Genomic DNA, 115,343 nt, shown 5'->3' with positions numbered 1-115,343 from the left:
GCTGGCCGATTTTGCTGGTTCTGCAATATAAAAATCATCACTGAAAAGATCGTGACCATAGAGTGCTTTATCAATAGACAAGGCTTTACATAGTAATGCTGGCCCTTTAGTATTTTGAGAAATGTTTTTAATTGGTTCTAAGGCTCGAATTAACACTGCAGAACCATGCCCTTTCTCTTCCGTGACCACATTAAAACAGTAGTGAAGTCCATAAATCATATACACGTATGCATATCCAGGAGGACCAAACATCACCTTGGTTCGATTGGTAAGACCTTTCGAAGAATGGGCTGCTAAATCATGTTCGCCTAGATAGGCCTCTACTTCGACAATGCGACCAATTTGTTCGATACCCTCTTTATTATGAACGAGATACTTGCCCAGCAAGTCTTTGGCAACCGTTAATGTGTCACGTTTATAAAAATCACGAGATAGTTTTTCCATACGCTAGATTTATTTGTTGGCCAACATTCAGGTATGCTAAGTATAAATTTTTTTTATTCAACACTAAAGTTATAGGCAGTTACGTCGATAAACAGCTTGGGTGCAACTGAGGACGACATATTATGGCTAAACAAAACGATAACACTTCAATTTCTACTTCCCACGTCATTGATGACTTAATCGATCAATTATCCTTAGAGCCATCAAAAGAAATGGAAGCTTTAAAAGAATTAATCTTTAATAGCCCAGACAACAACCAAGCTAAAATCGATTTTATTAAAGAAGAGATTACCGCGGGTCGTTATCAGATTGAAGCGAAATCGATTGCTATGAAGCTATTAGAAGAGCAATTCATTCTAGCTGATGAGCCTGAAGCTTTGGCTTAAGAAGTAATCTAGAATAAAACACCTCTCACGATCGCGGGTATAGCTGTATGAGTTCCGACTTGATCTGACATTCTGACTTTACGGCAAGAGAGTTGCCCGTTTTGATAAGGGTCCGAATCTTAAAATCAAAACAAAAGGAAACTCTCTATGTAAAAATCAAAATGATTTTGCCAAACTCTCATCCTAGCTTGTATAAGCCAACCGAAGCCAACGCCATTCCAAACATCAAAATTGAAGTATCCTGTAAATTATGATGCCCATGAAATGAAGCGATCGCGCTACTTATGGCTCCAACTAATGCACAGCAAATTGCAGCAGAAGATATTGTAATGTTCTTACTAACATGCTCATACTGGTTTAGTAAATTGGTATTAAATGTTGCATACAAAAGATTAATTCCAAACACACAGATAGCCATAGGAATAACCAGAGTGGAGAAGGATGGTGAAAGAAGAAATGCTAAAGCAACCATCAAAAAGCATCCAAAAATCGAAAAAAGAAACCCGAGCCATATCGTAATCTGTTCACGTTCTTTTTTAATAAAATAGAGACTTAATAAAGCCCCCATAATCTTAATGACCGCTAATATAGTAGCCATTAAGCCCACAACATGGGCTGGATAATTTAAGATATGAACCAAAGTATAAGTTGCAGTTACATAGAATGGAATTAATAAGGAACTCACCAAAGCATAACTGACAACATTGGGTATAAATCCTTTTTCTCGTATCAGCATCCAGTAGAGTTTCAATTGCTCTCTAAATTTACTTTTAATGTTCGGTTCCTGGTCTTCCATCCAATAAATGCCATAAGCTAACAGTGAAAATGAATAGAGGAGTAAAAAAATAAAACTGGCTCGCCAAGAAAAAAAATAGATGATTAAGCTTGTTAACAACATAGCTAATGGAGCTGCAAATGTGCGAACCATTTTAGCTATAGCAAAGTAAGTGGCTCGTGCTTTACTTGTAGCCAATAAACTTTTTGATAAAGTCTGAATAATTCCTACTGCAAATCCTTGAACGAAGCGCCCTATAATCATCGTATAAACATTGCCTGCGAAAAGACATATAGCCGTGCCAAAAGAAAAAATGATAACGCCTAACCAAAAATTTTTCCGAACACCAAATAAGTCAATCAGGGGACCTGAGAACAATATCGATACTGCGAGGCCCAGAAAAAAAAAGGCTACAGTAAGCTTGACAGCTTGCGGAGTAGCATTAAGGCCAACAACCAAAAATGGCATTAAAATGTAATAAAAATATTGTGTTGATTGAGTTAACGATCGTAAGCTTAGGGAGAAAAATAATGACTTACGACCCTGATCAGAACGATTCATTTAAATCCCTTAAAAATCAGTTAACATCTGGTACTTTTAGCCACAAGGCGCAACAGTGTTTGAAAAATGAACAAAGACTAGAGTGACTGCCGTGAACTTGATCGCCTTAAAGGTGCCAGCCAAAGGATATTATCATAGCAGTAGGTTATCATCATGTGACATGAGACGTAAGGTGTCAGATTCGGTACTTTTATTTTAGAAAGCGCATCAGTTACATCACCACTCGCTTCTGCTATTGTTTTAATACGCTGCAGAATATCTAATGTTCCTTTGGTATCAACTCCCGCGACTTCCAACGCTCGGACATACGCTTCTGCCATTAAAGCAGCTTTACTAAGCAAATGAAGTGCTTCAGCAATTGTTTTTAAGACATCATCGACGCCCACATGGCCATCTTTATTCCGATCAAAAAATTAGCCACAACAATTTCCCATATCAAACATCCTTTTATTAAGTTAAATCACAATTAAAGCTGGCGAGTCCAGCCAATCTTAATATACATAAAAACTGTAAAAAATACAGATGTATTTCCCACCTTCGTACCGGACAAAAAACCACTGAGCTAATACGTGCCCGTGCACAATGAGTTGTAATTGAGCCTCAAGATAAGCTCGACCGCGGGGCAACGCTTCTAAGATTTCATCGCTAAGCATGACGAATGCTATGACTTCCTGATAAACGTCTAAGCGTTCATGGTCAAAACGTCTATTTTCCATGTTTTATCCATAGGTTGGGGTTGGGGTTTTTTCCATTATTCCATGATGACTGTTGTCTGCTTCAAGATAAAAAAATCTCTAACAGTCCTGCCAATATGACTTATAGAAGTGCTGCCATTTAACACAAGATCTCGTAATGTATGAAGACCGCAGCGAAAATAGCTTATAGCTTTACGGCCATGTTTTTTGATTTTGATTTCCTTTTGTTCATTTCGCCATTCACCCGTTTTCTAAGCCCCGCAAAAGGCAATAGTCAGCAAAGCAAGTAACCTTGTGCAACGCATTTGGCAACACATGGAAGGCTTGGCTGAAGGATTCACTAAAAAGTACAAAGTTCATCATTTGGTTTATTATGAAGTTCATTCTGATGTCTACGAAGCAATAACCAGAGAAAAACGCATCAAGAAGTGGAACCGACAATGGAAAATAAACCTTATCGAGCAAAACAACCCCCAGTGGCTTGATTTGGGCATCGGATTATTATGATGGGTGGTTGCCCGCCTGCGCGGGCATGACAGGTTTTTTGTCATGTACAGAGCAACATCCCAACAAAACAATGCATACGGCACTTGTTCCAGTTAAAATAGGCGTTTAACATTGCTGCAAGGGCTAAGTTTATCTTTTAACCCTCTAAAAATCGGGCACGGGCAGCATTTCATTGGGCACGGGCACGTATTAGCTCAGTGGTTTTTTGTCCGGTACGAAGATTTCCCACTATTATCTGACTTAGTCGAACCGCCTCAAATGTTCAAGAGGTGGCCCAAACAAGTCAGGACAGGTTGGCGGGGTTGGTTAATTTCCAAGCGTTCTCAAAACGCCAATTATTTCGGTTGCATTCGTAAAGCGCCATCTAAACGGATCACTTCACCATTAATCAGCGTGTTTTGAATAATATGTTCAACTAATAATGCAAACTCCTCAGGTTTACCTAAACGTTTTGGGAACGGCACAGAGTCAGCAAGACCATCTTGTACTTCTTGCGGCATGTTTAATAATAAAGGGGTTGCAATTAAGCCGGGGGCAATGGTATTGACTCGAATGCCAAACTGAGCAAGTTCTCGAGCGGCAGGAAGCGTTAACGCCACAATACCTCCCTTTGAAGCACTATACGCTGTCTGACCAATTTGTCCTTCATAGGCGGCAATCGATGCGGTATTGATAATAACCCCACGCTCGGAAGAATGTTCGACCGGTTCAAGTTTAGTCATCGCTTCTGCGACCACTCGCATGACATTAAACGTACCCACTAAATTCACATCTATAACGCGCTTAAACGCCTCCAGCGGCATCGCGCCTTCTTTACCCACCATTCGTTTCGCAGGGGCAATGCCTGCGCAATTAATGCAAATTCGGGGTACTCCTGCCATTTTGATGGTTTGTTCTAAAGCTTCCTCCACAGCCCTCGCTGAACTAACATCACACTCAATAGAGTCTTCTTTTTTATCTTCAATTTTCTTATCCCAAACAATGGGCCGAATGCCCTTTTTTCGCAACCCTTCTGCACAAGCTTGTCCCATGCCCGAAGCGCCACCGGTAATGACCGCAACATGATGATCAAGATTCATAATAGCTCCTATCCATTATTTCAAAAACTCTTGACTCAAGGCTTTAAATTCCGCTGTTCCTGCTTGTCTAAGCCATTCAAAAAAGACCATCTCGCGTGTGACGAGTTGAATTCCAGCCTCTTTCATTCGCTTTAAGCCGTACTTATGATCAATTTCATGTCGACAGCTTACCGCGTCTACGACCACAAATACGTCTGACTTTTTCTTTTTAAGCTCAATCGCGGTTTGCATGACGCAGACATGTGTCTCAATCCCCATGATGATCACTTGCTTGCGGTCTATTTTACTTAAAGCATCCAGAAAACTCTGATCACTGCCACACGAAAAGTGAACTTTTTCGACGCGCTTTAGCGTTGCTACCAAATGTTCAAGAGCAGAAACGGTTCTACCCAATCCTTTTGGGTATTGTTCACTCACCAGCAAAGGTATCTCGAGTTTACTTCCCAGCTTCATCAACCATTCACACGCATGAACCAAACGTTCTGGTTGCAGAACATGAGGGGTCAACTTTTCCTGAACATCGACAAGAAGCAAACAAGATTTATCTTTTTCTATAAGCATAAGACTCTCCATTCAACTATACATCTATTCTACCCATCATTTCGACATAGATGTAAAGCTATTTTAAATGACGATAAAGTTAGTTACTCTTAAGAAACATGAACGGCTAAGTAATTGATTTAAGGACAAGATGCGATGAGGATGGTTAGATCACTTCTCGGCGGCTTTTTTATTACGCTTTCAAGTTTAGCTTGCGCCGAACCTTGGTTCACTGGCCCACTACTTGCACCGGCAGGAAAAACGATTCCTAAAGGTCATGTTAATTTTGAACTGTACGGGTTTGATACTAAAAACGTTGGTTTTTTTAATCGTCATTGGAAGCTCGCTCATACGCCTGGTTCTGAAAATTATCAAATCAACCCCATTTTTACTTATGGGTTGGCGGAAAAAGTAGATGTCCAATTGAGTTTACCTTATGTCATTAACCAAGCCCTTCGTCATACCAGTCATCACATCGGTGACGTAGCCTTAATTCTAGGTTATCAAGCTTGGGAACAGAAGAATTCTAAATGGATTCCGAATTTAAGGCTGACCTATCAATTGAGTATTCCAACTGGTAAGTTCGAAGAATTTAATCCCGCCAACGAAGGAACCGATGGCACAGGAGCAGGCAGTTATCAATCGATATTTGCTTTAAATTTTGAACATTTATTGCAATTTAATGAGATCAATTATTTACGAACACGCTTTATTTTAAGCCATCTATACGCCTCTCCTGTTCATATACGGGGGTTTAATGCGTACGGAGGAAATCCCACAACCAATGGAATCATCAAGCCTAGCAGTTTAACTGGTATAGATTTGGCTGGTGAGTTTACGGTAACAAAGCATTGGGTAGCGGTTATGGAGGGATATTATTTCAATCGTGGGGCAACTAGTTTTCATGGTTTTCGTGGACTCCCCGTACGGGGGGTTGTTCCGATTGTTGGGCATCCAAATATTCAGGAAATATCACTTGCACCAGCGGTTGAATTTAATGTTAATGAACACTTTGGAATTATAGGCGGGTATTGGTTTTCTGTGCGAGGAAAAGATGCCCCTGATTTTAGATCAACAGTTGTTGCTTTTAATGCGTATTGGTAACTCGATGAGTCTATGATAGCATCCCTTTTTTTGTCATAAGGGATAAATGATGTGGTTCAATAATGCTTTAATTTTTCAATATCAGCTAGATAAACCCGTTGAGTTTATAAATCATCTCACCGCAGAAGCGCTTAAACCCTGCCCTCCCCATGCCCGCTTTATATACGGCTGGCTACCGCCTCACGCAGACGAGTTGGTTCATGAAGTGGCTGGAGCCACTATGATTTGCATGGGTAAAGAAGAGCGCATTTTACCGCGTGGCGTTATTCTGAGAATTTTAGAAGAGCGCGTTCAGAGTTGGGAAACGCAAAATGGTCGAGCTATGAAACGCTCTGAAAGAGCGCAGCTTGCCGAAGAACTTGAATTTGAGTTATTGCCCAAATCCTTTTGTGTACAAAAGCGCATGTTCGCTTTATTTGATACCGTCAAAAATCGATTAATTATTAACAGTGCCAGCGGTAATCAAGCGTCACAATTAACGTCATTGTTACGAAAGTCCATTCCTGGCTTAAGCATAGAGCCTCTTCAATATGAAGAAAATTTATCGTTTCGTTTTGGTGAATGGATTAATCATCCTGTTTCATTGCCGTCGAACTTTCAATTAGCTTCCGATTGTCTATTGTTTTCACCAGATGATGATAAAAAACGTTTCAATTGCAAAGGGTATGAACTCCCTGCTGATGAAATACTAACCTTGTTATCCCAGGGATTAACACCGGCTGAAGTTTCTTTGGTATGGAATGAGCGTATTCAGTTTACTTTAACTCAAGACTTAACCATCAAGCGCATGAAATGCTTAGATTATTTAATTGACGAGTTCCATGAGCTTAAAAGTCTCGATGAAGAGTACCAACAACAAGATGCGGCTCTTACCCTACTCGCTGGAGAACTTAGAGGACTCGTGGATGATGTATTAGCGGCTTTGTCTATGCCACAACACATAGAGCCAACGACACAACAGGCGGATCAACTCCGTTTGTAATTCTATACAGGTTTGTCCTATTTTGTAGCCTAAATGATGCCAAGAGCGTAATCCAGAATAAATCTGGCAGTAACGATAATCCTGGGTTATGGCTAGCGCCTCCACCCAGGCTACGACAAAACCTAAGCAGTAATCTCTTCAACCCGAGGAGGATTAGAATGATAGGTTGCCTGATAAACTTTTAAAGCATCTTCCGCTGCTGCATTTAATCCCATTGCCTTATTAGCATGATAAGCAATGACTAAAGCAGCCTGTACACTTGGCGCCTGCGGATAGGTTTCGATTAAATAATTTGCCCGTTCCGCAGCAGCCACGTACATCTTGCGATCGTAATAATAATCGGCAATATTTAGCTCGTGTTTAGCAAACTCATTACGTAGATAAATCATGCGCTGCAACGCATTTGCTTTATAGCGACTATTTGGAAATTGCTGAACCAACGTTGCAAAATCTGAATAAGCCTGCAATTGCGTACCTGGATCCCGCCAAGATTCCTCAATTCGGAATACTTTCGTAAACGTCCCGCGAGGTTGCTGGAAATTCGCTAGCCCTTTCATGTAATAGGCGTAATCGACTTTTTTAGATCGAGGGTAAAGATGAATAAACCGCTCTGCTGTTGCTGCGGCGGAAGCGTAATTTTCATTTTCATAATAAGCATAAATTAAATCTAACTGTGCTTGCTCTGCGTGATCATTAAAAGGATACATGGTATCCAAAGCTTCAAGCCGCTTAATCGCGCTTTCATATTGCTTTTTAGCCAAAGCGTCTTTCGATTCGGAATAAAGTTGTTTCGCACTCATTCCTTTAAATGGGCCATTTAATCCCTCATCATCCGTTGAGTTCCATTTAGAACAAGCCACCATGGAGATAAAAAGAAATATCAGTAATAATAGTTTCAAAAGTTTCATAAAAAACACCTATCAATCATTCGCTTGTTACAACGCGTAACAAACAAAACAAATGCACGACATTATACCCGTTGAAAAGTATTTTGCGAACTTTGTGTGCGTTTTTGCGAGTTTTTAAAGTAGATGATGAAATCAAATTAACGACTTTGCATAAAATGAAAAATTAGTGAAGAAAACCATTGCAAACAATAGCCCGTTGCGATAGTATTTGCGGCGGAGAGGTGGCAGAGCGGTCGAATGCGGCGGTCTTGAAAACCGTTGAAGGGCAACCTTCCCAGGGTTCGAATCCCTGTCTCTCCGCCAAATCATTATTGAATCTATTCCTGACCCAGCAGCGTTTTTCCTTCTTATAAAACGACTTCTTGTAAAAAGACAACGCCATTGAAACGACGCTTGCGTCTGAAGTAACCTCATCTTCGCTAATTTACAAACCAGCTTTAAGATATGCCATCCTATTGGAATCCTAGAATGATTAATTCTTGAAAGCCATAGGGAGCATGCATGGCGTTCATGATAACTCCCTAATCAGTTCATTAATCAACTTCGCCAAGGGATTTAAATCCAGCGTCAAGAACCATTAATGATTCCAATAAAGGTTCCATGTTATGGAGTGGCCAACTGTTTGGGCCATCACTTAACGCCTTATCAGGATTGGGATGAGTTTCCATGAAAAGGCCCGCTACGCCAGCGGCCACTGCTGCGCGCGCTAAAACCGGAATAAATTCCCGCTGACCACCCGTTACGCCATTATTGCCTCCTGGAAGCTGAACGGAGTGCGTGGCATCATAAACGACTGGACATTGTGTTTCTCGCATTACTTTTAGCGAGCGCATATCTGAAATTAGGTTATTATAGCCAAAACTAACACCGCGTTCACAAACCATAATGCTATCGTTACCACTAGCTTTTGCTTTCGCCACTACATGTTTCATTTCCCAGGGAGAAAGAAACTGCCCTTTTTTAATATTAACCGGCTTATTCATAGCGGCAACATTTTGAATGAAATTGGTCTGGCGACAAAGAAATGCAGGTGTTTGTAATACATCAACAACACTTGAAACTTCAAGCAAAGGAGTATCTTCATGCACATCCGTCAATACTGGCACCCCAACTTGAGACTTCACTTTTTCAAGTATTCTGAGTCCTTGCTCAAAACCTGGCCCACGATAACTGGTAATCGAAGAGCGGTTCGCCTTATCAAATGACGATTTGTAAATAAAAGGCATACCAAGTTTGGCACAAATCTCTTTTAAATATCCTGCCGTTTCTAAGGCCAGCGCCTCGCTTTCAATTACACAAGGCCCTGCAATTAAAAACAAAGGGGATGAAATGCTTGCTTCAAATCCACATAACTTCATTCTTTTTCCTTTTGTTGATGATAAGCACGTGCCGCTAGAACAAATGACTTAAATAATGGATGGCTGTCTCTTGGAGCAGAAGTAAATTCTGGATGAAACTGGCAGGCTAAAAACCAAGGATGGTCTTTAAGCTCCACCACCTCAACTAAACTATTGTCTGCTGAAAGTCCTGATATAATAAGCCCTTTATTAACCAGCGCTTCCATATAATGATTATTAAACTCATAACGATGACGGTGGCGCTCAACAATCGTCTCGCTTTCATAGACGCGGCCAACTAGAGAGTCCTTCTCAAGATTGCAACGTTGTGCGCCTAAGCGCATTGTACCACCTAGGTCGCTGTTTTCATCACGCTGACTGATACTGCCATCGGATTCCATCCATTCGCTAATCAGTCCAATCACAGGATAGGGTGTATCTTTATCAAACTCAGTGGAATTCGCACGTGATAAACCCACCACATTACGAGCAAACTCAATAACCGCGGTTTGCATACCAAGACAAATGCCTAAAAAAGGAATTTTGTTTAAACGCGCGTGTTGAATGGCCTTAATTTTTCCTTCAATACCTCGCTCACCAAACCCCCCTGGAATTAAAATAGCGTCCGCTGGTGACAAGACCTCTGTTCCATGTTGTTCAATAGTTTCAGCATCAATATAAACGATTTCAACTCGAGTTTCAGTATGTATCCCTGCGTGCATTAACGCCTCATTTAATGATTTATAGGCGTCATTTAATTCAATATATTTGCCAACCATGGCGACTTTAACAGTCATAGTTTGCTTAGACTGTGCTTTAAGAACATTATCCCACTCGGTTAAATCCGCAGGCTTTGCATCAATTCCGAGCTTTTTAACGACATATTCATCCAACTGTTGCTCATGAAGCAGATTAGGGATTTGGTAAATACTTTTGGCGTCTTTCAATGAAATAACCGCTTCTTTTTCTACGTTCGTGAACAAGGCGATTTTTGCTCGATCATGGCTTGATAAAGGCTGCTCCGAGCGACAAATCAAAACATCGGGTTGTATACCAATTGAACGTAACTCTTTAACGGAGTGCTGGGTTGGTTTCGTTTTAGTTTCACCTGAAGTTGGAATGTAAGGCACAAGGGTTAAATGTATAAATAAAGAACGTTGTGCTCCAACCTCAATCCGCATTTGTCGAATCGCTTCAAGAAAGGGTAACGACTCAATGTCCCCTACTGTGCCACCAATTTCGACCATTGCAACGTCAAAACCATCTGCTCCAAGCTTAATGCAACGCTTAATTTCATTCGTAATATGAGGAATAACTTGTACTGTGCCACCCAGATAATCGCCTCTTCGCTCTTTTTTGATTACGTTTTCATAAATTTTACCAGAAGTAAAATTATTGCGTTTGGTCATGGTGGTGCGAACAAAACGCTCATAGTGACCTAAATCAAGATCCGTTTCTGCACCATCGTGAGTAACAAATACTTCGCCATGTTGGAACGGACTCATTGTTCCTGGATCGACGTTAATATAAGGATCCAATTTAATTAAGGTAACCTTAAGTCCGCGCGCTTCTAAAATAGCGGCTAAAGACGCGGCTGCGATGCCTTTCCCTAAGGAAGATACAACGCCGCCGGTGATGAAAATATAATTAGTCATAGATAATCCCGTTGAAATGCTTAACCGCGTTACATGCGGTGAGAACCAAATGCATATGAACGGGCGACAATTGTATCAAATAAAAGCAAAGAAACCTACTAGCAAAAAATCTACGGTACCATAAATCAAAGAAATGCTATGAGTCAGGCCATTTCCACTGAGGGGTTCTGAGAAAATCTTGCCCAATAATTTTTGTTTGACCAACTTGTTTTTCAAGTGTCATACGATTACATTGAGGATGGTTATTTAATGCATCAACCAAACAATTAGCATGAGAGATCACCCAAATCTGAGTATTCTTTGATGCTTGTATAATTAGTCTTGCTAGTGAGGGTAATAAATCAGGATGTAAGCTAGTTTCTGGCTCATTAAGTATCATGAGCTTGGGAGGCCGAGGTGTCATAAGGGCAGCAACCAATAAGAGATAACGTAAAGTGCCATCTGAAAACTCAGAGCATGCTAAAGGCCGCAATAAACCGTGTTGATTCATCTCTACAGATAAATAACCATCGCCCTGCTTTGTAATTGTGATTTTTGATCCAGGGAAAGCATCTTCAATTGCCGCATTTAATGCTTGGTTATTGCCAATCTCAATTATTGTTTGCAACGCAGCGGTTAAATCTCTGCCATCATGATAAAGAACTGGCGTACGTGTTGCCAATTGAATTTGGCGAGCTGGAGCATCTTTATCGGTTCTAAAGTGATCATAAAATCGCCATTCCTTGATGGTTTCACGAAGGTTAATGATTTCAGGTGTATGCTTCATATCACCCATTTGATCAAAAAGGCTATCATAGATATTTAAATGTTGAGAGACGGTTTCCCAACCAGATTTTGAGCGGATTTTTACCATGTTCCCTTTTCGGTCTACAAGCACGTTTGCTGGTCTATACCCGTAATCTTTCAAAATGCGTGTTTTTAGGCGCCTTTATTTTTTGTCCTGCCGCATTTTAAAAAGCGAGTAATGGCTCATTCCCTTGCGAGTTTTTTTAAAATGCGGCAGGGCGAAAAAGAAAAAGCATAAATCACGCATTTTGAAAGATTACGGGTATATATGGGGAGCCAGTCCATATACACTCCCGTTTAATTTCTGGATCTAATGAAAATAAAGAGCTTGACGGAGTGGGTAAACCTAGAGAAATACTGTAACCAAAATCCTCTCCAGTAAAGCCCATACGCATTCGCATAGAGTTTTGTCGAGCGTTGCCTTCAATCCTAGCAGTACCATTTAACATACTCGTTGTTATTTTTTCAGGCCCTGCCCAAAAAGTTGAAGCTAATCCTCCTTCATTAGCTAATGCTGTAATGACACCGCCCTTGACCGTTTCATGCAATAATCTAAGCGCTTTGTATAGGTTAGATTTACCGCTACCATTAGGCCCAGTAATTACATTTAGTTGCTCTAGGGGCATGTTCAGATTGAGTAGAGATCTATAGTTGTTGATAGCTATTGATGTAATCATATTTGTATTTAAAAAATAGATAGAGGTCGTAAGCCTAATTTTTTTCGTGCAATTAATATTGTAAAGAATGGTTTTAGAATCAATACAAATGCTGTAGCAAATGCCGTGCCTTTAATATCAAACCAGTATGTAGCTGGCATGGTCAATACAACCATTAGACCTAATTCAATGATACTCCATCTCAAGACAATGGATTCATAGCCAGCATACACTAGCAAAGAGGGAGCAATACGGGCAAGACAAGAACATGCCGTAGCAACGATTAAAACAATCAACTCGCTATAAACCTGAACATACTGGGGACCGAAATATGCTAAGATGGATTTTCCAAAAAAGATAATTAGTAACATTAAAACGACAATTAAAATAAAGGCAATTAAGTTTGTCATGTTTAATTTTTGTTGTAATTCTTGATGACCTAGTTCATCGTTTAACAGTATAGTAAATTGCGGTTTTAATCCTTGATAGACGCTTCCAGGCACTAACCATAACAGCGAGATAATGGTCAGGATCGCGGCATAATAACCAACATGCGCTTCGTTTGAGGAAAATAACTCAACTGCGATGAGATCGATGCTGCAAGTTACTGCAAAAATAATATTATTGCTAATTAATCTAGAAGAGGTTTGTAACCACTCCATTTGTGATAAATTAATGTTTTTGTACTTTTTTATCCCTAAGCGCAATAGTTGCAGTATTTCTTCATTCATGGAGAAGTTTGAAATTATCGAGATTAATACAAATGAAACAAATAAAACAATAACAATGCTAGTATTATTTAATTCTGGGTCGATGAATATAACGACTAAAGCAAATAAAACGATTTCTATTAAATACTTAAATGGGTTGTTATAAAGCATCGAGAGAAGGATACGATTACCGCTTAATAAAAAGCTACTTAATAATTTTGCAATGGCTGCAAACGGTACTAACCATAGCGTATAAGTAGCTAAGTGGTATTGATTGATATCTTTGATATTAAAATAATGAAGCAGTAACATGATGCCGAATGCCAGAAGCGCGATGAAAAATGTTATTAGAAATGTAAAGCCGAGTAATTTTACATTCCAAGCAAGATAGTTTGTTGCCATTTCTTTATCATCTGATTGTAAATATTTTACAAAAAAACGATTTGCGCCAATATTGGTGCCAAATAAGGACAAGGTGATTAAAATGGTTAGCAACTTAATGGCTACACTATAATCGCCGTATAAGCTTGCGGTTAGATGACGGGCCAGGAATATATTTAACCCAAATTTAAGTGCGTATCCAAAAAATGCTAAAACGAATAATAAATAACTCATTTTAACTTCAGTTTTCATTATTTTTTCCTCGTACTCAAAAGAGCATTGCTATTGTTCCCATTAAGCATTACGCGTTATACCCACAGGCGATGAGGGCACAGGGCCTGAGATAAGTCCAATAATATTAGTTAGCATCATCAGCGTTTGCTTGGAATAAGCATCTCTATCATCGATGTAATACCATCGATTTAAATAAGGAATGGCCACCATGGCATGTGTTGGCTGCTTTTCACAATGTTTGATTGTTATCACTCCCTCTAACACCTTTTGCCAATCAAAAGACTTACCATTGGGATAACGAGTGATAGTAACAATGCCATTTTCTGCATCGTTGGGTGGAATGAGTACGCCTTTCGATAAATAGTTAAAAATGCCTAATACTGAGCGTGTTATGACTGGAGTAGCATGTGGTCCTTCGTAATTTGTGAACATAATTTTGTTGTGATATAGCTTTACGCCGGCCTGGTTTAAAATCTTTTTTTCGTGCTCAGTTAATATCGCGTTTTGATTTAAATTCAATGTTAATGTCTCTCGTTCATCCTTATTTGTATACGTGGTGACAAACGCATCTTTCAATTGCAAGCGCCTGAGAACATAAACCATATTGATAAAACGTTGATAGCGAGGAACATATCTAGAGGTAGGCCGCGCCGCGCTAGTGGCGTTGGTGACAGCACCTGCTTGTTGGATTGTAACCTGAAACACGCGCTCGATGCTCCAAGATGACTCAAGCAATAACCCAATTTGCCTTAAATTCAATGCCGATAAAAAACGAGCATGAAAAATTTGATCATCTAACGGTGTATAGCTAATAATCGGGTTGTCGCTGTAAACAAGTCCTGTTGACCCTTCGGCTTTAGTTTCAGTTGCGTTGCTAGGCGTAAACAACTTTGAATATACTTCAAGTCGCCCTTCTCTTTGTATTTTAGTACTACCAGAAATATTACCAACGCTTAGCACTATGGGGGGGTGATCGTATCGTAAGCGAACGATATTCAATAAAAGTTCCTTATTCCTGCTATGATATAATGCCATATTGTAAGAATATCGATCATTATCAAGGATTTTAGGACCTATAGACTGACAACCCCCTAATGCGATTAGAATACTAAGTAAAATCCCTTCCTTAATAAACATGTATAAAAACCTTTTTACTAAAACTGTGTTGAAAATTTTTTGGGAAAGTTGAGGCGGATTATATACGCGTGATCGTTCAAAATGCGTGATTTATGCTGTTTCTTTTTCGCCCTGCCGCATTTTAAAAAACTCGCAAGGCAATGAGCCATGACTCGCTATTTAAAATGCGGCAGGACAAACAATAAAGTCGTCTTAAAACTCGCCTTTTGAACGATCAAGGGTATCGCTGGTTATTAAGGCATTTCAGAGCTGTTGTATAGGCGCTCGATCTAGCAATATTAACCATCTGTTATAAGTACCATATCTTTGGGAAAATGGCGAGCTATAAACTTAGCTTCAGCAGTAAACTCCCGATAAAATTCCCAATCTGATTTGCTCAGACAATTTAGTGCTGATCAGGGAGTGCATTAGAGTGCTGATTAGATAGTCCCTTAAGGTGATGACTAACAGATTTTCAGTTGATTCAAATTAGGTTAAGCATCTCAAAACAAATTGACACCCCATGACGTCCGAAAAGTTATGCTGACGATTAAGGGCCTGTATTTTGTTATTTTGTTTACTTTAGACAATAATTAATATATAGGAAGAATTGATTGCGGATTTATGATTAAATTATTGTTTGATTACCTCATTCCAAACAAGTTGCGCTCAAATGTCATTCAATATACTTATGCTAAAACCTTTATTTACATCGCCATAGTAGGGCTGCTCGCTGCCCCTGTTTTTTTCTTTTTCTATTATTTTTTTATCGACCAAGCATTATCATGGTTAATATTAATCGAAATTCCAGTAATTCTTATTTCTCTTGGAATATTATACTACACCGCCTCATTGCTTGTGGCTCGCGAATTATTAATCTTATCATTAGTCATACTGTTCTTTAATGTATCATTAGAACTCAGTCTATTGGATAGCCCCAGTACCTATTGGCTTTTACTGCCGCCATTTTTTAGTATTATATTGGGAGGGGGCAGAAGCAGCCTGTTTTGGGTGCTATTAGTTACTGTCTTAATTTGTTTATTATATTATTGGGAAGATGGAAATGGACTTTTTTTCTTAACAACTAATTATTATTCCTTTTTTGTATTTATTTCAGTATTAGGATTGATGTATGTAAGTGTTTTTATTGCCTTTTTCGCCGAAAGCGGAAGAATAAAAGGCTTAGCTTTAAAATATCGTGCTTATCATGATCCGGTGACAGAGCTGTATAATCGTTATACTTTTATAGATCAGCTGGAATTGGAATTAAAGAGCCCCCCCCAAGATAACTCACTGTCGCTAATAAAAATTTCTATTGATAACCTACAGCATATCGAAGAAACGTTAGGGTCTTCCGTTGCAGATATTCTTTTATTTCAAATGGCAAAACGTACAAAACGATTTTTTAATCATAAAGCGATTATAGCCCGCCTCGCCGATGATAGGTTTGGAGTGATCTATAAATCTAAAAATAATTTAGATAAAACAATTAAACATTTAATGTCCGTATTAATTGAACCTTGTAAAATTAATAATAAAACTTTAATGCCTAGGGTCAGTGTAGGAATTGCATCCTGTCCCGAAAATGCGCAAACCGCACAAGATATGCTTCGATATAGCCATCTAGCATTAACTCAAGCCCGCTATTTTAAGGATAACAATATCCAGTTTTTTGATAATCAACTGGCAGAATATGATCGTTTGCGATTACAAGTTCAAGTTGAGTTACCTGATGCGTTAGAGAAAAATCAATTTGTTCTTCATTTTCAGCCCCGATTTTCGGTTAAGTCACTAAAGCATATAACAGGTATGGAAGTGTTATTACGTTGGGAGCATCCTCAGATGGGAAGTGTTTCCCCAGCTTTATTTATACCTATTGCTGAGGAAATGAGCTTAATTTCCCTCATCGGTGATTGGGTTTTGGATCAAGCGCTTCATCAATATCAACAATGGAAAGAAGAAGGAATCATCAATCACAACATTCCTATTGCGGTTAATTTATCCGTCCAACAGTTAATTAGAAAAAATGCTTTTTCAGCGATAAAAAAAGCCATTGATTATAAAGATTTTGATCCTCGGTATCTGGAGCTGGAAATTACTGAGTCTATTTTTATTGACGAAAAAGAATATATAATTTCACTCATACAACAATTGAGAGATCTAGGTCTGATCATTGCTTTAGATGATTTTGGAACAGGTTTCTCTTCCTTTAGTTATTTAAACCAAATACCATTGGACATATTAAAAATAGATAAAATGTTTATAGATAAGTTGCCCGAAAATCAGACGATTGTTGAAGCCATTATTCGGATGGCGCATGGGTTAAACCTACAAGTAATTGCTGAAGGGGTTGAAACCCAACCACAAAGTCAGGTATTAGCCACCTTAGGTTGCGATCATATTCAAGGGTATTATTCCAGCAGGCCGGTTTCTGCTGAAATCATGAGAAAGCTATTAAAAGAACAATAAACATTATCAGAGTAGCAAATCTGTTGTACTTGTATACCGACGGGTATCTTTCATAAGTTGGAGATAATACTAACTCAAATAATCAAATTAATTTTTTAGATAGTGAGTTATTTCCCCCGTTTTTTTTTGAAGAATACATTAACATATCTGCTGTTTTAAGTAGCTCATCAAGTGAATAAGCAGAAGAATCATAACTAGCAATGCCCGCGCTTAATCTTATTGAAAAAGGCTTCTTCACAAGTGATATATCTTTAAATATACGTTTATATAGCTTTTCGGCATCATTTAACTTAGTTTCGGGTAAAACGATAATGAATTCGTCACCTCCAACGCGACCGATAATATCGTGTTTATGTATGTTTTCCTGACATTTGTTAACAATAATTTTTAATGCTTCATCACCTTGATCATGACCATACCTGTCATTTATTTCTTTGAAATTATCCACATCGAAGTAAATAATTGAAAACTCGAGATTACTACGCTTAAATTCAGCTATTTGATTATATAAAAATGCGTAAATAAATCTATGATTTTTAGCCCCGGTAAGTGGGTCTACATTGGCTAGGACATTTATTTCATCTAGCGATTTTCTTAATGACGATACGAGAAGCGCAATAATCATAAAAATAAAAAGACGCATTAAAGAGTTCCAAAAATAACTAGCCTTATATAAATAATTATGTAATAAATAATCATTTGTAGCCCAGGATGCAGCACAAAAAAGAGCGATCATAATGCTTATATTTCGATCTAGGTACCACGCGGCTATGAAAATTGGTGCAAAATAAAATAGAGCGGAGCTAAATTCGGTACCTATTAAAAAATCGATATATCCAATAATAGCTGTGAGAATGCAAACGCCCAAAAATATAAACAATCGAATTGGCTTGCTCATTTTTTTGTTATCCAGCTCATAACAAGTGAGTACATGCCTTGAATGTGTAGTAGAGATAAATTAACAAAATTCATAAATTGCAACTCCCCACGATTGCCCCATGATCTTAAAGCATCAACGCTAGTAAAGATCAAATTAGGTATGGTATTTGTTACGACAAGAGGCTTCCTCTATTTTTTCAATCAAACGATAGTTAATTATAGTCTATGCTATGGTTGGCACTAGAGCCTAGGAAAAAATCCAACTGATTCTATGCTATTAGCTTGTGTAGGGCTTAACTGATTTTTCTAAGATTCTAGATAGGGGCTTACAATTGGCTTAGTACAAGATTCATTTCTAACGAGAGTATCGTTCTCAAGAACGCCTCGTTCTCTTAAACGCTGTAACGTTCCCTGATATAGCTCAGATACACCTTGCTCATACAAGGAATCCAAAAATCGCCCCATCATATTTTCATTCATATGGGAGGGCAAAAATGCCTTTACCCCAGAGGATGTTCTGTAGGTTTCTCTGAAAAGTATTCCGGATACATATGCAGCGTCCTGCTAACAAAACCAATACCATTCAATATCATTGCAACGAGAAGTGTACCATCCGAAATCATACTGTTATGTGATTCTTTTGACATACGTTGATTTATACCCGTAATCTTTCAAAATGCGTGTTTTTAGGCGCCTTTATTTTTTGTCCTGCCGCATTTTAAAAAGCGAGTAATGGCTCATTCCCTTGCGAGTTTTTTAAAATGCGGCAGGGCGAAAAAGAAAAAGCATAAATCACGCATTTTGAAAGATTACGGGTATATTAGCTCATCGAGACCAATTTTTTTTGCAAAAGCCAGCAACTAAGCCTAAGTGATCTAATCTTTGTATCTCAAAACGTGATACATCCATTTCCTGCCTTACAAAAAGCAGTAATAGATCAAATTCAGATCCACACGTCAATAATTTTTGAAAAAATTCTCTGTACCGTACCTCTGTACAGAGAAAAAAAATTAATTTAGAACGTTACTGCCGAATGACGGTTTAAACCCAAATTCGGCAGTAAATTCACGAATAAAATTCCCAACATGATTTACCTAGGCAGTTTAGGATCTGTCAACAGACCTTAATTTGCAGGTGCTTAATAACGGATAATGATTTAAAGCTTGATTTTACTGGGCTGTAGCGCTTGTGAATTCCTGCGTCACCGTACAACATTGCAGTGACGCAGAGGTGAAATTAAACCTGGGGTTACGGCCTTATGGACTAGCACCAAACTCCGCTTGATGATTAATTAAATTTAGCCCAGTTTCATCTAGATTTTCTTGTGGAGCCTCAGTGATGTTAGGGGTTGGTTTTGTACTAAAAAAAGATCCATAAGTGTTTTGATCGCTAGCTGAAGAATAAACCCTAATACCTGGATCCTGTTTATTGTATTGTTGTACTAAATGCTGTACATAACTCATATCTTCATCAAGATATAAATTAGGTTCGATCGTAGCACGATCAAATTCTAGGCGGTAACGATCATCGACATACTTGTTACGATTTGCATGCATGTATACGCCTGCAGCAATCAAAGTCGCACAAGCAACTGCACTAAAGGCCGCAGGAATTGCTATTGCTATGATAGGAGAGGCAAAAAGCAGTGGTGGTAAAAACATGCTAACAGCACTTAATACAACTAACCCAACCAATACACCGAGACCAATCCAAGGCACTTTAAAGAAGCCAAAATAATTTCTATCATTATTAGCGTACCATGCGGCACGTTCTGGCAAAGTCGGACACATGTAATCAAGACCCTCTCGTTGATACATATTGGATCCAATCCAAGTAAAATCTGTGTTTTGCTTTATATATTCACGTGCTTTTTTGCGCGCATAGAACTCTGCTCCTACAGCAATCAGCGGCATTGCCATCATCATGACTGGCAATAAAAAGGTTGCCATCGGTACAAAAAAAGCAGTAATTGTTGCTGTCACAGTAAAAAGGGCTGTAGCCAACATTACGGGCGCAAATGTAGCAGCTACACCCCAGGCAATTCCCTGCGCAACTTTATCATTTGTTCTCAATAAACTTTTTTGTTGCGGTTGATGACCTAATAAAAAATAAGGTAAATTAGCATGAGTTGCAAAAAGGTCGTTTATTACCCCATATAAAATGCCACTTAAATAAACAGATGCTCCTACAAACAACCCAGTTGAAATAGCCGTAAGCCAAAAAGGCGCTGCAAACAATGCTGTGGCGGAAAAAAGAAGGATAATTAGAGCAGAGGCGACAACACCCACAAAGCCACTCCGTAATAGTTTGTGTAGAATGTCATTCGTCGGTAGTTCTTCTCCCATTATTTGTGGGTTATGATATATTATTCTATAAAGACCATGTTTTTTCAGATAATTAATGGTAGCTCTATCTTGGTCTTTTGTTTCTAAGTCAACAATAAATTCATTAACGAGTTTAATGGCTTTTTTTAGATTTTCCTCGCCATTCAGTTTATATTGATACTTTGCAATTAATTTATGGATTTCAGTATCTTTTGCAAGTCTATTCTTAGCATCCCCAAGAATGAAATATAGGATTCTAATTTGATCTTTTCCATTGAATACAGGGTTGCCATATTCTTGCATTAAGTCTCTTAATTCTGCTTCAGACGTTGCCATAAATGATTTCCGTAGAAAAAAATCTTATTATACAACAAACAGCCTCATTTGAAACATATTTGATCATATGAGAAAAAATTATAACAAATTTAGTGCTATTAGCTTGCGCAGAAGGGCTTAACTCATGATTATAATTGGTCTAGTACAAGATTCATTTCTATCGCAGCATCGGCAACATCCATGCCTTTATGGCCATGATTACCTCCAAGCCTATCCCATGCCTGTTCCTCGTTTTCTGTTGTGAGCACCCCGAAAATAACTGGGACGTTGTGCATTAAAGACACCTGCTGACACCCCTGGCTCACTTGCTGACAAACATAATCATAATGAGTGGTTTCCCCGCGAATAACGGCTCCTAAAGCAATAATAGCTTTGAACTCGTTTTTCATAGCAAGACGCTGAGTAATAAGGGGAATCTCAACCGCACCGGGAACTTCAATAACGAGCGTATCGCTCTCAAGAATACCTCTCTCCCTTAACCGCTGTAACGTTCCCTGAAGTAAGGCTTGTGTGATATCTTGATTAAACCGACTAACAACAATTGCAATGGGGAACGATGCATGATGTTCAAGATACTCCCCTTTGATCAATTTCATTTACGCTCCTTTTTACTCAACCACCAACAAATGACCAAGCTTTTCTATTTTCGTTTTTAAATAGCTAATATTGTCTTGAGTTGGTTTAATTGATAATGAAATACGCTCACTCACTGTAATCCCATAACGGGTCAACCCGTCTACTTTTTGTGGGTTATTCGTTAACAGTCGTACAACGTCTATACCTAAGTGTTTAAGGATTTGATAAGCCACAGCATAATCTCTGCTATCAATCGGCAAGCCGAGTTGAATATTAGCATCCACCGTGTCAAAGCCTTGATCTTGTAACGCGTAGGCTTTTAACTTATTCGCAAGCCCAATCCCTCGACCTTCCTGGCGTAAGTAAATCAGCACCCCTCCCTCTTTCGATATGAGCGATAAAGATTGTTGCAGCTGATATCCGCAGTCACAGCGACAAGACCCGAACACATCTCCAGTGATGCACTCAGAATGGATGCGAACCAAAGGGATTTTATTGCTAATCTTAGGGGCTTTAATAAGTGCAAAATGCTCTGCATTATCAAATTGATTAGAAAAAACGGTCATCGTGAAATCACCATGCTGCTGCAAAGGCAGCCGACTCGTTGCTTCAGCCTGAATTAACGCTTCATGGCGAATTCGATACGCGATTAAATCCTTAATGGTCACCATGACAATACCATGTTTTTGCGAAAATGAACTTAGCTCATCACGGCGGCTCATTGTTCCGTCTTCATTGATGATTTCACAAATCACGGCGGCTGGTGTTAGTCCAGCTAGCTTCATGAGATCCACACTGCCTTCCGTTTGCCCCCCACGCTCTAAAACTCCACGCTCACGCGCTCTTAATGGGAAAACATGGCCCGGAGAAATTATGTCTTTAGGACCACTATTTGCATCAATTGCAACTTGGATGGTATGGGCACGATCTTTAGCCGAGATGCCTGTAGATACACCAGTAGCCGCTTCAATTGAAACAGTGAACGCTGTGCCAAATGGAGATTGATTGTTACTTGCCATCATAGGCAAATCCAACTTATCAATCAGTTCATTAGCCATTGGCAAACAGATGAGCCCTCGACCAAATTTAGACATAAAGTTAATCGCTTCATCGGTAACATACTCAGCTGCAATAATTAGATCGCCCTCATTTTCTCTATCTTCATCGTCCACCAAAATAATCATCCGTCCTTCTTGCAGCTCTGAAATTGCGTGGGATATGGTGGTAAACGGATTTGTCATTTCAATAAACCTCATGTCAGTGAGCACTAAAGCTCCGTTTCTTTGCTCTTAAGTCTATGCTGGATTGCAAGTTCAACTTGATGTGAAACCATTTTAGCTAAATAATCAAATTCAACGTTTACTGCATCGCCAACAGTTCGATGGTTAAGATTCGTTACCGCAAGCGTGTGCGGAACCAATAATAATTTAATTGCCTGTTTATTGACCGTGTTAATGGTAAGGCTAACGCCGTCAATAGTTATGCTTCCTTTGTGGGTTAAATACTTAATTTCATGCTGATCAAATCCACCAATGGAGAACTCTAAATAATCACCTTGCAAGGATATTGCTGTAATTTCTTTTGTCGTATCGACATGACCGGTCACGTAATGTCCGCCATATCGCGCATTCGACTGCATTGCCCGCTCCAGGTTCACAAAACCACCATGGCGTAAATTTCCTAATGCGCTACAGCGTAAGGTCTCAGGTGAGATATCAAACATAAGCTGTTCAAATGAAGTGGATCGCAGCGTTAAACAAACGCCATTCACAGCGATACTTTCACCAAGCTCTGGTGATGAAATTGAACTCTGTACGGTTAATTGAGCGCCACTCTCGGTCACGTTGTTTTCAATCACTTTTCCAAGGATTTCTATTAAGCCGGTGAACATGCGCTTTCCTCAGTCGCTTTATCCCAGAGCAGCGATACTATCATATTATTCCCCATGGGATGCCAATTTATTGTATGTGGTTTTTTAAACAGATCTGAAACATGATATCCAGGTATGCCTGAGGGACCAACGACATGAGGCGTTAAGTAAATATAGGTTTGATTAACCAACTGTGCCTGATGTAGTGCGCTAAATAATCTTCCACCGGCTTCAACCCAAACATCGTGATACCCTAAGGCGCCTAGGCAAGCAATAATGGAATCCAAATTAAGTCCCTTAGCGTCTGTGGGAACAGCATGAAACATGACATTAGAATAATTTTGAGGCGCAGCGAACTCTTGGTCATAAAAAATATGGCGAGGCTTATCTTGTTTTAAAACGTTTGCGTCTAAATTTAAGCGAAGGTTTCTATCAAGGATTGCTATTGGCTTACTAAATACACCCTCAGGCAACCGAGCATTTAACGTTGGATTGTCGTAATTAACAGTGCTCGCGGTTGTTAAAATAATATCCGTTTGTTTACGTTGCTGATGAGTAAATAAAGCGCAGGAATCATTGGATAAATTTAACCGTTTACAATATTCACCTGCGATCTTTCCATCGAAACTTTGCGCAATTTTTGCAGTAACCCAGGGCTTACCCGTTTTAGTCCAATGCCGATAGCTTTGATAAAATGTGTCAATTTGAGGCACAGGAAAATGAATCACTTCTATTCCCTGCTCTCTTAGGCGAGCCGGTGTGTCATTCGCCTGGACAACAGGATTTGGATCACGATAAGCGTAGACGACTCGTTGAACACCATATTTAATAATGGCATCCACACACGGCGGCGTTCGCCCCCAATGATTACATGGCTCTAAGGTAACGTATAGTGTAATATCGTCTAAAGCTGCGGGTAATTTTTCAAAGATCAATCGTTCTGCATGGGGAGTGCCTGCACCTCGATGCCAGTCCTTAGCGAGGACGGTATTCTTTTGAACAGCCACAGCGCCAACAGGAGGATTAGGGGCGCAAAAGCCTCGGCCAAGATTAGCCTGTTCAAGTGCGGTGAGCAAAAACTCTAAATGCATACGTCGGATTATCCATCAAAAGTATGCGCATGATAACAAATTATTCAATTTTTGAGTAGACTTACAACCCGAAAGAAATGGTATGATATATAAGAATTTAAGATGATGCTTAATCTAACAGTAATTCCTAATAATTGATAAGCTGAGTGAGCACAGCCAAACTTGAAGAATAATAGATTGAGTGGCTCAATTAGCAATTGCTATGAACTCAAATTAAACGTCAAATAAAAATTGGTATCGCTATGAAACGGCCTTTTTGGTTTAGGATTTTTAGCATTGCTAGAACAATAGGCATTCCTATTCGCAAGTCATTGCAATTTGGCCTACCAATTCTACTGAGCTTAAGTCTATTTATACCAACTGCTTTAGCCTACTCTCCGTACACCACACGGGAGTTGGACGAGCTCGAAAAAGAATTTGTACAACAGATCAATCAATCAAACAGTGTTATTCGAAATCCTTTAGCCACCCAATATATCAATCACTTAGGCCGACTACTCGCTAAACATTCCCGCCAGTCTATACCGGATTTTTTCATCGTCAAATCTAAAGAAGTAAATGCCTTTGCCGGCCCTGGAGGACATATTGGGATAAACACTCAGCTTATTTTAGCCAGCGACAATGTCCATGAGTTGGCCGCAGTAATGGCTCATGAAATGGCCCACGTTCGGTTACATCACCTTTATCGAATGATTCAACACGAAAAACAAATGCGTATTCCATTGCTTGCATCGATCCTCGCTTCCGCAGCGCTTGGTATTCTGAACCCAACACTCGGAAGCGGTGCGTTGATGGCCTCATTATCTGGGGTCGCCCAAGACAGTATTAATTACACCCGGGCTAATGAAAAAGAAGCCGATCGTATTGGAATTGGAATGCTCATTAAAGCCGGGTTCGACCCTGCGGGAATGGCGGGTTTTTTTAAAAAAATGCAGCAAAATACAAGATATTATTACACCGATCATATTCCCGCGATTTTACGTACCCACCCCTTAGATCAAGACCGTATTGCAGAAGCAGAAAACCGCAGCGCTCAAATTGCTCGTAAAACATACACAAATCCTATTGATTATTATTTATTTAAAGAATTAATTCGAAATTTAGCCAACGATGATGCGAAACCTTTGCTCGATTTTTATAATACTCAGTGCGAAACAGCCGCAAAAAAGGAAGCGTGTCAATACGGGCTTGCCCTTACCTTAATAAAAAATAATCAATTTAACTTAGCAAAAGAAACCCTGATCAAACTCACCCTATCGTTAGATAATCTATATCTTCAAGCGGCGATAGCCCAAGCCGAAATTGGACAGCGGGAATTTGATCAGGCGCTTAAGCGCTTAAATGAACTGTATGATAATTATCCTGATAATTACGCGGCGTTAGTGCTCTATGCGCAAGGGCTCATAGACTCAGGAAATGCCTCCAAAGCCGCCGGCCTTTTGCTAACAGGAAGTCGTGAGTATAAGCAAGATTTAACGATATGCCATATGCTGTCTCAAGCACAAGCAGCTTCAGGCCAAAAAGATTATGCCTATTTTACCCTAGCACAGTGCGAATTATTACAAGGACGAAAGCGAAGCGCTATGCAACAACTAAAAACAGCAAAAAAGTTGGTGAAACAAGATCGATTTCTTAAGGCTAGAATATCAGCCAAAATGGAAGAAATTAAGTTTTTAGCTGGATCGTAACCCTCTAATCAAGACCTAATTTTTTGAGGCGATAGCGCAACGTTCTAAAACTAACCCCAAGTAATCTTGCGGCCGCCGTTCGATTCCATTTGGTTTTTTCAAGGGCTTGCAAAATCAACTCTTTTTCTTGTTCTATAAGCGTTTGATCTAAGCCTAGTTTTGCTTCAGTCGTCACTACCTCTGGTTTGATGACTTCTGGTTTGGCTAAACGCAAATCTTGCACTTCAATAATAGTCCCATTGCAAAGCGTCATTGCTCGCTCAAGAATATTCTCTAGCTCTCGCACGTTACCTGGAAAGTCATAAGTTTCTAACGCTTCTAAAGCTTCTTTTGAAAGTATTACTCGCTTAGCTTGGCTCTCTGTGGCTAAACGCTTTAATATGTTTTCAGCTAATAAAGGAATATCAGAGATCCGTTCCTGTAGCGTTGGAACACGAAGTTCAATCACATTAATACGGTAATAAAGCTCTTGTCGAAATCGTCTTTCAGCGATCTCCTCGATCAAATTTTTATTGCTAGCACTTAAAATTCGCACATCCACAGGGATTTCTTGCAACCCACCGATGGGTTTAATCGCTTTTTCTTGAATGGCTCGCAACAACTTAACCTGCATGGCTAAAGGCAGCTCAGCCACTTCATCTAAAAATAAAGTACCGCCGCGTGCGGCTTCAAATAAACCTTGCTTATCTGCATAAGCACCTGTAAAGCTTCCTTTTTTATGGCCAAAAAACTCAGATTCCATGAGTTCACTAGGGATCGCGCCACAGTTTACAGCAATGAAAGGCTTATCACTTCTTGGGCCATGAGCATGGATCAGTCTAGCCACTAATTCTTTTCCCACACCCGATTCACCATGAATAAACACAGGGGCCTGACTTCGAGCCAATTTATATATATTCTCTCTTAAGGATTTCATGGCAGAACTTTGGCCAATTAACAATTCATCTTCTTGTTCTGGCCGCTGATACATTCTGAGCGCTGTCTTTACTAATGATTTAAGCATGGTTAAATCGACTGGTTTAGAAACATAATCAAATGCACCAGCTTTCAAAGTATTCACAGCCCCTTCAACGTTGCCATAAGCGGTAATGACGGCAACTGGTAATTCCGGCTTGTTTTGTTGAATATAGCGAACAATTCCAAAACCATCACCATCTGGTAGTTTCATATCAGTCAAAACTAAAAAATATTCACGTTTATTAATGTATTCAAGTCCTTCGGCAAAATTCTCAGCAACATCACACTTAAGCTCCATGCGATTTAGCGTTAAAGCAAGAAGTTCTCTAATATCCGGTTCATCGTCAATAACAAGGACTTTTTCATGACTCATATGGCCACCTCGTTAGTTTGATTGAATGAGATTGCAAAGCAACAGCCAGTATCCGCATCGAGTAATTCAAGGCGAGCTTGATTGATGAAACATAAATCCTTAGCAATGAATAACCCCATACCATTTCCAGTACTTAATGTGCTAAAAAAAGGGTCAAATACATGTTTGCGATTTTTAGGTTTTATGCCGGGACCCGTATCACATAGTTCAAGTGTAATTTTTTCTTCTTCATGAATTACTTGCATTGTAATGAGCGCTTCCCCATGTTTTTTATCCTTGCCATGTTCCATGGCGTTATCGCATAATATAACCAAAATTTGTTCTAGCTGAAACTTATCAAAGTTTATAGTATTTGACTCTATGCCTGACAGTTTCAACGTAATCTTACACTGATTTACCGAGCAAAAATCCTTACGAAATCGCTCCAAGAACGTATTTAAATCAATTTCTTCTGGTTCAGACTTCTGGCTTCTAGACATTTGCAACACATTTTTAACTATTTTATTCATGCGTTCGCAGTTATTTAAAATTAACTCTTTTAATCTTTGATCTTCATCGCTCCCCTCACCTTCTTCTCCTAACAACTGACAAGCATGGGAAATTGCCCCGAGTGGATTACGTAATTCATGGGCAATGCTGGCTGAGAAAAAACCCAACGAAGCCAACTTAAGCTGCTGTGCTTGTTGGGTAATTTCGGCCATATCATTAAGAATAATTAAAACAGGGGGATGTTCTGTCGATGGTGATGAAGAATAAAAGCGAACCTGTAAATTTAATTCTTCAATGGTAGTATAAGCAGAGCGTTCCATGGTTTTATTATCTAGGGTTTTTAAAAACTTAAGATATTTCTCATACAACAGAGGTGACAGTTGTTTAAGACTCTTATCTTTACATGGCCCGATGTTTAAAAAATTACACGCGGCCGAATTTATGACTTGGATTTGCTTATTACCATTCACATAAATTACGCCATATTGCAGCCGTTCTACAATGTACTCATTGAGTTTGTGTATATTTGCTAGCTCCTTGCCTCGTTGTTGTGCCAAAAGTTCACTTGTTCTTACCCAATGAGCAAGATACCAAGCCGTTAACGCGGTGGCAAAAAAACCAGCGCCATACACACCTGACGCAAAAATAATATCAATACCTTCATAAGGCGTGTACAAATATCGGACAATACTGATGGATAGCAGCATAAAGCTCGCTATAGCCGCGAAAAAAATCGCCACTCTTCCTGGCGTAAGAATACTAAGCATCGCCACATATACATACAAAAGTATCCCCAAGCCCGAATCAATAAAACCAATTTTATTGATGAGTAACACCACCATTACAATGTCGATTAAACCCGAGAACAGCACTTGCTGTTCAAAGCGTATGGACTGTTTCAGACAAAGATAAATTAAGACCATGCCATACAGAAAAAAGCCCGCAAGCATTCCAAAATATTGCAATTCATTAACTTTCGTAAACGCAACAAACCAATATGCGCTAAACAGTACCACAACGCTTAACAGGCGATAAATGTTATAAATTAATAACATTCGCCACTGTCTATGCTTTTGTCTGGTGATGGTACGAATCCGCATATGAATTTCCTAGTTACTACTGTTAACTATAGGTCAGTACAGAGAGTTTTTACTAGGCTTTTGACAATTTGTTGTCGGTTGGAAAGACCGCTGATTTATTCAAGCTTTTAGCTTAGTCCCCTATTAGTGCGATGCTTTAACCATAGCGTATAGGGGATTATATAAAATCCTTGATTTATTGAAGTTAATGCAGTGAAATAACTTCAAACTGAACTTAGGTATGATCATTATGGCGACATCCGAAAAAGAACTGCAAAAGATTGCCTCCCTCGCGTATATTAAGCTTGATGCCGAAACCGGCGTGAAACTAACGCATGACGTTTCTGCAATAATGGAGTTTATTGAGCAGCTAAGAAAGGTAGATACTCAAAGCATTAAACCATTACTTCATCCCCTTGATATACAACAACGACTTCGTGAAGATAGTACTAACCCACAGAGTCACGTAGAATCCTTGGCTGAAATTGCACCGTTATTTGAACATGGTCATTATCTAGTTCCCAAAGTGATTGAAGTAGGAAAATAAGGCATGCATGAATATTCAATACGGGAACTTAGCCTGGCTTTGCAAAACCGCTCTATTTCAAGTCTTGAGTTAACCCAACACTATCTGAATCGGATTAGTCAGTACCAAAACTTAAATGCCTTTATTTCTACCGATGAAGAACACGCCATCACCTCTGCAAAAGCAGCGGATAACCTATTGGTACAAGGCAAGGGAACCACATTAACTGGCATTCCTTTAGCGCATAAAGATATTTTTTGCACGAAAACCATGAATACCACTTGTGGTTCAAAAATGTTAGCGGAGTTTCAATCCCCATATGAAGCCACAATAGTTACGAATTTAGCCAAAGAGCATGCCATCATAATTGGCAAAACAAACATGGATGAATTTGCGATGGGTTCAGCGAATGAACACAGTTACTTCGGTTCTGTGAAAAATCCTTGGGATACTGATTACTCTCCCGGTGGATCATCTGGTGGATCGGCAGCAGCGGTGGCTGCTTCATTGGCTCCTTTTGCAACAGGTTCAGACACAGGGGGCTCAATTCGCCAACCAGCGGCCTTTTGTGGTATTTCTGGGTTAAAGCCCACCTACGGCTTAGTGTCTAGATATGGCATGATCGCCTTTGCCTCAAGCCTTGATCAAGCCGGTCCTATGGCTCGAAGTGCTGAGGACTTGGCGTTGATTTTACAAGTGATGGCCGGGTTTGATCATCAAGACTCTACTTCAGTGAATAAACCTCTGCCAAACTTTACCAGCAAGTTTAATCAGCCTATATCCTCCCTTCGCATTGGGCTACCTAATTGCTTCTTCCAAGCTAATGTTGCAGAAGACGTTCAAAAGGCCATCAAAACTGCCATAACTGTGTTTGAACAACAAGGCGCAGAAATTATAGAGCTTGATCTCTCTTTACAGCCATATTGGGTGCCTTGTTATTATGTAATCGCCTGTGCTGAAGCATCTTCAAATTTGTCACGGTATGATGGCGTTCGTTATGGCTATAGAGCTGCTGATCCAGAAAATTTAATGGATCTCATTACCCGTACCAGAGATGAAGGATTTGGAATTGAAGTCAAACGGCGGATATTAACAGGAACCTACGTCTTATCCTCGGGATATTTTGATGATTATTACGTTCAAGCTCAAAAGGTACGTCGCTTAATCTCCGATGAATTGCTTGAACAATTTAAGGAAGTTGATGTAATTCTTGGCCCCACAACACCAACCGCTGCGTTTAAGCTTGGCGAGAAAGTCCTTGATCCCACAGAGCGCTATTTAGCCGATGTATTTACCGTTGCCTCGAATTTAGCAGGCTTGCCCGCCCTATCGATACCCGCGGGACTAACTCAACAGGGACTACCTATCGGCATGCAGCTCATGGGACCACACTTTAGTGAAGAAACATTGCTTGCCTTAGGGCATTTTTTTCAGCAACAAACGGATTGGCATCAGGCCAGGCCACAGGAGTACAAATGACTTGGGAAACGGTTATTGGACTTGAAGTTCATGTCCAACTCAACACAAAATCAAAACTATTTTCCGCTTCCTCCACAACCTATGGCGGTGAACCAAATTCACAAACTAGTTTTATTGATGCAGGTCTTCCGGGGGTTTTACCTGTATTAAATGAGGAGGCGGTAAAAAAAGCGCTTCGATTCGGTCTAGCCATTGACGCGAACATTAATAATCAGTCTTACTTTGAGCGAAAAAATTATTTTTATCCAGATCTACCAAAAGGCTATCAGATCAGCCAATTTCAACGTCCGATAATTGGACAAGGTCACTTAACTATTTCACTCCAAGATGGAACAACCAAAACAGTCATCATTGATCGAGCCCATCTGGAAGAAGATGCCGGTAAATCAGTGCATGATGCTCATCCGCAATTAACGGGAATTGATTTAAACCGTGCAGGAACACCTTTGTTAGAAATTGTCTCAGCCCCTTGTCTTTATTCCGCTGAAGAAGCGATCACCTACTTAAAAGTATTGCATCAACTGGTGCGTTTTCTAGATATCAGCGATGGTAACATGCAAGAGGGCTCTTTCCGTTGTGATGTCAACCTATCTCTTCGGCCTTCTGGAACGTCAACCCTTGGTACTCGTACCGAACTTAAGAATTTAAATTCGTTTCGTTACATAGAAAAAGCCATCGAATATGAAGCATTGCGCCATCAAGATCTTTTAGAATCAGGCCAAGAAGTCATACAAGAAACCCGTTTGTTTTCTCCAGCTTCAAACACCACTCATTCTATGCGCGGAAAAGAAAGTGAACAAGACTATCGTTACTTCCCTGATCCCGATTTGTTACCGATTGAAATTACTGAAGCGTTTCTAAATGACATCAAAGATGCCATGCCACGCTTACCAGAAGACATTAAAAAAGAACTACATCAAGAAAGGGATTTAAAAGAAGACGATATTGAATTTTTACTAAGTTCTCCAACTAATGTTCATTATTTTTATCGTACCCAAGAACATACTAAAGCTTCTAGCAAATTGATTGCTAATTGGCTAAAAGGTCCTTACGCTGCTGTTTTGAATGAGCGAGGGGAGACTTTTGATAACCCACCCATAGAAGCCAAACAGTTTGCCCTCCTACTGGACCAAATAGCAGACAATGTGCTGTCTAGCAATCAGGCCAAAACGGTGTTTTCTAAATTACTCGCCAAGGAAGGTTCTGTGGATGAGATCATTGTGACAGAAGGCTTTAATTCTAGTTTCGACCTAAGCGAACTAGATAAAATTATCGCAGACATCATTGCTAAACACCCCCAGCAAGCTGAAGAGTACAAAAATGGTAAGGAAAAACTTCTTGCGTTCTTTGTTGGCCAAGTCATGAAAGCCACTAAGGGGAAAGCGAATCCTGAAATGATAGGTCAGGTAGTTAGAAAACAACTGTTGAAGTAGCGTTTGATGAAGATGGCCCGAACTAATCGGGCCAAAGTAGTCTTTAGGTTAAGTGATGTTAGTAAGGACGAACAATTACCGTTGATCCCACGTCGAGAAACTCTTGGTTTAACCATTGTGCAGCACTGGGTAGGACCCTAACGCAACCATGGCTGGCGTTATAATTAGGTACTTCGTAGGCCCCGTGAATGGAGTATCCTCCATTAAAGTGCATGCAGTAAGGCATCTTAGCACCACCATTCGTTTCAATGGGATAGATGCTTGAGGTACAATCTTCCCCTTTTTTCGAATAAATTCGATAGGTTCCAACCGTTGTACGGCACGGGCGTCCTACGTCTTCGCAAAAGCCTTTACCACCTGACGCTCGACCTGTTTTTACACGATTTCCTTGTGCATCGTAAGCCGCCCAGGCGGTGGCTCTAGGGTCAAAAATAAACACTTTTCGTCCTGTGGCGGGACGTTTTTCAGGAAAGTGATAACTTCCCTTGGAGTCTGAAGTATGATGCGCTGTATAATGAGTATATCCCGCATCATCTTCTATCGCATGCATTGGCGCACAAGCTGCCACGGCCAAACATGCTGGTACAAGTAAAAGTTTGCTTTTCATGCGTTTTTCCTCCCTGTTTAACAAGTTTATCGGGAGGAACTGGAATAAATTTAGTTCTTTTTAGTTATTTTTGGTCCTGACTGTTCTATTTGTGATCTTTTTTATTGTTTTTAAACGCTTTTTTTTCAGATTCAGGTAGGAGCTCAATAACCGCCAATATGAGCTGCTCATCACTGCATTCAAAACAACCACCTCGAGCAGGCATTGCATTGAATCCCTCCTCAGTGTGTTTAAACAAAGCATCTATCCCCGCCTTAACTCGAGGTTCCCAGTCTTTTTCATATCCAATACGTGGTGCCCCTAAAGGTAGCAACGGCTTTTCTGCATGACAATTTGCACAAAAATGCTGAACAATTTGTTGGCCTTCATCTTGAGTGCCCTCAATTTGTTTTAGAAAATCCTGAGGATGGTGGCTTACTGCCCAGGAAATCGCGCTGAATAAAAAAAGACTTAGACTCACAATCGTGCGCGCGAATCGTTTCTTGGTAAAATGAAAAAACATGTACAGCTCCCTTAGTGAACAGACTGCATATGAAAGGAATCATGAGGATCTCAAATACATATCCGCTCTGCCCATTATATTTTCTTTTTATGCAATATCAAATCAATACAGACTGACCTGTTCTGAAAAAAATTTAAGAATTTTTTGCCAATTGAACTCAGTTAAGGAATTTAATACAACATCCGCTTCAAAGAGTATTTGTTCATTACCAATACCAACGGAACCCATCCCAGCTGAGTTGATTGCTTGTATTCCAGCCGCTGCGTCTTCGACACCTATACATTGCACATGAGAAATCTTAAACGCTTCAACGACCTTCAGGAACACTTCAGGATGAGGCTTACTGTGTTTAATCTCGTTTGCATCAGCAATATAATCAAAATAATGAGTTAAACAGAGTTTTTCTAAAACGAATTTCGCATTTTTGCTGGCTGAGGCTAAGCCAATTAGAATACCCGCCTCACCAAGTTCCTTTAAAACCCGCTCAGCGCCTGGCAAAATATCTTGAGGAGACATCGCGTCAACTAAGGCAAGATAGTAAGCATTTTTTTCGGCAGCTAACTCATTTTTTTCCTGTTGAGTTCGCTCTAACTTTCCTTTTGATAGAATATGTTCTAAGGAGGTTAAGCGATCAAGGCCTTTTAATTGCTCATTATCACGCTCATTAAATTCGATATTTAACCCATCTGCAAGCTTTTTCCATGCTTTAAAGTGATAGTGAGCAGTGTCCGTGATCACACCATCTAAATCAAAAATAACAGCTTTAATGGTCATGCAAGCGCTTCCTTAGATAGTATCTCTAGGTGAGTCGAATGGGCTGGTGTTAAATAAATCTTTTTACCATTCAGTTGAATGATTAGAGGTTGCCCCTCAACAAGTTTATAGGTTGTACCATCCCGCCTTACACTAACGCTTAACCGACTCCCTTTAAAACGCAGCTGAAATTGATAACCCTGCCATTGTTCAGGTAAAACGGGGTTAAACACCAAATGATCTTTACGCGCTCGAAACCCAGCAAAACCATGAATAATAGAAGCCCAAGAACCAGCCATACAAGCTATATGAACACCAAATTCGCTATTACCATGATGATTATCTAGATCCATACGGGCCGTGTCCTCAAAGAACTCATAGGCTTTTTTATAATCACCTGTTTCGGCAAACTCCAACGCATGAATGCAACTAGAAAGACTGGAGTCGTGTGTCGTCAGTGGTTCATAAAATTCTAAATTTCTCTTTTTTTGCTCGCGATTGTATTCGTCATCCAGTAAATACATCGCTAAGACGACATCCGCTTGTTTTAAAACCTGGTGGCGATAAATGACTAGAGGATGAAAGTGTAATAATAATGGATATTTATCGTTTGGGGTATTTTGGAAATCCCATACAGCCTTATCTAAAAACGCATCATCTTGCTTATGAATTTTAAGCGTTTCATCAAATGGGAGATACATGTTTTCAGCAGCGTTTTTCCACGAGCGAAGTTCTTCGGGTTCAAGATTAATACTACGTTCTAATGCTTCAAACCGTTGGCTATCATCCTCTTGCAATTGCTTAGCAACCTCAACAGCAAATAATAAATGAGCCCTCGCCATGCTATTGGTATAAAAATTATTATTGACGATGGCGGTGTATTCATCCGGTCCCGTTACCCCATCGATGCAAAATTGATCTTGCCGATTGTGATTGAAATGCCCCAGTTGCAACCATAATCTTGCAGTTTCAAACAGCATCTCTGCCCCACCCTGCCATAACAGCGATTCATCATGGGTCGCGTTTACATAACACTTCAGCGCATAAGCAATATCGGCATTAATATGATACTGTGCGGTTCCTGCTGGGAAATAAGCTGAACATTCATTGCCACCAATAGTACGCCATGGGTACAAAGCGCCGTTAGGATGAGCCATTTCTCGTGCTCTCGCTCTAGCGCCATCAAGCGTATTAATGCGAAACTCAAGTAATTTTCTAGCCAGCTCGGGTTGGGTAAAGCAAAGAAAAGGAATGACATAAATTTCTGTATCCCAGAAATAATGGCCATCATAGCCGTGTCCGGTTAATCCCTTAGCGCCAATATTTGAACCCCCGTTGCGGCCTGAGGATTGAAAAACATGAAACAGATTAAATCGTATTCCTTGCTGTAATGGCTCATCTCCATCAATAACCACATCCGCGTCCTGCCAAAAGTTCATCAACCATTGTTTATGATGCTCACGCTGTTGCTCAAACCCGATTGCCGCTTCTTGTTTAATGGTATTTTTTAATGACTCTAGCAAGTTTTGATGAGCATTCTCAGCAGAGCTATGATTATAACCAATCCATTTATAGAGGGTTACAGGAGTTCCTTCTGATAACGCAAGTTCATAATGCTGCTGAAGCAATGAGGATTGGTTCAACAGTTCTTTTAGGCAAACTTCCGTATCAAATTCATCCATCGCTACACTCGCGATTACAAACTCTGAATTCTTAACCTGATGCAGATATCCATTAAATTGCTCGCTTTGCTCGATTTTAAGTTGTGACAAGCTTTCAGCAATGGAAAGTCGACCAACCCTTGGATCGTCCTTATTGACTTGAAACTCATAGCCCGCATCAAGGGACGACAGCAATGTCAATGGCCCAGAAAAATTTTCAGCGGTAATTTCATACCGAATGCACATCAAGTTTTGAACCGCCAAGGAAACAAAACGTTGAGAATGAAGACGGAGTTTTTTTCCACTGGCTGTCGTCCAGGTTTGGGTGCGACTTAACAGACCGTCACGTAAATCTAATGTGCGAATGGACGTTGCACTATCCTTGGTAAAGTGAAGCAATTCACCATCCAAAGACATTGTAATTCGCTTGCCATTCGGGACTTGAATCATTTTTTGATTATGTGTGGCAAACCCATAGGCAGACTCACCATAAGCGATAGGTTCTTCTTGATAAACCCCGTTAAGATAAACGCCTTCACAGCTTGCCATATTGTCTAATGCGGGCTCTTCGAAAGTTCCTCGACTACCAATATAACCATTGGCTTGAGCTAATAGGGTTTCTGCCAGTAATTGTTGTTCTGGCAAACATTTGTCAACCGTGAGTTTCCATGGGTGAATTGGAAATAATCCAGTTTTTATTTTTTTACTCATTCATAAACCCTTACAACGTATTCCGTCTGTTTATCGCGAACTTATTCTCAACGCTTGGGAGGGGAATATGTCCGCCTAAAATATCGCATTTTGAACGATCACGGGTATATACCCGTAATCTTTCAAAATGCGTGATTTATGCTTTTTCTTTTTCGCCCTGCCGCATTTTAAAAAACTCGCAAGGGAATGAGCCATTACTCGCTTTTTAAAATGCGGCAGGACAAAAAATAAAGGCGCCTAAAAACACGCATTTTGAAAGATTACGGGTATATTACTTTCTTTGAAATGGATTGCAATACGAAATGATTCGTTTAAACTGAGAAAATTTTGTGAGCTTTTTTCCGGCAATTATTTTAGTATCTATTCACTACAATTATGAATGCGAAAGTGAAAAGTCCCGTTTTAAGCGCAGGTTGGCTTTTAGTGAACGTGGTGAATGGTTACTTATTTTGTAGCTGAGTTACGTACAGGAGATATCCGGTACAAAAGGAGATGTAAACAATGAAAAAATGGCCACTTGTACTAGCATTGATACTCACATACGTCATCTTTGCCATTTTACTTAACAGTGTTGGTACGGTTATTCTTCAAGTGATCCATAATTACAACATCACTAAGCATAGCGCCAGCACTCTGGAAGGATTTAAGGATTTACCGATTGCTATTGTTTCTTTTTTTGTGGCTTCATTTTTGCCGCGCCTTGGCTATAAAGCATCTATACAACTTGGACTAATCGTAGTAACCATGGCGTGTTTTGCCATGCCGTTATTGCCCAGTTTCATGACCACCAAATTTTTATTTTTAGCGCTTGGAGCAAGTTTTGCCCTGGTAAAAGTATCAGTCTACGCCACGATTGGTACCATCACAGATAGTCCTCGTCAACATGCATCATTACTTAATACCATCGAGGGTTTTTTTATGCTTGGTGTATTATTTGGAAATTGGTTATTTAGTTTATTTATCCATGATTCAGCCACGAGGACCCAAGAATGGCTAAACGTGTATTGGTTATTAGGAGGGTTGTGTCTTATCAATCTTTTTACCTTAAGATTCACCTCAATTCCTAAAGTTAAATCCACCACCCAAGGTTCCTTCTGGCAAGATTTTAATGACATGCTGAAGCTTAGTTATCAATCCTTTGTTTTAATTTTCATCATATCGACGTTCATGTATGTGCTTATTGAACAAAGCATTAGTACTTGGTTACCAACTTTTAATCATGAAATTTTGAGGATTCCTCGCTCAATGAGTGTTCAAGTTGCAGGACTTATGGCGGGATCGTTGGCTCTGGGACGTTTGCTGGCAGGGATCTTATTGAAACGCATAGCCTGGCATACTCTACTATCTATTTGTATTATTGGGATGGCTACTTTATTGATCGTAATACTCCCAGTAACAAAAGGGATTCGGCCACCAACTCCTGTCAATTGGCAAAATGCCCCTTTGGCCATTTATTTACTGCCTATTATTGGTATTTTCATGGCCCCGATTTATCCTGCGATCAACTCGGTTATGCTTTCATCCCTCCCTAAATCTCAGCATGCAGCCATGACTGGCTTAATTGTAATATTCTCAGCTTTAGGAGGTACTACTGGAAGCATTATTACAGGCAACTTATTCCATAGTTTTGGTGGGCAAAAAGCATTTTATCTATTGCTATTACCTTTAGCCATTTTATATTGTTCAACCCAAAGCTTTAGAAGCGTGACCCGCCATTCACCTGCTGTAATTTAACGGGGAACTAACCAAGAGCCACCTACACAATCGACATTTGGTAAAGCCAGATAAGCTTGGTAATTTTGTTCGTTGATTCCTCCGGTTGGACAGAATCTTACGTTAGGGAAAGGGCCGTAAAATGCTTTTAATGCCGAAATCCCACCTTTTGCCTCTGCTGGAAAAAATTTGAAATGCGTATACCCGTGCTCTAGCCCTATCATTAATTCTGAAACACTACTGAGTCCAGGAATCAGTGGAATATTGCCTTGTTGACCAGCTTTAAGCAACTCAGGCGTTAGACCAGGACTTAATGCAAACTGAGCACCGGCTTCCTCCGCCTTTGCAAGCTGTTCTGCATTTAATACCGTCCCTGCTCCTGTCACGACATCGGGAACTTCACGACGAATCAACTGTATCGCTTCTAAGGCAATAGGAGTTCGTAGAGTAATTTCTAGAACCTTAACGCCTTTAGCAACTAATGACTGAGCCATAGAGATGGTTTCTGAAAGTTCTGTAATCACGATAACAGGAATAATTGGGCCTAACTTAAATAAATCACTAGGCAGTAACGGCCATTTTGGGTGTTGCATCATATTCATCTTTCCCCTGTTGCTTTAAAAAAAGTGCCGCCCCTAATAAACCTGGCTGCTTGGTCGTAATGGCGAAGGTTGCAATCCCTTGGTTGACGAGGCTAAAACGTCCTTTAGCCTCAAAACGCTGACGAAACAGCTTGTCATTGAGACGTGGTAATAATTTGGGGATTATCCCGCCAGCTAAGTAAATGCCCCCATACGCATTTAGCGTTAAGGCTAAATCGCCCGCAAAGCTGCCTAGAGTGGCAAAAAATTGCGTGATTGCCGATTGAGCCAGTTGATCCCCCTTTTCGGCTAGTATTGCAATTTCTGAAGCTGATTTCGGAGTCGCAGAGACGTTGAAATAGTTCGACAAAGCCAAATAAATTTGCTCCAACCCTGAGCCAGAAAGAACGCGCTCGATGCTAACTCGACCAAACTTATCCTGTAGAAAGTGATAAATAAATTGCTCTTGTTCATTTTCAGCGCACCAACCAACATGTCCGCCTTCACTGGCTAAAGGAACGTATCTACCTGATTCTGAAATAAGAAACGATACACCTAGCCCTGTGCCAGGGCCAAGAATCACTTTGGGACCATGCTCTACGATCTGACCATCACCAATTTGAACGGTTTCGGCTTTAGGAATAGCAGGCAAACTCATTGCAATGGCTGTAAAATCATTAAGCGCAAAGAGTGCATCCAAGCCCAATGATTTTTTTAATGATGAGATTCTCCATTGCCAGTGAAGATTCGTCATTGAAATTTCATCCCCCAAAATCGGGCTAGCCACCGCAATGGCTGCCCGTTTAATGGGCTTACGTACAACGGTCTTCTGATAATGGGTAAAAACCGCTTCGAATGATGGAAATTCAGCACAGGGATAAACGACAAAATGAGTTAGATTCATTGTATCTAAGTCAACGCAAGCAAAACGAGCGTTAGTTCCACCAATATCAGCAACAATGACCACATTACTCATGCCCCTGAGCCTCACTCACGTATAAACTACAGGCACCTTGTTCTGCGCCACTAAGCTGTGAGCGCATACTGCCAAATAGCTCTCGCCCTAACCCATAGTAATGTTGAGACAGCAACGGTTTAGTTGATGATCGTTGTTCCAACGCCTCATCTGGAACCATCAAACGAATAATCCCTTTAAATGGATCAAGAACGATGAGATCGCCTGTTTTAACCTTTGCAATAACCCCACCATTGAGCGCTTCGGGGGTAAGATGAATTGCTGCGGGAATTTTACCAGAAGCGCCAGACATTCTTCCATCCGTAACAAGAGCCACTTCAAATCCACGATCTTGTAATACGCCCAACAATGGCGTCAGCTTATGTAGTTCGGGCATGCCACAAGCTTGAGGACCTTGATAAGGTAATACAATGACGCAATCTTTATTCAGTTCACCTGCTTTAAACGCGGCTTCAACTTCCTCTTGAGAGAAAAAAACGACCGCAGGTGCAGCAACAACCCCTTTGCCCTCAGGCAAAGATGAGGTTTTCATAATGGCTCGTCCTAAATTACCGCATAAAACACTTAATCCACCTTGTGGACTAAAGGGGGTTTTAACATCCGCTAGCACGTCTGTATCTTTAGAAGAAGTGGGGCCAGCCCCCCAAGTCAATGCGCCATCCACCATCTGTGGCTGTTGGGTATAATGCTGCAATCCAAAGCCTGCGACGGTATTTACTTCTTCATGCAACAACCCTGCTTCGAGCAAAGTATGGATTAAAAAGGCCATGCCACCGGCACGTTGGAAGTGATTGATGTCGGCAGATCCATTAGGATAAATACGAGTAATAAGAGGCGTAACTTGAGATAACTCAGCAAAATCGTCCCAGTTGATGATTAAACCAGCTGCACGAGCAATGGCAACTAAGTGCATGGTGTGATTGGTTGACCCACCGGTCGCTAAAAGTCCAATGATGCCATTGACCAGTGTTTTTTCATTGAAAAGCTTGCCGATTGGCAAATAATTCTCTCCAAGATGGGTTAGCTCGAGCACTCGTCGCGCTGCGGTGTCCGTTAACGCCGTTCTTAACGGGGTATTGGGGTTCACAAACGATGCTCCAGGAAGATGTAACCCCATCATCTCAATTAATAGTTGATTGGAATTTGCCGTGCCATAAAACGTGCACGTTCCAGGACTATGGTATGAGGCGGCTTCAGCATCTAATAACGCTTCTCTATCCACCTCTCCTTTAGCGAATTTTTGGCGAATGCGAGCTTTATCTAGATTAGACAAACCCGATGGCATGGGGCCTGCGGGTACAAATAAAAAAGGAAGATGGCCAAAGCTTAAAGCGGCTATTAGTAACCCTGGTACAATCTTATCGCAGATACCAAGCATCAACCCGCCATCAAACATGTTGTGTGACAAACTAACGGCTGCCGCCATTGCAATGACATCGCGACTCATTAAACTTAAGTCCATGCCAGGTTGGCCTTGAGTAATTCCATCACACATAGCCGGTACCCCACCAGCAAATTGCGCGACGCCGCCTGCGCTGGCAATGGCCTCTTTAATTTGTCGAGGATAAAATTCATAAGGCTGATGTGCTGAAAGCATATCATTATAGGCTGATACGATCGCAATATTTGCTTTTGTTCGCCCGCGTAAATCCTGTTTCCCTGCTTCCTGGCAGGCTGCAAAGCCATGAGCCAAGTTTCCACAGCCTAATGCATGTCGATGAGGTCCTTGTTCTTTAGCTTTTTCTAATCGTTCTAAATAGTGTGTTCTAAAGGGCTTGCTCCGTTCAATAATACGATTTGTTACGGTTTGTACAACTTTATTCATACAACGTTCCTTACAGAGGGGAATACATCACTTGCACATCACAACGAGTATGGTGTAAAAAAGCTCGAATCGGCATTTCTAAAGGGTCAACGCTTTCCAAGGCTTGGTTAAATACAGCCAGCTTTTTTTCACCCACCAAATGCAAAAATACGACACGACTGTCCAAAAGCCTCTTTTTGGTCAAAGAGATGCGTTGATAAGGAGCATGTCCTGGGTTGATTTCGAGCACGGCAGAAGACATGTCATCATCCAAGCCGAGTTTGAGCTCAGGGCTGCAAGGAAAAAGAGAAGCCGTATGACCGTCTTCGCCCATGCCTAAGATCACCGCATCAAAGGTAGGAAGAGCGGCAATGGTTTGTTCAACGTCTGAAAGAGATTTGGTGTTATCATTTAAGCTAATAAACTTAGCTTCAGCAGCAAAATTCTTCAATAAAGTTTCTCTAACCATACGTTCATTGCTGTCTTGCTCAGTTACAGGTAATTTTCGTTCATCAGCCAATGTAATGGTTACATGCTTCCAGTCTAGAGGCACCGTAGATAATGTTTCAAACAACGGTTTAGGCGTATTTCCACCAGATACCACTAAAAAAGCCTGGCCGCGTTGATCAATGGCTTGTTTAATGATGGTTGTTATTTGCTCGGCAAAATAATGATTTAATGTCTTAACGTTGTCAAAAGAATGAATTTTCATTTTATTCGTCCCAATTTCTGTCGTCGCGGGCAAGCAATGAAATGGCGGCAACGGGGCCCCATGTGCCTGCTTGGTAAGGTTTTGGTGCTTCCGAATGACTATGCCAGGCATCAATAATGCCATCAACCCATTTCCAGGCGCATTCCACCTCATCTCGCCGGACAAATAAATATTGATTTCCTAGCATAGCTTCTAACAATAGTCGTTCATACGCATCGGTAATGCGTTGGGATTTAAACGTTTCATCAAAACTTAAGTCAAGTTTGGTTTGTTGCAAACGCATATTTTTACCCAATCCAGGGATTTTATTCATAATCTGAACTTCAACGCCCTCATCTGGCTGCAAACGGATAATTAGCTTATTAGCCGGAAGCTCATTGATCGTTTTGTGAAAAATATTCAAGGGTTGTGATTTAAAGCAAATGACCACCTCCGTCATTTTTTTTGGCATTCGCTTCCCGGTTCTGAGATAAAACGGCACCCCCGCCCAACGCCAATTATCGATATCGACTTTCAACGCAACGAAGGTTTCCGTCTGGCTATTTGTACGAGCGCCTTCTTCCTCAAGATAACCAGGTACCGCATGACCGCTTGTAAAGCCACTAACATACTGGCCTCGAACCGTTTTTTCTTTGACGTTCGTATAATCAATCGGTCTTAGCGCATTCAAAACCTTGAGTTTTTCATCACGTATATTTTCAGCATCTAAACTGGCTGGTGGTTCCATGGCAATCAGCGACAAAATCTGAAGTAAATGATTTTGAACCATATCGCGCATTTGACCGGCATCATCATAATAGCTCCAGCGACCTTCCACCCCCACTTCTTCAGCGACAGTGATTTGGACGTGATCAATCATGGTGCGATCCCAATTGGAAGCAAAGATCGTATTCGCAAAACGAAGTGCGAGTAAATTTAAAACCGTTTCTTTGCCGAGGTAGTGATCAATACGATAAATCTGATTTTCATGAAAATATCGCGCCACATCGTTATTAATTTGCTGGGATGAAGCAAAATCCTTGCCGATTGGTTTTTCCATAACCACACGACAGGAGGAATTTGCTAACCCTACTTCTGCTAACCCTTGGCATATCAATCCGTATAATGACGGAGGTGTCGCAAAATAACTCACCGTTAAGCGTTGGCCAGGATCGATGACCTGAACAAGCTTTGCATAATCAGCCGCTTGACTCAAATCTATAGAACAATATTCAATTCGAGCGCTTAAACGTTGCCATACTTCTTCATTAAAAGGTTCTTTCAAAAATTTGCGCAGGCTATTTTCTGCGTGTTTACAATAGGCCCCAAGGCCCATATCATCCCGTGCCACAGCAACTATTTTGCCATCTCTGGGCAATAAGTCTGCTTTTTGCAATTGATATAACGCGGGCAATAGTTTTCTACAAGCCAGATCTCCTTTGGCACCAAATAATAATAAATCACAGGCATGTTCTTTGGGTGTTGGCGACATAGTGTCGTTTCCTTTACAGTTCATCAGCTTTCAATGCTACAACAATCAGTTGTAATTTTGTTCTTCCGGCGTATTCATTAATATCCAGACGATAGGCGGCGTGAATTCGATTGGCGCGATAATTGGGCCAAACCTTCAAGTCCACATTAAACGCGATCGCATCGAATATATCCCCTCCTTGCTCATGGGTAAGGGTTAATTTTAAATGCCGCTCCCCAACTAAGCGCTGGTCTAAAATTTCGAAGCGATTATCAAATATCGGTTCAGGAAAGTGCTGACCCCATGGGCCTGCTTCATTCAATAAAGAAGCCAAACTCAGGGTTAATTCCTCAGGCGCTAATCCACCATCCGTCAGAATCTCACCCGTACAAGCGCTCAAGTCAATTTGCTTCGCCACTTCTTCTATAAAACACGATTTGAATGTTTTAAATTTTTGGGGCTCCACGCTCAACCCTGCAGCCATAGCATGGCCGCCGAACTTTATTATAAGCCCTGGAAAATCTTTGTCGATGGCTGCAAGAACATCTCGAATGTTTAATCCAGGAACCGAGCGTGCCGATCCTTTTAGCTCCGTATCGCTAACCGCAGCAAACGTAATTACTGGACGGTGAAATTTCTCTTTTAGTCGGCCCGCTAATATGCCGATTACCCCTTGATGCCACGAGCTATCCATCAAACATAACGCAACAGGTAAGGTATTATGTTCAACCGTTGACATAAGCTTATCTAAAGCATTCAGCGCTTGATCTTTCATCTCTGTTTCGATTTTACGGCGCTCAATATTAAGTTCGTTCAACTGTTCAGCCAAAACACGGGCTTGGCGATCATCTTCAGCCAAAAGACATTCAATACCTAGCGCCATATCATCTAATCGACCGGCGGCGTTTAATCTTGGGGCGATGGCAAATCCCAAATCACTTTCGCGTAACTGTTCAACCTTACGACCAGCGACTTCAATCAACGCACGAATACCCGGGCGTACGAATCCCCTTCGAATTCTTGTAAGCCCTTGATTAACCATAATACGGTTATTTTTATCGAGCGCCACAACATCGGCGACCGTTCCTAAGGCCACAAGATCCAGAAATTGCGCCATCGAGGGTTCAACCAGGTTATTTTGCTTAAACCAATCCAAGCTCATTAAATGACGACGCAACGCCATCATCACATAAAAAATCACACCCACGCCAGCGATGGACTTACTCGGAAAAAAGTCGCCAGCTTGGTTTGGATTAACGATGGCGCAGGCATTAGGCAATGCCTCACCCGGTAAATGATGATCGGTAACCAAAACATCAATGCCCGCATTATTGGCAGCAGCAACACCCTCAATACTTGCAATCCCGTTGTCGACGGTAATAATTAAATCCGGCCGCCATTGTTTTGCCACATTGACAATAGCGGAAGTTAAGCCATAACCAAACTCAAAACGATTAGGAACTAAAAACTCAACATACTTAGCACCAAACATTCGTAAAGCCGAAACGCCAAGTGCCGTGGAGGTTGCTCCATCCGCATCAAAATCCCCAATAATAAGAATTCGTTGTTGGTTCTGAATTGCCTGATAAAGGCGAGCAACCGCTTTGTCTATGTCGGTTAAAGAGTCAAAAGGGAGCAATGCCCGAAGGCTTTTCTCAAGCTCGGAAGCCTCCACAATGCCACGAGCGGCATAAATCCTTCGCAACACCGGATGAGGCACGTCTAAGTCAGGTAAATTAAGGGGTAATGTTCGCTGCTTTATTTGCATAAGTTTCTAACTCCACCAGCGTGTAAACCAGGGCTTGGACTGCGTTTGATAAACAGCATTGTTCCAAAACCACGGCACGCTTTTATTGTTTAATTGTTTTTGTAAGTAGATTAATGCTTCACCCTTTAACTCATCAAACAACAACAAGCTATGTTTTGATAACCGACTTCCAGGCTGATAGAACGTTGCATGATTAGAGATTAATTTGGCTAATTGCAATAAGGACTCGGTTTGGCTTAGGATTGGTTTGCGTCCTGGCTCATGTAAGCGACCGCTCCCCCAAAGCCAAATCCCATTAATTGGAACATTTGTTCGATTTTTATTAAGAATATTATTGCTTAAAAACATTTGGCTTTCGGTAAGAAATCGCTGCCAATACATGGTGTTATCCAATGATCGCAACAAAGGCATCATGGATTGATGTAAAGCACAATGAACCGGTAGTGAATGTAAAGGAGGCTTAGAATCACATCGAATGAGCCAAGTATGCTTATCCACATAATAGGTAGCAAAGTCATCTGCCCGAACAAAATCACTAAAAGCAACAAACCAAGCTTTGCTTTCCTCCTCAGAAACTTGAAGTTCTGTACCACAAGCCTTCATAAGTGCGTCATTATGTGTCGCTTCCCAATACACCGGTGACGCCACTAACCACTCACCCGCAAGATTCAAATGCCGAGCTAACAGCGCTCCCACCGGTAAAGAATCATTGGCATATCCTACGCAAGCTAAAATATGTGCGTAAAAATTTCCTCCATCTGAAATTAACGCGGCTTCTTTGGGTAAAGCCTCAATTTCAGCATTAACCACAATTTGCATATTTAAGTCTACCCTGCGCGCAATAACCCATCCGTGCGAAACAACGTTTTCATATTTCGTAACGCTTGACGGATGCGTTGAGTATTTTCTATAAGCCCAAATCGCACATAGGCATCCCCTTGTTGCCCAAATCCGATACCAGGAGATACGGCAACAGAGGCTTTCTTTAAAAGATATTTACTAAACTCAAGCGATCCCATTTCACGATAAAAAGGAGGAATAGGCGCCCACACAAACATCGTTGCTTTGGGTCTCTCAACTTCCCATCCCAGCTCATTTAGCCCATCACAAAGTAAGTTTCGTCTTTGTTCATAAATGTCACGTATTTCGTGCACGCACTCATCGCTACCTTCTAAGGCAGTAATTGCCGCAACTTGAATTGGAGTAAACATTCCGTAATCAAGGTAAGATTTAAGTCTTGTCAACGCAGCAACAAGTTCCTCATTCCCACAAACAAACCCTACGCGCCAACCGGGCATGTTATACGATTTTGAGAGAGAATAAGTTTCTACCGCAATATCACTTGCACCTGGCACTTGCAAGATAGATGGCGCTTTGTAACCATCAAACACGATATCTGCATAGGCCAAATCATGAATAACCCAGAGTTGATGGGCCTTGGCCAAAGCCACGACTTTTTCAAAAAAACCGTACTCGACGCAATGCGTGGTTGGGTTAGCAGGAAAGTTAATCACCAAGGCTTTGGGTTTGGGCCAAGTTTGCGCGATCGCACTTTCAACGGCGTCTAAAAATTGATATTCGTCAACCAAGGGAATTTGTTTCACATTGGCTCCGGCAATCACAAACCCATAGGTATGGATGGGATAGGTCGGATCAGGAACTAAAATAGTATCCCCTGGACCTGAAATCGCCAAAGCAAGATGCGCCAAGCCTTCTTTTGAACCGATTGTGGTCACAATTTCAGTATCGCTATTTAGTTCCACATCGTAATGACGTTTATACCAAGCAGCCATTGCTCGGCGAAGACGAGGAATCCCTTTTGACATTGAGTAGCGATGGGTATCTGGACGTTTGGATGTTTCAATTAATTTATCCACAATATGTTGAGGCGTTGGTGCATCAGGGTTTCCCATCCCAAAATCAATAATATCTTCGCCGCGAGCACGCGCTGCGGTTTTGAGTTCGGTTAAGGTATTAAACACATATGGGGGCAAGCGCTTAATCCGAGGAAATTGACTCATTCTAGTTCATCTCTATAATATAGTTATGACCATTATTCTACCTGAAAAGATCAGCATATTCAGGTAGAATGGGTATAAATTAATAAAGAATTAACTGCCACTATGCAAATCAATAAAGAACCTGTCGAAATCCATAGTATCCGATCTTATTCAGAGCATGAAGTGACGATTAACTCACAAGTTTATCATTCTAATCTAATTGTTTGCCGCGATAGTATTATTACGGATTGGCAAGCGGCTTCCTTGCAGACACTCGATCTTGACTTAATGAAGCCTGTATTAGAAACAAGCCCTGAAGTAATTATTATTGGTCATACTCAATCGGGAGTTCTGGTGCCTCTAGAAATATTAATGGCCTTATCACAGCAGCGTATTGGCTTAGAGGCAATGAGCCTAGGTGCCGCATGCCGAACATTTAATATCTTATTAAGTGAAGGTCGTAACGTGACATTAGGCATTATTTTTTCGCCTTGAGTTATTACCATGGAGATGGGCATCCATAGTATTCATAGCTGAGGGCCTTTTCAACCCAACCTATTAACCTTAAACTTGTCGTCTTGCCTCTAATACATTCGGAATTTGACCAATTTTACTTAAGAGCCGGGAAAGACTACTTAAACCATCGATTTCAACCGTTAACGACAAATAAGAAATATTTTCTTGTTTGTTGGTTTGAGTCTGTAAAGAATAAACATGAGCTTTTTCATTTGCGAGTAACGATGTGAGGTCACGGAGTAATCCTGTTCTATCAAACGCCTTAATTAAAATATCCACAACGTACTGCTCTCGTGTAGCGCTACCCCAACTGACTTCTAAGAACCGCCCCTTTTGCCGCTCGCTGGCATGAATAATATTAGGACAATCTTTTCGATGCACTGAAACCCCTCGACCTAACGTGATGTAACCGACCACATCATCTCCAGGTACTGGCTGGCAACACCGAGCCATATGCGTTAGTAAGTTGCCCACTCCCTCAATTCGTAAATCACTGCCAGATACTTCGGGTTTGGTATGGGGCTTTAAAATCGTCAGGATATTGTGTGCTTCTGTTTCTGGCGGTGTTATTCGGCTAATGACTTGCCCAAGCTTAATATCACCTCGTCCAAGAGCTGCATATAAATCATCTAAGCTCTTAAGGTTAAAGGCCGCAACAACCTCATTTAAACGATCCGGTTTTAACCCTAACGATTTTAATTCTTTATCTAAGAGTTCGTGTCCTTCGGCCTTATTTTTATCAAAATCTTGCAGCTTAAACCAATGTAACACCTTCGCTTTTGCACGTGAGGTTTTTAAATAATTCAGATGTGGGTTAATCCAATCTCTAGAAGGCTTGGATTCTTTACCGGTAAGTACCTCCACGCTATCGCTTGTTTTTAGCGTGTACGTCAAGGGAACAATATGTCCATTCACTTTAGCCCCACGACAACGATGGCCTACTTCACTGTGCACGTTATAAGCGAAATCCAGTGGTGTTGAGCCTTGTGGCAAATCCAGCACGTCGCCATCTGGCGTAAAGACATACACTCTATCTTCTAAAAACTCTCGTTCGATGTCTTCGGAAACGCCTTGATGGGTTGCCATCTCGCGATGCCAAGCTAACACTTCGCGTAGCCACTCAATTTTACGCTCATGACTTTCTTTCTGCCGCCCTGCGCCTTCCTTATATTTCCAATGTGCCGCAACACCCATTTCGGCTAAATCATGCATTTCAAAGGTGCGGATTTGCACTTCAAACACGCGGCCTTCAGGACTTTTAACTGCCGTATGCAGCGATTGATAACCATTCGGTTTCGGATTCACAATGTAGTCATCAAATTCTGCAAGCACTTGTTCCCACAAGGAGTGCACCAACCCTAGTACTTCATAACATTGCTCTTTTGTATCCACCAAAATTCTAACCGCGGTTGCATCATAGATTTCATCTAACGATACATTTTTGCGAGTCATTTTTTTGTAGATGCTATGAATATGTTTAGAGCGTCCGTACACCGCAAAATGCTCAAATCCTAGAAGTTTAATCTGCTGATTTAACGCATCGATAATATAATTAACAAATTGATCGCGTTCCAGTCGCTTCGATTTCAGTCCTTTTGCAATCGCCTTATATTCTTCGGGATGCAAATAGCGGAAAGCGAGATCTTCCATTTCCCATTTAATTGCTCCAATTCCAAGACGATTCGCTAGAGGCGCATAAATTTCCATCGCTTCCGTAGCAACTTGTTTTCTCATGGCCTCTGGCATAGGGGAAGAAGTTCGTAGCACACATAATCGCTCGGCAAGCTTAATCAGTACGACGCGAACATCATCGACCATCGCCAGCAGCATTTTACGAATATTATCGATTTGGTGTTTACTTTGTGGGTATTTGTTTAAAGCACTGAGATTGGAAAGACCGCTCATTTTCTCAATGCCCTTAATTAATTTTGCAATCGAAGCACCCAGCTGTTCTTCAACAACGTCTAGCGATAAATCAGTAAAATGAACGGTTCGATAGACAATGGCGGCAATCAAAGTTTCTTTATCTACCTCTAGATCAGCCAAGATATCGGCCATAGCCAAGCCCTGTTGAAAGCAGGATTCGCCCGTTTCAGTCGCTTGCTCGGCGCCTGCGAGCTGACTTAATGTGCACGCGTTTCGAATCAAATCTAAATCGGCGAGATAGCCTTTATTGGCTAAATGCTGCAACCATTGTTCTACATCAATCGTTCCTTCGGATAATATCGCCGAAGATTCTTTTACCTTGACCATAACAACCATCCTTTATTGTTCAAAGAGTGCGATTGACTCCACATGAGCCGTATGAGGAAACATATCCATCACCCCCGCGGCTGTTAACGTATATCCATGGATATTGACTAATACCGCTGCATCACGAGCTAATGTCGCGGGATTACAGGATACATAAACAATACGACTTGGCTTAATTCGATCGATATGCTTAACAATAGTCATCGCCCCTGTGCGTGGAGGATCCAATAACACTTTATTAAATTTAACATCAGCGAACATCGACAAAGCGTATTCATCATCAAGATTCGCAGCTAAAAATTTGGTGTTGTTTAGCTGATTCAATTCAGCATTCATCTTCGCTCGCTGAACCATGCGCTCACTTCCTTCAACGCCTAATACCTCACGGCAATGCCGAGCAATGGGAAGTGAAAAGTTGCCTAAACCACAAAACAAATCCAACACACAATCTTCCGGTTCAAGGGCCAATAACTTGAGCGCTTTATTAACCATGAGACGGTTTAAGCTCGAGTTTACTTGAGTAAAGTCTGTAGGATGAAACTTGAACGTAATGTGCTCATCGGGCAGTTGATACCTTAAAAACTCGTCCGCATCGTTAGGGTAAAACAACGTGACGGTATCTTCCCCGCCTGGCTGTAAATACAATTTAAATCCGGTTCGCGCCCCAAACGCTTTTAACTTTTGCTCATCATCATTCACTAAGGAGGATAAATTTCTAAAGATGAGGGCAATGTCTTGATCGCCTGCAGCCACTTCAATCTGGGCAATCGATGAAGGATTGGAAAAATCGTCAATGAGCGCTCTAAGATTAAGAAGCTCGGTCGCGATAGTTGCGCTTAATACGCTACAAGATGCTATTTCAGCGATATATCTCGGGTTATGCTTTTCTCTAAATCCCACCAAGGTTGACTGTTTTTTTTCAACATATCGGGCGCTCAATCGAGCCTTTTTACGATAATGCCAAGGGTCGTGAATCAAAGGCTCTAACACCTGTTCGGGTGTAATATGAGCGGTTCGCGCTAGCAAATCCAGCAGCTGCTCTTGTTTATGACGAATCTGGGCTTTGGCATCAAGATGCTGGAGGGAACACCCTCCACAAACGCCATAGTGCGCACATTTAGGTTCAACTCGCTCTTGAGAGGCGGCCAAAATCTCAATGACCCGCCCCTCATCAAAATCCTTTTTTTGACGCAAATACTGAAAGCTTACAGTCTCACCAGGGAGGGCGCCTTCAATGAAGGTTGCTTTACCGTCGATTCGAGCAATACCTCGACCGTCGTGACTAAATCGTTCAATGGTTGTGGTGAACGGTGTGCTAGGGAGGCGTTTACGTCGTTTAGTCATGAATACATCCAACTACTTTAAATTTGCAATAAATTTATCAACTTCTTGTGGAGATAACTCCACCGATTGACCCCGTGCCAAAAATCTTGGGAGGGATAAATTTCCATAGCGAATGCGAATTAGACGACTGACTTCAACCCCTTGCGATTGCCATAATCGCCGCACTTCGCGATTCTTTCCTTCGGTGATGATGACATGATACCAACTGTTGGTTCCTTCACCACCGCGAAATTCTATCTTCTTAAATTTTGCCAAACCATCTTCAAGCTCCACACCTTTTTCCAAGGATCGTAGGGTCTCACGACTTACGTCCCCCCTAACTCGAACAGCATATTCTCGTTCAAGTTCGTATTTAGGATGCATTAAGCGGTTGGCAAGCTCGCCATTGTTTGTGAAAATCATAAGGCCCGATGTGTTAATATCCAAACGCCCGACTTGAACCCAGCGTCCTTGCGCTAAATGGGGTAGGCTATCAAATACGGTTTTAGTGTGCTTAGGATCATGTCGACTAGATATTTCACCTACAGGCTTATGGTAGAGTAGGATTCTCGTCTTAGAGGCGATCTTCAATGGATTCGCAATAATCCTTCCCTTAACACTGATTTTATCACTCGCGCTCACGGTAGCGCCTAATTTAGCTTGCTCACCATTAATATGAATAAAGCCGCTTTCAATCCAACGCTCCATTTCACGACGAGACCCGAAACCCGCTTGGCTCAATACTTTTTGTAATCGTTCACTGCTCATAATCATTCATTCAAGTTAGAGGTCTCAATGCCGGCGGGTTGATTAAGACTCGGCAAATCATTGAGACTTTTAAGGTTAAAGTAATCTAAAAACTGTCTTGTAGTTGCATAAACGGCAGGTCTTCCCGGAACATCTCGATGCCCAGCGACCCGTACCCATTCGCGTTCTAATAAGGTTTTTATAATTGCGGTGCTGACTGCCACTCCACGTATTTCTTCAATGTCTCCTCTAGTAACGGGTTGTTTATAAGCGATAATTGCCAAAGTCTCTAACAAAGCCCGTGAATATCGAGTAGGTTTTTCGATTGTAAGGCGTTCAATCCAGCCACTATAAAATGGCTTGGTCTGTAACCGATATCCGCCAGCGACTTGAACAAGTTCAATGGCACGCGCCTGATAATCTTCAGATAAGCTCTTTAATGCTTCTTCAAACTGCTCGAGACTTGGTTTTTCCCATTCATTAAAGACTGCCAATATCGCTTCAGCACTAAGCGGCATCGAACTACTCATGAGTAACGCTTCTATGATCAATTTTAGCTCATGATTCATGGTCAACCGACCCTATGTAGATTGGAGAGAAAAGATTCGCTTGCGTAATGATTAATAATGATTGTCTAGCGAGCTCCAGAACGGCTAACAAAGAAACCACAACCCCCATTCGCCCCTCATGATAGCTATACAGTGAAGAGAACTCACAAAAGGTTTGCTGCTGCAATAACTCCAAAACCCGATTGATTCGCTCGCGAACCGAAAGTGGTTCGCGGGTGATTTGATGATGAACGCGATGCCCTTGTCGTTTAAACAACCCTTCCATCATCTCCAACAAAGTGCTTAAAGCCACATCCGGATCTGGGCGCTTCAGTGCCACAACATTCGACGGTAAGTATACTGGATACACATCTCGTTCGCAGCGTGGGAGCTGATCCAGATGATCTGTCGCTTCTTTAAATTGCTCATAAGCCTGCAATCTTCGAACCAAAGCCATTCTTGGGTCTTCTTCAGCGTCTTCTTCGTTTTGTTGGCTTGCAAAAACTGGCAATAACATTCTTGATTTTATTTCAGCGAGCATGGCGGCCATTGCTAGATAATCCGCAGCCAGCTCCAGCCGATGTTCTTTCATCAAAGCAATATAATGCATATACTGCTCAGTAATATGCATCATAGGTATATCGAGAATATCAATATTTTGCTTTCGAATTAAATACAAAAGCAGATCTAGCGGCCCTGAAAAAGACTCCAGTAAAATTTCCAATGCATCGGGCGGGATAAACAAATCTCCAGGTAATTCTAGCAGAGGTTTACCTGCAACAACCGCTAAAATTTCTGGCTTATCATTCATCAATAATCCAATCCCATCGCTTCTCGAACGTCAGTTAATGTTTTATTGGCTTCTTCTCGAGCTTGTTCACTTCCCTCAGCAACAATGCGCTTCACAGAACCCAAATCTTGTTTAAACTCAGCGATTGACGCTTGAATCGGTTTTAACTCATTTTGGATAGCATCAATAACCGGCCTTTTACAATCGACACAGCCGATTCCTGCCGTACGACAACCCGTTTGAGCCCAAGTCTTTACTTCTTCACTAGAATATACTTTATGAAATTGCCACAGCGGGCATCGGTCTGGTTCGCCGGGATCCGTCCGTTTTACACGTGCGGGATCAGTAGGCATGGTCAAAATTTTCTTTTCAATATCAGCTGGATCTTCTCGGAGGCTGATGGTGTTGTTATACGATTTAGACATTTTCTGTCCATCTAGCCCCGGCATTTTTGCATGTTCCGTTAAGAGAACATGGGGCTCATTTAGAATGATTTTTCCAGTCCCATCTAAGTAACCTAATAAGCGTTCTTTATCGCCAATGGAAAGATTGGATTGGTTCGCCAGCAAGGCTTTAGCTGTGTTTAATGACTCATGACAACCTTCTTGCTGAAACTTAGTGCGCAACTGCGTGTAAAGTGTTCCATTTTTTTTACCCATTTTTTTGATGGCTTCATTAACCGCTTCCTCAAAATTTGGCTCACGGCCATAGAGATGATTAAATCGGCGTGCCACTTCACGAATTAATTCCACATGGGGCGCTTGGTCTTCACCCACAGGAACATAATCTGCTTGATACAATAATACATCTGCGCTTTGTAATAACGGATAGCCTAAAAACCCATAGGTAGATAAGTCCTTCTCATGCAGTTTTTCTTGTTGTTCTTTATAACTTGGAACACGCTCAAGCCACCCTAAAGGCGTTATCATCGAGAGCAATAAATGAAGCTCTGCATGCTCAGGAACCCATGACTGAATGAATACATGAGATAAGCTAGGATTAACCCCACAAGCCAGCCAATCGATCACCATATCCCAAAGATTTTCTTCAATTTTTCCAGGCTCATCATAATGGGTTGTAAGTGCATGCCAATCTGCAACGAAAAAATAACAGTCGTATTGATGCTGTAATTTTATCCAATTTTTTAATACGCCGTGATAATGACCTAGATGTAACTTTCCGCTGGCCCGCATACCGGAAACCACTCGTTTATTGGCACTGAATAACGCTGACATTCAAATCCTCGATCGTTCTTGCTAAATTCAAAAAAATTTTAATCTATCTTTAAAGTATGAAATTTTTTATTTAAATGGTTCAGGATCCCCTTTTCCTTCTCTTAGTATTTCCGGGTACTCACCGGTCAAATCAACAACGGTGGTGGGTTCTTGATAACAATTGCCCCCATCAATAATTAAATCAATTTGACTACCAAGCAGATCGCGAATGGCTTCTGGCTCACTGAGCGGCGCGGTAGCTCCTGGTAAAATTAAGGTAGTGCTTAGTAAAGGCGCATCTAAGCATTCAAGCAATGATAATGCGATGGTGTTCTCAGGAACCCGAAGCCCCAAAGTTTTTCGTTTGGGATGTAACATCAACCGTGGTACTTCACTAGTGGCATTTAAAATAAAGGTGTACGAGCCTGGAGTAAATGCCTTTAATAGGCGAAAAATAGGATTATTCACTCGAGCATAAGTTCCTAATTGCGATAAATCTCGACACACGAGCGTCATGTTATGGTGCTTATCGAGTTGACGTAACCTGCGAATTCGTTCGAGCGCGGATTTATTCCCTAAGGCACACCCTAGCGCATACCCAGAGTCTGTGGGATAAACTATAATGCCTCCATCCTCTATAACCGATACTGCTTTACGCAGCAATCTAGACTGGGGGTTGTCCGGATGTATCGCAAAAAACTGGGTCATATAATCCTCGGTTTAAAGTGTCCATTCATTCCATATCGGTGTACAGTTTAAAGGTAAAGGCCGCTGTTGGCCAAGATGAACTCTTGAGGTTTGTTGACTATGGAAATCAGAGCCAGAAGACGCCAGTAAATCGTAGCGATTGCAAAGCCCGACTAACTCACTCACTTGATTATCCATTATCTCACCAGAAACAACCTCCATCCCTACACCACCAGATTCTTTGAAAGTTCTGATTAACTCATTTAGTTTTGTTCGAGTCAATGAATACTTTAAAGGATGAGCAATCACTGCTTGTCCACCTGCAACAACAATCGCATGAACAGCTTCTTCAATGGTAAGCCAGGCAGTAGACACATAAGCCGGCTTGCTCCGTCCTAGGTATCGACTAAAGCCATTTTGTATTGAGGTTGTGATCCCTTCATCCATCAACACTTTAGCGAAGTGAGGTCGGGCCACGTGTTCGTGTCCTGCTATAGTACACGCTTTCTCATAAGCATTTTTAATGCCAAATGATGCTAGTTTCTCAGAAATCTCTAGCGCTCGATTCTTTCGGCTTTTATGCTGACGTTCGATTACGGCGTTGAAGGTGGGATCATCAAGGGGAAGATTTAAACCAATAATATGCAGTTCATGTTTTTTCCAGCGCGTGCTTAATTCGATTCCATTAATAATGGTTAATTGACCAGCAGCGGCTGATATCAACTCTGGAATTCCCGCCATAGAATCATGATCCGTTAAGGCTAAACACTTAAGTCCCGCTTGAACCCCCATAGCGATTAACGCTTCCGGAACGTGGGTGCCATCGGAATAGGTGCTATGGCAATGTAAATCAATCATGGCAAAGTGAAATTACCTTTGTGTTCTACGGGCTTTGTACTGAGTTCGCGACACAATTAGATGTTATGAATTTGTTTGTAATTATATGCTATTCCCTGCTGAACATCCAGGCGCAGCCCCCAGGGCTGCCCCATCAAAATGACGTCTTTGCGAACGAAGTGAAGCAATCCAGGCCGATGTGCATTAAAAACATCGAACTGGATTGCTTCGCCATGGCTCGCAACGACGAGTTTTGAGTTAGAAAGAGTCAACTATGCTTATAAGTGCACATAAATTTATGGTGGGACAGCCGTGGCGCAGCCCCTAGCCAATCTTATTAATTAGCATTATACTGAGCACAATGGGGCTTGCGTATTTTTAAACGTATAACTATTCTAATAAATATACTAATTAAACATTAATAAGACATTGAGCAGTACACCATTTAACGAATTATTATCGACACCGTCCTTTACCGCGCTGGAATTAGCCAATTTATGCGGATCTTTGCATCAAAACATTCAAATCTTAGAGTCGTTTTTTAACGTCAGAATAAATCCTGGCAACGATACTATTATGGTACAAGGATGGTGCCCTGAAAACGTTGGTCGCGCAAAATTGATGCTGGCTAAATTACATTCCTTTGCCACGCACCCTATTTCATCGCAAATGGTTTTATCTTTATTAAATCATGACGAAGAGAACATCGAAATGACGAAACCCATTCAATTAAGTCGTAAATCAATTATTCCAAGAAATGCAAAACAATCGGAATACTTAACAGGAATCGATCACTATGATCTAAGCTTTGCAGTCGGTCCTGCGGGTACGGGTAAAACTTATCTCGCTGTTGCTAAAGCGATTGAGTCCCTTGAAAAAGGTGAAGTACAACGGCTCGTTTTTGTGCGCCCAGCCGTTGAGGCGGGTGAGAAGCTTGGCTTTTTACCTGGGGATTTGGTTGAAAAAGTCTTGCCTTATCTAAGGCCAATTTATGATGCTTTATATGAAATGATGGGGTTTAAAGAAGCCCAAAAATTGATTCAAAGCGATGTAATTGAAGTCTTGCCTTTAGCGTTTATGCGCGGCCGTACTTTAAACGAAGCCTTTGTCATTTTGGATGAAGCTCAGAACACGACTGTTTTACAAATGAAAATGTTCCTAACTCGCATTGGGTTTGGATCAAAAGCCGTAGTCACGGGTGATAGTACCCAAATCGACTTGCCGCGAGGAACTGAATCAGGACTTTCCCACGCAGTTGCCTTGCTAGAAGGTACTGAAGGCATTGGTATTTTTAAATTTTCTAGCCGCGAAGTGGTTCGCCATCCTTTGGTGTCTAAAATAATTGACTGTTATGAAAATGAAAACGAAAAGGACAATTCTTAAAAATGACGGTACATATTGATATACAACACGCCAGTGAACATGAGGCGCCCGTGTCAGATGATACTCTCAAGCGCTGGGCTGAAATCGCTTTAACCTCGGAGCTGGACGCTGGCGAACTTACGCTAAGGTTAGTAACACCGGAGGAAATTCAACAGTTAAATCGTCAATACCGTCAGCAGGACAAACCAACCAATGTGCTTTCGTTTCCAGCAAGCCTTCCTAAGGAAATTGAATTAGATGTTCCCTTGCTTGGGGATGTGATCATTTGCCCCGCTGTATTGAAGCAAGAAAGTGAGTCCTACAATAAGTCATTAGAAGCGCATTGGGCTCATATTGTTATCCACGGAGTATTGCACTTACTAGGCTATGATCATATTCAAGAAGAAGATGCCAATATTATGCAGCCCATCGAAACTCAGTTGTTAGCAACGCTAGGATTTGACGACCCTTATCATCACGAGGACATTGAGAGTGAATAAAGAAGAGGATACGAATTGGTTTAACCGCTTAAAACAATTTTTACAAGTGGAGCCACAAAATAAGGAAGAGTTAATCAACCTATTAAGAGATGCACAAATACGCTCCTTAATAGATGCCGAAACGTTAGCCATGATCGAAGGCGTCATAATTTTCACCCAAATGAAAGTAAGGGATATTATGTTGCCAAAACAACAAATGACTTGTGTCCCCCAAAATGCGGAATTGCCTGAAATTATTGCGATTGTAACGCAGTCAGGCCACTCTAGATTTCCAGTTACCGGTGAAAGCAAAGACGAAATCGTAGGAATTTTACATGCGAAAGATTTACTTCGTTACCAAGGCCAGTCGGATACCGAGTTCGACTTGCTCGACATTGCACGTGAAGTGACTTTTGTACCAGAAAGTAAACGCCTAAACTCCCTATTGAGCGAGTTTCGAAGCAATCGTAACCACATGGCTATTGTGGTCGATGAATACGGCTCTGTGGCAGGCTTTGTTACGATAGAAGATATCATTGAGCAAATTGTAGGCGATATTGAAGACGAATTTGATATTGATGAAGAAGCCTATATTAAATCCCACGGAAATCACCGTTACATTGTAAAAGCGCATACCCCCATTGAAGAGTTTAATGAACACATGGATGTCGACTTAAGTACTGAAAATTACGATACCATTGGCGGTATTTTAATGACTAATTTCGGCTATTTACCAAAACGCGGTGAAACAATATCTATTAATGAATTTGAGTTTAAAATTCTAAATGCCGATGCGCGGCGCATTAAATTAGTGGAATGCATCGATCACCGCATCGCTCATAAGGAATGACGCTATGAATCGGAAAATATTAGTCGCTGATGAAGACACTGAGGTCACTACCCTAATCACACATTATCTTTAAACAGAAGGATTTGATGTAACGAGCGTCCACGATGGTGAAATCGCATTAAAAAAAGCGCTAAATCACCCCTTCGATGCGATAATTATTGATGTTCTTCTACCTAAACTAAATGGATTTCAGATTTTAAAATCCATCCGGAAACATTCAGAAGCCCCTGTGTTAATGCTTACTGCTAAAGACGATGAACTTGATCGCACCATTGGATTTGAACTTGGAGCAGATGATTATCTTTCTAAGCCTTGTAGCCCACGCGAACTTATTGCACGCTTGCGAGCGCTCCTAAGGCGTTCTAAAAAAACTCCTATACTAAAGCCTGTTCTTGAAGTGGGAAATATAGTAGTTGATTGCACTCAGCGGATTGTAACGCTTGACAAGCACCCGATTGAACTCACAAACGCTGAATTTAATATTCTTGAAATGCTAATAAAATCTCCGGGACAAGCCTTTTCCAAAGAAGAGTTAACGGAGTATGCCTTAGGCCGAGACTATACCGCTTATGATCGCAGCATAGATGTGCATATCAGTAATTTGCGAAATAAGCTCGGACATAACTCAGAGGGCGAAGAATGGATTAAAACCGTACGTGGTTTTGGCTATTTATTTTCAAACCTAAGTAATTAGTGGCTTTTGAGCTAACAAATGCCCGAAAACACCTTGTATTGGCCGCCCAAACTCATCAAGACGGTGCAAGCGACCCACCGTTTCTTTGTATTCTAAAATAGCCCATCCTTGATCTTGATAAAAATGAAGTAGCTCCTCGCTTTCTGCCAAGTAGGTAAATGAGGAAGGTAAAATATAATCTTCTGATTGGATTGGGAACACTAAAAAATGTATCCCTTGCGGACGTGTCGCTTGCTGTAGTTCAAAAAGTAATGAAGGGACTTTTGCGGCTTGAAGAAATTGCAAAGTCACTGTAGAGATGATCCAGTCGTAGACGGACTCATTTAGCATCATGGGTTGGTTAAGATCATGGAGCGATGTGGTCAAATTACCTAGCTTTTCCACGTGAGCGATATGCATCAATTGACGCAATGAAGATTCATTAATATCTACCCCATGAATCGTATGCCCTTCAAGGGCAAGAAATAAAGCGTTGCGTCCAACTCCGCAACCAACATCCAGAATGTCTAATGCGCCTTGATCTTGGATGTAGTTCCGATAAACAAACAGCAAGTCACTATGAACCTCATTTAGACGGTGTTTTTTGCTAAAATATCGATGTGGTTTACAATAAAATTCAAGATTACCATAAAATGTTTCACTGATGGGTTCAATCCTATGCCATGCTGCTGGTGGAATAAATACAGGAGCCTGAATGGGATTTAAGTAATGGCGAGATAAATCTTTTCCTTCGCCATCAACAAAAACAAATTCTATTTCCCCGCCAGTGATTTGAAATAATCCCCAAGTGCCTTCATTCGTGCTGTGCTTATCTAAAAAAAATAAATTATCTTGATCATGGGCAATTTCGGTCTGGTTGTAGCAAATCAAATCCTTATGATATTTAAACATTCTTAACACTCCTGCCTTGTAATGAAGACTAATAAGCAATAATCAAACCAAGCCACATGATCAAGCCATACCAAACATTCATTAAAAACGCTCGAAAACATAACGTTTCATCACGTGTATTCACTAAATATTGAAGATACCCCAACACACCGACTCCAAGGAGCCAAGCGATATAAAACGGCGCTGAAACAGTTGCAGTGATTGCAATACATAACCACAAACTATGAAAAAACGACTGTGTGAGAAAAATAATAAGCCGATCGTAATCTGCAAATAAAATGGCCGTTGAACGTATGCCAATTTGTAAGTCATCGCGTCTATCTACCATGGCATACATCGTATCGTAGGAAATGATCCACAGAGTGTTTAGCGCCATTAATAGTAGCATTTGTGAACTCATTTCTGCCCCAGATGCACAATACACCATTGGGATCGCCATCGAAAATGCAACGCCTAAAATGAGCTGAGGCGCTTGAAACATTCGCTTACAAAAGGGATATACGATAGTCACGCTTAAAGCAATCAAGGCATAGAAAACACAGCGATGAGGCAACTGCAAAAGAATGTAAAGTGCCATGCAAAGTAATGCAATCAGAATTAATATTGCTTCTTTCAGTGTAATCTCACCGCTAGTTAAAGGACGATGCTTGGTGCGCTTGACGAATTTATCGATGTTTCGATCCGCAATATCATTGACGACGCAACCTGCGGCACGCATGATAATTGTCCCAAAAAGAAACACAAATAAAAGAAATGGTGCTGGTTTTCCATCATTAGCCAGCCATAATGCCCAGGCCGTCGGTAGCCACAAAAGCATCGTTCCAACAGGTTTATCAAAGCGCATTAATCTTAAGTAAGCGCCGAGTTTCATGCTACAGCCTCTAAAAGATCTGGTAGTAATACCTCAAGCAAATAAAAGGCATCTTTCTCGTTCACTGTATATTCTGCTAAACGCGCCCATAAAAGAGTATGATTGTGATGCATCTCGTTATTAAGCCAATGATATTCTGAAGTATCCGGTGTAACAGGATAACGGATAAAGGAACTTCGCTTAACCGATGAATTATTAAAAATTAAAGTGGTGAGAGGTTCGTGTTCTAATCGGTTGAAAAATTGCGTGTTGTTGTTATAACTTTGATGAGGGATGACGGTTCGGGCATACCAGCATGTGTAAAGGTGGGCGTGCATTAAGATTTCACGATGCAATACGCTATCCTCTGTGATATGCAAGGTATGTTTATCCCACCAATTCGGATGTGACCACGCTTGTCGCAATACTTGCAAACGAGCATCACCCGTTTGAGCTTTAAGCTGTTGAGTTAAGGATTGAGTACTATTAATCCAAGGGGATAACCCAATTGGAGGTTCACTGTTCACCGTAAGCAGTGAGTCTGGATTTAATGGCATAAATAAATATCTAGCGAAATTATGGCAATATCTTACCTTTCCTGAGCTATTTTTTCTACTATACCCATTCCACCTCAGGGCTGTCCCATCAAAATGATGTCTTTGCGAACGAAGTGAAGCAATCCAGGCCGATGTGCATTAAAAACATCGACCTGGATTGCTTCACCATGGCTCGCAACGACGAGTTTTTGAGTTAGAAAGAGTCAACTATGCTTATAAGTGCACATAAATTTATGGTGGAACAGCCGTGTATTCCACCTGAAGATTCTTAATTACACGCTGCAACTGCAATACTCACGCGTCCACTAGAAGAAACGCTAACGGTTCGGGCATTATTCCCAGTGCAGCCCGAAGTCGTGAGAGAAAATGTGGTAGCGCCTGAAGTCACAAACCCGCTACTGTCATAGCTGACAACACTACTGGAAGACGTCACTTGCGCATCATCTGAAAATTCTTGTGAAATTTTGATTAAATCATTACTGGAATCTATCGTATTATCTTTGTCGGAGTCTAAAAAGACGATCCATCCGTTTGACCATTGTGAACTCGTACCACAAGCACTATAGGCAGCATTCGCGGTTGGGCATACCGCAACAGAGACGCCTCTTTTGATCGCCTCCATTCGGGCGGTCTGTAAGCTCGCCGATAATTTATTAGCGACACTGACAACCTTATTATTTTGAATCACCGCTTTATACCCAGGAACGACCAGAGTTGTAAAAATTGCTGCAATGGCCAAAACCGTCATAAACTCAACTAACGTGAATCCGGCCATTAATTTATCCTGCATTAGATAATTCCACAAATAACTAACTTATATTCAAATTATAGAACACTCTGATTCATTAAAACGAGTTTCAGAATTCTTAGAGGCTGCGGTCAAAGTCTTAATCAATGCCTGCATTAAATCAAAACAAGGTGATTATAGCTACTCTTTTGGTAATTTTCTGTTTTATAATCAAACATGGCCCTTTTACCAGGCCCCTCAGGGGTTAAAATAATCCATTTTGATGATGAGTGACAAATCACCTCATCAGGCTCATAATCTTTGGAGATAATGACTAATGAAAAGCAATAGACCATGGTTTTATTTTGGGGTTATTTCAGGATTTTTATTTGGTTTTTTTTGTTTTGCTTATGGCGTATATACTCACGGAAAGAACGTCCATGATTATGACTCAATTGTAATACCAGGCACAACCATTCGGAATTAGAGAAATGAAAACCACTCCGCTAACAAAAACTGTTCAATGTTTACTTGGATTTATAATTGGCTTGGGACTATGGAGTCTAACCCTAATGATCTTATTAATCCTTAATTAATTTAAATCAAATGCGTCAAATAATATTAATTATTAGATATACAATGTTCGTGGTCGTTTTCAACTATTATTTAACAGTAAAATTAATGTAATCAGTGATGCTAATGTTACTAACCAAAGACCGATAGCAATGAGAGTAGCTTTCGTAGCCCTATCTTTATCCCACCAACTTAATGGGCGGATCCCTTGCGCAAGAAACATGGCTACCCCAGCAAGATTAACACAAACCAAATTCATCAAAAATAGAAATAATGCACCCAAACCCAAAACGTCATATCCCGCGCCGAACAGTAATCCGCATGCCACTAAAGGAGGTAAAAGCGCCACGGATACCATTACTCCGATTAACGAGGCCGAAACCCCGGTGGTGAATGATAGCGCACCGGCACTGCCAGCTGCCAGCGCTACAGCAATGTGGCCTAAACCCACATGCGTACGTGATGCCATTTCAGGTAATGATGGATTGACTTCTACTATAGAGCCAATGATCGTCGACAAAATTATCACAGTCGTTATCCCTGCTAATCCAGTCAAGATTGCTCGCTTTAAGAGTGTCAAGTCCCCTAAAGTTGTACCTAGTGCCAATGCGATACTTGGGCCGAGCATTGGCGCTATCACCATGGCACCAATTATGATAGCGCCGCTGTTATCATGTAAGCCGACCGCAGCGACAATAGTCGATAACACAATCAATGCTAAATAAACTAACGAACAGCGTGCTAAATTTTTAATATCTTCGTATAATTCTTCGCGACTAATTCTCCTTGGGGATTTTTGTTCAGTTGTATTGGCCGCCTCATCTGAATTGCGTGGCAATGTTGCTTCTACTGGTAGAATTACTATTCGATTTCCAGCAGTTTCAGAGTATTTTTTCTCCAATAAATCCAGCACCTCTTCATTCTGAACCGCGTCTAACAATATCCGAACGAGTACCTCACCATTTGAGAGCTGAAGAGATCGATGCTCAAGAATTTTTTCTTTTTTGATAAGATTATGTATATCTTCAGCATCCTGGTCCTTGACAACCATTTCAATTAACCGCAAAGCCATATTAACACTCATCCTTTACATTTCTAATTTATAACATCACCGGATCTTTACCTACTTAAACCTAGAAAAGATGTTAGGGTAATCCCCCCATTTTTAACTGGCGTCAAAAGTAGAAACCTAGGCCACTAGAGCCAATTTTCTTTTGGGTGGAATTCCTCCTATTGCTGAGTTAGGTCTTTCGTTGTTATAAAACCAAAGCCATTGGGTTGCTTGTTCTTGAACGTCTTCGATAGTATCAAACAAGTTTTGCACTAGCCAGTCATACCTCACGGTACGGTCATACCGCTCAATATAAGCGTTTTGCTGAGGGTTACCTGGTTGTATAAACAGAAGCTTTATCCCATGCTTCTCTGCCCAATTACCAAGCTCCTTGCTAATTAGCTCAGGGCCGTTATCTACGCGAATTGCAGCAGGCTTACCACGCCACTCAATGATTCGGTCTAAGGTTCGAACAACCCGGTTGGCTGGAAGGGAAAAGTCTACCTCTATACCCAATCCTTCACGACTAAAGTCATCAAAAATATTTAGCAGCCTAAAGCTCCGTCCATTTTGTAACTGATCATGCATGAAATCCATTGACCAACACTGATTGATAGAGGCGGGCTCTGCAAGTGCATCTAGTTTTTCCCTGATTAACCGATTTTTGGGTTTAATACGCAAATTGAGCTCCAGCTCACGATAAATTCGGTATACCCGCTTGTGATTCCAAGGAAACCCCTTAACATTACGTAAATAGTCAAAGCATATACCAAAGCCCCAGTTTTTTTGATTATGAGTTAGGCGAATAAGCCAGTCGGCTATTTCCATATTTTCATCACCAAATTTTGCCTGATAACGGTAGCATGACTCACTTACACCCACTGCCTGGCAAGCCAAGCGTATACTAACACCTTTGTTGTTCACGGCATCCTTTGCCACTTCTTTGAGGCGAGATGTCTTTACCACTTTTTTTGTAGTGCTTCCTGAACTATCTCATATTTGAGGCGTTCTTCGGCATACATTTTCTTCAGTCGCCGGTTTTCTTCTCCAAGCTCTTTAAGACGGGACATCATTGATACGTCCATGCCACCGAACCTCGAGCGCCACTTATAAAATGTAGCGCTGCTCATTCCGTGTTCTCGACATAACTCTGCTACTGGCGCTCCAGCTTCTGCTTTCTTGAGAATATTAATGATCTGACTATCTGTGTATCTTGACTTTTTCATGCAGAACCTCCTTGCTCATACATTACGAGAAAATTCTACTTTTAACAGCAGTGGTTTTTAGGGGGGATTACCATAGGGGTTGAAGCGTTAATGCGGTGGAAAAATGGAAGTGGTTTTATACCACCGGCAAAATTTATCCCCATTATTGATAATGCTATTTATACGCAAAAATTTCATGAGTGGACGCTAAACGCCGCAACCCTTTTGGCTAATGACAAAAAATTACGGATGAAAAATATTTATATTAGCCTAAACGTCTCACCAAAAGTTTTTTTAACTGATTATTTTATTCCTTCCATTGAACATGCTTTATCTCAATGGAACGGTTCTTCTGTTCGGCTGGCTATCGAAATTACAGAAAGTTGCATTTTAACTGATCCGCTAAAAGCCATTGATAGGCTGGAAATATTAAAAGATAAGGGCGTGAGTACCTTGATTGATGATTTTGGCACAGGCTATTGCTCTTTTGCTTATCTTAAAGTCTTACCTGTTACTACGTTGAAGATTGATAAACTATTTATCGATGATCTTGTAAAATCTAAGTCGGCTCATGCTGTTGTACAGTGTATTATATCTTTAACCAAAAATTTAGGACTAAGCGTGATAAGCGAAGGAGTAGAAACCAAAGCACAGCTAAAAACGTTAATAAATTTAGGGTGTGATGCAGGGCAGGGTTTTTTATTTTATCAACCAATGGATCGTGATGATTTGCTGAAATTGCTAACAAAATACCAGTGATTAGAGCACTTATCGAAAGAAACCATAGAGAACAAGATAAATAACAACAATGACTTTTTTTCATCCTGGTTGGTTGCTAAAAACTTATTTCCTGCCGGATCACTGGCTATTTTTCCATAAGATAATCCGCTGCTATCAGCAAAAATATTTGAAAACAATACCGAGCATTAAAATATTGATGTCTGATTTTCCCCAACGCCAATTGGTTCGATCCATAGTTAAATACCATTGCCCACCACTCACAAAAAACAATTTAAAAATAAATCCGACTATTTGTTGGTAATCCAGAGGAACGTTGGAAAAAATCGTTAAATTCTACGGTACCGTGAAGATTGAAGCGCATCACCAAATACAACACAAGCCAATTGGTTTAAATTAACTGTGCGTGTAGCAAGCATTGCAAGTAATATATTTACAAAACATGTCATTATCGCCATTCTCGCCTTGTTCTAGCCAAAATACATGTTTAAACTATCCTTCAACTTGCTGATACACTCCATATAACCTCCTTTTGACGATCGAGATTATATGATTTTTATTGTATGTCAGCGAGTTATCTTAATTTACTTCAGTGCCAAACTTGAAATGGTTGCCCGCCTGCGCGGGCATGACAGGTTTTTTTTGTCATAAAGAGGGATAATTTTTAATATGGAGACAGGAATGTTCAGTTTTAAAAAAACACTTTTGACGACACTTATTTTGAGTAGTTGCGTAAGTTATGCGGGAACAATGGGGCCAGTTTGCAAACCTGGCGATGTTACTGTTCCATGTGAACGTAAGGCCTGGGATATAGGTATCCAAGCGTTGTATTTAAGATCCACCTATAGTGATGATGCCAGTTGGTTAGGTGCAAATCGTGCTCCAGTAGGTGATGGGTTTACTGATCGTTTTGTTGAAAATGCGCCTGGTTGGACCTGGGGGTTTAAGTTAGAAGGCTCCTATCACTTTAATACAGGAAATGATATTAATTTGAATTGGTATCATTTAGATAAAAAAACAACGATACGTACGCTAAGCAATTTGCCCGAAGTGAGCAACTTTAACAGTCGCGATGTGACTACAATATCATTAACACCTAGATGGGATGCAGTAAATCTCGAAGTTAGTCAACATGTAGATTTAGGTGCATTTAAAAACGTGAGACTTCATGGTGGTGTGCAGTATGCCCGCATGAACCTTACAGCGACCACTGTTAACAGCGATTCATTTGTTGATCCTATTCAAAACGTTGTCCTACAATCTATACAACAATTTGAAACAACCTATGATGGCTTTGGTCCTCGAATTGGTAGCGATTTGATCTATGACTTTAACTCTAATTTTGCTGTTTATGCTAAAGGCGCGGCAGCATTACTAATTGGACAAGGCGATTTTTCAAATTCTCTTTCATCAAATGATGTGAATGATCCGGATCCATTTTTTGCCTCCGGCAGCAAGACAGCCTTAGTGCCTGAGCTGGAAGCAAAACTTGGATTGCAATATAACGTTGCAGTAGCTCAAGGTGACCTTTCCATTGATTTAGGCTATATGTGGGTTAATTACTTCCAAGCTCAAGTTTATCAACATGAATTTGATGACTTATATGATTCAAATTTTGGTTTGCACGGCCCTTATTTGGGGTTAAAGTGGGTAAGTTCTGTTGCCTAATTTCGCTTCTTCGCCACTTTTTAAACCCCGTGCACTTTACGGGGTTTTTTATTCATTCAAGCCCACCTTAGGAGCCATTGATAAAAAAAATCTTACAATTTAATCGCAAAAAATTCTTAATCCTGCTGCATTATAAATGACACCAGAGTTTTCATTAGGAATTTCTTCAGGTTGACGAAAAAAAGGATGAGTAAATCCTTTAATATATTTTTGCATTCGAGCCTCATGATATTTAATGATCCCGCTTCCGTCTCTCCAACCGTAAGGAGCAACCTCATTATAATATTGTTTAACTAAGTTATCTTGTTGAGGCTTTTCAAGAGCATAATTAACTGTCGCCACTACAGCAATACCCCATCCTAAAGGCCCACTAATAAAGGAGGCGCCAAAGCTTATCGCGGCCCCTATTAATACATTGCATTCTGCTTTAGGAATAGATTGAATGCCTTCAAACAAAAAACTACTAGATATTCTTTCTTCTTCTGCTGCTGTTGCTGCTCTCATACATAGACCCCTGACTTAAATTTGCCATATATTAACGCTCTATATACTTTATGTCTATTTTTTGATGTATGAATATCTTGGCAAATTAAAAATGTCGTTTTTTGAATTTTCGGAGGTTACCTTATAAAATTTAGCTAATGAAGGCGTTGATTGGGTAGGTCTGTGAGACACCATGTTAGGGGCTACGCTGATAAAACGTTAATGAAGGGTGGTCTTGGTTTATACCCATGATCGTTCAAAAAGCGTGTTTTTAGGCGCCTTTATTTTTTTTCCTGCCGCATTTTAAAAGCGAGTAATGGCTCATTCCCTTACGAGTTTTTTAAAATGCGGCAGGGCGAAAAAGAAAAAGCTTAAATCACGCATTTTGAACGATCATGGGTATATTACTGGTCTTCAACTTTTGCTCTTGCAATGCGATTTAAAGTAAGTCTTCTGGTTTGAATTCCATCGCTGAGTTCAAAGTAACCATTAGCCACATGGCCATCAATACTGGGGGAGAAACTAACGAAGTGTTCTGACTGAAACCCATGCCACTGTAGAGTAATGGATGTAGAATTCCATGACCATTCGTGTAAGGAAATAATATTATTTTTGTCTTTTGAGTATGTTTCGATAAGCTTTATCCCCTGTGACCAATTGTTCTGATTTAAGGGAATTAATCTTAACTCTTTACCTTCCGTTAAAGCCTTAAATCGTGCATAACGAATGATTTGTTTGACTTCCATGACTCGCAATTGCAACGCATTTTTTTTGTACACGCCTTGAAAGGAAGGAATTGCGGCTAATAAGACTGCGGCCACCACGCCTAGGGCCACTAACAGTTCAATCAAACTGTATCCGTAATCTTTCAAAATGCTAGCTTTTAGGCGATAGGTTAGCATCTTTGTTGCTCTAGCAACTGTTTGACCTTCAACAGATCTAAATAAGCTTTCTTTTTATCAATGGGATTTCGAAGAAGATAAGCGGGATGGAACGTAATTAATACGGACTTGTCGCAGTATTTATAAATCTTCTGGCGCATTTTATTTAGCGGACTCTTAGTATTCGCTAAAAAATGTCCTGCAAATTTCCCTACCCCCAAAATAACCGCAGGATTTATCAGCTCGATTTGTTCTCTAAGATAAGAACTGCACGCCTCAATCTCAATAGCTTCGGGATCTCGATTGTTCGGTGGGCGACATTTTATGACATTAGTAATGTAAACTTCTTCTGGCAAAAACCCCACACTGTCTAACATTTTATTTAAGAGCATCCCAGCTTTACCCACAAACGGCATTCCTTGCTGGTCTTCATGGTAGGCCGGCGCTTCGCCAATGATCATTAATTGAGCCTGACAATTTCCTCGCGCAAATACCGTATGCGATCGAGATTTGTGTAAGTTGCATTGTTGACAAGATTGAACAGAAGTTTCCAATAAACGAAGCTTCCTGGCGCTGTCATTTTGGTTACGCAAAATCCAAGGCTTAATGCCTAATTGTTGCAAATAGTACTGTTTTAAAGCCTTATCCATGATTAGGCCGACTTAACGTTGCAATAATCTCGTTAACAACCTGATTAGGATGTTCAGCCTGGGTTATGGGGCGACCCACAACAAGAAAGTCACTGCCAATTTGTAATGCGTGCTCAGGAGTAACAATGCGAGCTTGATCATCTCGGCCATTAGAGGCTAGTCGAATTCCAGGGGTAACGGTAAGAAATTCTAAGCCACACGCTTCTTTAATGGCTTTGACTTCTTGGGCTGATGAGACAACCCCATCAAGTCCTGCCATGTTCGCTAATTTCGCTAGTCGTACCACTTGTTGTTGTACTGGAGTCACTACCCCTATCTCTGCAAGATCTTGTTCGCCCATGCTCGTAAGAACCGTCACTGCAATCAATAGTGGGCGGTCAGTGCCGTAGCCATCAAGCGCTTGCTTGGCTACTCTCATCATATTTAGTCCACCAGCAGCATGAACATTCAGCATCCAAACTCCAAGATCAGCAGCCGCTGTACAAGCAGCCGCGACAGTATTAGGAATATCATGGAATTTTAAATCCAGAAATACTTTAAATCCTTTCGTCACCAATTTTTTGACCAGTCCAGGACCAAAATAGGTGTATAGTTCACTGCCAATTTTTAAAGCAATGGAACCTGGATCCAATTGATCAACAAACGATAAGGCATTACGTTCATTATTATAATCGAGGGCAATAATGAGCTTCGGGGTCATATTACTTCCAGAGTTTATTTTAATTGCAGATAAAGTTAAGCGGGTGACAATAAAACGCTAATCGCCTTCTAAACCATGAATGGGCTTCATTCTACCCCACTGCTTACAGCTTGGACATTGCCAATGAAGCAGTTTCCCTCCATACCCACATTGGCCACAACGATATACTGGTTTATTATCTAAAAACTTACTGGTAATATCATATAACATTTGTAATTTTTCACGAACTTTGCCGTGAGCGGACTCCAAATGCCAACAAATCAGTCGATTTAATCCGCGAATAGATGGATGGCGACTTAATTGATTTGACACAAAATCAATTGCATAGTCAGTATTTTTCTCATGACGTAAATATTCACCCACAACAAAAATCACGGAAGCACGTGGAAACTCTGTTAACGTTTGTTCCAGGTAATAAACGCATTCAGCCATAGCATTTAATTCGCGATAGCACAGTACAAGTGGTTCAATGATTTCAGTCAGAAACTCAGGGTCTTGTTCGGGCACGCGTTTCAATGCTTTAATTGCTGGCTTATAACGTCCATTCTTTATTTCAAGATTGGCAAGCATTAAACTCGCTCGTACGGATTGCTTATCCGTTATAAATGCCTGTTTAATTGCGGAATACGCTTTATCATAAGCCCCTTGCTTCAGACACTGCGTCGCAATTTCACAGTAATAATGTGCTGCCTGAGCATGCATGCTATTGCCGGTGGAATCTTCAAGCTTTCTGATGATGTCTAGTGCTTTTTCCCATGCTTTTTCTTGCTGATAAATGGCTAATAAGCCATGAAGACTACTTGTTTCTCGAGTTCCGCCAAGCTCAACGACTTCCGTAAAGATACGCTCAGCGCGGTCAAATACTCCCGCGCTCATATAATCCTGCCCTAACGCCATTAATGCTTCTTTGCGTTGCAGCAAACTCAATTGCGGTCTCGCGATTAAATTTTGATGGATACGTATGGCACGATCAACTTCTCCCCGTCTTCGGAATAAGCTACCTAAAGCTAAGTGCGTCTCTACCGTGTCACTATCGACCTCGAGTAGCTTAATAAACACATCCACGGCTTTATCGGGTTGTTCATTTAATAAATAATTTAAGCCTACGACGTATTCTCGGGAAAAATGATTGCCTGAGCCAGCACGTTTATTTGCAACGTTACGGTTTGCTACCCACCATCCAGACCAAGCAGCGGCAGGCAGTAATAATGGCCACAAATTAATCATCAATGATCTCCCGTGAAGCATTTACCGTATTCAGCAATCCCCGCCAGTATCGCCTAAAATGTTGATTGTTACTAGCCATTCCATGGTTTAAACTGATGATTTTAAACTTAGTTTAATCGATGGACATTAGCAGACCAGTCAGTGCTGATCTTTCAGCGGAATAGCACGTAAGTTTTTAATTTCTTTTTCAGTCAGTTTAAGTTGGCTTTTTAACTTATGATGTTCTAATTTCAATCGCCAATATTTAGATAACAATAAAAGAGCACCAATAATAACACCCACTCCAAGCGTCAATGTAATTAGAACGGATACGGGCATTTGTAAGGTGGAAAAATAAAAATTTACGAGAACTGGCTTTGCATTCAACACCGCAAAGCTGACACCAAAGAGAATTAATATCAGATAAAAGATAATCATTAATATCCGCATTAAATAATCCTTATTTTTATCCAGAAATTTCTGCAGGCAAAATCTGGATTTTAGCAGTTTTTGGAGTTCTAAAAATCTATCAAGTCATATTATTAATCTATCATCTGGCATTATTCTAGCTAGAAAGAAAGATTTTTGCTTTCGTGGGAATCACATTATCAAAATTATCAAAATCCAGTAAATATAATAAGCATAAAAAAAGCGTAGTTACCTACGCTTTTTTTAGTAAGGATTATTCGTCCTCTTTTGATGCCATTTTTTCTTTCAGTAAGTCGCCCAATGTTGCTGTAGCTTCACCAGTACGTGAGTACTTTTTAATGGCTTCAGCATGATCTTGCGCATCTTTAGCTTTCACTGAAAGTTTGATGTTACGATTTTTGCGATCAATATTGATGATTTTCGCTTCAACCTCATCACCTTCTTTAATTATGGCGGTGGCATCAGTGACTTTTTCTTCAGATAAATCGCTGGCGCTGATTGTTCCAAATATGTCGTCAGCCAATTCGACCACAACAGATTTCGGATCAACGGCGGTTACTTTACCTGTAACAACGGAACCTTTGCCGTGCTCTTCAACGTAGGTCGTGAATGTATCACTTTCAAGCTGCTTTAATCCAAGTGATATACGCTCGCGATCAGCATCGATTGCCAAAATAACCGCTTCCAACTCCTGACCTTTCTTATACTGTTTTACAGCTTCTTCGCCGGGAACGTCCCAAGAGATATCCGACAAGTGTACTAAGCCATCAATATCCCCATCTAGGCCGATGAAGATACCAAAATCGGTAATTGAGCGAATTTTACCGCTAACTTTTTCACCTTTGCTATGAGTTCTTGCAAATTCTTGCCATGGGTTGCCCACGCATTGCTTCATACCTAAGGAAATTCGACGACGTTCTTCATCAATTTCAAGAACCATCACTTCAACTTCATCACCAACGGAAACAACTTTGCTTGGATGCACGTTTTTGTTAGTCCAATCCATTTCTGACATGTGAACTAAGCCTTCCACACCCTCTTCGATTTCAACAAAGCAGCCGTAATCGGTGATGTTGGTCACTTTTCCTTCCAATCGTTTGCCGATAGGATAACGTTCAACTAAATCAACCCAAGGATCATTTCCAAGTTGTTTCATACCCAATGAAACTCGGTTTCTATCGCTATCAAAACTTAATACTTTAACTTTAACATCCTGCCCAACGCTTAAGACTTCACTTGGATGCTTAACACGTTTCCAGGAAATATCGGTGATATGCAACAAGCCATCAATGCCGCCCAGGTCAATAAATGCACCATAGTCGGTTAGGTTTTTAACAATTCCATTCAGCACTTGGCCTTCATGAAGCGACTCAAGAAGCGCCTGACGATCAGCACTGCTTTCTTCTTCAACAACAGCGCGGCGTGAAACTACGATGTTATTGCGCTTCAGATCCATCTTAATGACTTTGAATTCAAGTTCTTTACCTTCTAGGTAAGAAGGATCACGTACAGGCCTGACATCCACTAAAGAGCCAGGTAAGAAAGCACGAATTGAGCCGATTTCAACCGTAAAGCCGCCTTTGACTTTACCAGAAATCAATCCAGTAACCGTCTCATTATTTTCATGGCACTTAGACAATTTACGCCACGCTTCTTGGCGCTTCGCTTTTTCGCGTGATAATACGGTTTCGCCGTGGCCGTCTTCTACAGAATCTAAGGCCACTTCAACGGTATCGCCTACGTTAATTTCCAAGTCACCATTTTTATCTTGAAATTCTTCAATGGCGACGATACCTTCAGATTTCAAACCCGCATTCAAGGTCACATAATCATCATCGATATCGATGACTTTAGCGTTAATAATGGCTCCGGGATAAAACTGGGCTCCTGCAATGCTTTTTTCAAATAGCTCTTTAAAACTTTCAGACATGTTAATAAACTCTTTAGTAAACAAATGGAATCAGAGATCCTCTCTTCTTCCCCCAATGCGTACAAAAACGTACGTTTCGACTATTTTTTTGCACAAAAAAGCAAATAATAAACTATTTTTGCTAATTCCGCTATCAGAAGGAGCAAATTTGTCGTTTATTGTTTGAATTATTCATCGCGATTTTTAAACCGCTGTATTGTTAAGTGTAATACATTGTCGAACACTTGTGCAATATTTAGCCTTGTTGTATCAATTAAAACCGCATCATCGGCCGGTTTTAATGGCGAATGCGAACGATTTTTATCCCTTTCGTCCCGCTTTTGCAATTCTTCAACAACCTGCGCGAGGCTAACATCATTTTCTTTCTCTTTCAACTGTTTATATCTACGGAAGGCTCTTTCCTCAGCGCTTGCGTATAAATATAGTTTTAAATCTGCATTAGGAAATACCACGGTCCCCATATCGCGACCATCAGTGACTAAACCAGGAGGCTTAGCAAAATCGCGTTGGCGCTCTAATAATGCTTCTCTAACTTCTTGAATCGAAGCAAGCTTAGACGCGTTCTGTCCACATGATTCGGAGCGTATTATTTTTGATATATCCCGATCATCCAGATAAGTTTTAGTTTGAAAATCACCGTTAATTTCAAAATGCAAATCCAGTTCGAGCGCCAATTTGACTAAGGCTGGAACATCATCAAACGCAATATCATTTTTTTCAGCAGCAAATGCTAGAACACGGTATAATGCTCCGCTATCCAAATAATTCCAATTTAAGTAATGGGCCAGTTTAAGGCTAATGGTTCCTTTTCCGGTTCCACTTGGACCGTCAATAGTAATAACTGGGACATGTTGCTCTTGCATAATAAATCCTGTACCAAACATAGTTTGTCATTCATTAAACGATAAATAATTATTTTTCCACAAATAAGCGCAACTTATGGCGCAATATCCATTCAAAATAATTGCTTTAGGGAAAGTTTAATTTGATTTCCTATTTCCACAAACGATGGGAATGACGTAGCGACGCTCGCGCAGTCTTTAATTTTTACAGGGTCACGAGCTACAGCGCCAGCAATGGCAAATGCCATTGCAATCCGATGATCATGATAGCTCTCAACCTCGCCCCCCTGAAGAGATCCACCATTAATAAAAATTCCATCCTCAAGTGGTTGAGCCTCGATTCCTAAACGCAACAATCCTTCCGCCATCGCAGCAATACGATCACTTTCCTTGCATCTTAATTCTTTAGCGCCATGCAGTAACGTTTGGCCTTTCGCGCTCGCAGCTGCAATAAAAATAGCAGGAAACTCATCAATAGCAAGAGGAACCAGGTTACCAGAAATATCAATCCCTTCTAATTCTGAGTATCGAACGTGTATATCAGCAACCAATTCTTCCCCGCACAATCGTTTATTAAGGATGGTAATATTTGCACCCATCCTTTGTAAAATTTGGATAACTCCAGTACGGGTTGGGTTAATCCCTACATTGCGAATATATAATTCAGCTCCAGGAATAATCGTTGCTGCAACTATAAAAAAGGCAGCGGATGAAATATCACCAGGCACAATAATATCCGTTCCCATGCATTCGCTGGTGTTATTAATCATGATGGCATTATCCAACTTTTGAATCGGATAAGAAAATGTGGTTAGCATTCGCTCAGTATGATCCCGAGTAACTCCAGTCTCAATGACACAAGTTTCTCCTTGCGCATACATACCGGCTAATAAAAGGCACGATTTAACTTGGGCGCTTGCCTCCGGAAGTTCGTAAGTAATCCCATGCAATGTATGCCCACCCTCGACAGAAACGGGCGGTTTACCCTCATTTGTTTTGATGCCAGCCCCCATCATCATTAACGGACGAGCGATACGCTCCATAGGCCGTTTTAATAAGCTACTATCTCCTGTCAGTTCGCTATCAAACGATTGCGCTGCTAATAACCCTGCCATTAGCCGCATTGTGGTTCCTGAATTCCCACAATCAATGACGCCTGATGGCTTTTTAAGACCATATTTACCAACCCCCTGAATCACGACTTTCTGATCGACCGGGCCTTCAATATTAACCCCCATGGATCGAAAAGCTGCTACGGTTGCTAAACAATCTTCGCTATCAAGAAATCCACTAATCGTTGTTGTCCCTTTAGCAACAGAACCCAGCATAATCGCACGATGAGAAATGGATTTATCACCAGGTACTGTAACATCACCTGTTACGGTATTAGCAGGATAACTAATTAAGTCAAAGGAATTGTTCACGAATGTTCCTTAGCATATCGATGCATAAAATGAATTAACGCTTCAACTCCTTCCATGGGCATAGCATTGTATAAACTTGCTCTTAGACCACCAACGGTTCGATGCCCTTTTAACGCATGTAAACCATGTTGCTCAGCTTGTCTTAAAAAATCGTCTTCCAACTCGCTCTTAGTCAATTTAAAACAGACATTGACAATGGAACGGGCTTCATCGGTCACAGGACACGCATAAAAATCAGACGCATCAATAAATTCATATAATCGTATAGATTTTAATTGATTCATCTTAAACATTGCTTCTACTCCCCCTTGAGCCTTAATCCACTTAAACATTTTGCCAGCAATATAACAATTGAATACTGGCGGGGTTGAGTAAAGCGATTTGTGAGCAATATGTGTTTGATAATCCAACATTGTTGGCAGCGGCTTCGTCCGATGTGTGGGCAGAGTGTCTGGATGGAGGATCACAACGGTTAACCCAGGAATTGAAATGTTCTTTTGTGCGCCTGCAAAAATCAACCCATAATCGCTCACATTGATTGGCTCGGTAAGTAAACAGGAGGTCATATCCGCAATCAAAGGCATTTGAACAAAGGGGGTTGGAATTTTCACGCCATTGATGGTTTCGTTTGGCGTGAAATACAAATACGCAGTATGTTCTGGAACAGAATTCAGATGGAATTCTGGTGTGTGGGTAAAATTACTGACTTCCGAACTACCAACACAATAGGCCTTCGCTATTTTTTCCGCTTCTTTAAACGCAAGCTTGGACCAAATTCCAGAAATCCAATAAGCCCCTACTGTGTCGTTGGCAAGTAGGTTCATTGGAATCATTGAAAACTGAGCACGGGCAGGTGTTGGCAAAAATAAAATATGATATTTTGAAGGAATACTTAACAGATCCCTTAAATCACTCGCAGTTTCATCCATTAATGATTTTATAGCTTCAGTGCGATGGCCAATTTCCATGACTGACCTGCCACTTCCCTGCCAATTTAATAACTCAGCTTGCACTTCCTTTAAAATGGCATCCGGAAGCATGGAAGGCCCCGCACTAAAATTATAAGGTCTATTTTGCATGAATTAACTACACGTAGGATTGTCCTCAGGCTCTTCCTCTTGTATCTCTTCAATACGCTGCATGCCGACCACATGCTCACCCGAAGAGACATTGATTAAACGAACACCTTGGGTATTACGACCAATAACCGATAGCTCACTGACTTTAAAACGAACAAGGGTACCTTTATCAGTAATCAGCATCACTTCATCATTCTCAGAGACATGCAACGCACGAACGACTTTACCATTTCGTTCATTAACTTGTATTGAGATCACGCCTTGCCCACCACGACCAGTAATACGATACTCGCCAATATCGGTGCGTTTGCCATAGCCAAATTCAGTTGCAGTCAGAATCGCTCCATCTCCATGAACAACAACTAAAGAAATAACAGTTTGATCATCACCTAAACGGATACCACGAACGCCCCGAGCCGTCCTTCCCATTGGGCGAACTAGCGATTCATTGAACCGGATGACCTTGCCCATATCGCTAAAGAGCATAACGTCTTTATTGCCGTCCGTCATATCAGCGCCCACCAGACTATCATCTTCGTCTAAATGAACGGCGATAATGCCATTAGACCGTGGTCGACTAAAAGCGCTTAAAGGAACTTTCTTTACTGTCCCTTTTTGTGTGGCCATAAATACGAAACAACCCTCATGATATTCCCGAACTGGCATCATCGTATTAATAGTTTCCCCTTCAGCCAATGGAAGAATATTAATGATAGGCTTGCCTCTCGAAATGCGGCTCGCTAAAGGAAGCGCATACACTTTTAACCAATAAACCTTTCCAAGATTTGAAAAGCACAGCAAGGTATCATGAGTGCTGGCGACGACCAGACGATTCACAAAATCTTCTTCTTTTACCTGAGTAGCCAGTTTCCCTTTTCCGCCACGACGTTGTGCTTGATAGGCTGACAATGGTTGATATTTTACGTAACCTTGGTGAGACATCGTAACCACAACATCTTCTTCAGTGATTAAGTCTTCAATGGTTAAATCTTCTTGTGAAGCAATGATCTCGGTACGGCGCCCATCGCCAAACTGTTGTTTCATTTCCAACAATTCGTCATGGATAACCTGCATTAATCGTTTTGGAGAAGAAAGAATATCTAAGAGCTCTTTGATAATATCAAGCAGCTCTTCAAATTCTTTGAGAATTTTATCCTGTTCTAATGCCGTTAAGCGATGCAAACGTAATTCAAGAATTGCTTGGGCCTGCTCAGGTGACAAACGATAACCATCATTGCTTAAACCAAAGTGCTCAGGGAGGTTATCAGGCCTAGACCCCCCACTTCCAGTTTTTTCAAGCATGGCTTTAACAAGCCCAGGTTGCCAGGCCTTAGAAAGTAATTGCTCTTTCGCATCCTGTGGTGTTGGTGATTGTTTAATGAGCTCGATCATCTCATCAATATTTGCCAGAGCGATGCCAAGTCCCTCTAACAAATGCGCACGATTGCGTGCCTTTTTAAGCTCATAGATCGTTCTTCGAGTGACCACTTCACGGCGATGCTTGATAAAGTAATCGAGTATTTCTTTCAAATTCAGCGTGCGCGGTTGACCATCAACCAGCGCTACTGTATTTATTCCAAACACCGTTTGCATTTGAGTGTGAGCATATAAATTATTGAGCAAGACCTCTGCGACTTCACCACGTTTGAGTTCGATGACAACACGCATACCACGCTTATCAGATTCATCACGAAGTCCGGATATTCCCTCAATTTTCTTTTCGCGAACCAATTCGGCAATTCGTTCAACCAGTCGTGCTTTATTAACTTGATAAGGTAACTCATGAATAATAATGGCCTGGCGTCCGGTATCTTCATCCGTTTCGATATCGGTTTTCGCTCGAATTTGTATGCGACCACGCCCGGTACGATAGGCTTCAACAATTCCTGCGCGTCCGTTAATAATCCCAGCCGTTGGAAAATCGGGACCAGGAACAATTTCCATAAGTTCATCGATAGACACATCTGGATTCTCAACAACGGCCACGCAAGCGTCGATAATTTCTGATAAATTATGCGGAGGAATATTGGTAGCCATACCCACTGCGATACCAGATGAACCATTGACCAATAAGTTTGGAATGCGAGAAGGCAACACTGATGGGGCGAATTCAGTTTCGTCGTAGTTCGGTACGAAATCAACGGTTTCTTTCTCCAAGTCGGCCAATAACGAATGGGCCAATTTTGACATGCGGACTTCTGTATAACGCATTGCAGCTGGCGCATCGCCATCAACCGATCCAAAGTTACCCTGGCCATCAACTAGCATGTAGCGCATTGAAAAGGGTTGAGCCATTCGAACAATCGTGTCATAAACGGCCGTATCGCCGTGAGGATGGTACTTACCGATCACATCCCCTACAATTCTCGCTGATTTTTTGTAAGGCTTATTCCAATCGTTATTTAGCTCACTCATTGCAAAGAGCACCCGACGATGGACGGGTTTTAATCCATCTCGAACATCAGGCAAAGCGCGCCCGACGATCACGCTCATCGCATAATCTAGGTAAGATTGTTTTAGCTCATCTTCAATATTAACGGGGGTAACTTCTTTGGCTGACACCATGGTCCTATGACATCCTCATACAAGAAAAAATTATAACGGTAAGAATACCATGTAAAACATTTATAAGACAGTTCTTAAGCAGCAATTCCACCTCATCCAGATAGATTGGGTATATACTATGACTATTTTCTACGAAGCCTCTTACAATAACGTAAATGCTTTATCAATTAAAGTGGCAACGTTCTCATTGACTTGCTCAGAAAATTCACCGGTCATACGATTTGCTAAAACCACACTTAAGGAGAGACATCGATGCCCAAATAACTTACCTAACCCCAAAATTCCAGCCGTTTCCATCTCAAAGTTGAAAATTTTATACCCATTAAATTCAAAAGAGACTAATTTATCTAATAAATCCGGATACGCGAGTGGTATACGTAGCGCTCTGCCTTGAGGCCCATAAAATCCATTACATGTTGCGGTAATACTTGGCGTCCCTAAAGTGATAAAGTGTTCAAATAACTCAGCATCTGCCTCAGCCACATAAAAAGATCCACTACGGCCATTTAAATGAGTTTGCAAACGCTCATGAAATTGTTTCAGTAAGGCAGAAGATTGATGTTGATAATAATTGATTAGCGTATCAAATCCTATGGCATAACGACTAACGTATACATCCCCTGGAACAGAGGTTGGTTGCAACCCACCTGTGGTTCCCAAGCGAATAATGGTTAATGATTTATGTTGTTCTAACGGCGCTCTCGTCCTTAAATCAATATTCGCTAAAGCATCCAGCTCATTAATCACGATATCAATGTTTGGGACGCCAATACCCGTGGATAAGACTGTAATACGTTTTTGACCTAAATAACCGGTATGAGTTACAAACTCACGATGCGTTCGGGTGACTTCCACTCGATCAAACCGTTGACTTACCAGCTGAACTCGAGCAGGATCACCAACCGTGATCACCGTATCTGCCAGTTCCTCTGGCAATAAATCAAGATGATATACAGCGCCACGATGATTAAGAGGTAAGTCGGCCGGTTTATACATGGTTTGATCCTATGCTTGATTAATACCTTAATAGTCTTTTTTTTAAGCACATAAATTGACGGCTGCTATTCATTTTTATATAGTTCTGCCCCAGAACGCAATAGATCATTTGTAACCCGCCAAAAGGGCTATACTTGTTCCTTAGGCGTTCTTAATTAACAGGAGTCCCAATGACAAATAAAAGAGCAAAACTAACAATAAACGGGTCTGAGCCTATCGAACTGCCGATGTATAGCCCAACCCTGGGAAAAGATGTTATTGACATCAGCAATCTTGGATCACACGGCGTATTCACCTTAGATCAAGGGTTTGTCTCCACGGCATCTTGCGAATCAAAAATTACCTTTATTGATGGTGAAAAAGGGGTGCTTTTGTATCGCGGTTATCCCATCGACCAGCTGGCTGAAAAAAAGGACTTCGTGGACGTTTGTTATTTGCTTTTGAATGGTGAATTGCCTGATAAAGATGAAAAGCAACGGTTTAATGATTTAATCAATAACCATACTATGGTGCATCAACAAATGTACCAGTTTTTAAATGGCTTTCGCCGTGACGCGCACCCCATGGCCATTATGGTAGGAATTGTTGGCGCTTTATCTGCTTTTTATCACGACTCCATGGATCTTAATAATCAGGGTGATCGCTATACTGCAGCAGTGCGATTAATTGCTAAAATGCCAACACTGGCCGCTATGAGCTATAAATATTCGATTGGCCAGCCTTATATGTATCCGCAAAACAAGATGTCCTATGCTGAAAATTTTCTGCATATGATGTTTGGCGTTCCAACCGAAGACAAAACGCAGGATCCCGTCATCGTGGATGCGATGGATACTATTTTCACCCTGCACGCCGATCACGAGCAAAATGCTTCAACGTCAACTGTACGATTAGCCGGCTCCACCGGTGCGAATCCTTTTGCTTGTATATCTGCAGGAATTGGCGCTCTTTGGGGCCCTGCTCATGGTGGAGCGAACGAAGCCTGCTTAAATATGTTGAAAGAAATCGGTGACGTTAGTCGGATTAATGAATACATCCAACGCGCCAAAGATAAAGATGATCCGTTTAGGCTCATGGGTTTTGGTCATCGCGTATATAAGAGCTACGATCCACGTGCCAAAGTTATGAGAGAAACCTGCCATAAGGTGTTAAATGCTGTGGATGCCCACAATGAGCCTCTATTTAAGCTCGCTATGGAATTAGAACGCATTGCTTTAGAAGATGATTATTTCATAGAGAAAAAACTTTACCCCAATGTGGATTTTTACTCAGGCATTACGTTAAGTGCTATTGGCATTCCAACCAATATGTTTACTGTTATTTTTGCCTTGGCTCGTACGGTTGGCTGGATGTCGCACTGGATGGAAATGGCTGCCAGCAAATCAAGAATTGGGCGTCCACGTCAGCTTTATACCGGTGAAGAAAAGCGCGATGTTGAATAGGATTCTCTACGATTAATTTACACAGGTTGTAGCCAAAATCACACTCTCATGCCCCGGATTTTGGCTTCGCCTATATCCGGGCAAAGAAATTTTAATTCTCTCATAAGTCGTTTGCTTGCAACCAGGTTACAAAGTCTAGGTGAAGGCGGCAGCCATACCCCAGGATTCTTGTTCTTGCCATGACATCCTGGATTACGTTTCACTGCATTCGGGCTGAAAATGTCCTTGGTTATGCTTTATCATAGAGAGCGCATTTAGCCATCCTTCATAATCTTTTTGGGCAGCTTCTTGATCTTCACTGGGATAAAATTCCTGATCAAAGGTATGATTTTCTTCAAATCCAGTGGTCAGATCAATTATATCAGCACCTACAGCTGCAAGTAACGCAGCGCCTAATGCGGTGGTTTCAATATCATGCGGACGTTGAACATGGGCATTTAGTTGCGAGGCTAGATATTGTAAAAACCAGTCGTTCTCAGACATTCCGCCATCAACACGCAATAAAGATAACTCTAGTCCGCTGTCCTCACGCATACAACGCAATACATCACGTGTTTGATAACATACAGACTCCAACGCTGCTCTAGCAAAATGGGAGGCATTGCTGGATAAGGATAAACCTACCATTACAGCACCGTTTAATGACAACCAATGTGGAGCGCCTAACCCTGTGAAGGATGGAATTAGATAAACCCCTTCATTGCTAGATAAACTTTTGGCTAGTTCTTCTGTCTCACTAGCACTTGTAATTAATTTTAGTTGGTCTCGCAACCATTTAACCATAGTGCCCGCTTGATAAAAGCTTCCTTCAAGACCATAAGCGATTTTATTATTAATTCGGTAAGCAACGGTTGTCAGCAGTTGGTGATTGGAAAACACTGGGGTACTTCCGGTGTTTAACAGTAAAAAGCCACCCGTTCCATAAGTCGCTTTTACCATTCCTTCATTAAAGCACTGCTGTCCAATTAAAGCGGCTTGCTGATCGCCTGCTACACCCGTTATTGGAATATTATTTGGCAATACTTCGGACGAAATATACCCGAAATGCCCATTGCAATCTAACACTTCAGGAAGCACGGAACGAGGGATCTCAAACAATTGCAGCAAGTCCTCATCCCAAGTCTGTTCAACGATATTATATAACAGAGTTCGCGACGCATTCGTGACATCGGTATAGTGATTTGCTCCGTGAGTTAATCGCCAGATAAGATAACTATCAATCGTACCAAACGCCAGTCGTTCTTGCTGAGCAAGCGTTTGAGCTTCAGGTATTTCATTTAATAACCACCTTAGTTTGCTGGCAGAAAAATAAGGATCAGGCATTAATCCTGTCTTTTTTCTGATCAATTCTGAGTGGCTCGCTAACGTTCGGCAAAACTCTTCTGTTCTTCGGTCCTGCCATACTAAAGCGTTGGAAAGACATTTCCCAGTGTGCTTATCCCAAATTAATGTGGTTTCACGCTGATTTGTAATACCGCAAGCTCGAATTTTTCTAAGATCAATCGCGTCTGTTACATCATGGATCGCAGCAACTGTCTTTTGCCAAATTTCTTCGGGATCATGCTCTACCCAACCTTTTTTTGGATAGTATTGAGTCAAAATATATTGACTGCTTTTTACTAAACGACCACTAGTCGTATATAACCTAACACGAGTACTGCTCGTTCCCTCATCGATGGCTAAAATATAATTCATTGATTTTATGTTCCTTAATCATTGATAGTTAAAGCTTACTGAGTTTATTATTACTTTTGAAGGGAACTTTTCCTAATCATTTATCCGAACCATCCCAACAAAGAAAAGATTGGTGTGCATTAGAAAATAAGTAGCCATTACATAATAACGGGAAACACAAAAATGGATAAAGTTTATGATGTTGCTGTCATAGGTGGTGGCATAAACGGGTGTGGGATAGCTGCTGATGCTGCCTTAAGAGGTTTATCGGTTATTTTATGTGAAGCCGATGATCTTGCCTCCAAAACCTCCTCAAGCAGCACAAAACTTATTCATGGTGGATTACGTTACCTAGAACATTTTGATTTTTCCATGGTCAAAAAAGCGTTGCAAGAACGACAAAGGCTTCTAACCCTTGCTCCTCATTTAGTCAAACCCTTAGAACTTATATTGCCACATCGAAAGGAAATGCGTCCAATTTGGATGCTTCGAGCAGGACTATTTATCTACGATCACCTTAGTTTTACCAATAAGCTACCCAGAGCTAAATATGTCAAACGCCAAAATAATGCGGTGCTTTTTAAACCTTTGCGAGATGAGTTTAATAAGGGATTTACTTATTACGATTGCACCACCGACGATGCTCGTTTAACTATAACCAATGCTTTACAAGCAAGGCATCATAACGCAACGATTCGAACGCGCGCTAAGGTTGTAACAGGAGAAATCCAAGATTCTATATGGAAACTTACCCTTAAATCTTCATCCAATTCAATTACGACCATTAAAGCTAAGGTCGTCGTCAACGCGACTGGTCCTTGGATTGAGTCGATGAATCAGATGCTCGGAATTCCTATCCTACATGACATGAGCCTGGTTAAAGGCAGCCATCTTTTGGTTAAGAAGCTGTATGATGGTGATCATGCTTATTTTTTACAACATTCTGATGAACGATTAATTTTTGTGATTCCCTATCATGGCCTAACCATGATAGGAACGACCGAAGTACCCTGCTCCGATCCTTCCCAATGCTTAAATGTTACTGCTGAGGAAACGACTTATCTATTAGATATCGTCAACCAATACTTCAAAACATCGCTTAATAATCAAGACATTGTTTACAGCTGGTGTGGTGTCAGACCGTTGCTAGCAGCTTCAGGAAAAAATCCAGATCAATTAAGCCGTGATTATACCTTTGAATATGCCACTGATCCTGCACCTTCTATCACCATCTATGGCGGAAAAATTACGACCTATCGCCAGCTCGCTTCGGAGGTAATTAATGCCCTAGAGCCTATTTTCCCAAATCTCCCTCAGACAAAAACAGAGCGTACTCCTTTACCAGGTGCATCCATTGATAATCTAGCACTTGCTGAATATAAAGCTAAAGCTCGAGCACAATATTCCTGGGTATCAAATGAAACTTTAGAAAGACTTTTAAATACTTATGGCACACTGACGGAACACATTTTAGTTGGCAAACATCAAGAAGAAGATCTGGGAAAACAATTTTTCAAAACCGTTTATCAAGCTGAAATCGATTACTTAATGAACTACGAATGGGCAAAAACTGCCGAAGATATATTGTGGCGAAGAACGAAACTTGGATTATTAATGGATCAAAACAGTCAGCATACGTTAAGCGAGTATGTCTTAAGAAACGAGCTTATTACCTGCTGATACGGGAGTCAGAGGTTAAAAGTCAGAATTAAGTCAAAACTATTTCATCTTGTCCCTGAACGAGGATGTGGTTTGACTTATTCCTCTTTGTTTAATTGCTCTTTTATGTCGCTCACATCCACATCAATGGCTTGCTGAACCAGTTCTTTTAACGTCGATTCAGGCATGCTGCCTGCTTCTGAATAAATGACAATCCCTTCCTTAAACACAACCAAATGAGGAATTGAGCGAATTTGAAACATTTCAGCGAGCTCTGCTTGTTCTTCGATATTAACTTGAGCAAAGATCACTTCTTTAAATTGGGAAGCAACTTTTTCATAGACTTTTGCAAATTGCTTGCAAGGGGCACACCATTCGGCCCAAAAATCGATGAGCACAATTTGATTTTCATCAATAACGGACTCGAAGTTCGCTTGTGTTAATGGACGAGTAGAATGGTGTTCTGACATTTAATGTTCTCCTTCGATAGCCGTTACAATACGATTAAAAATTTCATCCACACTGCCTTGGCCATCGATGCTATGAAACTCTGGTGCATTAACAGGATCTTTGGCAGCCCAGTTTTTATAATATTCAATGAGAGGTTCCGTCTGCTTATGATACACTTCTAGACGCTTACGAATAATTTCTTCCCGATCATCATCTCGTTGAATTAAATCTTCACCAGTTACATCATCAACACCAAGTTCTTTGGGAGGATTATATACAGTATGATAGACGCGCCCTGATCCAGGATGAATTCGCCTTCCGCTAATGCGCTTTACAATTTCTTCATCATCAACTGCGATTTCGATGACATGATCCAGCTCAATGCCTGCATTCTTTAACGCTTCTGCTTGAACGATTGTTCTGGGGAATCCATCAAGGAGAAAGCCATGTTTACAATCGTCTTTCTGCAAACGCTCTTTAACGAGCTTTATCATGATATCATCAGACACTAATTGTCCTGAATCCATAATTGTTTTGGCACTTAAGCCCAGCTCAGTTTTTGCAGCGATTGCGGCTCGCAGCATATCGCCGGTAGAAATTTGAGGAATATTATATCGATCGATCAATTTTGCTGCTTGCGTACCTTTACCAGCACCGGGACCACCTAATAACATTAATCGCATTAATCCCATTCATAAACTCCAACTTAAACATCGGGTATATCGTACCTGTTCAATCTTTCCTTGTCACCCAGAAATCATCATTTCCAGAATTTATACCAGCCTTTTTTTCTCAGCGAATCTTGGCATTGTTTGAGTTGCGCTTGATAAATTTGGGCGCGAGCCGATACTTTATGCGCAACACCAATTAGCCAAGGTTTTTTTAGATATGTTTTTCGTTCGTACCCGCCAATACCCTCATGATAAGCCAAGTACAGAGAGTATGGATCATGTTTAGAAATCCCTGCACGTTCGTGGGCCATCGTTGCATACCAACCAATAAAATCAACACCATCACCAAAATCATCGCGTGAGGCCCAACGCCCTCCTCGCTTACGTTTATAATGCTCCCAAGTGCTTTCCAAGGCTTGTGTGTATCCATACGCGGTGGATGGCCTGGTCCATGGTATAATCCATAATAATTTGGTCCTAGGCGGCTTGGCCCGAGCATTAAATTTTGATTCTTGATGAATAATCGCCATTTGAACAGGAATTGAGACATTCCATCGGCGTTCAACGGTCTTGGCATCGGTATACCACTCAGGATATTGTTTAAAGATTCGGCATATATTATTCACATCCGAAGGAGGCGCGCTGACACAACCGGTTAATAACCCAATAAGCGAAAGAATAAAAAGACGTTTGATATGGGCCATTAAAGGCATCCTTTAAAATGATTTGATAATTTGCATCATGTTTTACCTGTGATCGTTCAACCTGTGTGATTTATGCTTTTTATTTTCGCCCTGCTGCATTTTAAAAAGCAAGTAATGGTTCATTCGCTTGCGAGTTATTTGAAAATGCAGCAGGGCAAAAATAAAGGGGTCTAAAAACACGCATGTTTGAACGATCAATCGTATATTAGTATCAAAATTTTATTTAAAATTAAAGATGTGGTAGCTTATCCACTGTTTAATATGCGCGAGCTTTTCCGATATGACTGTACTTGTATTTGATATAGAAACTGTCCCAGATATTGACAGTGGCCGTAAACTCTATGACTTACATGACTTATCTGATGAAGAAACGGCTAAAGCCATGTTTGCTATGCGGCGCGCAAAAACCGGCAATGAATTCCTTCCCCACTATTTACAGAAAGTCGTAGCGATATCCTTAGTATTAAGTAATTCATCGCAATTGAAGGTTTGGTCTTTGGGTGAGGAAACGGCTGATGAGCGCGAATTAATCCAGCGTTTTTTCCATGGCATCGATAAAAATACGCCAACTTTGGTCAGTTGGAATGGCTGCGGTTTTGATTTACCGGTGTTACATTTCAGAGCTTTATATCATGGTATCTCCGCGTCCACCTATTGGGAAACTGGGGATCATCAGCAATCATTTCGCTACAACAATTACTTAAATCGATTTCATTATCGTCATTTGGATCTGATGGATGTGTTAGCAAGCTATCAAAATAAAGCCTTTGCGCCTTTAGATGAGATCTCAACCATGCTTGGATTCCCAGGGAAAATGGGAATGAGTGGTGCGAAGGTTTGGGATGAATACCTCAATGGTAATTTGAAAGGGATTCGAGATTATTGTGAGACGGATGTGCTAAATACTTATTGTGTCTATTTAAAATTCGAACTAATGCGCCACACAATGAACGAATCAGAATACAATTTATCCATAGAGCGCTTAAAAAATTATCTTAAGACCGAGGTTGATAAATCGCACTTGCAAGCGTTCCTTAATCAGATAGATTAAATAGCAATAAAAATCAAAGTGATACAGAGGCAATCGACAAGCAAATATACCCGTGATCGTTCAAAATGCGTGTTTTTTGGCGTCTTAATTTTTAGCACTGCTGCATTTTAAAAAGCGAGTAATGGCTCATTCCCTTGCGAATTTTTTTAAAATGCGCCAGGTCGAAAAAGAAACGGCATAAATCACGCATTTTGAACGATCACGGGTATAAATCCAATAATCTATTCAGTCCATTTTTGATAGACTATTGCATCTTCTATTCCGTCCTCATCCTTATAATAAGCTTCTTTAGCCCCGACTTTCGAAAATCCCAGTTGTTCATACAAACGTATCGCCTTTGTATTGCTTTGACGAACCTCTAAGGAACTTTGGTTAAGTTCAGGGTGTATTTTTACCATATCGATCAAATCGTTTAGAATTAACCGACCATATCCAAGTCCTTGGTATAAAGGAGCGACACACAGATTGAGAATATGACAATTGGAGTCTTCAATGCGAGAAATGGTATAAGCCACAATTTGCAAAGTGGAGTCTTGAATAATTTCTAGCACGCGACAGTGATAACCAATGAGAACACAATCCTGAATTACTTTTCTACACCAGGGCGTTTTATGGGCGGTAGATTCAATGGAAAATACTTGGTCAATATCCCCAAGTTCCATTGGTCTTAGCTGAAAATGAGCATTTGTGCTTAAGGAATGATCATGATCCACATTTACTCCAGTTAACATTACTTAACTGAACTTTGGTCATTTTAATTAACTCTCCAAAGTCAAGCCTAATCCCTTTAACCTCAGGGCTGTCCCACCATAAAGTTATGTGCACTTATAAGCATAGTTGACCCTTTCTAACTCAAAAATCGTCGTTGCGAGCCATGGCGAAGCAATCCAGTTCGATGTTTTTGATGCACATCGGCCTGGATTGCTTCACTTCGTTCGCAAAGACGTCATTTTGATGGAACAGCCCTGCCTTTAACCTAGAACAAGCAGTTGAATTCGTAGCATGCAAATTCAGCGCTATTAGCTTGTATACCCATCGGAAATGAAAAGACTGGTTATTTCGCTATTTGATTGTTTGAACAAATCCTGGCGTAAAAAGCAATAGCGAAAATCCAGTATTTTCAAGTGGATACTCGTGATCGTTCAAAATGAGTGATGTATGCCTTTTCTTTTTCGCCCTGCCGCATTTTGAACGATCCCGGGTATTTATATTCTTATTTTTTCTTTTTCTTAGGCATATACAAGTCTGTAATTGTACCTTCAAATATTTCAGCCGCTTGCGCAACTGTTTCTGAGAGCGTTGGATGCGGATGAATGGTGAGTGCAATATCTTCCACATCACAACCCATTTCAATAGCCAAGGCAGCTTCAGAAATCAAATCGCCCGCATTAATCCCTACAATTCCGGCACCTAAAATACGGTTGGTATCAGGGCAAAATAATAGTTTGGTCATTCCTTCTTCGCGACCCATACTTAAAGCTCTACCGCTGGCAGCCCAAGGAAATGTAGCTTTTTCATAAGCCACATTTTTTTCCTTAGCTTCTTTCTCAGTGAGTCCTGCCCAGGCTAATTCTGGATCGGTATAAGCCACACTGGCTATACAGCGAGGATCAAAGTAATGCTTTTTACCGCAAATGACCTCAGCGGCGACTTTACCCTCTGGAATGGCTTTATGTGCTAACATCGGTTGGCCAACCACATCACCAATGGCAAAAATGTGATCCACGTTTGTGCGCATTTGTTTATCAGTAGGAATAAAACCACGCTCATCTACCTTGACGCCCGCTTTATCAGCATCAATTCTTCCACCATTGGGCTTGCGTCCAACTGAGACTAGAACTTGCTTAAACGACAAAGGCTTGTCCGTGGCATGTTCACCTTCCATTGTCACGTAAATGCCATCTTTTTTAGCATCCATCTTGGTGACTTTAGTCTTTAGTAAAAACTTAATACCTTTATCAGACATGCGTTTTTGTAGCACTTTAACTAAATCTGCATCTGCTCCAGGAATCAACTGATCCATAAACTCTACAACAGTAACCTCAACACCCAATGCGGCGTAGACCGTTGCCATTTCCAGGCCAATAATACCGCCACCCAGAACAAGCATATTACCTTTAATATCTGCAAGTTCAAGTGCTCCGGTAGAACTGAAAATACGTTTGTCTTCAGGAATAAACGGTAAGTTAACCGACTCACTACCTACGGCAATAATGGCGTTCTCGAATTCTACTTCAATGGTTTCACCCTTACCCTGAACGGTAACTTTATGAGAGCCACTGAAATTAGCAGTTCCAGTAATAATGTCTACTTTACGCTGTTTAGCCAAAGCTTTTAAACCACTGGTTAATTTGCCAACCACTTTGTTTTTCCAAGCAACTAATTTTTCGGCTTCGATTTTAGGCTTATTAAAGCTGATACCGTAATCGGCCATTTCATGCGTTTCGTCCAACACTTTAGCAACATGAAGCAATGCCTTTGAAGGAATACACCCAACATTTAAGCATACCCCACCAATATTCTCATAGCGCTCAATAAGCACCACCTTTTTACCTAAATCAGCCGCTCTAAATGCTGCGGTATACCCTCCAGGGCCACTGCCGATTACAACGACTTCGGTCTTTACTTGTTTGCTCATCTTAAAGCCTCTTGTTTCAAAAACTATAATAAAATTTTGCGGATATCTTCTAAGCTATCGGCTAAATAGCGCGTAAACCGCGCGGCTTCTGCACCATCGATCACGCGATGATCATACGAAAGTGACAGTGGCAGCATGAGTCGTGGCTCAAACTGTTTATTGCGATAGACTGGCTTCATAATTGACCGCGACAAGCCTAAAATAGCCACTTCTGGGCTATTAACAATTGGCGTAAATGCCGTACCACCTATGCCGCCTAAGCTAGATATAGTGAAACACCCGCCACTCATATCCGCTGGCATCAACCCCTTTTCTCGTGCTTTGGTGCTTAATCGTGACATTTCTTTCGCGATATCGCTCACGGATAATTTATCTACCTCTTTAATCACTGGCACCACCAACCCGTTTGGCGTTTCAACCGCAACACCAATATTACAGTATTTTTTGTAAATTAACTGTTCACCACCAGGATCCAGAGAAGTATTAAACTGTGGAAATTGCGCCAACGCTTTACTGACGGTTTTACAGACAAAAGCAAGTAACGTTAGCTTATAACCAGCTTCTTTCGCAGCCTCAGCCTCTTGTTTTCGAAATACTTCGAGTTCTGTAATATCTGCCTCATCAAATTGTGTGACATGAGGAATGGTTAACCAGGCTCGGTGAACGTTTTCTCCGGTTAAGCGTTTAATCTTATTCAAAGGCTTGGTTTCGACTTCACCAAACTTACTAAAATCAATGCTAGGTGCGGGGGGTAACGCCAAACCGCTAGCCGCAGATTTATCTTGCAACCTAGCTTTAACGTATTCATGAACATCTTCTTTCGTAATTCTAGACTTTCTGCCTGATCCTTTAACTTGTTTTAGATGAACCCCCAACTCCCGCGCTAAACGTCGCACAGCAGGGCCTGCAAAAACAGAAGTCCCTGCTTCCGTGAATGATTCAGAGGGTAAAGCAAATGACTTGGAAGGTTCGCCTGGAACCTGCTTTTCTGGTTTTTTTAATGCTTTGACGTCTGTTTCCTCTTGTTCTGACTCCGCCTTTCTCTGGGGTTGTTTCTCTTTTGATTCGGTTTCTTCTGCAATACTTTCGCTGGTTTCTAAAACAAGAATTAAATCGCCTTCAGAAACTTTATCACCAACTTTAACCTTGACGTCTTGCACAACGCCTTCTTTAGGACAGGGAATTTCCATGCTGGCCTTATCGGATTCCAATGTAATGATTGAATCGTCTTTACTGAGTTTATCTCCCTTGCTTACAAAGACCTCAATCACTTCTACCTGAGTTGCGCCGCCAATATCTGGAACCTTAATCTCTTCTTTTGTCTTTGCTTGTGAAGCGCGTTCATTTTTGACTTCGCTGGGTTTTTGATCGCTCTTCGTATCTTCATGTTGTGTTTCGTCTTTTTTCTTCTCTTTTTTCTTTTCAGATGAAGCTCTTTCTTCGTCCTCTAATATTAAAATTAAGTCGCCTTCAGAGACTTTATCGCCAGCATTTAGCTCAATCGATTTAACTGTACCGGCTTTGGGAGAAGGGATATCCATGCTCGCCTTATCCGATTCTAATGTGATTAGCGGTGTATCCTTACTGATTTCATCCCCTGATTTAACCAGAATTTCAATTACATCAACATCAGTGGCTCCACCAATGTCTGGCACGGTTATCTTATTGTCATCTGCCATATGAATTATCTCTCACCCTCTGGATCAATACATGTATGTGGTCTTGATAAACACTAGCATCAACACCACAGGTTTTTGTTAACTTAATGCGTTGCCGGATTAAGCTTATCCTGATCGATATCGTATCGTTTAAATGCGTCTTTAACGGTGGACTTTGGAATCGTTCCTTCATTGGCTAAAGCAGTTAATGCTGCTACCACGATGAACTTGGCGTCCACTTCAAAGAAATGACGTAATTTGGCTCGAGTATCACTTCGTCCAAATCCGTCGGTGCCTAACGTTGTATACGGAACGTTTATAAACTGTCGAATCTGATCAGCATATAAGCGTATATAGTCAGTTGCAGCAATAACAGGGCCTTTCATATCTGCCAATTGCTGAGTGACATAACTCTCTCTCGGTTGTTCACCTGGGTGCATACGATTAAATCGCTCCACTTCAAGCCCTTCTTTTCTAAGTTCATTAAAGCTTGTTACGCTCCATACATCCGAGGTAATTGAAAAATCTTCCTTTAACATACTGGAAGCCTCAAGGACTTCTCTTAAAATAGTCCCTGATCCCATCAATTGAACATGTTTTTTAGAAGGTTTAGCACATTTTTCAATCAGGTACATGCCTTTAATAATGCCCTCTTCTACTCCTTCTGGCATATCGGGGTGATGATAATTTTCATTCATCACAGTAATGTAATAAAACACATTTTCCTGATTTTTATACATACGACGCAAACCATCTTGAATGATGACTGCAAGCTCGTAAGCATAGGTTGGGTCGTAGCTCACACAATTTGGGATAGTAGAGGCATAAATTTGGCTATGCCCATCTTGGTGTTGTAAGCCTTCTCCCGCCAAGGTGGTGCGCCCTGCTGTTCCACCTAATAAAAATCCGCGTGCTTTCATATCCCCAGCTGCCCAAGCCAAATCTCCTACGCGCTGGAAGCCAAACATGGAGTAATAGATGTAAAAAGGAATCATTGGCAAGCTGTTTGTACTGTATGAAGTTGCTGCTGCAATCCATGAGCAAAATGCTCCCGCTTCATTAATTCCTTCTTCTAGGATCTGCCCATCCTTAGCTTCTTTGTAAAACATGACTTGCTCATGATCCACTGGGGTATAAAGCTGGCCAACAGGAGAATAAATTCCAACCTGTCTGAATAATCCTTCCATACCAAACGTGCGGCATTCATCGGGAACAATTGGCACAATGCGTTTACCAAGCTCTTTATCTTTTAGTAAAACGGAAAGAATACGAACAAACGCCATCGTCGTTGAAATTTCACGATCACCTGAATTTTTTGTAACGGTAGAAAAAGCTTCAAGCTCAGGAACACTCAATGACTCACACTCATGACTACGATGAGGTAAGAACCCGCCTAATGCTTCACGTTGCTTTCGTAAGAACTGAATTTCGGGGCTGTCTTCATCTGGACGGTAAAACGGCACGTCGGTAATTTTATCGTCACTAACGGGGATGCTAAAGCGATCACGAAACGCTCGTAACTGCTCTACAGTCATCTTCTTTTGCTGATGTGTGATGTTCATTCCCTCGCCGGCTGCCCCCATTCCATATCCTTTAATGGTTTTAGCTAAGACTACCGTCGGCGTCCCGGTGTGTGCTACCGCTTCAGCATAGGCAGCATAAACTTTCTGAGCATCATGACCACCACGATTCAAGCGCCAGATTTCTTCATCCGACATATGCTCAACCATTTTTTTAAGTTCAGGATACTGATTAAAGAAATGCTCTCGCACATAGGCGCCATCGTTTGCCTTATAAGCTTGATAATCACCATCGACGCACTCTTCCATGCGTTTTTGTAAAATACCATCCTTGTCTCGAGCTAACAGTGGATCCCAACGCCCACCCCAAATCACTTTAATTACATTCCAACCAGCACCACGGAAAACTCCTTCAAGCTCCTGTATGATTTTTCCATTACCACGAACCGGCCCATCAAGCCGTTGGAGGTTGCAGTTGATTACAAAAATCAAATTATCTAACTTTTCTCGCGCGGCAATAGTTAAGGCTCCTAAAGATTCAGGCTCATCTGTTTCACCATCCCCTAGAAATGCCCAAACTTTCCGTCCGTTATTTTCAATCAAGCCTCGGTGTTCTAAATACTTCAGGAAACGCGCTTGATAAATTGCTTGTAAAGGGCCAAGTCCCATTGAAACGGTGGGAAACTGCCAAAAATCCCCCATTAACCACGGATGCGGATAAGAAGACAATCCGTCCACTTCCACTTCTTGTCTGAAATGATCAAGCTGCTGTTCTGATAAACGACCTTCTAAGAAAGCGCGCGCATAGATACCAGGAGAAGAATGACCTTGAATATACAGTAAATCACCGCCATTTTTCTCAGGTCCCTTAAAAAAGTAATTAAACCCGATTTCATAGAGCGTCGATGCGGAAGCATACGTTGCAATATGCCCACCCAACTCAGGAGCATACTTACCCGCACGCAGAACCATAGCAACGGCATTCCATCGAATTAGAGCGCTAATGCGCTTAGCAATTCCCTCATCAGGAGGCATTTGCTGCTCTTCATGAGGTCTTATTGTATTGCGATAAGGCGTATGGATAGACGATGCGAGTTTTATACCTGAAGCATTTGCCTGTTCCAATAATTGCTTGAGAATGAACTTTGCTCGGTCACTGCCTTCATGAGCAACAACAGATTCTAAAGCATCTAGCCACTCTCTGGTTTCAACTGGATCTATATCTTTTGTATTTTCGATGGACATTAAGTTTCCTCGTCTGAAGAAAAATTAGCAGCATGTTGGGGCAACTTGTAATCGTTTGTGAATCAAGCCTGTGCAGGATTGTTCACAAATACGGTAGTCCCCGATGCATTCGCACGTAGTTTTGCTGCATTGTAGTGGATCGCGAAAGGATTGCAACTCGCGTGAAATCATAGCACCTTGGACACATTGCCGATGTTTAAATTTAGCGTAACTGCGAGCTGCGGTCTGGGTGGTAGAAAAAGAGCAATGTTTACAATTATTTTTACAAACCATACAGCAAGCCTCGAAGCGTTTCTGGCATTCTGCCTTACACACTACTTCTGCTGGGGTCAGTGAATGCTGCGCACAAGCGGATAAGAGTAAAGTCAGCAAAGTAACGATCACTTTCATCATAGCCAGGCCACCATGGTAAAGATAGCTAAGAAGACTAACAGTACTATCACCGCGTGTTCAACTAATGTTTCAGCTTGCGGCAAAAGCATCTGAGATTCCTGCTCCTTTTCAACCGCTTGCAGGCCACACTGAATTAGCATTAAGCGATTCGCTTCAGGTGACATAAAAAAATACTTTAGAAAATAACTTAATCCAGCCTGAAAATTGCCCACTAATAAATAAAGAAATGAGGTCATTTTAGCAGGAATCCAGTCTAGTAAAGCGGTAAGCAGGCTAGCCGCAGGCTTAGTAATATTGAGCGACCGAGATAGTGATATCATTCGGTAAGCCAATATTCCTATTGGTCCGATAACGATATACCAAAAAATAACAGTAAATAATTGTCCATTTACATCCGCTAGGTATGCTCCTACTTCATCGGGGGTAATTTCATGTTCGGTATGCTGTCTTTTAGGATAAAAAGGATTTTGTGGACCGAGACAATAATAGAACAATAGAATATTAAATATTAAGCTGGCGAAGCCAAAAGCAACGTTATTTAAAAAAAAGAAGATTAAACTGGAAACCGTGATTATTGGTAAAATTAAAGCAGCCAAACGGACCCAGCCATTCGCCCACATTCCTTTCTCAGGTAATTTCTTAGAAAAGCTATTTGCGTAAGGTTCAAACCATTCAAAACGGTGATGCGAACTCATATGTATAAGAAATCGCTCACTTAATAAACAAAGAACAATTACTAATAATTTCATAGCCGCTCCTACCCTAATCTTTCCGCATTTTATCTGACAAAGACATTGGTGTTGGATATTTTAACACAACTAAATACGATGAAACGATAAAGGTTAAAATGGTTGTCGCCTGTATGAGATTTGAGGCAACCTCCGATATTAAGTTTGTCGTAAGTGCGATGCTTGCGACTAACAAAGAAAACTCACTGGCCTGTCCAAGGCGATAGCCCACTTCTTTAGCAACGGACCGCTTCTCTCCGGCTTTCGCTAACATCAGATAGAAACATACAGGCTTTAGCACTATGATGAGCACGGATAAAATCAATGCTGGAATTACCACTTGAGCGGCATAACCAAAATTAAAGGTAGCGCCAACGGAGAAGAAAAACATAACTAAGAAAAAATCTCTTAATGGTTTTAAGCTTTCTGCAATGAATAAAGAAATAGGGCTGGCCGCCAAGGCAACCCCGGCGACAAAGGCGCCAATATCTTCTGATAACCCCAGTCTGGCCGCAAGAATCGATAAGCCCAGGCACCAACCAATAGAGAGTAAAAACACATATTCTTGCGTTCGGTCAAAGCGGGCGAGCAATTTAATCAGCACGTAGCGTTCGACAGCAAATGCGAAGAAAATAAGCGCAGGCAACGCCACACCAACCATTAATAAATCATTCCAGGATAGTCCTCCTCCCTGCTGCGCGCCATTTATTAAAATGAGTACAACGATAGCGATAAGATCTTGCATTAACAAAACGCTAATCATAACCTCACCGGTATGCTGATGATGCAAGATAGTGGTCGGCAATAATTTCAAGCCAATAATCGTACTAGAAAACATCATTGCGCCGCCCAATACCCAGGCGTCTGTAACAGAAAGCCCAAACCAACGGCCAATGAAATAAGATAATACGGCAAAAAATATGGAACTTAATAAGGCAATCCACGTAACCTTTTTAAGCATGTGGACCAAGTTTTGAGGCTGCAAATGAAGACCAAGCAAGAATAATAAAAATACAATACCCATCTCACCGACTTGCTGCAACGCACCTAAGTCTGGCACGAGTTTTAATCCCCAAGGGCCAAACGCTGCTCCTAAGAGAATATAGGCGACAAGCAAAGATTGGCGAGTGTAAAGCACAACGGTAGAGAAGACGGCTGCGCCACCAAAAATCAGAAAAATTGTATAAAACACTGCACCGTCATGCATAGACTAATAATCCACTCTCAAAGTTCAATGATCAATGATATCCTGCTTCCGCAGATTTCCCCCAAAAGACCTTGTAGGCATAAAAGGTATATCCCAGTAAAATTGGCAACATAATAACCACCCCTACTAAAATAAAAATCAGGGTAGAATCTGGGGCTGCTGCTTCCCACAATGTAACATCATGGGGTATTAAATAAGGATAAACACTGATGCCAATCCCACAATAAGAACAAAGAAAAATAATGACACTGTAAATGAACGGCTTAACTTCATTGCCAAGCGTTAAATTTCTCCAAGTTAAAACAATCATTAAAGCGGTAATTGCAGGTAGAGGCATTAGTAAAAAAAAGTTGGGTATACTATACCACCGATTGAAAATTTCTTCATCATGTAGTGGCGTCCAGATGCTCACAAAAATAAGAAATGCGGCAATAAGACATAAAAACCCTTTTGCAAAATGAATCATTTTCCGCTGTAATTCATCTTCACTTTTAATCACCATCCAAGTCGAGCCCAAGAGCGCATAGCCACAAATCAATGCAACCCCGGTCATTAAACTAAATGGAGTTATCCAATCGGGATCACTGATAACCATAGCCTCCTCATTAATATTAAACCCTTGGACAAAAGCCCCTAAAATGACGCCTTGGAAAAAAGCAGCCGCGATTGAGCTAACAGTAAAGGCCCAATTCCAGATTGGCTTTGATGCTTCGGCTTTAAATCGAAATTCAAACGACACGCCACGAAAAATCAAAGCGACCAGCATTAACATTATGGGCATGTATAAAATTGGCAACAACAAACCATAAACCATTGGAAAAGCACCATAAAGCATTGCCCCACCAAATACGAGCCAGGTTTCATTTCCATCCCATACAGGTGCGATTGAGTTCATCATAATATCGCGCTCACGCTCACTTTGAGCAAACAAAAACAAAATGCCAATTCCCAGATCAAAGCCATCCAGAATGACGTACATGATGATGATAAAGCCTAGAAGACAAGCAAAAATTAGAGGCAGCATTATTTTTTTTCTCCCTTCATATCGGTCATATATTGGAAGGTATGATGCTCTATCTCATCTGTTCTGAGATCTTTTGGACCTTTACGTATTGTTTTCATTAAATAGTACAGATAGAACCCGAATATGACTCCATAAGCCAAAATAAGCAGGCAGAGGGATATAATGACCTCTTCCATCGTAATAGCAGACACCGCATCTCGAGTGCGCATCAAATTGTAAACAACCCAAGGTTGGCGGCCTATCTCCGCCGTTAGCCATCCAGCAATAGCCGCGACAAATCCCAGTGGTGCCATGAATAAGCACCAGTAATGAAACCATGAAGACTTATAAAGTCGCTCGTTTCTTCGCATAAAAAGCGCTGCAAGTGCAGTTCCTAACATTAACACACCAATGCCAACCATGATCCTGAAGGTATAAAATACTGGAGCCACGAGTGGTTGGTCTTGGCGAGGGACTGAGCGCAATCCAATAAGCTCTCCATCCCACTCATGGGTATTGATGAGGCTAGCTAATTTTGGAATGCCAATAACATACTCGTTTTTTTGCTCTGTTTGCGACGGCCATGCAAACAATAATAGCGGGGCACCACGCTGCGTTTCCCAAACCCCTTCCATAGCTGCCGTCTTTAAAGGTTGGTACTGATGAACATCTAACCCCACTTTGTCGCCAATTGCGATTTGTAATGGCACAACAACTAACGCTGACCACATTGCAATTGAAAGTACCCTACGAGACATTTCGATAAAACGATGTTTCAATAAAAAATAACTTGCAATTCCCGCCAATACAAAACATGTTGTTGTATAGGACGCAAACAACATATGTAATACTCTTGGTATAAAAGATGGATTAAAAACAATATCCCACCAGTTAGCGACTAAATACTTACCCTCTAAAATCTCATACCCTGAGGGAGTCTGCATCCATGAGTTTGCCGACATGATCCAAAAGGCAGACACTGTTGTCCCAAGAGTCACAAAAAGCGTAGCAAAAAAATGTAAATAAGGATGAACTCTCCCCCAACCAAACAACATGACTCCTAGAAATCCCGCTTCCAGAAAAAATGCCGTTAATGTTTCATAGGCAAATAGCGCTCCCAGGATATTGCCAAACCCCGAAATAAATGGGCCAAAATTCGTACCAATTTGGTAAGCCAAAACAATTCCAGAGACCACCCCCATTCCAAACGTAAGCGCAAAGACTTTCACCCAGAATTTGCAGAGCCTTAAGTAAATAGGATTTTGAGTATAAAGCCAGGTTGCTTCCATGCCTGCAATGAACAGAGCCAGACCTAAATTTAACGTGGGAAATAAAATGTGAAATCCGATGCTAAATGCAAATTGGATTCTGGAGAGTATTTCAACAAGCATGCTAGGTTCTCTGAGGTTTTGGATTATTAAAGCATGTTTAATCTTGTTTAAACACCTCTCTACACAATATTTTTTAACTCGGTACAGAGAATTTTTTTATTTATTTTCAAATGTTTTCAATTCTTTACGGATGACTTTCCATTCCGGCAGAAACCGATCCATAAACGCGTAAAAACGTTTATTATGGCTCGCTTCTAGAAGATGCACCATTTCATGAACCAATACATATTCTAAACATCGCAACGGTTTTTTGATTAGCGAAAGATTTAACCAGATTCGCTGCGCTCGTGGATTACAAGTGCCCCATCTTGTCTTCATACGTTTTATACCCCACTCCTGTACTTGGACACCAATGATTGACTCCCATTTTGTGATAAGCGCGGGGAGTATTTTTTTCAGCTCAGAGCGATACCAAGCGTACATTATTTTTTCCATAGAAGCTTGTGTCGAATTTTCCTTAACAAAAAAATGCAACAAAGGAGGAGCTAATTCAATTTGATTTTTTTTAGCATTTGTCTGAATGGTTAGACAGTAGGGATTGCCTAAATACCAGTGCGATTCGCCCGATATGAATTGTAATGAAGAATATGGCTGTCTTGCCTTGACTATTTTTGTATGCTTAAGAATCCAATCCTGCTTACTCTCTACGAACTGCTTAATATAATCGTCTGAGCATGCTCTAGGCGCACTTACTTTAACACCCCCTTCACGATCAATCCGAATATAGATGTTTTTAATGGGTTTTCGGATTAACTCAATAACAATATCACCGATATGTAGATTCATAGGATTCTTAACTTAGAGGTCCTGCGCCCCTATGTGAGGAGCAACTGATTGTTTTTGCAACAGTGTAACTTCTAATATTTATGTCCGTAAAGTCATTGTCAATATTGATTTAATAAGAAACACAGTGGCATACTGGTTTGTTTTTTAGGTTACTGCGTCCTTTTTTTGGCATCCTAAAAATCAAAAAGGAATGTTTTTTTTCATTTTGATTTGTTATTTATAGGATTACGTTGTCAATTTAGATAACCCCGAAATGGCGTTAAGTAAACTTTCGAAAGGATTGTTATATGATATCTTTAGAGTTTTTAAACAAGGTGAAATTGCCTCTATTGCTTTTAGCAATACTTATTTTTCCTCAATTTTTAGGCTCGTACGTACCGGTTGAAGTTAAATCCATTTCTTATGCGCTTAGCCTAAGCATGAAGGCCGTATTAGAATTTTTGTTACCTTTTATCATTTTTAGTTTTATTTTTTCTTGCCTATCCAATTTTCAAAAAGGCGCTATATTTTTTGTCATATTGTTAGTGAGTTGCGTCTTTGCTTCTAATTTTACGGCATTGCTGTATGGTTATACCATGGGCAAAGTCGGATTAAATTTGCTGCATTTTAAAGAAACTGCGATTCATCATTCCGCCGAACTTATGCCTGCTTGGCACTTTCATTTAAAAAAATTAGTAACCAATGATATTGCTTTGCTTTGCGGTTTTATCAGTGGGATTTTCTTTTCTGTCTTTCCTAGCTCGACTGCAAAACAACTTGGTAGCCAACTGAATAAGCTTTCAAATGGTTTTCTTAAAAAAGTCTTTATCCCACTATTACCGTTATTTATTCTCGGATTTGTCTTTAAGTTAGAACATGAAAATATTCTACAAGCTTCTTTAAAAATTTACGGGCCTATACTGCTCTTAATTCTATTTTCTCAGTGGTTTTATATTGGCTCTTGGTACATGATTGCCAGCCGATTTTCATTCAAAACTTTTATTTTTTATATTAAAAATGTTCTTCCTGCGAGTCTTACGGGATTGAGTACGATTTCTAGTGCGGCTTCTATGCCCGTCTTGCTCGTTTCAACGGAAAAAAACTTGCAAGACGCTCAAAGAGCCAAGATGTTGGTGCCAGCTATTATTAATATTCATACCATCGGCAGCGCCATTGCAATCCCCATCCTAGCATTGGCCACGATATCCACCTTTGGTATGCCAACGCCGACGCTTTCCGCCTTTATTATCTTTGCCCTGTACACTGCATTAGCTAAATATGCGGTGGCAGCCGTTCCAGGTGGCGTGGTTATTGTGGTTGCACCTATTTTAGAAGCGCATTTAGGATTTTCCAGTGAGATGGTTGGCCTTGTAACAGCGGTTTATATGATTTGCGATCCGTTTGGAACTACCGCGAACGTAACCTCGAATGGCGCGTTTCCTATCTTATTTTCTAAGCTATATAATCTTTTAATCAGTAAACATCCCGTCAGGAACGCTAATAAATCTTCTGCATTAGCTTCGAGAGGCTATGAATAATATACCCGTGATCGTTCAAAATGGATGGCCTGCGCGGGAATGACAAAATATTGCGCAACGACTTGCGCTATTAATTATACCTAATCGTATGATCTTGCCCTGGTGAAAAAGAGCTTGACTTATGCTCCAAGCTCTTTTTTCGACACAGCCCTCAAAACTCGATCCATCATTTTAACCGTCAAGATGCGTTTTAAAGCGATAAATAGATAGGCCGGAAACGTGACCGGATATTTAGCTTTTGGTTTTTTTGACTCAATTGCTTGAATCAGCTTATTCACAACCGCTTCAGGAGACTTTGTAAACACGGATTCTTTTTTCTGAGTACGATAATCCCCTAACATTCGCTGATATTGAGCCTCATAGTGGCTCTCTTGCATATTAATTTCTTCTTCCGCACGCAACACACTGGTGTCTCTGAACTGGCTTGTAATGGGACCAGGTTCGATACAGATCACTTTGATGCCCGAGGAGTTGAGTTCTAATCTGAGGGTATCCGTTATCCCTTCCACGGCATATTTTGAGGCATTATAAGCGCCTCGAAACGGCAAGCTGATTATTCCCAAGATAGAACTAAGATTGATAATGCGCCCTTTCCCTTGCGCACGCATGATAGGAATGGCCAGCCGAGTAAGCTCCATTAGGCCAAAAACATTCGTCTCAAATTGTTGGCGCAAAACATCACGAGAGAGATCTTCTAATGCCCCAGCTTGCCCATAACCCGCATTGTTAATTAGAACATCTAATCGCCCATCCGTTTTAGCCATCAGCTCTTCAAAACCAGACTGAATGGACTCACTGACGTTCAGATCCATTAGTACGACTTCAATGCCAAGCTGAATTAGCCGCTTCATATCTTCTGACTTACGGCAAGAAGCGATCACTCGATGACCACGCTTTGATAAAGCCTGACTCGCCTCAAATCCGATTCCTGTTGAACAGCCTGTAATAAAAATAATTTTTGAATTCATACGGTTATAACCCTAAAACGTTTGCCGTGTGTTTGGCAATGATCTGCTCTTCATCCGTTGGCAGTACGAACACAGGAATCCTAGACGCACTTGTAGATATGACGGTTGAATGAGTTTCATTGGCGGCGTCATCAATATGAACGCCCAACCAACTTAGATAATCACAAATATGCGATCGTACCAAAACATCATTGCACCCCATTGCTCCGGTAAAAACAAAGGCGTCTATTCCGTTTAGTGCCATCATTAAACCACCTAATTCCTTTGCTGCAATGTAGCAAAACAGATCGATGGCTTCTTTTGCTTCTGGTTCATCTGAGTTTTCTAAATCACGCATATCACCGCTTAAGCCTGAAACACCAAGTAATCCAGATCGCTCATACAATAATGTTTCAATTTCCTTAGGTGACCATTTCTTTTCTTGTTGTAAATAAAGCACAACACCCGGATCAAGACGACCACACCGTTTTGCCATCATTAATCCCTCTAGGGCTGTAAATCCCATGGTCGTTGCTACGCTGTTGCCATGTTTTAAAGCACACATGCTCGCCCCGCTGCCAAGATGAGCAATGATTATGCGTTTATGTTCAAAGGAGTCAACATATTGAGGCAAAATACCAGATATATACTCATAAGATAGGCCATGGAATCCATAGCGAAGGATGTGTTGACCGTGAACAAGTTCTCTAGGCAAAGCAAATTGCTGAGCTAACCAAGGCTGGGTTCGATGAAAGGCGGTATCAAAGCAGGCAACTTGTTTCAAATGTGGGTATTTATCCGCTAAGATTTCAAAGAGCTTTAAATTATGGGGTTGATGAAGCGGGGCTAATGGAATTAACGCGGTTAGTGTTTGCTTAATGTCCTGATTTATTTCCACGGCATTATCAAACTCAACCCCTCCATGGACGATGCGGTGACCCGCTGCAATCAGATCCAAGGAAGCCTCATCGTCACACCAATTTAAGATCGCCAATAACGCAGCCTTATATCCGCTATCGATAGATTGATGAGTTTCAATCGTTTCTCCGCGTTTATTTTTTATTGTTAACGTGGTTTGATCATGGATTCGATCCACCTCGAAGCGATATACTAACGCTTGCGTTGCTGCCTCGTATAGAGCACATTTTAAGCTATTAGAGCCGGCATTACAGGTTAAAAGATGCTTAGTCATATTCCTTGAGATTCCTTACCATTCATATATAGTAAGGCCAATGCTGCTGACGCAAGTCGTGCTTTTACACCCCCCACTCGGCTTGTTAGCATGAGCGGCACATGTGCGCCCATTACAATACCCGCAGCATTGTATCCTGAAAGATATTTCATCTGTTTATAAAGCATATTTCCCGATTCAATATCTGGCACGATGAGAATATCCACATCCCCTGCTACTTGTGATTTAATCTGTTTGATTTCAGCCGCTTCTTTTGAAATGGCGTTATCAAAGGCCAAGGGGCCATCTAATATTCCGCCTGTGATCCAATCGCGGTCTGCCATTTTGCACAGTGCTGCTGCTTCGACGGTAGAAGGTATTTTGTGAGTAATTTTTTCGGTTGCTGATAAAATTGCGACTTTAGGCGTACCAAACCCACATGCGCGAAATAAATCAATGGCATTTTGAATAATGTCTTTTTTGTCTTCTAATGAAGGCTTAATATTAATGGCGGCATCACTTAGCCATAAGGGCTTGGGGTAAATATCCCTAGGGATATCAATACAAAACACATGACTAATTCGTCGAGCTGTTCTTAATCCCGAGTCTTTGCTCACCACAAAGCTTAGCAACTCATCGGTGTGAATATGCCCTTTCATTAAAGCTTCGACTTCTCCTTTGCTTGCCATACATACCGCGGTTTCAGCCGCTTCATGGCTATGTTTTGTAGCCACTAACTCAAACTCAGAGATATCTAATGACGCTTCTTCTGCAGCGTTTAAGATTCGATCTTTAGGGCCAACTAAAACCGGCTCAATGATGCCTTCTGTAGCGGCTGCAACAGCACCTTCTAGAGAGTTTTTTTCAACTGGATGCACAATTGCCGTTTTTAAAGGATGATCAACACGCTTACAGGCTTCTAACAATCGCTCATAAAAAGGAATTTCAAGTTCTGATTCTTCACGCATTACTACTCCTTAGCCATTCTTTCCTATTAAACATTTTCTTAATCAATAGTAGCGTATCATAATCGCTGAATTATGTTGTTGAACTATTGTAACATCCTGCTTATATTATCAATAAGCTTACTTCATCATAATAAGGGCTATGAAAAATAAACTCTATATTACTGGAATGCTCAACGCCATGCTACAAGGGGTTTATGAAGGTGATGATACAGTGCATAGCCTTTTAGCTAACAGAAGTTGTGGAATTGGAACGTTTGATAGAGTTGATGGGGAACTCATTGCGGATCAAGGACAATGTTATCAAGTTAAAGCGGATGGTAAATTACGTCTCGCTGATTCATCCACAAAAGTACCCTGGGCAATGGCTGCCGATTTTACCCCAGAAAAAACCTTTACGCTTAAAAACTTAGGTAGCTTGTCAAAAATAGATGAAGCGTTAGCCCCCCATCTAACCTCTGAAAATTATTTTCATATTATAAGAATTATCGGCTCGTTTAACTCTATAAAGTATCGCTCTGAATGCCCACAAAAAAAACCCTACAGGCCCATGTATGAAACATTGCCCTCTTTGCAGCGAGAATTTACCGTTGATAAGGTTGAGAAGGCAGTATTAATTGCGTTTTATACACCGGATTATTTTTCCTTTATTAGCGGTCAAGGGTTTCATTATCATTTTTATGATGAGAACACCAAAACGGGTGGCCATATATTAAAAGCCTCATTACATGAAGCTCGAGTCGAACTTGCTCACTGTCTTGAAGTAACCATTCGCTTTATCGACTCTTCTGATTTTAAAAACGCCAATATTGGCGAAGATTTACGCGAACAATTGAAAAAACTGGAATAATCGCGTAAATAGTCGATTAACCGGTAGTTTAGCTCCTACTTCAGCTTAGGTAATCTCCAATGCATCGTTCCTCGGACAGACTGATCTGGCTTTTTTTTATTCTTTGTTTAGGCATTCAAATTTTAATTGAGACTAATAGTCTGATTCATCATGATATTATTTGGAGTCTTGAAATTGGTAAGCGCTTATTTTCAGGCGGTCAATATGGAAATGATTTTTTTGAAACCAATCCATCTCTTCTCTATTTTATACATGGAAGCCTAGTCAGCTTTGCTAAAATGGTGCAGCTTAAGTCAATTACTGTGTTTTATAGTTTTTTACTCGGTTTGACGGTGTTTTGTTTCCTTATCTGCAATACAATAATTCGTAACTTATTCAGAGAAGATAAAACCCTTGGGACTTATTTATTATTAGCCCTAGCGACAAGCCTTGGATTGGTTACTTTAGTTGATTATGGTCAAAAAGAGCAACTCATGCTTCTTTTAACCTTTCCTTATTTTTTCTTAAATTATTCTTTGCTCCTAGATAAACCACGGCCTGCTTGGCTTGAAGTTTTAGTGGGAGTAATGGCAGGCGTTGGCTTTGCTTTAAAACCACCTTATTTTTTTATTCCCTTTTGTTTAACTGAACTTTGGCAGTTGTGGAATAAAAAAACATTGCGTGTGTTCATGCGATGGGATCTTGCCGCGCTATTATTCATGCAACTAGCTTATGGCATTAGTGTTCTTACGATTACTCCGAGCTATCTTACTGAAATATTACCCGTCATCCTGGATACTTATGTTTCAGAGCGCTATGTGCATCTGCACACTTTATTATTGCAGGCGCCGATGATATTTTTTTACATCACAATGATCATTTGGGCTTTTTGTTTTCAAAGAGATCGGTTAAATACGATCATCAAATATCTCTTTATAATAACCCTCGGATTTGCCCTAAGTTACCTTTTGCAAGGTAAGGGTTGGCGCTATCAGGCATTACCGCTTTATGCGTGCAATATTCTATTAATTAGTGTGATTAGCTTATCGGGTTTTAGGAAATTTAAACATGCTGGAATCGAAACGACTTTATTAGCCATGTCCTTAGTCATTTTTACCACTACATTTTATGTTGTTCCAATTGCCTTAAACACCAAAAATCAGATGCAATGCGCATTTAACTCTAATTGTGCATTTAATCGCATGATCAAGGAAGTTTCTGCCTATGCTTCGGATAAACCATTTTTTATGTTCAGTACGTACATGCAATCTGCTTATTTTATGTACTACGGAGCTATGGAACTAGGATCTCGCTTCTGTTCGTTATGGCCAATTCCTGGGCTAATAAATCACCCAAATGAGCCTCGACTAAAGCATTCTATTCAAGAACAGGTCGTTGAAGATTTTAAACGGTTTCAACCAAATCTCGTGCTCGTTAACGTCAATATCACTCATCGCAAAGATTATGGATATATCCATGATCCAGATTTTAATTACCTTACCTTTATGCAGGATAATCAGCGCTTCAAAGCGTTGTGGCAAGACTATTATTGGGTCAAACGCGTTAGCTATAACCCCTTGTATTCATTTGATATTTATTTGAAGCGTTCCTAAATTTTATTCTTGGCAAGTATTATTTACCGTTTGTGTTGTTCAGACCAACCTCTAAAGAGATTGTTGCCAATTCCAGCTGTCTTGCACCATTTGTTCTAAAGAACGTGTTGCTTGCCAAGTTAGCTTTTTTTGAGCTTTGCTTGGATCGGCCCAATAGGCGGCTAAGTCTCCAGGACGGCGTGGTTTTATCACTGTCGGAATAGTACATCGATTAACGTCTTCAAACGCTTTAACCACTTCTAATACAGAATACCCTTTCCCTGTCCCAAGATTAAATACGTCAAACCCCTTAAGCTGGTTCATTAAATAATCCATGGCATGAATATGTCCCTCAACTAAATCCATTACATGAATGTAGTCGCGTATCCCAGTTCCATCGGGGGTCGAATAATCATCACCGAATATCGGTAAATACGCATGTTTTTTTAGTGCAACTTGAGTTATAAACGGCATTAAATTTTCCGGCATCCCTTTAGGAGAATCTCCAATTCCTCCATCAGGATGAGCCCCAATGGGATTAAAATATCGTAATGCTATCGCGCTAAAGTCTTCATCTGAGTCGCAGATATGATTTAGTAAGAGTTCCACCGATCGTTTCGTATCCCCATAAACATTAATGGGGATGGTTGGATGAGCTTCCGTATAAGGACAAGTAATTGGCTGGCCATAAACGGTGGCAGAGGAGGAAAACACAATGCGCTTTAGGTTTACTTCCTGCATGGCTTGCAATAAATTAACACTGCCTAGAACATTGGTTTCGTAATACTTTAAGGGGAATAGGCGGGATTCATAAACCGATTTTAAACCCGCAAAATGAACCACGAGATCAAATGTATTCTTGTTAAATAAATAACTTAATTGCGCTTTATTTCGTAGATCAACCTGAATGAATTCAAACGATTTAGACGTGAGGGCCTTAATGCCCGTAATGACATCAATTGACGAATTAACAAGATTATCAATCACGGTTACCTTATACCCTCTATATAAGGCCGCAACAACAAAATGACTGCCAATATATCCTAAACCTCCGGTCACTAATAAATGCACGCTGAAGTTCCTTCTGCTGGCTCATTCAAGTGTTAGCTTAGGTCTATCCCCGTGACTTTCAAAATGCGCGATTTATGCTTTTTGAAAGTCACGGGGATAGACGTGCTCTGGCATACTTATTATCTTGAAAAGCTATATTTCGTATTAAGAAAAAGCTAATTATAAAGCCTGTAGCCAGCGCAACAATTCTTACTGCCAAATAGTTTCTGAGGGCAAATCCTTCAACCAGAAGGATCATGACGCAAGCATTGACAAAAAAACTAAATAAACTGGCCAGCAAATGCCGATACCAAGCCCCAAAGAAGCTTCGGTTGTATTTTTTAAACAATATGGCATTACATAATAAAAAATTTGTAGTAACTCCAGGGATAAACCCTAAAGCCAACGCTAGCAGGTAAAATAAGCCAAACTGATACTTGGCGACATAAAAACTTAATGCATCGATAAGGGCCGCTATTCCACCAACCCCGATATATCCTAAAAACTTAATCATTAAAAGGCGTGATGAGTTCATGAGATTTTCTGCGGTACTAAACGCTCAGTCACGTTGAATTCATGATCGCTATCTTCATGATATTCGGCATCTTCATTCACATTCCAAACATTGTAACGTTCTTTATTCGCTAAAATATTTTCTACAGTTAATTTAGCTGTCATCATGGCATGGTCTTGATTGTTATATTTATGCATGCCATTTCGTCCAACCAAATGCAATCCTGAACAATGGTCATTTAAATAATCACGGATTTTCGCAACATGCGTTTTATACTGATCATCATAGATAGGATAGGCTTTCGACTGTCTTACCACACAGCCATCAATCACTGAATTTTCTTTCACAAGCCCTATATGATAGATTTCTTTTTTTGCCAGCTTTAAAAGTTCTTCATCGGTTGACGTCCATAAACCGTCACCTTCGAAGCAAAAATACTCCAATCCATAGCAATTCATACCTTCCGTTGGAATTAAATAGGGAGACCAGGAGCGAAAATTTTGTATGCGACCGACTTTAACACTGGGATCATGTATGTATATCCAATTATCATCAAATTGACCTTCTTCATTCACGATTAAGGCGATCAATAAAAAATCACGATATTTCAAACGATCTGCCGCAGCAATAATCTCAGCCGGTAAGGAAGGGGATAACGCATGGACTAATTCTCGTATCGGCATAGAGGAAATGATTTGCTTCGCATAAGCTACTTTCTTCCCATCGCATGTTGTGTACCCAACACGCCAAATTTTATCATCCGCCTGATACTCAAGCTCTGTAACGCATGCTCCAAGTTCAACTCGGTTACCCTGTTGTTGAATTTTTGCTTCAGCCGCCTCCCACATCATCCCTGGTCCCAATTTAGGATAACGAAAGTGGGTAATTAATGTTTTAATGGATGGATCAGCTTGATTCACGGATGAGAAGCAAGCGTTTTTTAATGCTGAGATTAAAGAAAGCCCCTTAATTCTTTGCGCCGCCCAATCGGCTGAAATCTCCGTACATGCCATGCCCCATACTTTTTCGGTATAGGTTTTGAAAAAAACTTGAAAAAAATATCGACCAAAATGATTGGTGACCCAATCTTGAAAAGAACGAACAGGCTTTATCGGAAACAGTCGAAATCGAAGATAAGACAAAAGTGCGCAACAAGAAGGATAAAGCCCGAGTTTCCACAAAGCTTCCAGTGGCTTAAGCGGATAGGTAAAAAATTTTTTTTGGTAGAAAATCCGTGATTTTCTAGGTCGCTCAATAAAGTCATCACCAAGCAGCTCTTCCCATAAGGCTTCGATGTTAGAAGACTTAGAAAAAAAACGATGACCGCCAATGTCGAACCGAAATCCCTTATATTGAACTGTTCTGGAAATTCCGCCTACATATTCGGTATCTTTTTCTAAAATTAAACATGATTTTTTCTGCTTCCCTAATAAATACCCAGCGGTTAGACCGGCAGGACCTGCACCAATACATAAAACATCAATTATACATGGAGGTTTATCCTTAATTTCCGTCATGATGAAGTCCTTTTGTTTTACGATGCCCTACACCTCGGATACAGGTGATGGATGCGGGTGTGTGGCCGTTTGAGTTGATTCATTTTTTTTATGATGATGAAATAGACCAAAACAAGATAAGCCTAATGACACAACGCCTAACCCTAACATACTCGGAGCCAAACCAGGCTGTTCTTCCTTCACCAGGCTCAATATTCCGAGTCCTAAAGCGAACACATCCACAGTAACAGCTGCTATAAGAATTTTGAATTTAAGGCTATTCGAAGCCTGAAGTCTTTGCACAGATTCTTCTAAAGTTTGACTCGTTCTCTGTAACTCTTGATATTGTTCTACTGTATATGTGGCCATAAAAAAACACTCTTTGAATGACGTTGCTATGATGAACCCTATTATTTGCAGAAAGCAAGGTCAAGTGTTTTTTATCATGTACCTCTGTACATGACAAAAAACCTGTCATGCCCGCGCAGGCGGGCAACCATTTCTGGTTTGACGATAACATAAATGTCGCATTTTATAGTTGATCGTGTATAGTAAAATATTTTTCAAAGGATTGAAGAGAACGCTAATGCGAAGAATTATCTCTAATGGCTTACTGTGTTTTTGGATAATTAGTTTTCAAGCGTATGCAACCCATCATACTGTAGATTTAACTATTTCTTATAGCACCGTCAATTTTAACGGCAAGTCCGCTACCGCAATTACCGTGAATAATCAAATTCCTGCGCCTACCTTAAGATTTACAGAGGGAGACACAGTTACCCTAAATGTTCATAACCAATTAGACAAAGAAGCGGCCATTCATTGGCATGGAATTATATTGCCGTGGCAAATGGATGGGGTAATGAACATCACACAGCGAGGGATACCGCCAGGAACGACGTTTAAATATCATTATAAGCTCCGTCAATCAGGTACTTATTGGTATCATTCACATGCAGGTTTACAAGAACAAGAGGGGTTGTATGGCGCCTTCATTATTGAACCTAAGTCTCCCCCTTCTTATCATTACAATAAAGATTTTGCGATTGTTTTATCCGATTGGAAAAACACAAGAGCAGATCATATACAAGCTAATTTAAAAAAGTCTGGCGAGTATTATTCTCCTTTATTTCCCCTGCAACCCTCCCTTCTGCATTTTATTCGCAGTTATGTTAATGCATCTAAAGAAGAGCAAAAGAAACTTTGGATGGATTATAAGATGATGCAGCACATGCGAATGGGTATTTTTGATATTAATGATATTGCTTATGATCGATTTCTGATAAACGGGCACCCTAAAGATAAGCCCTGGGTGGAGCGCGTAAAGGTAGGAGATGTCGTTCGTTTGAGGTTCATTGACGCTGGTGCCAATACATTCTTTCATATTAAAATGCCAGATGCAGATATGAAAATGGTTCACGTTCAAGGCAATGATGTCGTTCCTTATGCGGTCCAAGACTTTCGCATGGGTCCTGGTGAAACAAATGATGTTCTGGTAAAAATTGAAAAGAATCAACCCTACATTATTTATGTCGAATCAACCGATAAGGTAGGAAAAGTGTACGGGGCACTCATGCCTGATCCAAAACAGCCTGTCCCTTATCACAATATAAAACCCTTCCCTGAGCCTTTACCTGTAACACGCGAAAAAATGAAGAATGAACGTAAGCGTGGCTTAAACCCAATGAAGCATATGGGGTTGCAAAGCTCTTTAAATCAGCAACCGAAAATAAATACCATCGAAGCCGCGGCGCTACCGAACTCAAACCCCAAACATCAGCCAAATCATAAGCTCAAAACCATCGGAACGAAATATCAGCATTTAAAAGCACGCGTTAAAACCAATGATCCGACTAAACCCATATACAAAACCATTGATTTAAAGTTATTTGGGTTTATGGATCGCTTTATTTGGCTTATAAATGGAACTCCGGAGTATTATGCAAAACCCATTAAACTTTTACCCAGCAAACGTTATCGGCTGGTATTTACAAACAATTCCATGATGCATCATCCCATGCATTTACACGGGCATTGGCTCATTCTTAGAAATGGGCATGGAAGTTATGATCCGTTATTACATACCATCGACATACCACCTGGGAGTCAAGTCATTGCTGACTTAGATACCGATGCCAGCGGCCAATGGTTTTTCCATTGTCATATGCTAAATCACATGGCATCAGGGCTATCTAGAACCTTTCAATATGGCTCTATCCTGGAAGTCGCCAAAGGATTGAAAAAACCACAATATATTATTGAGGATACCCCCTACTATAATAGACCTATTGTACGAGTCGATGAATTACGACCCATACCTTTATCGCTTGTAAAGGATCCAATCCACACACCCAATAAATTTTTTGCTGCTTCCTGGATAGATTTGGGAGGAGATTTTTCTCACAATCGGCAAATGCTAACGTACTACGGCTTATATGGACCAGACTTTAATAAATTACAATTATTTGTTAACGATGCTGAAATGGAACAAGGTAGCATTTCAAATGCTGATCTGGATGTATTTTACTGGAGACAAATCAGTCAATTTTGGGCATTAAAAGGAGGTGCGAATTATTTTTATCGCCCTTCACAAACCCCTTACTGGCAACCTGGGGCAGGATTTGAAGGATTGCTTCCTTATTTTATTGCGAACAGTTCGCGCTTCTATTATCACAAAGGGAGTTTTAAGGCCGACATCGAGTTTGGGCGAAATACTCAATTAACCAATAATTTCTTTATAGGAATAGAGTTACGCGGCATTGCTGCAACTAAAACCGTCGTTGGAGATCAAATTGGCAGTGGATTAAATGAAACATTTGTCAATGTAAGACCTAATTACCGTATAGCCCCAGGAATTAGCGCTTTTATTGAATACGAGCATGAGCAATATTATGGACGATTAAAGTCAATAAGACGTCAGCTCGGTGAACCAACGAGTGAGGATTCTGTATTCATGGGCTTAGCTTTTTTGATTTAAAAAATTTAATCTTGCTGCATTAAATCACTATCGTTTTTATTATTGCTTTAAACCACAAGCATGGCTCCCGCCCTTTTCTAGTAGTACATTAGTAATTTCTTGAAAGCCTTCACGTTTCTCGGATAAAGATAAAGGCGTATCACCATGGTTTGTCCTAGCATTAATGTTTATAGTCGGATGCTGTAATAGCCAGCGAACCATCTCATCCTGACCACCAAGAATAGCTCGGTGCAAGACAGAATATCCCTCATAATCTTTTAAATTTGGATCCGCTCCATTTTTTATCAATAATTTCATTACAGGCAAATTTCCTTCCTCAGCCGCTAAAATTAAAGGAGTTTTATTATAGTTATCCCTAACGTTCAAATCAGGACTCTTTTTACAAACAACCTCGACTATCTCTTCTGTGCCATAGCGAGCGGCGTAGTGCAAAGGAACTCTACCGTTAGTATCAGAAAGAGTGGAAACTCTATCATAAGTTAACCAAGAATCAATAAGCATGATGTGTTGATTTAAAACAGCCTTATGAATAGGATATAGCCATTACACTTCAAAATCCGAAATTAGGTTCACTGACAATTTGAAATTTATCAGTGAGCCTAGCTCTCAATAATTTCTTTTTACGCCCAATTTGTTTGAAGAAAGTAGTTATGGCTT

107 protein-coding genes, 1 tRNA gene and 2 pseudogenes (1 of these 110 running past the window's edge) are annotated in these 115,343 nt (G+C 40.8%); 27 read left to right on the top strand and 83 right to left on the bottom strand.

The window, feature by feature from the left end; all coding sequences use genetic code 11:
* Positions 1-444 carry the 5' portion of a DNA-3-methyladenine glycosylase gene (locus E1O47_RS02660; RefSeq protein WP_133129720.1) on the bottom strand. Its footprint begins 108 nt before the window's first position, so the window shows 444 of its 552 coding nt (coding positions 1-444); the start codon lies at positions 442-444; the stop codon falls past the left edge of the window.
* A 122-nt stretch (positions 445-566) separates the two neighbouring features.
* Here E1O47_RS02660 and E1O47_RS02655 point away from each other — a divergent pair, with 122 nt between their 5' ends.
* A complete protein-coding gene (locus E1O47_RS02655) occupies positions 567-830 on the top strand; it encodes a flagellar biosynthesis anti-sigma factor FlgM (RefSeq protein WP_133129719.1) in 264 nt (87 codons plus the stop codon).
* A gap of 178 nt (positions 831-1,008) precedes the next feature.
* Here E1O47_RS02655 and E1O47_RS02650 read toward each other — a convergent pair whose 3' ends face one another.
* The 4 genes and pseudogenes from E1O47_RS02650 to E1O47_RS12685 form a co-directional block, all read right to left on the bottom strand.
* A complete protein-coding gene (locus E1O47_RS02650; protein WP_133129718.1) occupies positions 1,009-2,166 on the bottom strand; it encodes an MFS transporter in 1,158 nt (385 codons plus the stop codon).
* 77 nt (positions 2,167-2,243) lie between these two features.
* The gene (locus E1O47_RS02645) at positions 2,244-2,552 is read right to left on the bottom strand and encodes a hypothetical protein (RefSeq protein WP_133129717.1); all 309 of its coding nucleotides are present in this window, start codon (positions 2,550-2,552) and stop codon (positions 2,244-2,246) included.
* A gap of 105 nt (positions 2,553-2,657) precedes the next feature.
* On the bottom strand, positions 2,658-2,882 hold the full coding sequence (locus tag E1O47_RS02640) for a hypothetical protein (protein WP_133129716.1): 225 nt from the start codon (positions 2,880-2,882) through the stop codon (positions 2,658-2,660).
* Positions 2,883-2,917: 35 nt separating this feature from the next.
* A pseudogene (locus tag E1O47_RS12685) lies at positions 2,918-3,163 on the bottom strand (IS4-like element ISLpn9 family transposase); the annotation flags it as partial.
* Between the two features lies 1 nt (position 3,164).
* Here E1O47_RS12685 and E1O47_RS02630 point away from each other — a divergent pair.
* The gene (locus tag E1O47_RS02630) at positions 3,165-3,368 is read left to right on the top strand and encodes a GIY-YIG nuclease family protein (protein WP_423202749.1); all 204 of its coding nucleotides are present in this window, start codon (positions 3,165-3,167) and stop codon (positions 3,366-3,368) included.
* A 335-nt stretch (positions 3,369-3,703) separates the two neighbouring features.
* On the opposite strand, the gene E1O47_RS02625 is transcribed toward E1O47_RS02630, so the two are convergent.
* The gene (locus E1O47_RS02625; RefSeq protein ID WP_133129715.1) at positions 3,704-4,447 is read right to left on the bottom strand and encodes an SDR family NAD(P)-dependent oxidoreductase; all 744 of its coding nucleotides are present in this window, start codon (positions 4,445-4,447) and stop codon (positions 3,704-3,706) included.
* 15 nt (positions 4,448-4,462) lie between these two features.
* Positions 4,463-5,008 carry a hydrolase gene (locus E1O47_RS02620; RefSeq protein WP_133129714.1) on the bottom strand — a complete coding sequence of 182 codons (546 nt, stop codon included), beginning with the start codon at positions 5,006-5,008 and terminating at the stop codon, positions 4,463-4,465.
* 141 nt (positions 5,009-5,149) lie between these two features.
* Between E1O47_RS02620 and E1O47_RS02615 the strand changes: the two genes are divergently transcribed.
* Together E1O47_RS02615 and E1O47_RS02610 are read left to right on the top strand one after the other, a co-directional pair.
* Positions 5,150-6,091, top strand: a complete 942-nt coding sequence (locus E1O47_RS02615) for a transporter (RefSeq protein WP_133129713.1) — start codon at positions 5,150-5,152, stop codon at positions 6,089-6,091.
* 49 nt (positions 6,092-6,140) lie between these two features.
* The gene (locus E1O47_RS02610; protein ID WP_133129735.1) at positions 6,141-7,073 is read left to right on the top strand and encodes a recombination-associated protein RdgC; all 933 of its coding nucleotides are present in this window, start codon (positions 6,141-6,143) and stop codon (positions 7,071-7,073) included.
* Between the two features lie 122 nt (positions 7,074-7,195).
* On the opposite strand, the gene E1O47_RS02605 is transcribed toward E1O47_RS02610, so the two are convergent.
* Positions 7,196-7,981, bottom strand: coding sequence for an outer membrane protein assembly factor BamD (locus tag E1O47_RS02605; protein WP_133129712.1), 786 nt, complete (start codon positions 7,979-7,981; stop codon positions 7,196-7,198).
* A 215-nt stretch (positions 7,982-8,196) separates the two neighbouring features.
* Between E1O47_RS02605 and E1O47_RS02600 the strand changes: the two genes are divergently transcribed.
* Positions 8,197-8,284: transfer RNA gene (locus tag E1O47_RS02600), tRNA-Ser, on the top strand.
* A gap of 230 nt (positions 8,285-8,514) precedes the next feature.
* Here E1O47_RS02600 and kdsA read toward each other — a convergent pair.
* From kdsA to E1O47_RS02570, 6 genes are all read right to left on the bottom strand, one after another.
* Positions 8,515-9,339, bottom strand: a complete 825-nt coding sequence (kdsA, locus tag E1O47_RS02595; RefSeq protein WP_133129711.1) for a 3-deoxy-8-phosphooctulonate synthase — start codon at positions 9,337-9,339, stop codon at positions 8,515-8,517.
* Entirely contained in the window at positions 9,336-10,973 is a 1,638-nt protein-coding gene (locus tag E1O47_RS02590; protein ID WP_133129710.1) for a CTP synthase, read from the bottom strand. Before E1O47_RS02590 ends, kdsA begins: the two co-directional genes overlap by 4 nt.
* 136 nt (positions 10,974-11,109) lie before the next feature.
* On the bottom strand, positions 11,110-11,826 hold the full coding sequence (locus tag E1O47_RS02585; protein ID WP_133129709.1) for an AAA family ATPase: 717 nt from the start codon (positions 11,824-11,826) through the stop codon (positions 11,110-11,112).
* A gap of 172 nt (positions 11,827-11,998) precedes the next feature.
* A complete protein-coding gene (locus tag E1O47_RS02580; RefSeq protein ID WP_242601970.1) occupies positions 11,999-12,385 on the bottom strand; it encodes an AAA family ATPase in 387 nt (128 codons plus the stop codon).
* 59 nt (positions 12,386-12,444) lie between these two features.
* Positions 12,445-13,758, bottom strand: coding sequence for an MATE family efflux transporter (locus E1O47_RS02575; protein WP_133129707.1), 1,314 nt, complete (start codon positions 13,756-13,758; stop codon positions 12,445-12,447).
* Positions 13,759-13,800: 42 nt separating this feature from the next.
* On the bottom strand, positions 13,801-14,877 hold the full coding sequence (locus tag E1O47_RS02570) for a hypothetical protein (RefSeq protein WP_133129706.1): 1,077 nt from the start codon (positions 14,875-14,877) through the stop codon (positions 13,801-13,803).
* A gap of 603 nt (positions 14,878-15,480) precedes the next feature.
* On the opposite strand from E1O47_RS02570, the gene E1O47_RS02565 reads away from it, so the two are divergent.
* Positions 15,481-17,325, top strand: a complete 1,845-nt coding sequence (locus tag E1O47_RS02565; protein ID WP_133129705.1) for a putative bifunctional diguanylate cyclase/phosphodiesterase — start codon at positions 15,481-15,483, stop codon at positions 17,323-17,325.
* An 82-nt stretch (positions 17,326-17,407) separates the two neighbouring features.
* Here the strand turns inward: E1O47_RS02565 and E1O47_RS02560 are convergent, their stop codons facing one another.
* From E1O47_RS02560 to ribD, 8 genes are all read right to left on the bottom strand, one after another.
* Positions 17,408-18,223: a GGDEF domain-containing protein gene (locus tag E1O47_RS02560; RefSeq protein WP_133129704.1), complete on the bottom strand. Its 816-nt coding sequence runs from the start codon at positions 18,221-18,223 to the stop codon at positions 17,408-17,410.
* A gap of 287 nt (positions 18,224-18,510) precedes the next feature.
* Positions 18,511-18,684 (bottom strand): hypothetical protein, encoded by a 174-nt coding sequence (locus E1O47_RS12220; protein ID WP_165475028.1) that lies wholly within the window; start codon positions 18,682-18,684, stop codon positions 18,511-18,513.
* A 20-nt stretch (positions 18,685-18,704) separates the two neighbouring features.
* Positions 18,705-18,851 (bottom strand): DUF4277 domain-containing protein, encoded by a 147-nt coding sequence (locus E1O47_RS12680; protein WP_133129703.1) that lies wholly within the window; start codon positions 18,849-18,851, stop codon positions 18,705-18,707.
* Positions 18,852-19,460: 609 nt separating this feature from the next.
* Positions 19,461-20,864, bottom strand: a complete 1,404-nt coding sequence (locus E1O47_RS02550) for a hypothetical protein (RefSeq protein WP_242601968.1) — start codon at positions 20,862-20,864, stop codon at positions 19,461-19,463.
* Positions 20,865-20,992: 128 nt separating this feature from the next.
* Positions 20,993-21,460 (bottom strand): 6,7-dimethyl-8-ribityllumazine synthase, encoded by a 468-nt coding sequence (ribH, locus tag E1O47_RS02545; protein ID WP_133129702.1) that lies wholly within the window; start codon positions 21,458-21,460, stop codon positions 20,993-20,995.
* 12 nt (positions 21,461-21,472) lie between these two features.
* Positions 21,473-22,681: a 3,4-dihydroxy-2-butanone-4-phosphate synthase gene (gene ribB, locus E1O47_RS02540; protein WP_133129701.1), complete on the bottom strand. Its 1,209-nt coding sequence runs from the start codon at positions 22,679-22,681 to the stop codon at positions 21,473-21,475.
* Between the two features lie 26 nt (positions 22,682-22,707).
* Positions 22,708-23,331 carry a riboflavin synthase gene (ribE, locus tag E1O47_RS02535; RefSeq protein WP_133129700.1) on the bottom strand — a complete coding sequence of 208 codons (624 nt, stop codon included), beginning with the start codon at positions 23,329-23,331 and terminating at the stop codon, positions 22,708-22,710.
* Positions 23,316-24,401, bottom strand: coding sequence for a bifunctional diaminohydroxyphosphoribosylaminopyrimidine deaminase/5-amino-6-(5-phosphoribosylamino)uracil reductase RibD (gene ribD / locus E1O47_RS02530; protein WP_133129699.1), 1,086 nt, complete (start codon positions 24,399-24,401; stop codon positions 23,316-23,318). Before ribD ends, ribE begins: the two co-directional genes overlap by 16 nt.
* 242 nt (positions 24,402-24,643) lie before the next feature.
* On the opposite strand from ribD, the gene E1O47_RS02525 reads away from it, so the two are divergent.
* Entirely contained in the window at positions 24,644-26,089 is a 1,446-nt protein-coding gene (locus E1O47_RS02525) for a M48 family metalloprotease (protein ID WP_133129698.1), read from the top strand.
* 4 nt (positions 26,090-26,093) lie between these two features.
* Here E1O47_RS02525 and E1O47_RS02520 read toward each other — a convergent pair whose 3' ends face one another.
* Both E1O47_RS02520 and E1O47_RS02515 read right to left on the bottom strand, forming a co-directional pair.
* Positions 26,094-27,419, bottom strand: a complete 1,326-nt coding sequence (locus tag E1O47_RS02520; RefSeq protein ID WP_133129697.1) for a sigma-54-dependent transcriptional regulator — start codon at positions 27,417-27,419, stop codon at positions 26,094-26,096.
* On the bottom strand, positions 27,416-29,008 hold the full coding sequence (locus tag E1O47_RS02515) for a sensor histidine kinase (RefSeq protein ID WP_133129696.1): 1,593 nt from the start codon (positions 29,006-29,008) through the stop codon (positions 27,416-27,418). The genes E1O47_RS02520 and E1O47_RS02515 overlap by 4 nt, the downstream gene beginning before the upstream one ends.
* Positions 29,009-29,237: 229 nt before the next feature.
* On the opposite strand from E1O47_RS02515, the gene gatC reads away from it, so the two are divergent.
* The 3 genes from gatC to gatB are packed head-to-tail and all read left to right on the top strand — an operon-like array spanning position 29,238 to position 32,425.
* A complete protein-coding gene (gatC, locus tag E1O47_RS02510) occupies positions 29,238-29,534 on the top strand; it encodes an Asp-tRNA(Asn)/Glu-tRNA(Gln) amidotransferase subunit GatC (protein WP_133129695.1) in 297 nt (98 codons plus the stop codon).
* Positions 29,535-29,537: 3 nt separating this feature from the next.
* Entirely contained in the window at positions 29,538-30,992 is a 1,455-nt protein-coding gene (gatA, locus tag E1O47_RS02505) for an Asp-tRNA(Asn)/Glu-tRNA(Gln) amidotransferase subunit GatA (RefSeq protein ID WP_133129694.1), read from the top strand.
* Positions 30,989-32,425: an Asp-tRNA(Asn)/Glu-tRNA(Gln) amidotransferase subunit GatB gene (gatB, locus tag E1O47_RS02500; RefSeq protein ID WP_133129693.1), complete on the top strand. Its 1,437-nt coding sequence runs from the start codon at positions 30,989-30,991 to the stop codon at positions 32,423-32,425. The genes gatA and gatB overlap by 4 nt, the downstream gene beginning before the upstream one ends.
* Before the next feature lie 58 nt (positions 32,426-32,483).
* Here the strand turns inward: gatB and E1O47_RS02495 are convergent, their stop codons facing one another.
* From E1O47_RS02495 to E1O47_RS02480, 4 genes are all read right to left on the bottom strand, one after another.
* Entirely contained in the window at positions 32,484-33,032 is a 549-nt protein-coding gene (locus E1O47_RS02495; protein WP_133129692.1) for a L,D-transpeptidase, read from the bottom strand.
* Positions 33,033-33,117: 85 nt separating this feature from the next.
* Positions 33,118-33,534, bottom strand: coding sequence for a c-type cytochrome (locus E1O47_RS02490; RefSeq protein ID WP_133129691.1), 417 nt, complete (start codon positions 33,532-33,534; stop codon positions 33,118-33,120).
* 102 nt (positions 33,535-33,636) lie between these two features.
* Positions 33,637-34,308: a beta-phosphoglucomutase gene (pgmB, locus tag E1O47_RS02485; protein WP_133129690.1), complete on the bottom strand. Its 672-nt coding sequence runs from the start codon at positions 34,306-34,308 to the stop codon at positions 33,637-33,639.
* A complete protein-coding gene (locus tag E1O47_RS02480; protein ID WP_133129689.1) occupies positions 34,305-36,659 on the bottom strand; it encodes a glycoside hydrolase family 65 protein in 2,355 nt (784 codons plus the stop codon). Before E1O47_RS02480 ends, pgmB begins: the two co-directional genes overlap by 4 nt.
* Positions 36,660-37,160: 501 nt before the next feature.
* Between E1O47_RS02480 and E1O47_RS02475 the strand changes: the two genes are divergently transcribed.
* Entirely contained in the window at positions 37,161-38,393 is a 1,233-nt protein-coding gene (locus tag E1O47_RS02475) for an MFS transporter (protein ID WP_133129688.1), read from the top strand.
* On the opposite strand, the gene E1O47_RS02470 is transcribed toward E1O47_RS02475, so the two are convergent.
* The 8 genes from E1O47_RS02470 to alaC are packed head-to-tail and all read right to left on the bottom strand — an operon-like array spanning position 38,390 to position 47,684.
* Positions 38,390-38,968, bottom strand: coding sequence for a bifunctional 4-hydroxy-2-oxoglutarate aldolase/2-dehydro-3-deoxy-phosphogluconate aldolase (locus E1O47_RS02470; protein ID WP_278025354.1), 579 nt, complete (start codon positions 38,966-38,968; stop codon positions 38,390-38,392). The two genes, E1O47_RS02475 and E1O47_RS02470, sit on opposite strands and share 4 nt — an antisense overlap.
* The gene (gene glk / locus E1O47_RS02465) at positions 38,934-39,929 is read right to left on the bottom strand and encodes a glucokinase (protein ID WP_133129687.1); all 996 of its coding nucleotides are present in this window, start codon (positions 39,927-39,929) and stop codon (positions 38,934-38,936) included. Before glk ends, E1O47_RS02470 begins: the two co-directional genes overlap by 35 nt.
* Positions 39,922-41,754, bottom strand: a complete 1,833-nt coding sequence (edd, locus tag E1O47_RS02460; protein ID WP_133129686.1) for a phosphogluconate dehydratase — start codon at positions 41,752-41,754, stop codon at positions 39,922-39,924. Before edd ends, glk begins: the two co-directional genes overlap by 8 nt.
* A 10-nt stretch (positions 41,755-41,764) precedes the next feature.
* Positions 41,765-42,445 (bottom strand): 6-phosphogluconolactonase, encoded by a 681-nt coding sequence (gene pgl / locus E1O47_RS02455; RefSeq protein WP_133129685.1) that lies wholly within the window; start codon positions 42,443-42,445, stop codon positions 41,765-41,767.
* A gap of 1 nt (position 42,446) precedes the next feature.
* Entirely contained in the window at positions 42,447-43,916 is a 1,470-nt protein-coding gene (gene zwf, locus E1O47_RS02450; protein WP_133129684.1) for a glucose-6-phosphate dehydrogenase, read from the bottom strand.
* Positions 43,917-43,929: 13 nt separating this feature from the next.
* Entirely contained in the window at positions 43,930-45,663 is a 1,734-nt protein-coding gene (gene recJ, locus E1O47_RS02445) for a single-stranded-DNA-specific exonuclease RecJ (RefSeq protein WP_133129683.1), read from the bottom strand.
* Positions 45,664-45,669: 6 nt separating this feature from the next.
* On the bottom strand, positions 45,670-46,482 hold the full coding sequence (locus E1O47_RS02440; protein ID WP_133129682.1) for a hypothetical protein: 813 nt from the start codon (positions 46,480-46,482) through the stop codon (positions 45,670-45,672).
* 8 nt (positions 46,483-46,490) lie between these two features.
* The gene (gene alaC / locus E1O47_RS02435) at positions 46,491-47,684 is read right to left on the bottom strand and encodes an alanine transaminase (protein WP_133129681.1); all 1,194 of its coding nucleotides are present in this window, start codon (positions 47,682-47,684) and stop codon (positions 46,491-46,493) included.
* Positions 47,685-47,786: 102 nt separating this feature from the next.
* Here alaC and E1O47_RS02430 point away from each other — a divergent pair, with 102 nt between their 5' ends.
* Positions 47,787-48,158 (top strand): Mth938-like domain-containing protein, encoded by a 372-nt coding sequence (locus E1O47_RS02430; RefSeq protein WP_133129680.1) that lies wholly within the window; start codon positions 47,787-47,789, stop codon positions 48,156-48,158.
* 69 nt (positions 48,159-48,227) lie between these two features.
* Here E1O47_RS02430 and relA read toward each other — a convergent pair whose 3' ends face one another.
* From relA to E1O47_RS02390, 8 genes are all read right to left on the bottom strand, one after another.
* Positions 48,228-50,432, bottom strand: coding sequence for a GTP diphosphokinase (gene relA, locus E1O47_RS02425; RefSeq protein WP_133129679.1), 2,205 nt, complete (start codon positions 50,430-50,432; stop codon positions 48,228-48,230).
* Between the two features lie 12 nt (positions 50,433-50,444).
* A complete protein-coding gene (gene rlmD, locus E1O47_RS02420) occupies positions 50,445-51,776 on the bottom strand; it encodes a 23S rRNA (uracil(1939)-C(5))-methyltransferase RlmD (protein WP_133129678.1) in 1,332 nt (443 codons plus the stop codon).
* Positions 51,777-51,788: 12 nt separating this feature from the next.
* Positions 51,789-52,523, bottom strand: coding sequence for a 23S rRNA pseudouridine(2605) synthase RluB (gene rluB / locus E1O47_RS02415; protein WP_133129677.1), 735 nt, complete (start codon positions 52,521-52,523; stop codon positions 51,789-51,791).
* A 2-nt stretch (positions 52,524-52,525) separates the two neighbouring features.
* Positions 52,526-53,071, bottom strand: coding sequence for an SMC-Scp complex subunit ScpB (gene scpB, locus E1O47_RS02410; RefSeq protein WP_133129676.1), 546 nt, complete (start codon positions 53,069-53,071; stop codon positions 52,526-52,528).
* Entirely contained in the window at positions 53,061-53,861 is an 801-nt protein-coding gene (locus tag E1O47_RS02405) for a segregation and condensation protein A (protein ID WP_133129675.1), read from the bottom strand. The genes scpB and E1O47_RS02405 overlap by 11 nt, the downstream gene beginning before the upstream one ends.
* Positions 53,861-55,075 (bottom strand): tryptophan--tRNA ligase, encoded by a 1,215-nt coding sequence (locus tag E1O47_RS02400; protein ID WP_133129674.1) that lies wholly within the window; start codon positions 55,073-55,075, stop codon positions 53,861-53,863. Before E1O47_RS02400 ends, E1O47_RS02405 begins: the two co-directional genes overlap by 1 nt.
* Positions 55,076-55,141: 66 nt before the next feature.
* The gene (locus E1O47_RS02395; protein WP_133129673.1) at positions 55,142-55,762 is read right to left on the bottom strand and encodes an L-threonylcarbamoyladenylate synthase; all 621 of its coding nucleotides are present in this window, start codon (positions 55,760-55,762) and stop codon (positions 55,142-55,144) included.
* Between the two features lie 12 nt (positions 55,763-55,774).
* Positions 55,775-56,599 (bottom strand): PHP domain-containing protein, encoded by an 825-nt coding sequence (locus tag E1O47_RS02390; protein WP_133129672.1) that lies wholly within the window; start codon positions 56,597-56,599, stop codon positions 55,775-55,777.
* 408 nt (positions 56,600-57,007) lie between these two features.
* On the opposite strand from E1O47_RS02390, the gene E1O47_RS02385 reads away from it, so the two are divergent.
* The 5 genes and pseudogenes from E1O47_RS02385 to E1O47_RS12585 all read left to right on the top strand — a co-directional run bounded on the left by E1O47_RS02385 (position 57,008) and on the right by E1O47_RS12585 (position 59,963).
* Entirely contained in the window at positions 57,008-57,961 is a 954-nt protein-coding gene (locus E1O47_RS02385) for a PhoH family protein (protein WP_242601966.1), read from the top strand.
* A 2-nt stretch (positions 57,962-57,963) separates the two neighbouring features.
* Entirely contained in the window at positions 57,964-58,440 is a 477-nt protein-coding gene (gene ybeY / locus E1O47_RS02380) for an rRNA maturation RNase YbeY (RefSeq protein WP_133129670.1), read from the top strand.
* Entirely contained in the window at positions 58,433-59,269 is an 837-nt protein-coding gene (locus E1O47_RS02375) for an HlyC/CorC family transporter (RefSeq protein ID WP_133129669.1), read from the top strand. The genes ybeY and E1O47_RS02375 overlap by 8 nt, the downstream gene beginning before the upstream one ends.
* A gap of 88 nt (positions 59,270-59,357) precedes the next feature.
* Positions 59,358-59,600, top strand: a pseudogene (locus tag E1O47_RS12590) (response regulator); the annotation flags it as partial.
* Between the two features lie 66 nt (positions 59,601-59,666).
* Positions 59,667-59,963: a winged helix-turn-helix domain-containing protein gene (locus E1O47_RS12585; RefSeq protein WP_278025356.1), complete on the top strand. Its 297-nt coding sequence runs from the start codon at positions 59,667-59,669 to the stop codon at positions 59,961-59,963.
* Here the strand turns inward: E1O47_RS12585 and tehB are convergent.
* The 4 genes from tehB to E1O47_RS02350 form a co-directional block, all read right to left on the bottom strand.
* Complete coding sequence (gene tehB / locus E1O47_RS02365; RefSeq protein WP_133129668.1) at positions 59,952-60,854, bottom strand: SAM-dependent methyltransferase TehB; 903 nt, start codon at positions 60,852-60,854, stop codon at positions 59,952-59,954. The two genes, E1O47_RS12585 and tehB, sit on opposite strands and share 12 nt — an antisense overlap.
* 28 nt (positions 60,855-60,882) lie before the next feature.
* Entirely contained in the window at positions 60,883-61,725 is an 843-nt protein-coding gene (ubiA, locus tag E1O47_RS02360; RefSeq protein ID WP_133129667.1) for a 4-hydroxybenzoate octaprenyltransferase, read from the bottom strand.
* Positions 61,722-62,261: a chorismate--pyruvate lyase family protein gene (locus E1O47_RS02355; RefSeq protein WP_133129666.1), complete on the bottom strand. Its 540-nt coding sequence runs from the start codon at positions 62,259-62,261 to the stop codon at positions 61,722-61,724. The genes ubiA and E1O47_RS02355 overlap by 4 nt, the downstream gene beginning before the upstream one ends.
* A gap of 268 nt (positions 62,262-62,529) precedes the next feature.
* Positions 62,530-63,051, bottom strand: a complete 522-nt coding sequence (locus E1O47_RS02350; protein WP_133129733.1) for a GspH/FimT family pseudopilin — start codon at positions 63,049-63,051, stop codon at positions 62,530-62,532.
* A gap of 274 nt (positions 63,052-63,325) precedes the next feature.
* Between E1O47_RS02350 and E1O47_RS12215 the strand changes: the two genes are divergently transcribed.
* Complete coding sequence (locus E1O47_RS12215; protein ID WP_165475027.1) at positions 63,326-63,475, top strand: hypothetical protein; 150 nt, start codon at positions 63,326-63,328, stop codon at positions 63,473-63,475.
* Between the two features lie 168 nt (positions 63,476-63,643).
* Here E1O47_RS12215 and E1O47_RS02345 read toward each other — a convergent pair whose 3' ends face one another.
* The gene (locus tag E1O47_RS02345; RefSeq protein WP_207384281.1) at positions 63,644-64,633 is read right to left on the bottom strand and encodes a TIGR00341 family protein; all 990 of its coding nucleotides are present in this window, start codon (positions 64,631-64,633) and stop codon (positions 63,644-63,646) included.
* 117 nt (positions 64,634-64,750) lie between these two features.
* A protein-coding gene (locus E1O47_RS02340) for an IS3 family transposase (protein ID WP_133129665.1) occupies positions 64,751-65,838 on the bottom strand; the annotation gives its coding sequence in 2 pieces (ribosomal slippage) (positions 64,751-65,586 and positions 65,586-65,838; 1,089 coding nt in all).
* 66 nt (positions 65,839-65,904) lie between these two features.
* Here E1O47_RS02340 and E1O47_RS02335 point away from each other — a divergent pair.
* Entirely contained in the window at positions 65,905-66,576 is a 672-nt protein-coding gene (locus tag E1O47_RS02335; RefSeq protein ID WP_341272522.1) for an EAL domain-containing protein, read from the top strand.
* 660 nt (positions 66,577-67,236) lie between these two features.
* Entirely contained in the window at positions 67,237-68,223 is a 987-nt protein-coding gene (locus E1O47_RS02330; protein ID WP_133129663.1) for an Lpg1974 family pore-forming outer membrane protein, read from the top strand.
* A 99-nt stretch (positions 68,224-68,322) separates the two neighbouring features.
* Here the strand turns inward: E1O47_RS02330 and E1O47_RS02325 are convergent, their stop codons facing one another.
* From E1O47_RS02325 to E1O47_RS02270, 12 genes are all read right to left on the bottom strand, one after another.
* Complete coding sequence (locus E1O47_RS02325) at positions 68,323-68,727, bottom strand: hypothetical protein (protein WP_133129662.1); 405 nt, start codon at positions 68,725-68,727, stop codon at positions 68,323-68,325.
* 383 nt (positions 68,728-69,110) lie between these two features.
* Positions 69,111-69,608, bottom strand: coding sequence for a GspH/FimT family pseudopilin (locus E1O47_RS02320; protein ID WP_133129661.1), 498 nt, complete (start codon positions 69,606-69,608; stop codon positions 69,111-69,113).
* Positions 69,602-70,237: a uracil-DNA glycosylase gene (locus E1O47_RS02315; RefSeq protein WP_133129660.1), complete on the bottom strand. Its 636-nt coding sequence runs from the start codon at positions 70,235-70,237 to the stop codon at positions 69,602-69,604. The genes E1O47_RS02320 and E1O47_RS02315 overlap by 7 nt, the downstream gene beginning before the upstream one ends.
* Positions 70,230-70,937 carry an orotidine-5'-phosphate decarboxylase gene (gene pyrF / locus E1O47_RS02310; protein ID WP_133129659.1) on the bottom strand — a complete coding sequence of 236 codons (708 nt, stop codon included), beginning with the start codon at positions 70,935-70,937 and terminating at the stop codon, positions 70,230-70,232. Before pyrF ends, E1O47_RS02315 begins: the two co-directional genes overlap by 8 nt.
* Before the next feature lie 57 nt (positions 70,938-70,994).
* Positions 70,995-72,164, bottom strand: coding sequence for a lipopolysaccharide assembly protein LapB (lapB, locus tag E1O47_RS02305; RefSeq protein WP_133129658.1), 1,170 nt, complete (start codon positions 72,162-72,164; stop codon positions 70,995-70,997).
* Positions 72,165-72,302: 138 nt separating this feature from the next.
* Positions 72,303-72,593: a LapA family protein gene (locus E1O47_RS02300; protein ID WP_133129657.1), complete on the bottom strand. Its 291-nt coding sequence runs from the start codon at positions 72,591-72,593 to the stop codon at positions 72,303-72,305.
* Positions 72,594-72,825: 232 nt separating this feature from the next.
* Positions 72,826-74,502 carry a 30S ribosomal protein S1 gene (gene rpsA, locus E1O47_RS02295; protein ID WP_133129656.1) on the bottom strand — a complete coding sequence of 559 codons (1,677 nt, stop codon included), beginning with the start codon at positions 74,500-74,502 and terminating at the stop codon, positions 72,826-72,828.
* Positions 74,503-74,669: 167 nt separating this feature from the next.
* The gene (gene cmk / locus E1O47_RS02290; protein WP_133129655.1) at positions 74,670-75,365 is read right to left on the bottom strand and encodes a (d)CMP kinase; all 696 of its coding nucleotides are present in this window, start codon (positions 75,363-75,365) and stop codon (positions 74,670-74,672) included.
* A 92-nt stretch (positions 75,366-75,457) separates the two neighbouring features.
* Positions 75,458-76,768, bottom strand: coding sequence for a 3-phosphoshikimate 1-carboxyvinyltransferase (gene aroA, locus E1O47_RS02285; protein ID WP_133129654.1), 1,311 nt, complete (start codon positions 76,766-76,768; stop codon positions 75,458-75,460).
* Complete coding sequence (serC, locus tag E1O47_RS02280; protein ID WP_133129653.1) at positions 76,765-77,847, bottom strand: 3-phosphoserine/phosphohydroxythreonine transaminase; 1,083 nt, start codon at positions 77,845-77,847, stop codon at positions 76,765-76,767. The genes aroA and serC overlap by 4 nt, the downstream gene beginning before the upstream one ends.
* Positions 77,848-77,850: 3 nt before the next feature.
* Complete coding sequence (gene gyrA, locus E1O47_RS02275; protein WP_133129652.1) at positions 77,851-80,412, bottom strand: DNA gyrase subunit A; 2,562 nt, start codon at positions 80,410-80,412, stop codon at positions 77,851-77,853.
* 141 nt (positions 80,413-80,553) lie between these two features.
* Positions 80,554-81,408, bottom strand: coding sequence for a nucleoside phosphorylase (locus E1O47_RS02270; RefSeq protein WP_133129651.1), 855 nt, complete (start codon positions 81,406-81,408; stop codon positions 80,554-80,556).
* Positions 81,409-81,578: 170 nt separating this feature from the next.
* On the opposite strand from E1O47_RS02270, the gene gltA reads away from it, so the two are divergent.
* On the top strand, positions 81,579-82,850 hold the full coding sequence (gene gltA, locus E1O47_RS02265) for a citrate synthase (RefSeq protein ID WP_133129650.1): 1,272 nt from the start codon (positions 81,579-81,581) through the stop codon (positions 82,848-82,850).
* 192 nt (positions 82,851-83,042) lie between these two features.
* Here gltA and glpK read toward each other — a convergent pair whose 3' ends face one another.
* Entirely contained in the window at positions 83,043-84,545 is a 1,503-nt protein-coding gene (glpK, locus tag E1O47_RS02260) for a glycerol kinase GlpK (protein WP_133129649.1), read from the bottom strand.
* 162 nt (positions 84,546-84,707) lie between these two features.
* Between glpK and glpD the strand changes: the two genes are divergently transcribed.
* Positions 84,708-86,204 carry a glycerol-3-phosphate dehydrogenase gene (gene glpD, locus E1O47_RS02255; protein ID WP_133129648.1) on the top strand — a complete coding sequence of 499 codons (1,497 nt, stop codon included), beginning with the start codon at positions 84,708-84,710 and terminating at the stop codon, positions 86,202-86,204.
* Positions 86,205-86,281: 77 nt separating this feature from the next.
* Here the strand turns inward: glpD and trxA are convergent, their stop codons facing one another.
* The 3 genes from trxA to E1O47_RS02240 form a co-directional block, all read right to left on the bottom strand.
* Positions 86,282-86,653 (bottom strand): thioredoxin, encoded by a 372-nt coding sequence (gene trxA, locus E1O47_RS02250; RefSeq protein WP_133129647.1) that lies wholly within the window; start codon positions 86,651-86,653, stop codon positions 86,282-86,284.
* Positions 86,654-87,316 carry an adenylate kinase gene (gene adk, locus E1O47_RS02245; RefSeq protein ID WP_133129731.1) on the bottom strand — a complete coding sequence of 221 codons (663 nt, stop codon included), beginning with the start codon at positions 87,314-87,316 and terminating at the stop codon, positions 86,654-86,656.
* Between the two features lie 77 nt (positions 87,317-87,393).
* Positions 87,394-88,008, bottom strand: a complete 615-nt coding sequence (locus tag E1O47_RS02240; protein ID WP_207384280.1) for a transglycosylase SLT domain-containing protein — start codon at positions 88,006-88,008, stop codon at positions 87,394-87,396.
* 280 nt (positions 88,009-88,288) lie between these two features.
* Here E1O47_RS02240 and E1O47_RS02235 point away from each other — a divergent pair, with 280 nt between their 5' ends.
* A complete protein-coding gene (locus E1O47_RS02235) occupies positions 88,289-89,059 on the top strand; it encodes a 3'-5' exonuclease (RefSeq protein WP_133129645.1) in 771 nt (256 codons plus the stop codon).
* A gap of 221 nt (positions 89,060-89,280) precedes the next feature.
* On the opposite strand, the gene rimI is transcribed toward E1O47_RS02235, so the two are convergent.
* The 9 genes from rimI to E1O47_RS02190 form a co-directional block, all read right to left on the bottom strand.
* Positions 89,281-89,772, bottom strand: a complete 492-nt coding sequence (gene rimI / locus E1O47_RS02230; RefSeq protein ID WP_165475026.1) for a ribosomal protein S18-alanine N-acetyltransferase — start codon at positions 89,770-89,772, stop codon at positions 89,281-89,283.
* A gap of 500 nt (positions 89,773-90,272) precedes the next feature.
* Positions 90,273-91,697: a dihydrolipoyl dehydrogenase gene (gene lpdA / locus E1O47_RS02225; RefSeq protein WP_133129643.1), complete on the bottom strand. Its 1,425-nt coding sequence runs from the start codon at positions 91,695-91,697 to the stop codon at positions 90,273-90,275.
* Positions 91,698-91,720: 23 nt separating this feature from the next.
* Positions 91,721-93,376 carry a dihydrolipoyllysine-residue acetyltransferase gene (gene aceF, locus E1O47_RS02220; RefSeq protein WP_133129642.1) on the bottom strand — a complete coding sequence of 552 codons (1,656 nt, stop codon included), beginning with the start codon at positions 93,374-93,376 and terminating at the stop codon, positions 91,721-91,723.
* Between the two features lie 83 nt (positions 93,377-93,459).
* Entirely contained in the window at positions 93,460-96,120 is a 2,661-nt protein-coding gene (aceE, locus tag E1O47_RS02215) for a pyruvate dehydrogenase (acetyl-transferring), homodimeric type (protein ID WP_133129641.1), read from the bottom strand.
* A gap of 389 nt (positions 96,121-96,509) precedes the next feature.
* Positions 96,510-97,262: a CobD/CbiB family protein gene (locus E1O47_RS02210; protein WP_133129640.1), complete on the bottom strand. Its 753-nt coding sequence runs from the start codon at positions 97,260-97,262 to the stop codon at positions 96,510-96,512.
* A gap of 13 nt (positions 97,263-97,275) precedes the next feature.
* Positions 97,276-98,448: a cation:proton antiporter gene (locus tag E1O47_RS02205; RefSeq protein ID WP_133129639.1), complete on the bottom strand. Its 1,173-nt coding sequence runs from the start codon at positions 98,446-98,448 to the stop codon at positions 97,276-97,278.
* Positions 98,449-98,479: 31 nt separating this feature from the next.
* The gene (gene cydB / locus E1O47_RS02200) at positions 98,480-99,472 is read right to left on the bottom strand and encodes a cytochrome d ubiquinol oxidase subunit II (RefSeq protein ID WP_133129638.1); all 993 of its coding nucleotides are present in this window, start codon (positions 99,470-99,472) and stop codon (positions 98,480-98,482) included.
* On the bottom strand, positions 99,472-100,842 hold the full coding sequence (locus E1O47_RS02195) for a cytochrome ubiquinol oxidase subunit I (protein WP_133129637.1): 1,371 nt from the start codon (positions 100,840-100,842) through the stop codon (positions 99,472-99,474). Before E1O47_RS02195 ends, cydB begins: the two co-directional genes overlap by 1 nt.
* Positions 100,843-100,938: 96 nt before the next feature.
* Positions 100,939-101,628, bottom strand: coding sequence for a M48 family metallopeptidase (locus E1O47_RS02190; protein WP_133129636.1), 690 nt, complete (start codon positions 101,626-101,628; stop codon positions 100,939-100,941).
* A gap of 287 nt (positions 101,629-101,915) precedes the next feature.
* Here E1O47_RS02190 and E1O47_RS02185 point away from each other — a divergent pair, with 287 nt between their 5' ends.
* A complete protein-coding gene (locus E1O47_RS02185) occupies positions 101,916-103,145 on the top strand; it encodes a cation:dicarboxylate symporter family transporter (protein ID WP_133129635.1) in 1,230 nt (409 codons plus the stop codon).
* A gap of 119 nt (positions 103,146-103,264) precedes the next feature.
* Here the strand turns inward: E1O47_RS02185 and E1O47_RS02180 are convergent, their stop codons facing one another.
* The 3 genes from E1O47_RS02180 to E1O47_RS02170 are packed head-to-tail and all read right to left on the bottom strand — an operon-like array spanning position 103,265 to position 106,231.
* Positions 103,265-104,113 (bottom strand): SDR family NAD(P)-dependent oxidoreductase, encoded by an 849-nt coding sequence (locus tag E1O47_RS02180; protein ID WP_133129634.1) that lies wholly within the window; start codon positions 104,111-104,113, stop codon positions 103,265-103,267.
* 4 nt (positions 104,114-104,117) lie between these two features.
* Positions 104,118-105,284 carry an acetate/propionate family kinase gene (locus E1O47_RS02175; protein ID WP_133129633.1) on the bottom strand — a complete coding sequence of 389 codons (1,167 nt, stop codon included), beginning with the start codon at positions 105,282-105,284 and terminating at the stop codon, positions 104,118-104,120.
* On the bottom strand, positions 105,281-106,231 hold the full coding sequence (locus E1O47_RS02170) for a bifunctional enoyl-CoA hydratase/phosphate acetyltransferase (RefSeq protein WP_133129632.1): 951 nt from the start codon (positions 106,229-106,231) through the stop codon (positions 105,281-105,283). The genes E1O47_RS02175 and E1O47_RS02170 overlap by 4 nt, the downstream gene beginning before the upstream one ends.
* 139 nt (positions 106,232-106,370) lie before the next feature.
* Here E1O47_RS02170 and E1O47_RS02165 point away from each other — a divergent pair, with 139 nt between their 5' ends.
* Together E1O47_RS02165 and E1O47_RS02160 are read left to right on the top strand one after the other, a co-directional pair.
* A complete protein-coding gene (locus E1O47_RS02165) occupies positions 106,371-107,078 on the top strand; it encodes an acetolactate decarboxylase (RefSeq protein WP_133129631.1) in 708 nt (235 codons plus the stop codon).
* 59 nt (positions 107,079-107,137) lie between these two features.
* Positions 107,138-108,670, top strand: coding sequence for a hypothetical protein (locus tag E1O47_RS02160; RefSeq protein ID WP_133129630.1), 1,533 nt, complete (start codon positions 107,138-107,140; stop codon positions 108,668-108,670).
* A gap of 51 nt (positions 108,671-108,721) precedes the next feature.
* Here E1O47_RS02160 and galE read toward each other — a convergent pair whose 3' ends face one another.
* From galE to E1O47_RS02140, 4 genes are all read right to left on the bottom strand, one after another.
* Complete coding sequence (gene galE / locus E1O47_RS02155; protein ID WP_133129629.1) at positions 108,722-109,720, bottom strand: UDP-glucose 4-epimerase GalE; 999 nt, start codon at positions 109,718-109,720, stop codon at positions 108,722-108,724.
* An 88-nt stretch (positions 109,721-109,808) separates the two neighbouring features.
* Entirely contained in the window at positions 109,809-110,234 is a 426-nt protein-coding gene (locus E1O47_RS02150; protein WP_133129628.1) for a GtrA family protein, read from the bottom strand.
* Entirely contained in the window at positions 110,231-111,730 is a 1,500-nt protein-coding gene (locus E1O47_RS02145) for an NAD(P)/FAD-dependent oxidoreductase (RefSeq protein ID WP_133129627.1), read from the bottom strand. The genes E1O47_RS02150 and E1O47_RS02145 overlap by 4 nt, the downstream gene beginning before the upstream one ends.
* Before the next feature lie 27 nt (positions 111,731-111,757).
* Positions 111,758-112,078, bottom strand: coding sequence for a hypothetical protein (locus E1O47_RS02140; RefSeq protein ID WP_133129626.1), 321 nt, complete (start codon positions 112,076-112,078; stop codon positions 111,758-111,760).
* A 217-nt stretch (positions 112,079-112,295) separates the two neighbouring features.
* Between E1O47_RS02140 and E1O47_RS02135 the strand changes: the two genes are divergently transcribed.
* A complete protein-coding gene (locus tag E1O47_RS02135; protein ID WP_133129625.1) occupies positions 112,296-114,686 on the top strand; it encodes a multicopper oxidase domain-containing protein in 2,391 nt (796 codons plus the stop codon).
* A 39-nt stretch (positions 114,687-114,725) separates the two neighbouring features.
* Here the strand turns inward: E1O47_RS02135 and E1O47_RS02130 are convergent, their stop codons facing one another.
* A complete protein-coding gene (locus E1O47_RS02130) occupies positions 114,726-115,217 on the bottom strand; it encodes an ankyrin repeat domain-containing protein (RefSeq protein WP_133129624.1) in 492 nt (163 codons plus the stop codon).
* Positions 115,218-115,343 lie beyond the last annotated feature (126 nt).

The organism is Legionella yabuuchiae (assembly GCF_900640115.1).
Lineage (GTDB): Bacteria > Pseudomonadota > Gammaproteobacteria > Legionellales > Legionellaceae > Legionella_A > Legionella_A yabuuchiae.
This window is presented reverse-complemented; position numbering and strand designations above follow the sequence as displayed.

What these genes read in the sequence shown, in the direction of transcription:
- E1O47_RS02655 (WP_133129719.1), top strand. Translation starts at nt 567, where the DNA reads ATGGCTAAACAAAACGATAACACTTCAATTTCTACTTCCCACGTCATT.
- E1O47_RS02650 (WP_133129718.1), bottom strand. Translation starts at nt 2,166, where the DNA reads ATGAATCGTTCTGATCAGGGTCGTAAGTCATTATTTTTCTCCCTAAGC.
- E1O47_RS02640 (WP_133129716.1), bottom strand. Translation starts at nt 2,882, where the DNA reads ATGGAAAATAGACGTTTTGACCATGAACGCTTAGACGTTTATCAGGAA.
- E1O47_RS02625 (WP_133129715.1), bottom strand. Translation starts at nt 4,447, where the DNA reads ATGAATCTTGATCATCATGTTGCGGTCATTACCGGTGGCGCTTCGGGC.
- E1O47_RS02620 (WP_133129714.1), bottom strand. Translation starts at nt 5,008, where the DNA reads ATGCTTATAGAAAAAGATAAATCTTGTTTGCTTCTTGTCGATGTTCAG.
- E1O47_RS02615 (WP_133129713.1), top strand. Translation starts at nt 5,150, where the DNA reads ATGGTTAGATCACTTCTCGGCGGCTTTTTTATTACGCTTTCAAGTTTA.
- E1O47_RS02610 (WP_133129735.1), top strand. Translation starts at nt 6,141, where the DNA reads ATGTGGTTCAATAATGCTTTAATTTTTCAATATCAGCTAGATAAACCC.
- E1O47_RS02605 (WP_133129712.1), bottom strand. Translation starts at nt 7,981, where the DNA reads ATGAAACTTTTGAAACTATTATTACTGATATTTCTTTTTATCTCCATG.
- kdsA (WP_133129711.1), bottom strand. Translation starts at nt 9,339, where the DNA reads ATGAAGTTATGTGGATTTGAAGCAAGCATTTCATCCCCTTTGTTTTTA.
- E1O47_RS02590 (WP_133129710.1), bottom strand. Translation starts at nt 10,973, where the DNA reads ATGACTAATTATATTTTCATCACCGGCGGCGTTGTATCTTCCTTAGGG.
- E1O47_RS02585 (WP_133129709.1), bottom strand. Translation starts at nt 11,826, where the DNA reads ATGGTAAAAATCCGCTCAAAATCTGGTTGGGAAACCGTCTCTCAACAT.
- E1O47_RS02580 (WP_242601970.1), bottom strand. Translation starts at nt 12,385, where the DNA reads ATGCCCCTAGAGCAACTAAATGTAATTACTGGGCCTAATGGTAGCGGT.
- E1O47_RS02575 (WP_133129707.1), bottom strand. Translation starts at nt 13,758, where the DNA reads ATGAAAACTGAAGTTAAAATGAGTTATTTATTATTCGTTTTAGCATTT.
- E1O47_RS02570 (WP_133129706.1), bottom strand. Translation starts at nt 14,877, where the DNA reads ATGTTTATTAAGGAAGGGATTTTACTTAGTATTCTAATCGCATTAGGG.
- E1O47_RS02565 (WP_133129705.1), top strand. Translation starts at nt 15,481, where the DNA reads ATGATTAAATTATTGTTTGATTACCTCATTCCAAACAAGTTGCGCTCA.
- E1O47_RS02560 (WP_133129704.1), bottom strand. Translation starts at nt 18,223, where the DNA reads ATGAGCAAGCCAATTCGATTGTTTATATTTTTGGGCGTTTGCATTCTC.
- E1O47_RS12220 (WP_165475028.1), bottom strand. Translation starts at nt 18,684, where the DNA reads ATGAATGAAAATATGATGGGGCGATTTTTGGATTCCTTGTATGAGCAA.
- E1O47_RS12680 (WP_133129703.1), bottom strand. Translation starts at nt 18,851, where the DNA reads ATGTCAAAAGAATCACATAACAGTATGATTTCGGATGGTACACTTCTC.
- E1O47_RS02550 (WP_242601968.1), bottom strand. Translation starts at nt 20,864, where the DNA reads ATGGCAACGTCTGAAGCAGAATTAAGAGACTTAATGCAAGAATATGGC.
- ribH (WP_133129702.1), bottom strand. Translation starts at nt 21,460, where the DNA reads ATGAAATTGATCAAAGGGGAGTATCTTGAACATCATGCATCGTTCCCC.
- ribB (WP_133129701.1), bottom strand. Translation starts at nt 22,681, where the DNA reads ATGACAAATCCGTTTACCACCATATCCCACGCAATTTCAGAGCTGCAA.
- ribE (WP_133129700.1), bottom strand. Translation starts at nt 23,331, where the DNA reads ATGTTCACCGGCTTAATAGAAATCCTTGGAAAAGTGATTGAAAACAAC.
- ribD (WP_133129699.1), bottom strand. Translation starts at nt 24,401, where the DNA reads ATGCATTTAGAGTTTTTGCTCACCGCACTTGAACAGGCTAATCTTGGC.
- E1O47_RS02525 (WP_133129698.1), top strand. Translation starts at nt 24,644, where the DNA reads ATGAAACGGCCTTTTTGGTTTAGGATTTTTAGCATTGCTAGAACAATA.
- E1O47_RS02520 (WP_133129697.1), bottom strand. Translation starts at nt 27,419, where the DNA reads ATGAGTCATGAAAAAGTCCTTGTTATTGACGATGAACCGGATATTAGA.
- E1O47_RS02515 (WP_133129696.1), bottom strand. Translation starts at nt 29,008, where the DNA reads ATGCGGATTCGTACCATCACCAGACAAAAGCATAGACAGTGGCGAATG.
- gatC (WP_133129695.1), top strand. Translation starts at nt 29,238, where the DNA reads ATGGCGACATCCGAAAAAGAACTGCAAAAGATTGCCTCCCTCGCGTAT.
- gatA (WP_133129694.1), top strand. Translation starts at nt 29,538, where the DNA reads ATGCATGAATATTCAATACGGGAACTTAGCCTGGCTTTGCAAAACCGC.
- gatB (WP_133129693.1), top strand. Translation starts at nt 30,989, where the DNA reads ATGACTTGGGAAACGGTTATTGGACTTGAAGTTCATGTCCAACTCAAC.
- E1O47_RS02495 (WP_133129692.1), bottom strand. Translation starts at nt 33,032, where the DNA reads ATGAAAAGCAAACTTTTACTTGTACCAGCATGTTTGGCCGTGGCAGCT.
- E1O47_RS02490 (WP_133129691.1), bottom strand. Translation starts at nt 33,534, where the DNA reads ATGTTTTTTCATTTTACCAAGAAACGATTCGCGCGCACGATTGTGAGT.
- pgmB (WP_133129690.1), bottom strand. Translation starts at nt 34,308, where the DNA reads ATGACCATTAAAGCTGTTATTTTTGATTTAGATGGTGTGATCACGGAC.
- E1O47_RS02480 (WP_133129689.1), bottom strand. Translation starts at nt 36,659, where the DNA reads ATGAGTAAAAAAATAAAAACTGGATTATTTCCAATTCACCCATGGAAA.
- E1O47_RS02475 (WP_133129688.1), top strand. Translation starts at nt 37,161, where the DNA reads ATGAAAAAATGGCCACTTGTACTAGCATTGATACTCACATACGTCATC.
- E1O47_RS02470 (WP_278025354.1), bottom strand. Translation starts at nt 38,968, where the DNA reads ATGATGCAACACCCAAAATGGCCGTTACTGCCTAGTGATTTATTTAAG.
- glk (WP_133129687.1), bottom strand. Translation starts at nt 39,929, where the DNA reads ATGAGTAATGTGGTCATTGTTGCTGATATTGGTGGAACTAACGCTCGT.
- edd (WP_133129686.1), bottom strand. Translation starts at nt 41,754, where the DNA reads ATGAATAAAGTTGTACAAACCGTAACAAATCGTATTATTGAACGGAGC.
- pgl (WP_133129685.1), bottom strand. Translation starts at nt 42,445, where the DNA reads ATGAAAATTCATTCTTTTGACAACGTTAAGACATTAAATCATTATTTT.
- zwf (WP_133129684.1), bottom strand. Translation starts at nt 43,916, where the DNA reads ATGTCGCCAACACCCAAAGAACATGCCTGTGATTTATTATTATTTGGT.
- recJ (WP_133129683.1), bottom strand. Translation starts at nt 45,663, where the DNA reads ATGCAAATAAAGCAGCGAACATTACCCCTTAATTTACCTGACTTAGAC.
- E1O47_RS02440 (WP_133129682.1), bottom strand. Translation starts at nt 46,482, where the DNA reads ATGCAAATTGTGGTTAATGCTGAAATTGAGGCTTTACCCAAAGAAGCC.
- alaC (WP_133129681.1), bottom strand. Translation starts at nt 47,684, where the DNA reads ATGAGTCAATTTCCTCGGATTAAGCGCTTGCCCCCATATGTGTTTAAT.
- E1O47_RS02430 (WP_133129680.1), top strand. Translation starts at nt 47,787, where the DNA reads ATGCAAATCAATAAAGAACCTGTCGAAATCCATAGTATCCGATCTTAT.
- relA (WP_133129679.1), bottom strand. Translation starts at nt 50,432, where the DNA reads ATGGTCAAGGTAAAAGAATCTTCGGCGATATTATCCGAAGGAACGATT.
- rlmD (WP_133129678.1), bottom strand. Translation starts at nt 51,776, where the DNA reads ATGACTAAACGACGTAAACGCCTCCCTAGCACACCGTTCACCACAACC.
- rluB (WP_133129677.1), bottom strand. Translation starts at nt 52,523, where the DNA reads ATGAGCAGTGAACGATTACAAAAAGTATTGAGCCAAGCGGGTTTCGGG.
- scpB (WP_133129676.1), bottom strand. Translation starts at nt 53,071, where the DNA reads ATGAATCATGAGCTAAAATTGATCATAGAAGCGTTACTCATGAGTAGT.
- E1O47_RS02405 (WP_133129675.1), bottom strand. Translation starts at nt 53,861, where the DNA reads ATGAATGATAAGCCAGAAATTTTAGCGGTTGTTGCAGGTAAACCTCTG.
- E1O47_RS02400 (WP_133129674.1), bottom strand. Translation starts at nt 55,075, where the DNA reads ATGTCAGCGTTATTCAGTGCCAATAAACGAGTGGTTTCCGGTATGCGG.
- E1O47_RS02395 (WP_133129673.1), bottom strand. Translation starts at nt 55,762, where the DNA reads ATGACCCAGTTTTTTGCGATACATCCGGACAACCCCCAGTCTAGATTG.
- E1O47_RS02390 (WP_133129672.1), bottom strand. Translation starts at nt 56,599, where the DNA reads ATGATTGATTTACATTGCCATAGCACCTATTCCGATGGCACCCACGTT.
- ybeY (WP_133129670.1), top strand. Translation starts at nt 57,964, where the DNA reads ATGACGGTACATATTGATATACAACACGCCAGTGAACATGAGGCGCCC.
- tehB (WP_133129668.1), bottom strand. Translation starts at nt 60,854, where the DNA reads ATGTTTAAATATCATAAGGATTTGATTTGCTACAACCAGACCGAAATT.
- ubiA (WP_133129667.1), bottom strand. Translation starts at nt 61,725, where the DNA reads ATGAAACTCGGCGCTTACTTAAGATTAATGCGCTTTGATAAACCTGTT.
- E1O47_RS02355 (WP_133129666.1), bottom strand. Translation starts at nt 62,261, where the DNA reads ATGCCATTAAATCCAGACTCACTGCTTACGGTGAACAGTGAACCTCCA.
- E1O47_RS02350 (WP_133129733.1), bottom strand. Translation starts at nt 63,051, where the DNA reads ATGCAGGATAAATTAATGGCCGGATTCACGTTAGTTGAGTTTATGACG.
- E1O47_RS12215 (WP_165475027.1), top strand. Translation starts at nt 63,326, where the DNA reads ATGAAAAGCAATAGACCATGGTTTTATTTTGGGGTTATTTCAGGATTT.
- E1O47_RS02345 (WP_207384281.1), bottom strand. Translation starts at nt 64,633, where the DNA reads ATGGCTTTGCGGTTAATTGAAATGGTTGTCAAGGACCAGGATGCTGAA.
- E1O47_RS02330 (WP_133129663.1), top strand. Translation starts at nt 67,237, where the DNA reads ATGTTCAGTTTTAAAAAAACACTTTTGACGACACTTATTTTGAGTAGT.
- E1O47_RS02325 (WP_133129662.1), bottom strand. Translation starts at nt 68,727, where the DNA reads ATGAGAGCAGCAACAGCAGCAGAAGAAGAAAGAATATCTAGTAGTTTT.
- E1O47_RS02320 (WP_133129661.1), bottom strand. Translation starts at nt 69,608, where the DNA reads ATGCTAACCTATCGCCTAAAAGCTAGCATTTTGAAAGATTACGGATAC.
- E1O47_RS02315 (WP_133129660.1), bottom strand. Translation starts at nt 70,237, where the DNA reads ATGGATAAGGCTTTAAAACAGTACTATTTGCAACAATTAGGCATTAAG.
- pyrF (WP_133129659.1), bottom strand. Translation starts at nt 70,937, where the DNA reads ATGACCCCGAAGCTCATTATTGCCCTCGATTATAATAATGAACGTAAT.
- lapB (WP_133129658.1), bottom strand. Translation starts at nt 72,164, where the DNA reads ATGATTAATTTGTGGCCATTATTACTGCCTGCCGCTGCTTGGTCTGGA.
- E1O47_RS02300 (WP_133129657.1), bottom strand. Translation starts at nt 72,593, where the DNA reads ATGCGGATATTAATGATTATCTTTTATCTGATATTAATTCTCTTTGGT.
- rpsA (WP_133129656.1), bottom strand. Translation starts at nt 74,502, where the DNA reads ATGTCTGAAAGTTTTAAAGAGCTATTTGAAAAAAGCATTGCAGGAGCC.
- cmk (WP_133129655.1), bottom strand. Translation starts at nt 75,365, where the DNA reads ATGCAAGAGCAACATGTCCCAGTTATTACTATTGACGGTCCAAGTGGA.
- serC (WP_133129653.1), bottom strand. Translation starts at nt 77,847, where the DNA reads ATGCAAAATAGACCTTATAATTTTAGTGCGGGGCCTTCCATGCTTCCG.
- gyrA (WP_133129652.1), bottom strand. Translation starts at nt 80,412, where the DNA reads ATGGTGTCAGCCAAAGAAGTTACCCCCGTTAATATTGAAGATGAGCTA.
- E1O47_RS02270 (WP_133129651.1), bottom strand. Translation starts at nt 81,408, where the DNA reads ATGTATAAACCGGCCGACTTACCTCTTAATCATCGTGGCGCTGTATAT.
- gltA (WP_133129650.1), top strand. Translation starts at nt 81,579, where the DNA reads ATGACAAATAAAAGAGCAAAACTAACAATAAACGGGTCTGAGCCTATC.
- glpK (WP_133129649.1), bottom strand. Translation starts at nt 84,545, where the DNA reads ATGAATTATATTTTAGCCATCGATGAGGGAACGAGCAGTACTCGTGTT.
- glpD (WP_133129648.1), top strand. Translation starts at nt 84,708, where the DNA reads ATGGATAAAGTTTATGATGTTGCTGTCATAGGTGGTGGCATAAACGGG.
- trxA (WP_133129647.1), bottom strand. Translation starts at nt 86,653, where the DNA reads ATGTCAGAACACCATTCTACTCGTCCATTAACACAAGCGAACTTCGAG.
- adk (WP_133129731.1), bottom strand. Translation starts at nt 87,316, where the DNA reads ATGCGATTAATGTTATTAGGTGGTCCCGGTGCTGGTAAAGGTACGCAA.
- E1O47_RS02240 (WP_207384280.1), bottom strand. Translation starts at nt 88,008, where the DNA reads ATGGCCCATATCAAACGTCTTTTTATTCTTTCGCTTATTGGGTTATTA.
- E1O47_RS02235 (WP_133129645.1), top strand. Translation starts at nt 88,289, where the DNA reads ATGACTGTACTTGTATTTGATATAGAAACTGTCCCAGATATTGACAGT.
- lpdA (WP_133129643.1), bottom strand. Translation starts at nt 91,697, where the DNA reads ATGAGCAAACAAGTAAAGACCGAAGTCGTTGTAATCGGCAGTGGCCCT.
- aceF (WP_133129642.1), bottom strand. Translation starts at nt 93,376, where the DNA reads ATGGCAGATGACAATAAGATAACCGTGCCAGACATTGGTGGAGCCACT.
- aceE (WP_133129641.1), bottom strand. Translation starts at nt 96,120, where the DNA reads ATGTCCATCGAAAATACAAAAGATATAGATCCAGTTGAAACCAGAGAG.
- E1O47_RS02210 (WP_133129640.1), bottom strand. Translation starts at nt 97,262, where the DNA reads ATGAAATTATTAGTAATTGTTCTTTGTTTATTAAGTGAGCGATTTCTT.
- E1O47_RS02205 (WP_133129639.1), bottom strand. Translation starts at nt 98,448, where the DNA reads ATGCATGACGGTGCAGTGTTTTATACAATTTTTCTGATTTTTGGTGGC.
- cydB (WP_133129638.1), bottom strand. Translation starts at nt 99,472, where the DNA reads ATGCTGCCTCTAATTTTTGCTTGTCTTCTAGGCTTTATCATCATCATG.
- E1O47_RS02195 (WP_133129637.1), bottom strand. Translation starts at nt 100,842, where the DNA reads ATGCTTGTTGAAATACTCTCCAGAATCCAATTTGCATTTAGCATCGGA.
- E1O47_RS02190 (WP_133129636.1), bottom strand. Translation starts at nt 101,628, where the DNA reads ATGAATCTACATATCGGTGATATTGTTATTGAGTTAATCCGAAAACCC.
- E1O47_RS02185 (WP_133129635.1), top strand. Translation starts at nt 101,916, where the DNA reads ATGATATCTTTAGAGTTTTTAAACAAGGTGAAATTGCCTCTATTGCTT.
- E1O47_RS02180 (WP_133129634.1), bottom strand. Translation starts at nt 104,113, where the DNA reads ATGAATTCAAAAATTATTTTTATTACAGGCTGTTCAACAGGAATCGGA.
- E1O47_RS02175 (WP_133129633.1), bottom strand. Translation starts at nt 105,284, where the DNA reads ATGACTAAGCATCTTTTAACCTGTAATGCCGGCTCTAATAGCTTAAAA.
- E1O47_RS02170 (WP_133129632.1), bottom strand. Translation starts at nt 106,231, where the DNA reads ATGCGTGAAGAATCAGAACTTGAAATTCCTTTTTATGAGCGATTGTTA.
- E1O47_RS02165 (WP_133129631.1), top strand. Translation starts at nt 106,371, where the DNA reads ATGAAAAATAAACTCTATATTACTGGAATGCTCAACGCCATGCTACAA.
- E1O47_RS02160 (WP_133129630.1), top strand. Translation starts at nt 107,138, where the DNA reads ATGCATCGTTCCTCGGACAGACTGATCTGGCTTTTTTTTATTCTTTGT.
- E1O47_RS02150 (WP_133129628.1), bottom strand. Translation starts at nt 110,234, where the DNA reads ATGAACTCATCACGCCTTTTAATGATTAAGTTTTTAGGATATATCGGG.
- E1O47_RS02145 (WP_133129627.1), bottom strand. Translation starts at nt 111,730, where the DNA reads ATGACGGAAATTAAGGATAAACCTCCATGTATAATTGATGTTTTATGT.
- E1O47_RS02140 (WP_133129626.1), bottom strand. Translation starts at nt 112,078, where the DNA reads ATGGCCACATATACAGTAGAACAATATCAAGAGTTACAGAGAACGAGT.
- E1O47_RS02135 (WP_133129625.1), top strand. Translation starts at nt 112,296, where the DNA reads ATGCGAAGAATTATCTCTAATGGCTTACTGTGTTTTTGGATAATTAGT.